The organism is Pedobacter sp. NJ-S-72 (assembly GCF_053890575.1).
Map to the genome: position 1 here is coordinate 5,800,174 of NZ_CM132681.1, position 107,135 is coordinate 5,907,308.

150 protein-coding genes and 7 pseudogenes (2 of these 157 only partly in view) are annotated in these 107,135 nt (G+C 38.9%); 99 read left to right on the forward strand and 58 right to left on the reverse strand.

The genetic code is table 11. The features are described 5' to 3' along the window. Positions 1-146, forward strand: partial view of a RagB/SusD family nutrient uptake outer membrane protein gene (locus ACWYN3_RS38165; protein ID WP_456218852.1) — the 3' end only. It extends 322 nt beyond the left edge of the window; only the last 146 of its 468 coding nucleotides appear in the window; the start codon falls outside the window, past its left edge; the stop codon is at positions 144-146. A gap of 234 nt (positions 147-380) precedes the next feature. Next, entirely contained in the window at positions 381-647 is a 267-nt protein-coding gene (locus tag ACWYN3_RS38170; protein WP_183878285.1) for a hypothetical protein, read from the forward strand. On the opposite strand, the gene ACWYN3_RS38175 is transcribed toward ACWYN3_RS38170, so the two are convergent. Further along, the gene (locus tag ACWYN3_RS38175; protein ID WP_456218853.1) at positions 618-914 is read right to left on the reverse strand and encodes a hypothetical protein; all 297 of its coding nucleotides are present in this window, start codon (positions 912-914) and stop codon (positions 618-620) included. The two genes, ACWYN3_RS38170 and ACWYN3_RS38175, sit on opposite strands and share 30 nt — an antisense overlap. A gap of 331 nt (positions 915-1,245) precedes the next feature. Here ACWYN3_RS38175 and ACWYN3_RS38180 point away from each other — a divergent pair, with 331 nt between their 5' ends. Next, positions 1,246-2,001, forward strand: coding sequence for a DoxX family membrane protein (locus ACWYN3_RS38180; protein ID WP_456218854.1), 756 nt, complete (start codon positions 1,246-1,248; stop codon positions 1,999-2,001). Positions 2,002-2,330: 329 nt separating this feature from the next. On the opposite strand, the gene ACWYN3_RS38185 is transcribed toward ACWYN3_RS38180, so the two are convergent. Both ACWYN3_RS38185 and ACWYN3_RS38190 read right to left on the reverse strand, forming a co-directional pair. After that, positions 2,331-3,062 carry a glycosyltransferase family 4 protein gene (locus ACWYN3_RS38185; protein WP_456218855.1) on the reverse strand — a complete coding sequence of 244 codons (732 nt, stop codon included), beginning with the start codon at positions 3,060-3,062 and terminating at the stop codon, positions 2,331-2,333. Then, positions 3,050-3,589, reverse strand: coding sequence for a hypothetical protein (locus tag ACWYN3_RS38190; protein ID WP_456218856.1), 540 nt, complete (start codon positions 3,587-3,589; stop codon positions 3,050-3,052). Before ACWYN3_RS38190 ends, ACWYN3_RS38185 begins: the two co-directional genes overlap by 13 nt. A gap of 111 nt (positions 3,590-3,700) precedes the next feature. Here ACWYN3_RS38190 and miaE point away from each other — a divergent pair, with 111 nt between their 5' ends. Then, positions 3,701-4,198: a tRNA isopentenyl-2-thiomethyl-A-37 hydroxylase MiaE gene (gene miaE / locus ACWYN3_RS38195; protein ID WP_456218857.1), complete on the forward strand. Its 498-nt coding sequence runs from the start codon at positions 3,701-3,703 to the stop codon at positions 4,196-4,198. A 118-nt stretch (positions 4,199-4,316) separates the two neighbouring features. On the opposite strand, the gene ACWYN3_RS38200 is transcribed toward miaE, so the two are convergent. Continuing rightward, entirely contained in the window at positions 4,317-4,718 is a 402-nt protein-coding gene (locus ACWYN3_RS38200; protein ID WP_456218858.1) for a hypothetical protein, read from the reverse strand. Positions 4,719-4,840: 122 nt separating this feature from the next. On the opposite strand from ACWYN3_RS38200, the gene ACWYN3_RS38205 reads away from it, so the two are divergent. Continuing rightward, positions 4,841-5,284, forward strand: a complete 444-nt coding sequence (locus tag ACWYN3_RS38205) for a nuclear transport factor 2 family protein (protein WP_456218859.1) — start codon at positions 4,841-4,843, stop codon at positions 5,282-5,284. Here the strand turns inward: ACWYN3_RS38205 and ACWYN3_RS38210 are convergent. Beyond that, positions 5,281-5,619 carry a substrate-binding domain-containing protein gene (locus ACWYN3_RS38210; RefSeq protein ID WP_456218860.1) on the reverse strand — a complete coding sequence of 113 codons (339 nt, stop codon included), beginning with the start codon at positions 5,617-5,619 and terminating at the stop codon, positions 5,281-5,283. The genes ACWYN3_RS38205 and ACWYN3_RS38210 overlap by 4 nt on opposite strands. 31 nt (positions 5,620-5,650) lie before the next feature. Then, positions 5,651-6,295: a LacI family DNA-binding transcriptional regulator gene (locus ACWYN3_RS38215; RefSeq protein WP_456218861.1), complete on the reverse strand. Its 645-nt coding sequence runs from the start codon at positions 6,293-6,295 to the stop codon at positions 5,651-5,653. A 156-nt stretch (positions 6,296-6,451) separates the two neighbouring features. Between ACWYN3_RS38215 and ACWYN3_RS38220 the strand changes: the two genes are divergently transcribed. The 7 genes and pseudogenes from ACWYN3_RS38220 to ACWYN3_RS38250 all read left to right on the forward strand — a co-directional run bounded on the left by ACWYN3_RS38220 (position 6,452) and on the right by ACWYN3_RS38250 (position 12,131). After that, on the forward strand, positions 6,452-6,685 hold the full coding sequence (locus tag ACWYN3_RS38220) for a hypothetical protein (protein ID WP_456218862.1): 234 nt from the start codon (positions 6,452-6,454) through the stop codon (positions 6,683-6,685). Continuing rightward, entirely contained in the window at positions 6,633-7,271 is a 639-nt protein-coding gene (locus ACWYN3_RS38225; protein ID WP_456218863.1) for a lacto-N-biose phosphorylase central domain-containing protein, read from the forward strand. Before ACWYN3_RS38220 ends, ACWYN3_RS38225 begins: the two co-directional genes overlap by 53 nt. A gap of 59 nt (positions 7,272-7,330) precedes the next feature. After that, positions 7,331-8,170 (forward strand): 5-dehydro-4-deoxy-D-glucuronate isomerase, encoded by an 840-nt coding sequence (kduI, locus tag ACWYN3_RS38230; protein WP_456218864.1) that lies wholly within the window; start codon positions 7,331-7,333, stop codon positions 8,168-8,170. After that, entirely contained in the window at positions 8,170-8,982 is an 813-nt protein-coding gene (locus tag ACWYN3_RS38235; RefSeq protein WP_456218865.1) for an SDR family oxidoreductase, read from the forward strand. Before kduI ends, ACWYN3_RS38235 begins: the two co-directional genes overlap by 1 nt. A 21-nt stretch (positions 8,983-9,003) precedes the next feature. Further along, on the forward strand, positions 9,004-10,023 hold the full coding sequence (locus ACWYN3_RS38240) for a PfkB family carbohydrate kinase (protein WP_456218866.1): 1,020 nt from the start codon (positions 9,004-9,006) through the stop codon (positions 10,021-10,023). Next, positions 10,013-10,663 (forward strand): bifunctional 4-hydroxy-2-oxoglutarate aldolase/2-dehydro-3-deoxy-phosphogluconate aldolase, encoded by a 651-nt coding sequence (locus ACWYN3_RS38245; RefSeq protein ID WP_456218867.1) that lies wholly within the window; start codon positions 10,013-10,015, stop codon positions 10,661-10,663. The genes ACWYN3_RS38240 and ACWYN3_RS38245 overlap by 11 nt, the downstream gene beginning before the upstream one ends. 110 nt (positions 10,664-10,773) lie before the next feature. Next, positions 10,774-12,131, forward strand: a pseudogene (locus tag ACWYN3_RS38250) (MFS transporter). Positions 12,132-12,188: 57 nt separating this feature from the next. Here the strand turns inward: ACWYN3_RS38250 and ACWYN3_RS38255 are convergent. The 6 genes and pseudogenes from ACWYN3_RS38255 to ACWYN3_RS38280 form a co-directional block, all read right to left on the reverse strand. Next, positions 12,189-13,190, reverse strand: coding sequence for an acyltransferase family protein (locus ACWYN3_RS38255; RefSeq protein WP_456218868.1), 1,002 nt, complete (start codon positions 13,188-13,190; stop codon positions 12,189-12,191). Positions 13,191-13,280: 90 nt separating this feature from the next. Then, the gene (locus tag ACWYN3_RS38260; RefSeq protein WP_456218869.1) at positions 13,281-14,060 is read right to left on the reverse strand and encodes a response regulator; all 780 of its coding nucleotides are present in this window, start codon (positions 14,058-14,060) and stop codon (positions 13,281-13,283) included. Between the two features lie 91 nt (positions 14,061-14,151). Next, a complete protein-coding gene (locus ACWYN3_RS38265) occupies positions 14,152-15,819 on the reverse strand; it encodes an ATP-binding protein (protein WP_456218870.1) in 1,668 nt (555 codons plus the stop codon). A 288-nt stretch (positions 15,820-16,107) separates the two neighbouring features. Continuing rightward, positions 16,108-16,263 (reverse strand): annotated as a pseudogene (locus ACWYN3_RS38270) (two-component regulator propeller domain-containing protein); the annotation flags it as partial. Next, a complete protein-coding gene (locus ACWYN3_RS38275) occupies positions 16,254-17,180 on the reverse strand; it encodes a ligand-binding sensor domain-containing protein (RefSeq protein ID WP_456223296.1) in 927 nt (308 codons plus the stop codon). The pseudogene ACWYN3_RS38270 and the gene ACWYN3_RS38275, both read right to left, overlap by 10 nt. Further along, positions 17,177-17,314 (reverse strand): two-component regulator propeller domain-containing protein, encoded by a 138-nt coding sequence (locus ACWYN3_RS38280; RefSeq protein WP_456218871.1) that lies wholly within the window; start codon positions 17,312-17,314, stop codon positions 17,177-17,179. Before ACWYN3_RS38280 ends, ACWYN3_RS38275 begins: the two co-directional genes overlap by 4 nt. Positions 17,315-17,607: 293 nt before the next feature. Between ACWYN3_RS38280 and ACWYN3_RS38285 the strand changes: the two genes are divergently transcribed. The 13 genes and pseudogenes from ACWYN3_RS38285 to ACWYN3_RS38345 all read left to right on the forward strand — a co-directional run bounded on the left by ACWYN3_RS38285 (position 17,608) and on the right by ACWYN3_RS38345 (position 28,081). Then, the gene (locus tag ACWYN3_RS38285; protein ID WP_456218872.1) at positions 17,608-18,675 is read left to right on the forward strand and encodes a carboxypeptidase-like regulatory domain-containing protein; all 1,068 of its coding nucleotides are present in this window, start codon (positions 17,608-17,610) and stop codon (positions 18,673-18,675) included. Positions 18,676-18,740: 65 nt separating this feature from the next. Next, the gene (locus tag ACWYN3_RS38290; protein ID WP_456218873.1) at positions 18,741-19,895 is read left to right on the forward strand and encodes a hypothetical protein; all 1,155 of its coding nucleotides are present in this window, start codon (positions 18,741-18,743) and stop codon (positions 19,893-19,895) included. A 32-nt stretch (positions 19,896-19,927) separates the two neighbouring features. After that, positions 19,928-20,227, forward strand: coding sequence for a hypothetical protein (locus tag ACWYN3_RS38295; protein ID WP_456218874.1), 300 nt, complete (start codon positions 19,928-19,930; stop codon positions 20,225-20,227). Beyond that, positions 20,224-20,934 carry a hypothetical protein gene (locus ACWYN3_RS38300; RefSeq protein WP_456218875.1) on the forward strand — a complete coding sequence of 237 codons (711 nt, stop codon included), beginning with the start codon at positions 20,224-20,226 and terminating at the stop codon, positions 20,932-20,934. The genes ACWYN3_RS38295 and ACWYN3_RS38300 overlap by 4 nt, the downstream gene beginning before the upstream one ends. Positions 20,935-20,945: 11 nt before the next feature. Beyond that, complete coding sequence (locus ACWYN3_RS38305; RefSeq protein ID WP_456218876.1) at positions 20,946-22,259, forward strand: RagB/SusD family nutrient uptake outer membrane protein; 1,314 nt, start codon at positions 20,946-20,948, stop codon at positions 22,257-22,259. Continuing rightward, complete coding sequence (locus tag ACWYN3_RS38310; protein ID WP_456218877.1) at positions 22,145-23,488, forward strand: RagB/SusD family nutrient uptake outer membrane protein; 1,344 nt, start codon at positions 22,145-22,147, stop codon at positions 23,486-23,488. Before ACWYN3_RS38305 ends, ACWYN3_RS38310 begins: the two co-directional genes overlap by 115 nt. After that, complete coding sequence (locus ACWYN3_RS38315) at positions 23,460-24,200, forward strand: hypothetical protein (protein ID WP_456218878.1); 741 nt, start codon at positions 23,460-23,462, stop codon at positions 24,198-24,200. The genes ACWYN3_RS38310 and ACWYN3_RS38315 overlap by 29 nt, the downstream gene beginning before the upstream one ends. A 17-nt stretch (positions 24,201-24,217) precedes the next feature. Then, positions 24,218-24,721: a polysaccharide lyase family 8 super-sandwich domain-containing protein gene (locus ACWYN3_RS38320; protein ID WP_456218879.1), complete on the forward strand. Its 504-nt coding sequence runs from the start codon at positions 24,218-24,220 to the stop codon at positions 24,719-24,721. A gap of 47 nt (positions 24,722-24,768) precedes the next feature. After that, positions 24,769-25,253 (forward strand): annotated as a pseudogene (locus ACWYN3_RS38325) (polysaccharide lyase family 8 super-sandwich domain-containing protein). Next, complete coding sequence (locus ACWYN3_RS38330; protein ID WP_456218880.1) at positions 25,250-25,561, forward strand: polysaccharide lyase beta-sandwich domain-containing protein; 312 nt, start codon at positions 25,250-25,252, stop codon at positions 25,559-25,561. Before ACWYN3_RS38325 ends, ACWYN3_RS38330 begins: the two are co-directional and overlap by 4 nt. A 20-nt stretch (positions 25,562-25,581) precedes the next feature. Beyond that, positions 25,582-26,721, forward strand: a complete 1,140-nt coding sequence (locus ACWYN3_RS38335; protein WP_456218881.1) for a glycoside hydrolase family 88 protein — start codon at positions 25,582-25,584, stop codon at positions 26,719-26,721. A 107-nt stretch (positions 26,722-26,828) separates the two neighbouring features. Continuing rightward, positions 26,829-27,233 carry a DUF2264 domain-containing protein gene (locus ACWYN3_RS38340; protein WP_456218882.1) on the forward strand — a complete coding sequence of 135 codons (405 nt, stop codon included), beginning with the start codon at positions 26,829-26,831 and terminating at the stop codon, positions 27,231-27,233. Further along, the gene (locus ACWYN3_RS38345) at positions 27,230-28,081 is read left to right on the forward strand and encodes a DUF2264 domain-containing protein (protein WP_456218883.1); all 852 of its coding nucleotides are present in this window, start codon (positions 27,230-27,232) and stop codon (positions 28,079-28,081) included. Before ACWYN3_RS38340 ends, ACWYN3_RS38345 begins: the two co-directional genes overlap by 4 nt. A 121-nt stretch (positions 28,082-28,202) precedes the next feature. On the opposite strand, the gene ACWYN3_RS38350 is transcribed toward ACWYN3_RS38345, so the two are convergent. The 11 genes from ACWYN3_RS38350 to ACWYN3_RS38400 form a co-directional block, all read right to left on the reverse strand. Then, on the reverse strand, positions 28,203-29,129 hold the full coding sequence (locus ACWYN3_RS38350) for an alginate lyase family protein (protein ID WP_456218884.1): 927 nt from the start codon (positions 29,127-29,129) through the stop codon (positions 28,203-28,205). Positions 29,130-29,194: 65 nt separating this feature from the next. Next, positions 29,195-29,338 carry a hypothetical protein gene (locus tag ACWYN3_RS38355; protein WP_456218885.1) on the reverse strand — a complete coding sequence of 48 codons (144 nt, stop codon included), beginning with the start codon at positions 29,336-29,338 and terminating at the stop codon, positions 29,195-29,197. Positions 29,339-29,370: 32 nt separating this feature from the next. Then, positions 29,371-29,739: a siderophore-interacting protein gene (locus ACWYN3_RS38360; RefSeq protein ID WP_456223297.1), complete on the reverse strand. Its 369-nt coding sequence runs from the start codon at positions 29,737-29,739 to the stop codon at positions 29,371-29,373. Beyond that, complete coding sequence (locus ACWYN3_RS38365; RefSeq protein WP_456218886.1) at positions 29,661-30,215, reverse strand: siderophore-interacting protein; 555 nt, start codon at positions 30,213-30,215, stop codon at positions 29,661-29,663. Before ACWYN3_RS38365 ends, ACWYN3_RS38360 begins: the two co-directional genes overlap by 79 nt. Positions 30,216-30,388: 173 nt before the next feature. Then, complete coding sequence (locus ACWYN3_RS38370) at positions 30,389-30,676, reverse strand: hypothetical protein (RefSeq protein WP_456218887.1); 288 nt, start codon at positions 30,674-30,676, stop codon at positions 30,389-30,391. A 10-nt stretch (positions 30,677-30,686) separates the two neighbouring features. Continuing rightward, positions 30,687-31,487 (reverse strand): hypothetical protein, encoded by an 801-nt coding sequence (locus ACWYN3_RS38375; RefSeq protein ID WP_456218888.1) that lies wholly within the window; start codon positions 31,485-31,487, stop codon positions 30,687-30,689. A gap of 180 nt (positions 31,488-31,667) precedes the next feature. Continuing rightward, entirely contained in the window at positions 31,668-32,252 is a 585-nt protein-coding gene (locus ACWYN3_RS38380; RefSeq protein ID WP_456218889.1) for a hypothetical protein, read from the reverse strand. After that, complete coding sequence (locus ACWYN3_RS38385; RefSeq protein WP_456218890.1) at positions 32,182-32,754, reverse strand: TonB-dependent receptor domain-containing protein; 573 nt, start codon at positions 32,752-32,754, stop codon at positions 32,182-32,184. Before ACWYN3_RS38385 ends, ACWYN3_RS38380 begins: the two co-directional genes overlap by 71 nt. Continuing rightward, the gene (locus tag ACWYN3_RS38390) at positions 32,720-33,481 is read right to left on the reverse strand and encodes a TonB-dependent receptor domain-containing protein (protein WP_456218891.1); all 762 of its coding nucleotides are present in this window, start codon (positions 33,479-33,481) and stop codon (positions 32,720-32,722) included. The genes ACWYN3_RS38385 and ACWYN3_RS38390 overlap by 35 nt, the downstream gene beginning before the upstream one ends. Positions 33,482-33,684: 203 nt before the next feature. Next, positions 33,685-34,194, reverse strand: a complete 510-nt coding sequence (locus ACWYN3_RS38395; RefSeq protein WP_456218892.1) for a TonB-dependent receptor plug domain-containing protein — start codon at positions 34,192-34,194, stop codon at positions 33,685-33,687. Continuing rightward, a complete protein-coding gene (locus tag ACWYN3_RS38400; RefSeq protein ID WP_456218893.1) occupies positions 34,194-34,508 on the reverse strand; it encodes a carboxypeptidase-like regulatory domain-containing protein in 315 nt (104 codons plus the stop codon). Before ACWYN3_RS38400 ends, ACWYN3_RS38395 begins: the two co-directional genes overlap by 1 nt. Positions 34,509-35,205: 697 nt before the next feature. Between ACWYN3_RS38400 and ACWYN3_RS38405 the strand changes: the two genes are divergently transcribed. Together ACWYN3_RS38405 and ACWYN3_RS38410 are read left to right on the forward strand one after the other, a co-directional pair. Further along, positions 35,206-35,544, forward strand: coding sequence for a hypothetical protein (locus tag ACWYN3_RS38405; protein ID WP_456218894.1), 339 nt, complete (start codon positions 35,206-35,208; stop codon positions 35,542-35,544). Further along, positions 35,541-36,071: a GNAT family N-acetyltransferase gene (locus tag ACWYN3_RS38410; RefSeq protein WP_456218895.1), complete on the forward strand. Its 531-nt coding sequence runs from the start codon at positions 35,541-35,543 to the stop codon at positions 36,069-36,071. The genes ACWYN3_RS38405 and ACWYN3_RS38410 overlap by 4 nt, the downstream gene beginning before the upstream one ends. On the opposite strand, the gene ACWYN3_RS38415 is transcribed toward ACWYN3_RS38410, so the two are convergent. From ACWYN3_RS38415 to ACWYN3_RS38430, 4 genes are read right to left on the reverse strand one after another with little or no spacing between them, the layout of a single operon-like run. Continuing rightward, the gene (locus ACWYN3_RS38415; RefSeq protein WP_456218896.1) at positions 36,055-36,201 is read right to left on the reverse strand and encodes a hypothetical protein; all 147 of its coding nucleotides are present in this window, start codon (positions 36,199-36,201) and stop codon (positions 36,055-36,057) included. The genes ACWYN3_RS38410 and ACWYN3_RS38415 overlap by 17 nt on opposite strands. Before the next feature lie 2 nt (positions 36,202-36,203). Then, positions 36,204-36,737 (reverse strand): aminotransferase class I/II-fold pyridoxal phosphate-dependent enzyme, encoded by a 534-nt coding sequence (locus ACWYN3_RS38420; protein ID WP_456218897.1) that lies wholly within the window; start codon positions 36,735-36,737, stop codon positions 36,204-36,206. Then, complete coding sequence (locus tag ACWYN3_RS38425) at positions 36,725-37,003, reverse strand: aminotransferase class I/II-fold pyridoxal phosphate-dependent enzyme (RefSeq protein ID WP_456223298.1); 279 nt, start codon at positions 37,001-37,003, stop codon at positions 36,725-36,727. Before ACWYN3_RS38425 ends, ACWYN3_RS38420 begins: the two co-directional genes overlap by 13 nt. After that, a complete protein-coding gene (locus ACWYN3_RS38430) occupies positions 36,949-37,581 on the reverse strand; it encodes a GntR family transcriptional regulator (RefSeq protein WP_456218898.1) in 633 nt (210 codons plus the stop codon). The genes ACWYN3_RS38425 and ACWYN3_RS38430 overlap by 55 nt, the downstream gene beginning before the upstream one ends. On the opposite strand from ACWYN3_RS38430, the gene ACWYN3_RS38435 reads away from it, so the two are divergent. The 5 genes from ACWYN3_RS38435 to ACWYN3_RS38455 all read left to right on the forward strand — a co-directional run bounded on the left by ACWYN3_RS38435 (position 37,582) and on the right by ACWYN3_RS38455 (position 39,954). After that, entirely contained in the window at positions 37,582-37,752 is a 171-nt protein-coding gene (locus ACWYN3_RS38435; RefSeq protein WP_456218899.1) for a hypothetical protein, read from the forward strand. It begins immediately after the preceding gene. Continuing rightward, positions 37,749-38,156 carry an N-acetyltransferase family protein gene (locus ACWYN3_RS38440; RefSeq protein WP_456218900.1) on the forward strand — a complete coding sequence of 136 codons (408 nt, stop codon included), beginning with the start codon at positions 37,749-37,751 and terminating at the stop codon, positions 38,154-38,156. Before ACWYN3_RS38435 ends, ACWYN3_RS38440 begins: the two co-directional genes overlap by 4 nt. An 82-nt stretch (positions 38,157-38,238) precedes the next feature. After that, positions 38,239-38,730, forward strand: coding sequence for an FKBP-type peptidyl-prolyl cis-trans isomerase (locus ACWYN3_RS38445; protein ID WP_456218901.1), 492 nt, complete (start codon positions 38,239-38,241; stop codon positions 38,728-38,730). 284 nt (positions 38,731-39,014) lie between these two features. After that, positions 39,015-39,269, forward strand: coding sequence for a hypothetical protein (locus ACWYN3_RS38450; RefSeq protein WP_456218902.1), 255 nt, complete (start codon positions 39,015-39,017; stop codon positions 39,267-39,269). Further along, positions 39,253-39,954 carry an ion channel gene (locus ACWYN3_RS38455; RefSeq protein ID WP_456218903.1) on the forward strand — a complete coding sequence of 234 codons (702 nt, stop codon included), beginning with the start codon at positions 39,253-39,255 and terminating at the stop codon, positions 39,952-39,954. The genes ACWYN3_RS38450 and ACWYN3_RS38455 overlap by 17 nt, the downstream gene beginning before the upstream one ends. On the opposite strand, the gene ACWYN3_RS38460 is transcribed toward ACWYN3_RS38455, so the two are convergent. Next, complete coding sequence (locus tag ACWYN3_RS38460; protein ID WP_456218904.1) at positions 39,951-40,682, reverse strand: NADP-dependent oxidoreductase; 732 nt, start codon at positions 40,680-40,682, stop codon at positions 39,951-39,953. The two genes, ACWYN3_RS38455 and ACWYN3_RS38460, sit on opposite strands and share 4 nt — an antisense overlap. A 44-nt stretch (positions 40,683-40,726) precedes the next feature. After that, positions 40,727-40,918, reverse strand: coding sequence for a hypothetical protein (locus ACWYN3_RS38465; RefSeq protein WP_456218905.1), 192 nt, complete (start codon positions 40,916-40,918; stop codon positions 40,727-40,729). Between the two features lie 125 nt (positions 40,919-41,043). Here ACWYN3_RS38465 and ACWYN3_RS38470 point away from each other — a divergent pair, with 125 nt between their 5' ends. From ACWYN3_RS38470 to ACWYN3_RS38490, 5 genes are all read left to right on the forward strand, one after another. After that, entirely contained in the window at positions 41,044-41,382 is a 339-nt protein-coding gene (locus tag ACWYN3_RS38470; protein ID WP_456218906.1) for a winged helix-turn-helix transcriptional regulator, read from the forward strand. Positions 41,383-41,492: 110 nt separating this feature from the next. Then, positions 41,493-41,975, forward strand: a complete 483-nt coding sequence (locus ACWYN3_RS38475) for a hypothetical protein (RefSeq protein ID WP_456218907.1) — start codon at positions 41,493-41,495, stop codon at positions 41,973-41,975. Between the two features lie 160 nt (positions 41,976-42,135). Then, positions 42,136-42,741: a M57 family metalloprotease gene (locus ACWYN3_RS38480; protein ID WP_456218908.1), complete on the forward strand. Its 606-nt coding sequence runs from the start codon at positions 42,136-42,138 to the stop codon at positions 42,739-42,741. A gap of 321 nt (positions 42,742-43,062) precedes the next feature. Beyond that, entirely contained in the window at positions 43,063-43,266 is a 204-nt protein-coding gene (locus ACWYN3_RS38485) for a hypothetical protein (protein WP_456218909.1), read from the forward strand. Beyond that, positions 43,263-43,586: a hypothetical protein gene (locus ACWYN3_RS38490; protein ID WP_456218910.1), complete on the forward strand. Its 324-nt coding sequence runs from the start codon at positions 43,263-43,265 to the stop codon at positions 43,584-43,586. The genes ACWYN3_RS38485 and ACWYN3_RS38490 overlap by 4 nt, the downstream gene beginning before the upstream one ends. Before the next feature lie 31 nt (positions 43,587-43,617). Here the strand turns inward: ACWYN3_RS38490 and ACWYN3_RS38495 are convergent, their stop codons facing one another. Further along, positions 43,618-45,006 carry an MFS transporter gene (locus ACWYN3_RS38495; RefSeq protein WP_456218911.1) on the reverse strand — a complete coding sequence of 463 codons (1,389 nt, stop codon included), beginning with the start codon at positions 45,004-45,006 and terminating at the stop codon, positions 43,618-43,620. A gap of 127 nt (positions 45,007-45,133) precedes the next feature. Between ACWYN3_RS38495 and ACWYN3_RS38500 the strand changes: the two genes are divergently transcribed. After that, entirely contained in the window at positions 45,134-45,622 is a 489-nt protein-coding gene (locus ACWYN3_RS38500) for an Lrp/AsnC family transcriptional regulator (protein WP_456218912.1), read from the forward strand. A 72-nt stretch (positions 45,623-45,694) separates the two neighbouring features. Here the strand turns inward: ACWYN3_RS38500 and ACWYN3_RS38505 are convergent, their stop codons facing one another. Next, positions 45,695-46,183 (reverse strand): hypothetical protein, encoded by a 489-nt coding sequence (locus tag ACWYN3_RS38505; protein WP_456218913.1) that lies wholly within the window; start codon positions 46,181-46,183, stop codon positions 45,695-45,697. Between the two features lie 528 nt (positions 46,184-46,711). Between ACWYN3_RS38505 and ACWYN3_RS38510 the strand changes: the two genes are divergently transcribed. From ACWYN3_RS38510 to ACWYN3_RS38605, 20 genes and pseudogenes are all read left to right on the forward strand, one after another. Next, positions 46,712-47,242, forward strand: coding sequence for a phage tail protein (locus ACWYN3_RS38510; protein ID WP_456218914.1), 531 nt, complete (start codon positions 46,712-46,714; stop codon positions 47,240-47,242). Positions 47,243-47,274: 32 nt separating this feature from the next. Beyond that, positions 47,275-47,838: a phage tail protein gene (locus ACWYN3_RS38515; protein WP_456218915.1), complete on the forward strand. Its 564-nt coding sequence runs from the start codon at positions 47,275-47,277 to the stop codon at positions 47,836-47,838. An 11-nt stretch (positions 47,839-47,849) separates the two neighbouring features. Further along, positions 47,850-48,401 carry a phage tail protein gene (locus tag ACWYN3_RS38520; RefSeq protein ID WP_456218916.1) on the forward strand — a complete coding sequence of 184 codons (552 nt, stop codon included), beginning with the start codon at positions 47,850-47,852 and terminating at the stop codon, positions 48,399-48,401. After that, positions 48,398-49,552, forward strand: coding sequence for an ABC transporter substrate-binding protein (locus tag ACWYN3_RS38525; protein WP_456218917.1), 1,155 nt, complete (start codon positions 48,398-48,400; stop codon positions 49,550-49,552). The genes ACWYN3_RS38520 and ACWYN3_RS38525 overlap by 4 nt, the downstream gene beginning before the upstream one ends. Before the next feature lie 46 nt (positions 49,553-49,598). Then, complete coding sequence (locus tag ACWYN3_RS38530) at positions 49,599-49,799, forward strand: hypothetical protein (RefSeq protein WP_456218918.1); 201 nt, start codon at positions 49,599-49,601, stop codon at positions 49,797-49,799. Beyond that, on the forward strand, positions 49,765-50,361 hold the full coding sequence (locus tag ACWYN3_RS38535) for a hypothetical protein (RefSeq protein WP_456218919.1): 597 nt from the start codon (positions 49,765-49,767) through the stop codon (positions 50,359-50,361). The genes ACWYN3_RS38530 and ACWYN3_RS38535 overlap by 35 nt, the downstream gene beginning before the upstream one ends. A 419-nt stretch (positions 50,362-50,780) precedes the next feature. Continuing rightward, complete coding sequence (locus tag ACWYN3_RS38540; RefSeq protein WP_456223299.1) at positions 50,781-51,335, forward strand: YDG domain-containing protein; 555 nt, start codon at positions 50,781-50,783, stop codon at positions 51,333-51,335. After that, complete coding sequence (locus tag ACWYN3_RS38545; protein ID WP_456223300.1) at positions 51,328-51,837, forward strand: YDG domain-containing protein; 510 nt, start codon at positions 51,328-51,330, stop codon at positions 51,835-51,837. Before ACWYN3_RS38540 ends, ACWYN3_RS38545 begins: the two co-directional genes overlap by 8 nt. A gap of 23 nt (positions 51,838-51,860) precedes the next feature. Further along, positions 51,861-52,271, forward strand: coding sequence for a YDG domain-containing protein (locus ACWYN3_RS38550; RefSeq protein WP_456223301.1), 411 nt, complete (start codon positions 51,861-51,863; stop codon positions 52,269-52,271). Between the two features lie 14 nt (positions 52,272-52,285). Continuing rightward, the gene (locus ACWYN3_RS38555; RefSeq protein WP_456218920.1) at positions 52,286-55,285 is read left to right on the forward strand and encodes a beta strand repeat-containing protein; all 3,000 of its coding nucleotides are present in this window, start codon (positions 52,286-52,288) and stop codon (positions 55,283-55,285) included. 71 nt (positions 55,286-55,356) lie between these two features. Continuing rightward, positions 55,357-55,890, forward strand: a complete 534-nt coding sequence (locus ACWYN3_RS38560; RefSeq protein WP_456218921.1) for a T9SS type B sorting domain-containing protein — start codon at positions 55,357-55,359, stop codon at positions 55,888-55,890. Between the two features lie 10 nt (positions 55,891-55,900). Beyond that, positions 55,901-56,841: pseudogene (locus ACWYN3_RS38565) on the forward strand (PorP/SprF family type IX secretion system membrane protein). Positions 56,842-57,074: 233 nt separating this feature from the next. Further along, positions 57,075-57,428 (forward strand): hypothetical protein, encoded by a 354-nt coding sequence (locus ACWYN3_RS38570; RefSeq protein WP_456218922.1) that lies wholly within the window; start codon positions 57,075-57,077, stop codon positions 57,426-57,428. 123 nt (positions 57,429-57,551) lie between these two features. Next, complete coding sequence (locus ACWYN3_RS38575) at positions 57,552-58,664, forward strand: efflux RND transporter periplasmic adaptor subunit (protein WP_456218923.1); 1,113 nt, start codon at positions 57,552-57,554, stop codon at positions 58,662-58,664. Between the two features lie 128 nt (positions 58,665-58,792). Next, positions 58,793-59,899: an efflux RND transporter permease subunit gene (locus ACWYN3_RS38580; protein ID WP_456223302.1), complete on the forward strand. Its 1,107-nt coding sequence runs from the start codon at positions 58,793-58,795 to the stop codon at positions 59,897-59,899. Further along, positions 59,805-61,181 (forward strand): annotated as a pseudogene (locus ACWYN3_RS38585) (efflux RND transporter permease subunit); the annotation flags it as partial. The gene ACWYN3_RS38580 and the pseudogene ACWYN3_RS38585, both read left to right, overlap by 95 nt. A 64-nt stretch (positions 61,182-61,245) precedes the next feature. Continuing rightward, positions 61,246-61,782, forward strand: coding sequence for an efflux RND transporter permease subunit (locus tag ACWYN3_RS38590; protein ID WP_456218924.1), 537 nt, complete (start codon positions 61,246-61,248; stop codon positions 61,780-61,782). Between the two features lie 47 nt (positions 61,783-61,829). Then, the gene (locus ACWYN3_RS38595; protein WP_456218925.1) at positions 61,830-62,312 is read left to right on the forward strand and encodes a hypothetical protein; all 483 of its coding nucleotides are present in this window, start codon (positions 61,830-61,832) and stop codon (positions 62,310-62,312) included. Beyond that, on the forward strand, positions 62,266-62,436 hold the full coding sequence (locus ACWYN3_RS38600) for a hypothetical protein (protein ID WP_456218926.1): 171 nt from the start codon (positions 62,266-62,268) through the stop codon (positions 62,434-62,436). Before ACWYN3_RS38595 ends, ACWYN3_RS38600 begins: the two co-directional genes overlap by 47 nt. 5 nt (positions 62,437-62,441) lie before the next feature. Further along, positions 62,442-63,215, forward strand: a complete 774-nt coding sequence (locus tag ACWYN3_RS38605) for a TolC family protein (protein WP_456218927.1) — start codon at positions 62,442-62,444, stop codon at positions 63,213-63,215. On the opposite strand, the gene ACWYN3_RS38610 is transcribed toward ACWYN3_RS38605, so the two are convergent. Together ACWYN3_RS38610 and ACWYN3_RS38615 are read right to left on the reverse strand one after the other, a co-directional pair. Next, positions 63,145-63,783 carry a lysophospholipid acyltransferase family protein gene (locus ACWYN3_RS38610; RefSeq protein WP_456223303.1) on the reverse strand — a complete coding sequence of 213 codons (639 nt, stop codon included), beginning with the start codon at positions 63,781-63,783 and terminating at the stop codon, positions 63,145-63,147. The genes ACWYN3_RS38605 and ACWYN3_RS38610 overlap by 71 nt on opposite strands. Next, positions 63,665-64,063, reverse strand: a complete 399-nt coding sequence (locus ACWYN3_RS38615; RefSeq protein WP_456218928.1) for an LpxL/LpxP family acyltransferase — start codon at positions 64,061-64,063, stop codon at positions 63,665-63,667. Before ACWYN3_RS38615 ends, ACWYN3_RS38610 begins: the two co-directional genes overlap by 119 nt. Before the next feature lie 376 nt (positions 64,064-64,439). Between ACWYN3_RS38615 and ACWYN3_RS38620 the strand changes: the two genes are divergently transcribed. Next, positions 64,440-64,847: a hypothetical protein gene (locus tag ACWYN3_RS38620; protein WP_456218929.1), complete on the forward strand. Its 408-nt coding sequence runs from the start codon at positions 64,440-64,442 to the stop codon at positions 64,845-64,847. Positions 64,848-64,859: 12 nt separating this feature from the next. Here ACWYN3_RS38620 and ACWYN3_RS38625 read toward each other — a convergent pair whose 3' ends face one another. Both ACWYN3_RS38625 and ACWYN3_RS38630 read right to left on the reverse strand, forming a co-directional pair. After that, positions 64,860-65,303: a L,D-transpeptidase family protein gene (locus ACWYN3_RS38625; protein WP_456218930.1), complete on the reverse strand. Its 444-nt coding sequence runs from the start codon at positions 65,301-65,303 to the stop codon at positions 64,860-64,862. Further along, positions 65,293-65,532, reverse strand: coding sequence for a hypothetical protein (locus tag ACWYN3_RS38630; RefSeq protein WP_456218931.1), 240 nt, complete (start codon positions 65,530-65,532; stop codon positions 65,293-65,295). The genes ACWYN3_RS38625 and ACWYN3_RS38630 overlap by 11 nt, the downstream gene beginning before the upstream one ends. A 61-nt stretch (positions 65,533-65,593) precedes the next feature. Between ACWYN3_RS38630 and ACWYN3_RS38635 the strand changes: the two genes are divergently transcribed. From ACWYN3_RS38635 to ACWYN3_RS38670, 8 genes are all read left to right on the forward strand, one after another. Next, complete coding sequence (locus ACWYN3_RS38635; protein WP_456218932.1) at positions 65,594-65,851, forward strand: hypothetical protein; 258 nt, start codon at positions 65,594-65,596, stop codon at positions 65,849-65,851. Then, positions 65,848-66,414: an alpha/beta hydrolase gene (locus ACWYN3_RS38640; RefSeq protein ID WP_456218933.1), complete on the forward strand. Its 567-nt coding sequence runs from the start codon at positions 65,848-65,850 to the stop codon at positions 66,412-66,414. Before ACWYN3_RS38635 ends, ACWYN3_RS38640 begins: the two co-directional genes overlap by 4 nt. A 40-nt stretch (positions 66,415-66,454) precedes the next feature. After that, a complete protein-coding gene (locus ACWYN3_RS38645) occupies positions 66,455-66,823 on the forward strand; it encodes a RidA family protein (RefSeq protein WP_456218934.1) in 369 nt (122 codons plus the stop codon). Next, complete coding sequence (locus ACWYN3_RS38650; protein WP_456218935.1) at positions 66,795-66,926, forward strand: hypothetical protein; 132 nt, start codon at positions 66,795-66,797, stop codon at positions 66,924-66,926. The genes ACWYN3_RS38645 and ACWYN3_RS38650 overlap by 29 nt, the downstream gene beginning before the upstream one ends. Positions 66,927-66,984: 58 nt before the next feature. Continuing rightward, positions 66,985-67,554, forward strand: coding sequence for a Crp/Fnr family transcriptional regulator (locus ACWYN3_RS38655; protein WP_456218936.1), 570 nt, complete (start codon positions 66,985-66,987; stop codon positions 67,552-67,554). Positions 67,555-67,861: 307 nt separating this feature from the next. Beyond that, a complete protein-coding gene (locus ACWYN3_RS38660) occupies positions 67,862-68,581 on the forward strand; it encodes a pirin family protein (protein WP_456223304.1) in 720 nt (239 codons plus the stop codon). A gap of 35 nt (positions 68,582-68,616) precedes the next feature. Next, a complete protein-coding gene (locus ACWYN3_RS38665) occupies positions 68,617-68,826 on the forward strand; it encodes a GNAT family N-acetyltransferase (RefSeq protein WP_456218937.1) in 210 nt (69 codons plus the stop codon). Positions 68,827-68,910: 84 nt separating this feature from the next. Then, a complete protein-coding gene (locus ACWYN3_RS38670) occupies positions 68,911-69,378 on the forward strand; it encodes a DinB family protein (RefSeq protein WP_456218938.1) in 468 nt (155 codons plus the stop codon). A gap of 81 nt (positions 69,379-69,459) precedes the next feature. On the opposite strand, the gene yiaA is transcribed toward ACWYN3_RS38670, so the two are convergent. Continuing rightward, positions 69,460-69,882: an inner membrane protein YiaA gene (gene yiaA / locus ACWYN3_RS38675; RefSeq protein ID WP_456218939.1), complete on the reverse strand. Its 423-nt coding sequence runs from the start codon at positions 69,880-69,882 to the stop codon at positions 69,460-69,462. Positions 69,883-70,008: 126 nt separating this feature from the next. Here yiaA and ACWYN3_RS38680 point away from each other — a divergent pair, with 126 nt between their 5' ends. Further along, positions 70,009-70,821 (forward strand): alpha/beta hydrolase, encoded by an 813-nt coding sequence (locus tag ACWYN3_RS38680; RefSeq protein WP_456218940.1) that lies wholly within the window; start codon positions 70,009-70,011, stop codon positions 70,819-70,821. An 11-nt stretch (positions 70,822-70,832) separates the two neighbouring features. After that, complete coding sequence (locus tag ACWYN3_RS38685; RefSeq protein WP_456218941.1) at positions 70,833-71,018, forward strand: hypothetical protein; 186 nt, start codon at positions 70,833-70,835, stop codon at positions 71,016-71,018. Between the two features lie 377 nt (positions 71,019-71,395). Here ACWYN3_RS38685 and ACWYN3_RS38690 read toward each other — a convergent pair whose 3' ends face one another. The 5 genes from ACWYN3_RS38690 to ACWYN3_RS38710 all read right to left on the reverse strand — a co-directional run bounded on the left by ACWYN3_RS38690 (position 71,396) and on the right by ACWYN3_RS38710 (position 75,464). Further along, entirely contained in the window at positions 71,396-71,782 is a 387-nt protein-coding gene (locus tag ACWYN3_RS38690) for a sensor histidine kinase (RefSeq protein WP_456218942.1), read from the reverse strand. A 23-nt stretch (positions 71,783-71,805) separates the two neighbouring features. Continuing rightward, the gene (locus ACWYN3_RS38695) at positions 71,806-72,822 is read right to left on the reverse strand and encodes a histidine kinase dimerization/phospho-acceptor domain-containing protein (protein WP_456218943.1); all 1,017 of its coding nucleotides are present in this window, start codon (positions 72,820-72,822) and stop codon (positions 71,806-71,808) included. Next, on the reverse strand, positions 72,797-73,243 hold the full coding sequence (locus ACWYN3_RS38700) for a PAS domain-containing protein (protein ID WP_456218944.1): 447 nt from the start codon (positions 73,241-73,243) through the stop codon (positions 72,797-72,799). The genes ACWYN3_RS38695 and ACWYN3_RS38700 overlap by 26 nt, the downstream gene beginning before the upstream one ends. Before the next feature lie 65 nt (positions 73,244-73,308). After that, positions 73,309-75,306 carry a CheR family methyltransferase gene (locus tag ACWYN3_RS38705; protein WP_456218945.1) on the reverse strand — a complete coding sequence of 666 codons (1,998 nt, stop codon included), beginning with the start codon at positions 75,304-75,306 and terminating at the stop codon, positions 73,309-73,311. Further along, positions 75,264-75,464: a chemotaxis protein CheB gene (locus ACWYN3_RS38710; protein WP_456218946.1), complete on the reverse strand. Its 201-nt coding sequence runs from the start codon at positions 75,462-75,464 to the stop codon at positions 75,264-75,266. Before ACWYN3_RS38710 ends, ACWYN3_RS38705 begins: the two co-directional genes overlap by 43 nt. 380 nt (positions 75,465-75,844) lie before the next feature. Between ACWYN3_RS38710 and ACWYN3_RS38715 the strand changes: the two genes are divergently transcribed. Next, positions 75,845-76,339 carry a M949_RS01915 family surface polysaccharide biosynthesis protein gene (locus ACWYN3_RS38715; protein WP_456218947.1) on the forward strand — a complete coding sequence of 165 codons (495 nt, stop codon included), beginning with the start codon at positions 75,845-75,847 and terminating at the stop codon, positions 76,337-76,339. Between the two features lie 113 nt (positions 76,340-76,452). Here the strand turns inward: ACWYN3_RS38715 and ACWYN3_RS38720 are convergent, their stop codons facing one another. The 3 genes from ACWYN3_RS38720 to ACWYN3_RS38730 form a co-directional block, all read right to left on the reverse strand. Next, positions 76,453-77,055 (reverse strand): hypothetical protein, encoded by a 603-nt coding sequence (locus ACWYN3_RS38720; protein ID WP_456218948.1) that lies wholly within the window; start codon positions 77,053-77,055, stop codon positions 76,453-76,455. A 278-nt stretch (positions 77,056-77,333) separates the two neighbouring features. After that, entirely contained in the window at positions 77,334-77,831 is a 498-nt protein-coding gene (locus tag ACWYN3_RS38725; RefSeq protein ID WP_456218949.1) for an XAC2610-related protein, read from the reverse strand. Positions 77,832-77,928: 97 nt separating this feature from the next. Continuing rightward, positions 77,929-78,135 carry a YtxH domain-containing protein gene (locus tag ACWYN3_RS38730; protein ID WP_456218950.1) on the reverse strand — a complete coding sequence of 69 codons (207 nt, stop codon included), beginning with the start codon at positions 78,133-78,135 and terminating at the stop codon, positions 77,929-77,931. A gap of 321 nt (positions 78,136-78,456) precedes the next feature. Here ACWYN3_RS38730 and ACWYN3_RS38735 point away from each other — a divergent pair, with 321 nt between their 5' ends. The 3 genes from ACWYN3_RS38735 to ACWYN3_RS38745 are packed head-to-tail and all read left to right on the forward strand — an operon-like array spanning position 78,457 to position 81,273. Continuing rightward, on the forward strand, positions 78,457-78,879 hold the full coding sequence (locus tag ACWYN3_RS38735; RefSeq protein ID WP_456223305.1) for a VIT domain-containing protein: 423 nt from the start codon (positions 78,457-78,459) through the stop codon (positions 78,877-78,879). A 35-nt stretch (positions 78,880-78,914) separates the two neighbouring features. Continuing rightward, positions 78,915-80,384 (forward strand): hypothetical protein, encoded by a 1,470-nt coding sequence (locus ACWYN3_RS38740; protein WP_456218951.1) that lies wholly within the window; start codon positions 78,915-78,917, stop codon positions 80,382-80,384. Then, entirely contained in the window at positions 80,362-81,273 is a 912-nt protein-coding gene (locus ACWYN3_RS38745; protein ID WP_456218952.1) for a DUF2135 domain-containing protein, read from the forward strand. Before ACWYN3_RS38740 ends, ACWYN3_RS38745 begins: the two co-directional genes overlap by 23 nt. Before the next feature lie 79 nt (positions 81,274-81,352). Here ACWYN3_RS38745 and ACWYN3_RS38750 read toward each other — a convergent pair whose 3' ends face one another. The 5 genes and pseudogenes from ACWYN3_RS38750 to ACWYN3_RS38770 form a co-directional block, all read right to left on the reverse strand. Beyond that, a complete protein-coding gene (locus ACWYN3_RS38750) occupies positions 81,353-82,033 on the reverse strand; it encodes a type 1 glutamine amidotransferase domain-containing protein (protein ID WP_456218953.1) in 681 nt (226 codons plus the stop codon). Between the two features lie 10 nt (positions 82,034-82,043). After that, the gene (locus ACWYN3_RS38755) at positions 82,044-82,664 is read right to left on the reverse strand and encodes a zinc-binding dehydrogenase (RefSeq protein ID WP_456218954.1); all 621 of its coding nucleotides are present in this window, start codon (positions 82,662-82,664) and stop codon (positions 82,044-82,046) included. A gap of 105 nt (positions 82,665-82,769) precedes the next feature. Then, positions 82,770-82,838 (reverse strand): annotated as a pseudogene (locus ACWYN3_RS38760) (hypothetical protein); the annotation flags it as partial. Between the two features lie 4 nt (positions 82,839-82,842). Beyond that, on the reverse strand, positions 82,843-83,043 hold the full coding sequence (locus ACWYN3_RS38765; protein ID WP_456218955.1) for a hypothetical protein: 201 nt from the start codon (positions 83,041-83,043) through the stop codon (positions 82,843-82,845). A gap of 69 nt (positions 83,044-83,112) precedes the next feature. Further along, entirely contained in the window at positions 83,113-83,550 is a 438-nt protein-coding gene (locus tag ACWYN3_RS38770; RefSeq protein WP_456218956.1) for a MarR family winged helix-turn-helix transcriptional regulator, read from the reverse strand. 118 nt (positions 83,551-83,668) lie between these two features. Between ACWYN3_RS38770 and ACWYN3_RS38775 the strand changes: the two genes are divergently transcribed. Further along, positions 83,669-84,205 carry a hypothetical protein gene (locus tag ACWYN3_RS38775; RefSeq protein ID WP_456218957.1) on the forward strand — a complete coding sequence of 179 codons (537 nt, stop codon included), beginning with the start codon at positions 83,669-83,671 and terminating at the stop codon, positions 84,203-84,205. Here ACWYN3_RS38775 and ACWYN3_RS38780 read toward each other — a convergent pair whose 3' ends face one another. Both ACWYN3_RS38780 and ACWYN3_RS38785 read right to left on the reverse strand, forming a co-directional pair. Further along, positions 84,206-84,352, reverse strand: coding sequence for a DUF2059 domain-containing protein (locus tag ACWYN3_RS38780; protein WP_456223306.1), 147 nt, complete (start codon positions 84,350-84,352; stop codon positions 84,206-84,208). Continuing rightward, the gene (locus tag ACWYN3_RS38785) at positions 84,349-84,651 is read right to left on the reverse strand and encodes a DUF2059 domain-containing protein (RefSeq protein ID WP_456218958.1); all 303 of its coding nucleotides are present in this window, start codon (positions 84,649-84,651) and stop codon (positions 84,349-84,351) included. The genes ACWYN3_RS38780 and ACWYN3_RS38785 overlap by 4 nt, the downstream gene beginning before the upstream one ends. Positions 84,652-84,710: 59 nt before the next feature. Between ACWYN3_RS38785 and ACWYN3_RS38790 the strand changes: the two genes are divergently transcribed. The 12 genes from ACWYN3_RS38790 (at position 84,711) to ACWYN3_RS38845 (ending at position 93,868) form a co-directional block, all read left to right on the forward strand. Beyond that, positions 84,711-85,790 (forward strand): winged helix DNA-binding domain-containing protein, encoded by a 1,080-nt coding sequence (locus ACWYN3_RS38790; protein WP_456218959.1) that lies wholly within the window; start codon positions 84,711-84,713, stop codon positions 85,788-85,790. Positions 85,791-86,002: 212 nt separating this feature from the next. Then, the gene (locus tag ACWYN3_RS38795) at positions 86,003-86,398 is read left to right on the forward strand and encodes a Gfo/Idh/MocA family protein (protein WP_456218960.1); all 396 of its coding nucleotides are present in this window, start codon (positions 86,003-86,005) and stop codon (positions 86,396-86,398) included. Continuing rightward, complete coding sequence (locus tag ACWYN3_RS38800; RefSeq protein WP_456218961.1) at positions 86,370-86,939, forward strand: Gfo/Idh/MocA family oxidoreductase; 570 nt, start codon at positions 86,370-86,372, stop codon at positions 86,937-86,939. Before ACWYN3_RS38795 ends, ACWYN3_RS38800 begins: the two co-directional genes overlap by 29 nt. Continuing rightward, positions 86,930-87,280 (forward strand): hypothetical protein, encoded by a 351-nt coding sequence (locus tag ACWYN3_RS38805; protein ID WP_456223307.1) that lies wholly within the window; start codon positions 86,930-86,932, stop codon positions 87,278-87,280. The genes ACWYN3_RS38800 and ACWYN3_RS38805 overlap by 10 nt, the downstream gene beginning before the upstream one ends. Positions 87,281-87,324: 44 nt before the next feature. Then, positions 87,325-87,900 (forward strand): hypothetical protein, encoded by a 576-nt coding sequence (locus tag ACWYN3_RS38810; protein ID WP_456218962.1) that lies wholly within the window; start codon positions 87,325-87,327, stop codon positions 87,898-87,900. After that, positions 87,857-88,393: a hypothetical protein gene (locus tag ACWYN3_RS38815; RefSeq protein ID WP_456218963.1), complete on the forward strand. Its 537-nt coding sequence runs from the start codon at positions 87,857-87,859 to the stop codon at positions 88,391-88,393. Before ACWYN3_RS38810 ends, ACWYN3_RS38815 begins: the two co-directional genes overlap by 44 nt. Positions 88,394-88,395: 2 nt before the next feature. After that, a complete protein-coding gene (locus ACWYN3_RS38820; RefSeq protein ID WP_456218964.1) occupies positions 88,396-88,914 on the forward strand; it encodes a HEAT repeat domain-containing protein in 519 nt (172 codons plus the stop codon). Positions 88,915-88,931: 17 nt separating this feature from the next. After that, positions 88,932-90,752: a 3-keto-disaccharide hydrolase gene (locus tag ACWYN3_RS38825; protein ID WP_456218965.1), complete on the forward strand. Its 1,821-nt coding sequence runs from the start codon at positions 88,932-88,934 to the stop codon at positions 90,750-90,752. A 51-nt stretch (positions 90,753-90,803) separates the two neighbouring features. After that, a complete protein-coding gene (locus ACWYN3_RS38830; protein WP_456218966.1) occupies positions 90,804-92,267 on the forward strand; it encodes a Gfo/Idh/MocA family protein in 1,464 nt (487 codons plus the stop codon). A gap of 10 nt (positions 92,268-92,277) precedes the next feature. Further along, the gene (locus ACWYN3_RS38835) at positions 92,278-93,192 is read left to right on the forward strand and encodes a Gfo/Idh/MocA family protein (protein WP_456218967.1); all 915 of its coding nucleotides are present in this window, start codon (positions 92,278-92,280) and stop codon (positions 93,190-93,192) included. 50 nt (positions 93,193-93,242) lie between these two features. Further along, positions 93,243-93,371 (forward strand): hypothetical protein, encoded by a 129-nt coding sequence (locus tag ACWYN3_RS38840; protein WP_456218968.1) that lies wholly within the window; start codon positions 93,243-93,245, stop codon positions 93,369-93,371. Positions 93,372-93,574: 203 nt separating this feature from the next. Beyond that, positions 93,575-93,868 (forward strand): hypothetical protein, encoded by a 294-nt coding sequence (locus tag ACWYN3_RS38845; protein ID WP_456218969.1) that lies wholly within the window; start codon positions 93,575-93,577, stop codon positions 93,866-93,868. 4 nt (positions 93,869-93,872) lie between these two features. On the opposite strand, the gene ACWYN3_RS38850 is transcribed toward ACWYN3_RS38845, so the two are convergent. Next, positions 93,873-94,460 carry a GyrI-like domain-containing protein gene (locus ACWYN3_RS38850; RefSeq protein WP_456218970.1) on the reverse strand — a complete coding sequence of 196 codons (588 nt, stop codon included), beginning with the start codon at positions 94,458-94,460 and terminating at the stop codon, positions 93,873-93,875. 180 nt (positions 94,461-94,640) lie between these two features. Here ACWYN3_RS38850 and ACWYN3_RS38855 point away from each other — a divergent pair, with 180 nt between their 5' ends. After that, positions 94,641-95,306, forward strand: a complete 666-nt coding sequence (locus ACWYN3_RS38855) for a bifunctional transcriptional activator/DNA repair enzyme AdaA (protein WP_456218971.1) — start codon at positions 94,641-94,643, stop codon at positions 95,304-95,306. 52 nt (positions 95,307-95,358) lie between these two features. Here ACWYN3_RS38855 and ACWYN3_RS38860 read toward each other — a convergent pair whose 3' ends face one another. From ACWYN3_RS38860 to ACWYN3_RS38870, 3 genes are read right to left on the reverse strand one after another with little or no spacing between them, the layout of a single operon-like run. Continuing rightward, positions 95,359-96,888, reverse strand: a complete 1,530-nt coding sequence (locus tag ACWYN3_RS38860) for an alpha/beta hydrolase family protein (protein WP_456218972.1) — start codon at positions 96,886-96,888, stop codon at positions 95,359-95,361. Between the two features lie 2 nt (positions 96,889-96,890). Further along, on the reverse strand, positions 96,891-97,013 hold the full coding sequence (locus ACWYN3_RS38865) for a hypothetical protein (RefSeq protein WP_456218973.1): 123 nt from the start codon (positions 97,011-97,013) through the stop codon (positions 96,891-96,893). Then, on the reverse strand, positions 97,003-97,374 hold the full coding sequence (locus tag ACWYN3_RS38870) for a hypothetical protein (protein ID WP_456218974.1): 372 nt from the start codon (positions 97,372-97,374) through the stop codon (positions 97,003-97,005). Before ACWYN3_RS38870 ends, ACWYN3_RS38865 begins: the two co-directional genes overlap by 11 nt. 128 nt (positions 97,375-97,502) lie before the next feature. Here ACWYN3_RS38870 and ACWYN3_RS38875 point away from each other — a divergent pair, with 128 nt between their 5' ends. The 8 genes from ACWYN3_RS38875 to ACWYN3_RS38910 all read left to right on the forward strand — a co-directional run bounded on the left by ACWYN3_RS38875 (position 97,503) and on the right by ACWYN3_RS38910 (position 103,586). Further along, the gene (locus ACWYN3_RS38875) at positions 97,503-99,008 is read left to right on the forward strand and encodes a sensor histidine kinase (protein ID WP_456218975.1); all 1,506 of its coding nucleotides are present in this window, start codon (positions 97,503-97,505) and stop codon (positions 99,006-99,008) included. A 4-nt stretch (positions 99,009-99,012) separates the two neighbouring features. Next, complete coding sequence (locus ACWYN3_RS38880; RefSeq protein ID WP_456218976.1) at positions 99,013-99,705, forward strand: response regulator transcription factor; 693 nt, start codon at positions 99,013-99,015, stop codon at positions 99,703-99,705. 184 nt (positions 99,706-99,889) lie between these two features. Next, entirely contained in the window at positions 99,890-100,897 is a 1,008-nt protein-coding gene (locus tag ACWYN3_RS38885) for a hypothetical protein (RefSeq protein ID WP_456218977.1), read from the forward strand. Positions 100,898-100,925: 28 nt separating this feature from the next. Next, positions 100,926-101,432, forward strand: coding sequence for a glycoside hydrolase (locus ACWYN3_RS38890; protein ID WP_456218978.1), 507 nt, complete (start codon positions 100,926-100,928; stop codon positions 101,430-101,432). After that, positions 101,429-102,145, forward strand: coding sequence for a glycoside hydrolase (locus ACWYN3_RS38895; protein WP_456218979.1), 717 nt, complete (start codon positions 101,429-101,431; stop codon positions 102,143-102,145). Before ACWYN3_RS38890 ends, ACWYN3_RS38895 begins: the two co-directional genes overlap by 4 nt. 220 nt (positions 102,146-102,365) lie before the next feature. After that, a complete protein-coding gene (locus ACWYN3_RS38900) occupies positions 102,366-102,923 on the forward strand; it encodes an alpha-L-fucosidase (protein ID WP_456218980.1) in 558 nt (185 codons plus the stop codon). After that, positions 102,871-103,410 (forward strand): alpha-L-fucosidase, encoded by a 540-nt coding sequence (locus ACWYN3_RS38905; protein ID WP_456218981.1) that lies wholly within the window; start codon positions 102,871-102,873, stop codon positions 103,408-103,410. Before ACWYN3_RS38900 ends, ACWYN3_RS38905 begins: the two co-directional genes overlap by 53 nt. 29 nt (positions 103,411-103,439) lie before the next feature. Beyond that, positions 103,440-103,586 (forward strand): hypothetical protein, encoded by a 147-nt coding sequence (locus tag ACWYN3_RS38910; RefSeq protein ID WP_456218982.1) that lies wholly within the window; start codon positions 103,440-103,442, stop codon positions 103,584-103,586. 16 nt (positions 103,587-103,602) lie between these two features. On the opposite strand, the gene ACWYN3_RS38915 is transcribed toward ACWYN3_RS38910, so the two are convergent. Further along, the gene (locus ACWYN3_RS38915) at positions 103,603-103,815 is read right to left on the reverse strand and encodes a helix-turn-helix domain-containing protein (RefSeq protein ID WP_456223308.1); all 213 of its coding nucleotides are present in this window, start codon (positions 103,813-103,815) and stop codon (positions 103,603-103,605) included. On the opposite strand from ACWYN3_RS38915, the gene ACWYN3_RS38920 reads away from it, so the two are divergent. The 4 genes and pseudogenes from ACWYN3_RS38920 (at position 103,782) to ACWYN3_RS38935 (ending at position 106,262) form a co-directional block, all read left to right on the forward strand. After that, positions 103,782-103,967 (forward strand): hypothetical protein, encoded by a 186-nt coding sequence (locus ACWYN3_RS38920; RefSeq protein WP_456223349.1) that lies wholly within the window; start codon positions 103,782-103,784, stop codon positions 103,965-103,967. The genes ACWYN3_RS38915 and ACWYN3_RS38920 overlap by 34 nt on opposite strands. A gap of 6 nt (positions 103,968-103,973) precedes the next feature. Then, entirely contained in the window at positions 103,974-104,900 is a 927-nt protein-coding gene (locus ACWYN3_RS38925; protein WP_456218983.1) for a glycoside hydrolase N-terminal domain-containing protein, read from the forward strand. A 21-nt stretch (positions 104,901-104,921) separates the two neighbouring features. Continuing rightward, positions 104,922-105,947 (forward strand): annotated as a pseudogene (locus ACWYN3_RS38930) (glycosyl hydrolase family 95 catalytic domain-containing protein); the annotation flags it as partial. A gap of 6 nt (positions 105,948-105,953) precedes the next feature. Next, on the forward strand, positions 105,954-106,262 hold the full coding sequence (locus ACWYN3_RS38935; protein ID WP_456223309.1) for a glycoside hydrolase family 95-like protein: 309 nt from the start codon (positions 105,954-105,956) through the stop codon (positions 106,260-106,262). A 331-nt stretch (positions 106,263-106,593) separates the two neighbouring features. Here the strand turns inward: ACWYN3_RS38935 and ACWYN3_RS38940 are convergent, their stop codons facing one another. Both ACWYN3_RS38940 and ACWYN3_RS38945 read right to left on the reverse strand, forming a co-directional pair. Beyond that, positions 106,594-106,887: an MFS transporter gene (locus ACWYN3_RS38940; RefSeq protein WP_456218984.1), complete on the reverse strand. Its 294-nt coding sequence runs from the start codon at positions 106,885-106,887 to the stop codon at positions 106,594-106,596. A 7-nt stretch (positions 106,888-106,894) separates the two neighbouring features. Beyond that, positions 106,895-107,135: the final stretch of a sugar porter family MFS transporter gene (locus ACWYN3_RS38945; protein WP_456218985.1), read on the reverse strand. 869 nt of this gene lie beyond the right edge of the window; 241 of the gene's 1,110 nt are visible here — the last part of the coding sequence; its start codon lies beyond the right edge, outside the window; it ends in the stop codon at positions 106,895-106,897.

The following is a 107,135-nucleotide window of genomic DNA, read 5'->3' on the forward strand; positions in this document are numbered from 1 at the left end:
TACAGAAAGAAAAACGCATGGAGATGATGTTTGAAGGGGAAGCCTGGTTTGATTACTGCAGAACTGGTTTAGCTTTGACAGATATGATGAGCAAGGCCGATGCGAATTACTTCTTATATCCGATTCCGGATGCTGAACGCAGATAATCCTTCATTAACACAAAATAAAGGATATTAGATTGGTTTACAATGTGATAAAATGAAGAAAGAGGCAATTTGCCTCTTTCTTCATTTTATCACAAAATTACTATTTAGCTGAAAACTAGTGTCATCTGATTTTCATCCGCATCAGCTAAACTCATAGAATTGTAACTCTTTTAGGATGTTATTGCGGTTTAAATAGATTAAATGCATATTTAAGAAAGAATAAGCCATTATACTATGTTAGGAGAATTAATCGAAAAGGAGTCAATAGACGTTAGTGAAATTATAGCCGCAGATCAAAACCATATAGAAGAATTAAAAGACAAACTCAATGGTGCTCAGCGTTTAGGCAATGAATTCAAATCAAAAGCAGACATTACATTTAATACCAAATTTGGTCCAAAAACTGTGAATACGACAGTATGGTCAGTTACAGAGAAATACATTCAGCTGAAGAACGGAATACATATTCCTTTAACAAGCCTGATTGATATAGATTTTTAAACCTTTAAGAGCTTTGCCATTTTCCGCAATAAACAATTTGGAAACGGCATCGCTTATTACATCTTTTAATTCGCTTCTGCGCGCACCACTATAACAGGCTTCAAAGCCTTTTTGGACTTTGTTATATAATAGAATCATGGTTCTGTCATTTGGAGAACCTATGCCTGTTTTATCGACATCCCAGGTGAATTCAAAAGTATTTTTAGCGACTGTTACCTTTACGTTTTCTGGTTTAGCGAGATCTCCGTCCGAAATCGGAACTGCCACTTACGCTTGCTAATATGCTATTTTCTGCTACTCTTGCCATGATTCATCTGATTTTATTTTGGTATACAATAAATGTTACTTAAATAGTAGTTGTGTTGGTGCTTTGTTGATAACTAATTTACATTAAATTTCATGTTTAATTCGGCCTTCGTCCGAGGCTGGCTGAAAACATGCTGAATGGCATCTGAAAGAGATCCGGATCGTATCTGAACAAGACTACTACAGTGTCTTGACAGTAAGGTAGTTATGGAGATGTTTCTTAGGGCTGTTTTGGGGCTTTTTTTTACGGGAAAAATGTAAGAACTTAAGGCTTGAAATAAAATGCCCTCTCATGAAAAAATTCCCTTTAATCAGTTTAGCAAACAGCCTTGCATTGCTAAGATATGCTGTAGCATTCATCTTCATCGCTCATGCTGCGGTGCGCGTCACTGGTGGAACAGTTGAGCGTTTTGGTGGATTCTTAACCAGTAAAGGTTTTCCTTACGGTACACCCATAGTCTGGATGATCACTGCTTATGAACTGGCTGGGGGACTGTTGCTGGCTCTGAGATATTTTACAAAATGGTTAAGTGCAGGTTTTATTGCAATTCTTACTATAGGAATTGTGATTATCCATGCCGAAAAGGGCTGGTTTGTGGGGGAACATGGAGAAGGAGGGGCAGAATATAGTTTTATATTAATTATTGCGCTGATAGTGATCGCTGCAACTGATCAACGAAAAGAGGAGCGGATTCTAAGTAACTCTATCTATGAAGGAAGCAGCTGCAATTCCATTAGCATTTATTACTGCATGGGAAGGACTGATGGATCGTGCGCAGCTAAAAAAGATAAAACAGTATTGATACAAGGTGGTTCAGGCGGAGCCGGTCATATTGCCGTACAGCTTGCAGTTGCGAAGGGAGGCAGGGTGTTTGCAGCAGTCAGAGCGGATAAAAAATCAATTATTGAATCTTATGGTGCTACAGCTATTGATTTGAGCAGTCTGTCTGTTGCTGACTATGTGAAAATACATACGGATGACGAGGGTTTTGATATTATTTTTGATACTATCGGGGGGATACACTTGATTCCTCTTTCAAGGCGTTAAAAATATACCAAGGACACATGTTGAGTATATTAGGCTGGGGGACACGTAACCTTGCACCATTATCGTTTCAAGGGGCGACTTATTCTGGGGTGTTTACGCTTTTGCCTTTAATAACTGGTAAAAATAGGGCACATCACGGAGCTATTTTTTAAAGGAAGCCACCATTCTGGCAGAAGCAGGAAAACTGAAGCCGATGTTGGATACCGTTCATTATACAATGGAAACTATTGCTGATGGTGCAATAGAACAGCATCATAATGAAGGTAAGGTAATTATTGACATGACCAGGCATTAATGACCATTCGTCTTGGCAAAGTTTAAATTCCAATTTAAACTTTGCTATTCAGGTCTATTTTTTTTTTTGCGTTCTTTTCTTCAATCCACAAAGACATATATTTCGTGCTGTTTACAGTATGGTGCATTAAAATCTGTCCAAAGAAATTTTGCTGACGGTGTGCTGTTAAATTCAGGGACAAAGTATTTATCATGGTTGTAAAGGCCTTTGTAAACTGTGATTTTCCGTAACGTTCATTAATAATCCTTACTCCGTTCTGCTGTGAAGTTAACCACCAGTTTTTGTCCTGATAAAGCTTGGCAGCCTGATCCGTGAAAAGTTTAAAATCATCCTCGATTGCTCCGTTCCATTCCAGATTTCCGCTCATCGCTTCTGCACCTACAGCTGTGGTGACAGATGGTGTACCAACAATCATGGCATCAATAAATTTTCCTTTCATCCCGGCGCCGAACTGTATAGGTGCCAGTAAAATTCTGTTATCTGCAATAACTTCCAATGCATCATCTGCACGGCCATGGACATAGAACTTTTCTTTTTCATTATGTAACTGCATTACTTTTTGCGAAGAATAGGCGCCGTAGATATTCAGTTTTGCTCCTGGCAGTTTTTTCCTTAATGCCGGCCATATCTTTGTTTTTAATATTTGAAGTGTGTTCCAGTTCGGTTCATGTAAATAATTGCCAATGAATACAAATCCTTCGCGTTCTTCAAATGTTTTCCAGTTCTGGATATCTTTTTCTGTAAGCTCTTCTTCTAAAAATGGCAAAAATAATAAATTAAAGAAGGATCAATGCGAAACTGCTCCTGCAAAATATTCATTTCTACCTCAGAGATGAGTAAGGATACATCACATCGCAATATGGATGCAATTTCACGTTTGGCAATATCAGTATAAAGGTCAATTGTGTCGCCGGTTTTTATGGCCTGCTGGCGGGCAAGACGCAAACAATGAAGATCCACTGTATCCATCAGTCTGATGGCGTCCGGGCATTCCTGCTGAACTCTCCATCCATATTGTTCTTCCATCATAAAACGATCGAATAATACAATACCCGGGTTTACCTCGCTCAGAAAAACATTAAAACTATTATCATTTAATTTAATCTCATGTTCCTGCACGCCTAAACTGATCAGGTTAAAGCTAAAATCACTTTTAGATGCAGCAGATGCAAAGCGTACTTCATACCCATCGGAAAGAAATAAATTGATTAGCTGGATCATTCTTGTGCCTGCTGCCGATGAAGTTGGCTCTGGCCAAACCGGCCCAATAATCAAGATTCTCTTTTTCTTCATTCCTTTAAAATTTATGCAAAAATAGAGGTTTTTAACGCAGTTTATCTAAATAGCCCATTAAACAATATGATTATTCGTAATTTTGCCGGGAAGAATTTTATTAATAACATCATGCTTGGATTAAAATTATTGACAGACCCGCGTTGGGCAAATATTGCTGAATCGAATTTAGAAGAGATATTAACTGATCATGCCTGGTGTGAACAGAAAGCAGCAACAAATGCCATTACTTTGATCGCAAATAATTCTGAACACATGGATTTAGTGGAAGAACTAACCGCTATTGCTATTGAAGAAATGCAGCATTTTCAGATGGTCATTGAGATTATCAAAAAACGTGGTTATACTTTAGGACGTGAGCGCAAAGATGATTATGTAGGTCGATTAGTGAAATTTAGCCGCAAGGATGGAAGCAGAAATAATGCATTCATAGACCGGCTTTTATTTGCTGCAATGATAGAAGCCAGAAGTTGCGAACGTTTCCGCGTATTGTCATTAAATATTAAAGATCAGGAGCTAGCGAAATTTTACCATGATTTAATGGTTTTCAGAAGCAGTTTACACATTACACTTTTTTTTTTTGAATTTTGCACGGAAATATACCATTGATGTTGATGTAGATAAAAGATGGAAAGAATGGTTAGAGTTTGAAGGCGAACTGATTCAGAGTTTTGGCAGTAAAGAGGCTATCCACGGATAGCCTCTTTACATAAAAGCCGGTTTAAATTTATGATTTTGGTTTAGCCATTTGTGTATTCATACCTTTCAATTTAGTCATCTGATCAGGTGTAAGAATAGTCTTATATTGTTCCATACGGTACTGAGCTATTTCTTTAGATCCACCACCCTTTTTCTCGTTAGCTTGTTTTAGTGCATCTTTCTTATTGATACATTCTGTGTTTACAGCTAAAACCTTAGTATACTGATCATCATTCAAAGAAAGTTTTTTTTGCAGTTCTTTAGAATATGGGATTGCACGCTGCGCAGCCGGTACCTGTACCTTCTGAACCATTTTTTGTGCTTTAACAGCTACCTGTTGTTTTGGTGAGGTTTTGGGAGCAGCAGCAGTTTGTGCAGCGGCAGTAAGGCCTGCAGCAGCAAAGGTGAATGCTAAAAGTAACTTTTTCATAAGTTTTGTTTTTTTATATAATATTAATGATAATTAACGAGTAATTTAAGCCGATCAATATGAGGTGCTTAAACAATTTCTTGTTTGCATTTAAATGAAACCTAAAAACCAAATTAATAAACATGAAAAAAATAATCCTTTCCCTTTTTCTGATCACCTCTTGTCTGCTTGTTAAAGCACAGCAGGAAACCCCTGCTTCTAAAGAAGAAACTGAAGTTGCTGCGGTAGTCGAAAAATTAAGAGTAGCCATGATCAGCGGAAACAAGTCCGATCTGGAGAGTGTGACTTCTGCCGATCTGACTTATGGACATTCGGGAGGTAAAATTCAGAACAGGGCTGCTTTTGTAGATGATATCAGCTCAAAAAGATCAGATTTTAAAACGATTGAATTAACCAAACAATCTATTACCATCCAGAATAATGTTGCGATAGTACGTCATGTCTTAGTAGCAGATACCAATGATGGCGGGAAACCGGCACATATCAGTCTGGGGATAGTTCTGGTTTTGAAGAAAGAGAAAAAAGACTGGAAAATAATTGCAAGACGTGCATTTCACGTAGATTAATTATCACGTACAGACAAGCTAGTATCCAGTATTGTTTTCTCGAAATCATAAACCGGGTACTTGCTTTCTATTAAATTAAGCAGTTTATTAGTTGCGATTTGTCCCATTTCAAAAGCAGGCTGACGAACGGAGGTCAATGTTGGGGACATCAAATCGAGCACATCTGAATTGCAAAATCCTGCAATGACCATTTCTTGCGGAACTTTAACTTTTAACTCTTTAAATACGACTAGTGCACCTATACTCAAACGATCACTGGCTGTGAGTATACCATCAGGTTTTTCCTGCAGATTCATTAGCGCTGTAATTGCAGTTTCTGTTTCTTCCTGAAACATGCCACCATGAGCACAATATTTTACATAAGCTTCATTGAGGCAGATTATGTTTTGCTAAAGCCTGTTTATAGCCATTTAAACGTTCTACACTAATTGATAAATGGTCTGAGCTTGTTAAATGGGCAATCCTTTTGCAACCCTGACTAATCAGGTATTCGGTTGCTTCAAATGCGCCTTTCTCGTTATTTGCTATGATTTTATGGGTATCGATCTGATCTGTCACCCGGTCAAAAAATACGATGGGCAAACCTCTCTGATGTAGATTTTGAAGATAGGAGGTATCTGTGGTTTCAGCGGATAGAGAAACTAGTAAACCATCTGCCGATCTGGATGCTAAATGCTGTATGTTGATCTTTTCACGTTCATAAAGTTCGTGGGTCTGTGTAATAATTACATGATAACCCCGGTCATAGGCAATTGATTCAATCCCATTGACGACTTGTGCAAAATATTGATTGGCTACTTCGCTTAGTGAAACCCCAATGGATTTACTTCTGCGTTCCTTTAAACTTAATGCAATTGGATTTGGACGGTAATTGATCTTCTGAGCATATTCAAGGACTATTTTTTTGGTCTCCGGACTGATTTCGTGCGTATCACGTAAAGCTCTCGAAACAGTGGAGGTAGAAAGGCCTAGTGCCTTGGCAATATCTTTTAAAGTAAAGGGCTCAAACATAACGTTCGTTGCGGATATCTAAATCATACAAGTCTACATATAATTTCTGATTGCCGGGAACGATTGCGCAATATTTTCTGCCCTTTTGTTTCATTCTGCGTATAAAACTATGTAGACTTGTTAGTTATTGCAAACGAAATAATTAACCAGATATTTATGAATAAATTCCAGGTAATAGTATCCAGCGTGTTGGTTTTTGCAGCTTTAAACAGCAATGCACAAAACAAAAAGAAAGATTCGCTAACAGTAATGCTGGATTCCTATTTCAATAATGAAACCAAAAAAGATCAGGGCGGTAATTTAATCTCATGGCATTATAAATGGGATGAACTGACCAATGGAGGTTTTTCTCTTTGGGGAGGCGCGAATCAAAAAAAAAGCCGGATTTAAGACTTCAACACTTTATGCAGCTCCAACAGCACAGAACCTGAAAGGTTCTTCAGTTTATATTATTGTTGATCCGGATACGGAAAAGGAAAGCAGCGATCCCAAATTTATACAGGCGGATCATGTTAAAACGATTTCAGACTGGGTAAAAAAAGGTGGCATACTGGTGATGATGGGCAATGACGTGGGTAATGCCGAACTGGAACATTTCAACAATCTGGCAAAAGTATTTGGCGTTCAGTTTAACCTGGACAGTAAAGGGAAAGTGACGGGTGACCAGTTTGACATGGGAAAGATCATGGTTCCTGCCGGTGATCCTGTATTTAAGACAGCAAAACAATTGTTTATCAAGGAATTTAGTAGTTTATCAATTACAGCTCCTGCGAAATCTATTCTGAAGGATAGAGATGGTAATGAAGTTATTGCATTATCAAAATATGGTAAAGGATCGGTAATCATCATTGGTGATCCGTGGTTATATAACGAATATGTAGACGGAAAAAGGCTGGCCGCTCCATATGATAATCTTAAAGCGGGTACTGATCTGATCTATTGGATTTCAAGTCTGATCCCAGCAGCAAAAAAATAATTCACGGTCATAAAAAACACGTTTAAATGGGCTTAAAAGCCTGATAAAAAAATATTATAATGAAGGATATGAAAGTATTACATGCGGTACATCCGGATGATTTTAAAGCATACGATACTGAAAAAATCAGATCGAGATTTTTACTGGCTGATTTAAAAGAAGAAAATAAGGCCAATTTCGCCTATACGCATTACGACAGAATGATTGTAGGATTAGTACATCCGGTTTCTGAAACGGTGGTATTAGGTAACTATTCAAATCTGCGTGCAGATTACTTTCTGGAGAGAAGAGAAATCGGAATTATCAATGTTGGCGGGGCAGGGGTTATTGAGGCAGACGGAAAAACATTTGAAGTGAATAAACTGGATGCCTTATACCTTGGGAAAGGGGTGAAGGAAGTCAGCTTTAAAAGTGCTGACGCTGCTAATCCGGCGGTTTTTTATTGCCTTTCTACACCAGCGCATCAGGCGTATCCTGTAACTTTATTAGTTCATGCGGATGCAATTTCAACAGAATTAGGTAGTTTAAGCACAGCAAATGAACGCAGAATTATCAAATACATTCATAGAGACGGAATTCAGAGCAGTCAATTGGTTATGGGTTTAACCATCCTTGCCAATGGAAGTGTTTGGAATACAATGCCGGCGCATACGCACGACAGAAGAATGGAAGCTTATTTCTATTTTGATGTAGCTGCTGATCAGCGCGTATTCCATTTAATGGGACAACCACAGGAAACCCGTCATGTTTTAATGGGTAACCATGATGCGATAGTTTCTCCGCCATGGAGTATTCATTCGGGAAGCGGTACTCAAAATTATAGTTTTATCTGGGGTATGGGAGGTGAGAACCTTGATTATGCGGATATGGACCCTGTTGCAATTCAAGACATACGTTAATGGAATACACATTTTCCTTAAAAAATAAGGTCATTATAGTGACCGGAGGTACCGGGATTTTAGGTGGTGCTTTTGTAGAAGCAGTTGTTGAAGCAGGTGCTTCGGTAGGGATTTTAGGTAGAAATGCTCAGATCGCCAACGAACGTGCAGATGCGATTAATCAGGCTGGCGGTAACGCTATTGCCCTAGTAGCAGATGTGATGGATGAAGCTCAGTTAATAGCTTGCAGAACCCAGATATTAGAGAAATTTGGTAAAATAGATGGTTTGGTAAATGCTGCGGGTGGTAATCAGCCAGAAGGAGTTTTACAGCCTGAAGAAGATATATTCAAGATGAACCTTGAAGGAATGAAAAAAGTAATGGACCTGAATTTATGGGGAACTGTTATTCCTACCCAGGTTTTTGGAGAATCCATTGCTTTGGGTGGTAAAGGCAGTATTGTCAATATCTCTTCCATGAATTCTAAAAGAGTAATCACTAAAGTATGTTATAATCTGGGGAAAGCGGGTGTTGATTATTATAATCAATGGTTTGCTGTAGAATTAGCCAACCGTTATGGCGGTGCAATCAGGATGAATGCAATAGCACCTGGCTTTTTTCTTACCGAACAGAACCGCACCCTGTTAACCAATAGTGATGGAAGTTATACAGATCGCGGAGGTCTGGCAATTAAACAAACTCCATTTAAGCGTTTCGGACATCCGGATGAGTTAAAAGGTGCTTTGATCTGGTTGTTGAGTGATGCTTCGCAATTTGTAACCGGAGCAATGATTTGTGTTGATGGTGGTTTCTCTGTATTTGGAGGAGTTTAAACCGAATAATTTTTTTGAAAAATGGGAAAGGTACTGAACTTTGGAGAGTTGTTACTGCGGATTTGTCCGGATATAGAAGGGAATTGGCTTAAGCAAAATAACCTTCCTTTTTATGTTGGTGGTGCAGAATTAAATGTAGCGACAGCACTGGCTTTGTGGGGGATACCTTCAGCTTATCTGACGGCTTTGCCCCCTAATTCTTTAACTGAGCAATTGGTTGAGTATGTCCGGGGGCTGGATATAGATACATCTGCAATTCAGTATACTGGTGAAAGAGTAGGTTTATACTATTTACATCAGGGGAAAGATCTTAAAAATGCAGGGGTTATTTATGACAGAAGCGGTTCATCCTTCGCCACTTTAAAAACAGGAACGGTCAACTGGGACAAAGTATTGAATGATGTTTCCTGGTTCCATTTTAGTGCTATTTGTCCTGCTGTCAGTTTAGCAGCAGCTGAGCTTTGCATGGAAGCCTTACAAGAAGCATCAGCCCGGAATATCACGATCTCTGTGGATCTAAATTATAGAGCCAAGCTCTGGAAATATGGCAAAGAACCGATTGAAGTCTTACCTGATTTAGTCAGGTACTGTGATGTCGTGATGGGGAATTTATGGGCTGCAGAGAAAATGCTGGGCATTCCCGTTCCTGAAGGTTTAGCTGATGCAGATCAGAAAGAGCTTTATTTAAAACAGGCGGAGTTAAGCTCAAAGGCATTGATTGCGAAATTTCCTGAATGTAAGGTAGTCGCAAATACTTTCCGTTTTGATGAACAGGAGGGGGTAAAGTATTATTCTACTTTATTTTCGGAGGACGAATTACTGGTATCCAGACAATATTCGGCAAAGAAGATTATCAATAAAGTAGGCAGTGGAGACTGTTACATGGCTGGTTTGATCTATGGTTTTTACCAGGATCAGTCGGCAGCAGAGATCCTTGAATTTGCAACGGCCGCTGCGTTTTCTAAACTCTTTGTAGAAGGAGACGCGACAACGGTAAAAGTAGAAAACGTTATAAAAACAGCAAGTAATTATGAAGACTAAAGAGAGCTCTTTAAAAGCGATAACAGACCAGGGGCTATTGCCTTTGTTTTTTTACGAGGATGCAGAAGTGAGTTTAGAGATCATCCGGACATTATATAAATCGGGAATCAGGGTACTGGAATACACAAACAGAGGTCCTGCTGCACTGGGAAATTTTCGATCTCTGATTCATGTGGTTGAAACGGAGATGAAAGATCTTCATCTGGGTATCGGCACTATCAAAAATACTACTGAAGCCAGAGAATTTATCAAAGCAGGTGCGCATTTTATCGTTTGCCCGGTGGTAGATGCTGAAGTAGGTGAAATAGCCCATGACGCTGGTTTGTTATGGATTCCTGGTTGCTTTACACCAACTGAAATCAATATTGCACATCAGTTAAAGGCAGGTATTATTAAACTTTTTCCGGCAAATGTATTGGGACCTGTTTATTTGTCTTCGGTAAAAGAGGTGTTTCCAGAACAGCTTTTTATCCCTACAGGCGGGGTGGAGATTGAAGAAGAAAATATGAAGTACTGGTTTAAATCTGGTGTATGTGCTGTTGGCATGGGCAGTAAACTGGTCAGTAAAGATATTCTGGAAAACAAAGATTATAATGAATTAGCTATACGTACTCAAAAGACTATTGAAATGAAATGGTGAAAGCCACGAGATAAATATTGGTGAGAGCCACACGATAAATACTGGTGAAAAAAACCACACCATAAAAACAACCAAACCAACCAAAACCAAATATAATGACTGAGACCAAAATGAGCAATTACCGTTGGACGGTCTGTGCCCTGTTGTTTTTTGCGACAACAGTAAATTATCTTGATAGACAGGTTCTTAGCCTGTTGCATTCAAGGTTAGAAGCAGAGTTCAACTGGACAAACAGTGACTATGCTAATATTACCTCGGCTTTTCAGCTGGTCTATGCTATTTCAATGCTTTTTGCAGGTAGAATAGTGGATAGACTAGGTACCAAATGGGGCTATGCTGTCGCTTTAATTGTTTGGTCTTTAGGCGCGATCCTGCATGCCAAAGCTATCCCTGTTGGACATGGAATTGCTTCAATGTTAGGTTTAATCGGTATTACAGGTGTTTCTGTTTCTGTACTGGGCTTTATTTTCTCCAGAGCAGTTTTAGGTTTTGGTGAATCAGGAATTTTCCTGCGGCGATTAAAGCTACAGCAGAATATTTCCCTAAAAATGAGCGTTCTCTAGCCACAGGGATCTTTAATTCAGGTGCGAATGTGGGCGCAGTACTAGCCCCGCTGACCGTGCCATGGATAGCGCATACCTGGGGTTGGGAAGCTGCATTTCTGATTATTGGTGCAGTTGGCTTTTTATGGCTGATCTTCTGGTTTATATTTTATGAAAAACCTGAAAAGCAAAAGCGTTTATCTAAAGCCGAGCTGGATTATATTTTATGTGATCCTGATCAGCAGGCTATTGTCCCTTCTTCAACAACAGAAGCAGCCGAGAAAGTTTCGTGGGTAAAACTCCTGAAATACAGACAAACCTGGGCTTTCAGTTTAGGTAAATTTATGACAGATGGGGTATGGTGGTTCTTTTTGTTCTGGTTACCTTCTTATCTGAAAGTTCAATATGGAATGGATGATACGGCAATTATGATCCCTTTAGCGGTATTGTACAGTATGACGATGATTGGAAGTGTTGGCGGTGGATGGTTCCCGATGTACTTTATGAAAAAAGGATATGCGCCTTATGATGGCAGGATGAAAGCGATGCTGATTATCGCAATTTTTCCTTTAGTCGTACTTGCTGCACAGCCATTAGGACATATCAGCGTTTGGATTCCGGTAATTTTAATTGGTATCGGCGCTTCGGCACACCAGGCATGGTCTGCCAATATATTTACTACAGTTTCGGATATGTTCCCTAAAAAAGCAATAGGATCGGTGATTGGAATTGGTGGAATGGCCGGAGGTTTAGGCGGGGTGTTTATGTCTAAGCTGGGTGGTTCACTCTTTGATCATTACAAAGCATTAGGGCATACGCAAACAGGGTATACGATTATGTTTACGATTTGTGCAGTGGCCTATATTGTTGCATGGACAGTGATGAAAATTCTGGTACCTAAATACAGGCCGATTAACGATTTGTAGTTGATGAGGTTTCCTGATCCTCTAATCATATTAATATGTCCTGTAGTGTTAGCTTATCTATTTTCGTTCTATAATTTTGTCTCTTAATTTCATAAATGGTTTCTCTATGGTCAAGTGTAGTAGATATGCTCCCATTATGCAGGTTATTATACAAATTATGAGCATTAAATTACTGTCAATTTTAAATTTGTCTAATAATTCGGGTGTCAGGTGAATTATACCTTTATGCGTCAAATAGATTGCGAAGGAAAGTTTTGCAATAAATGTTGTAGTTTTTGAATTCCACTTATACAAAAAACTTGTCGGACTAATAGCCCCTAAAACCATAAATCCAAAGCCAAGTGCAATTAATGGAAAACCAAAAATTGAAGCGGCAAATGTTTGTTGGTCTTCACATAAAAAATAAGCACTTGTCAGAATACATAAACTTAATAGAATAAATTGGTTTCCATATTGTGAAATTTTGCTGTAAAATTTTGGGAGGAAAACATAAACCCCTGCAATTGAAACGCCAATCAAAAGCCCGTCTAAACGATTATATGTCGGATAATAAATGTATTTGTACCAATAGAACCAACTATAGTCATCTTCAATTTTAGGTAGATACAAATGGTTGAAACTATAAATTCTAATTGCAAAACCAAATAAAAACAGCATTAGTAATAGCCAGTATGATTTAGCAAATAGTTTTGATTTTTGTAAGAAAATCAAAACTATAGGTAAAAACAAATAAAAATGTTCTTCCACACACAGCGACCAGGCGTGAGAAAAAGTTCCAAAATCTTTTACATCAAGTCCAAGATTTTGAGTAAAAGTTAGAACCTTCCAGATTGGTGGTAGTGCTTCTCTTTCTCTGAAAAATGGAAAGCAAAAATAAATTCCAACTGTTACCAGAAATGCAGGAACAATTCTAAAAAATCGTTTGATAAAAAATATTTTGAATGAAATGAGTTGCTCTTGTTTTATTTGAGAAAAGAGTTGAAAAGAAATTAGAAATCCACTCAACACAAAAAACAAGTCAACGCCTGTCCACCGAATGAAGCTACATCTGGCAACCATTTCGGTTGTCCGCCGCTAACAATGAAATAATGAAAAAAGAAAACCAATATAATCGCTAATGCTCTTAAATGGTCAAGTCCGTATAGTTTGTTACTCATTTATATTATTCTGGATATACTCTGTAGGGCTGATACCGAACTGTTTTTTAAATTCAAGACTAAAGTATTTCCGGTCATTGAAACCTACACTGTAGGCGATCTCAGAAATGGATAAACCGCCGGTTTTAAGCAGTCTTGCAGCTTGCTTAAGCCGGAAGGATTTGATAAAGTCGTTGACAGACTGATCGGTCAAAGATCTGATTTTTTTATACAATACAGGCTGGCTCATGCCTATTTCAGCGGCCAGTGCAGGCACACCAAAATCAGTATCACTGATATGTTTCTCAATAATTTTGATCAGGTTATGAAGAAAAGCCTGTTCAGTCGTGTTAATGATCAGACTTTTGGGTTCAAGTGTGATTGTCTGCCCATATTTCAAACGTAATTTCTCTCTTGCATTTAATAGGTTTTCTATATTTAACTGTAGCAATTTGATGTTAAATGGTTTGATAATATAGGCATCTGCACCGGTTTCCAAACCGTTAATCTGATGGATATAGGCAGATCTTGCTGTTAGTAATATCACGGGTATATGACTGGTTCTTTCATCTGTTTTGATTCTTCTGCAAAATTCCAGTCCGTCCATGTTTGGCATCATGACATCGCTGATAATCAGGTCAGGTATTAAATCAGGAGCAGTTTCCCATCCCGCAAGGCCATCTTCACATTCATTTACTTCGTAATTCCCTGATAGGGCATCTTTGACAAATCTCCGGATCTCTGCATTGTCTTCAGCTAACAGGATGGTATGTTTTTTCGCTGGATAAAGCAAATCTTCAGCAGGGGCTATAGTTCCAGTATCATTGGGAACGCTATCTTTTGCAGGAAAGGGCTCCCTTGAATTTAAAACATCATTAGCGTCTCTATATTATAATTACAGCATCATCATAATAGATATAATCAATCTGGAATTCTGCTGGTTTAAAATGATCTTTACCTGTTTGAAGTTCCACTGTAAAACAAGTATGCCCGTTTTTGCCCATTGGATCTGGTGTACTTTCGAAATAGATCTCACCATGATGCAGCTCTGTAATACTCTTTGAAAAAGAAAGCCCAAGACCTGTACCGATATTTCCGGACGAAGCTACCTGGTAAAAACTGTTAAACAGATCTGACTGGTTTTCTAAAGGAATGCCTTTTCCGCTATTTGCAATTTCAATTTTAACAAGATTCGTTTCAACTTTTAGATGAAGACTGATTTGTCCGTTTTCCGGTGTGAATTTAAAAGCATTGGAAAGCAGGTTAAATAATACTTTTTCTAACTGTACCTTATCAAAGTATAGTTGTATTTCGTCCCGTTCTGCGTAAAAATCATAACTGATGTGCTGTACATCAGCCATATTTTGAAAAACCAGGAAGATTTCGCGGCAAAATTTCGCGATGTTGCCCGGACTAACCTGCAAGATCATCTTTCCGCTTTCTGCCTTCCTGAAATCCAGTAATTCTGTAGTAAGGCGCATCAGCCGGTCTGCATTGTTTTTAATTAAAGAGAGTTCTTTATGTAAAACGGGCTGTTCTCTTGTTTCCTCTATTATTTTTTCTAATGGTGCTACAATTAAAGTTAATGGCGTTCTGATCTCATGAGAAATATTAGTGAAAAACTCAAGCTTATGTGCATTGGTTTCTTTCTCATTTTTAAGTACTGCCCTGATCAGCAAATAACGCAGGAGTAAGATAATTATCCCTGTGGCCAGACAGGCATAAAATAAGTAAGCCCACCACGTTAAATAGAATGGAGGCAGAATACTGATTTTTAGTTTTTTGACATTCAGGCTTTGTATACCGTCATTGTTCATCCCTTTAACCTGAAAAATATAATCGCCCGGTGGCAGATTGGTATAAGTGGCTGTAGGTGTATTCACTGAATTCCAGTTCTTTTCAAAACCATCCAGTTTATAACTGTATTTGTTCTTTTCTGGTTTAACGTAATTCAGCAGGGCAAAATTGATTGTGATCGTATTCTGATTGTGGTGAAAAGTAACCTGATTCGTCTGACAGATATTCTTTTTCAGGAGCCCATCCTCATCATTTATTTTTAAAGACCGATTATCTAATTTAAGATCCGTCAGGACAATTTCTGAAGGTTTGGTATTGGTTTGTATCTTATTCGTGAAAAAACCTGTAAAGCCATTATAACCACCAAAAAACAGTTCTCCGCCTGAGCTTTTCAGATAAGCATTTTTATTGAATTCATTTCCCGGTAAACCATCTCTGGAGGTATAATTTTTAAAGGTTTTTAAAGCCGGGTTAAACATGGACAGCCCATTACTCGTACTGACCCACAAATTACCTGCATTATCTTCTATAATACCGAATACGTTGTTAACCGGTAAGCCATTTTCTTCGGTATAATTAATAAAACGGTTATTTTTCTGATCATCATAATAGCTCAAGCCACCATAATAGGTTCCAATCCATATTTCACCGTTTTTACGTTGTGCAATACAGTTGATATTGCTGGATCTTAAGCTGTTCTTAAGCCCCATTTTAAAGGTAACAAACAGATCTTTGGTTCTGTTTAAAACGAACAATCCATTCGATGTCCCTATCCATGTATTACGCTCCTGATCTCTGAGGAATACAAAGTCTGATGTGTTTTTCAGTTTTTCAGTAACTACAGGCAGATTAAGCGGTTGGAATTGTGTCTTTTGTGGATTGGAGAGCAGTATGCCATTCCTTTGTGTGCCGACCCATAATCGCTGCTGCTCATCTTCGGTGATTGCGATGACCTCATCGGCTAGCGGATCTTCTGGATGGTTTAAAAACCGTTTGAAAGATTGTGTTGCAGGATTAAAAAGATCTAAACCCCCGCCATGTGTACCTACCCAAACATTTCCTTGTTTGTCTTCATAGATAGATTTAACAAGATTTGAACCCAGGCTGCTGGAAGGATTGGCACTGCTAAGGTAAGCCGTGTACTTAGCTGTTTTTCTGTTATAGTAATTAATACCACCGCCTTCAGTTCCTATCCAGATTTTTTTTTTTGTTTGTCTTCTACAATTGAACTGACTACGTTATTACTGATACTGGACTCGTATTTGTTTTTCTGATAGCTGATGAAATGTGTAATATAGGGGAAGGCAATATTAACCCCGCCAAAGTAAGTACCAATCCAGATAGACTCGTTTTTATCCTTAAATAAGCTATAAACGGAGTTTTGACTCAGGCTTTTCTTGTTTTCAGAAGCATTTTGATAAGAAACGGCGGCGAAAGTTACGGGGTTCATAATGCTAATCCCTTCCAGACTTCCAATCCAGAGATTACCAGATTGATCTGTGATGATATTCCGGATGACATTGCTGATGATACTTTTGGGATCACTGGTATGTTTAAAGGAAATGAAGTTGTTCGCTGAACGGTTATAACGGTTAACTCCGCCATTCTGTGTTCCAACCCAAAGGTTGTGCTGCTTGTCTTCAATGATACTGGTAATAAAATTATCACTGATATCTCCCTGATGTGCATTGTTTTTGAAGTTCTCAAATTGCTCGCGCCCTTTGTTATAGGTAAGTCTCGTCAGGCCATTATCTGTACCAATCCATATCGCGCCCTGATGATCCTGATAGATCGTGCGGATATTGCCAGAGGGGAGCCTGTTATTCTCTGCATAAAAGGATTGTGAATAAGCCTGTCTGTTCTTCGCGGATAAAATTTTCAGGCCCATGGTTGTTCCGACCCATAAATTGCCTGATTTATCTTCATAAATACAGTTGATTTTTTTGGAGCTGGTTTTACGTTTATCATTGTCACCTATAATTGTGAAGGATTCTTTTTTACTATTATACCGGTGTAAACCAAGGTCAGTTCCAATCCATAAAGAGCCCATGCGATCTTTGTATAGTGCATTGATATAATCATTTCGCAGGGACGTGCTGTCTGTCTGATGGATTATTCATTCAGATATACCTTAAACCGGTAACCATCATAGCGGTTTAATCCATGACGTGTGCCCAGCCAGATAAACCCCTCCTGATCTTGTGCAACCGATAATACCGAATTTTGAGAAAGACCTTTTTCAATATTCAAATGGTCAAACAGGATAGGCTGCTGTGCACTGGCAGTACTACAAAAGAAACAAAAAAAACAAACATGATAAAATGAGGTAATTTGATTTGAAGAGCATGGTTTTGTTTTTTCAGTAAAATAGATGATAAACAGCCTGGTTACGCAATTATAAGCTAAATTATTAGAAAATCACCCCTATAAATTTATAAAATTACCCCCTCCGAATCCCCCCTTGCCTATATGTTTGCTATATGATGTTACCACTATTAATGGCTGGAAGCAACATGCAAAACCTAACCAAATAAAAATCAATTATGAAGAAATTATACCTTAATTTAATTAGGTGTAGCTTAATGTTTACTGTGCTTTTATGCAGTGCATTAACTTTCGTATCACCTTTATCTTTATTTGCGCAAAGCAAAGTAATTTCAGGGACTGTTACTGATGAACAGAAACTTCCTGTTCCGGGTGTTTCTATCCAGGTCAAAGGCACATCGAAGTCTACACAAACTGACGGAAGTGGTCAATACAAAATTCAGGCAGACGGCAAGGCTGACATCGTGTTTACAGCAATCGGTTTTACTACACAAACTTTACAGGCGGGCAGTAATGCGATACTCAATGTGAACCTGCATGCGGCAAGTACAGGTCTGAATGAAGTTGTAGTTGTTGGATACGGCACACAAAAGAAAGTAAATGTGATCGGTTCTATTGCGACGATTAGCTCAAAATCATTAGAAAATCGTCCGATTACTAATTTGTCTTCAGGACTTGCAGGTCTAAGTGCTGGTATCGCAGTTAACCAGAGTTCCGGTAAACCCGGCAGTGATGGAGCTACAATCAGGATCAGGGGAGCAGGGACATTAAATAACAATAACCCTTTGGTAATTATTGACGGTATTGCCGGTAGTATGGATGCGGTAAATCCAAATGATGTAGAAAGTATGTCCTTACTGAAAGATGCCGCAGCGGCATCAATTTATGGCTCACTGGCTGCCAATGGAGTAATCTTGATTACCACTAAAAAAGGGGGTAAAAATAAGCTCAGTGTAAATTACACCAGTATGTTTTCTATTGCAGAGCCAGCTAATATGCCTGGATTTGTTACAGATTATATTACCCATATGAACCTGGTAAACGAAGGATATCGTAATCTTGGGCAGACTCCGGTATATACTGAAGCAACAAAGGCATTGTGGGCTGCAGCAAACGCAGACCCGGATGGACTTACTGCACAGGGAATTCCAAACAAGATTGCTTATCCGAATACAGACTGGGCAAAAACTATATTTGAACACAATCTGGTTCAGCAACATAATCTTTCACTTAACGGGGGAACAGAAAATACTCAGTTTATGCTTTCAGCCCGGATATTTAAATAATCCGGGTACTATGGGCCAATACAGGTACTGACCGTTTCCAGTTAAGGATTAATCTGCAAACCAAGGTGAATAAATTCCTGACTTTAGGAACACAGACTTTTGCGTCTTTACAAAAATATGGGCTGGCAAGTACTGCTAATGCATTTAACTTTTTGCGTCAGACCACTCCGGGTGTATATCCGGTTTACAATGGATTGTATGGTTTTCCTGCAGCAGCAGAAGAATCAGCTACTGCAAATAACATCTCAACTTATTTATACAGTACTGGTGGAAAGGATCAGGAGTCCAGATTCAATACCACGGTATTTGCAAATTTTGCGATCTATAAGGGGTTGAGTTTTGAAACCCGTTTTAATTATCAGACTCGTTTTGAAGAAAAAAACACGTTTAGTAATACTTTTGAAAAATGGAATTTTGCTTCCAATACTTTAAAGGTTGCAGCAACAACGCCAGATCAATTGAGTACTACTTATCTCTTTAATAAAAATTATAGCACAACTATTGACAACGTTTTAAGGTATAATATCACGATTGCCGAAAAACATGATCTGGGTATCTTAATGGGGTACAACCAGAATTACTATAATTATTATAACTGGGATGCGACTAAACAAGGCCTGATTGATGAGTCAATAACCACATTGGGTTCTGCAACTACCATGACCTCGATTAATGGGGATGCTTACGATTATGCGATACGTTCTTTTTTTGGACGTTTGAATTATGCCTATGATAGCAAATATTTACTGGAAGGCGTTTTCCGTTATGATGGTTCTTCAAAATTTGCTCCGGGTAATCGCTGGGGGTTCTTTCCTGCTTTCTCGGCTGGATGGCGTATCTCTCAGGAACCATTTATGAAACATATAAACGAGTACGTAAGTAATCTGAAATTACGTGCGTCATGGGGTAAAACCGGTAACAATGTGATGAATGCGGATGCTAGTCTGGGCAATTACGATTATAAAGCTGTTTATGGTTCTACACCTTACTCTTTTAACGGACTACCAGTTACTACTGGTTTGATCCAGTCAAAGTTTGCTAACAGGGATTTGCAATGGGAAACCACTACAGTTAGTAATCTTGGTTTGGATGGAACCCTTTTTAGGGGAGCAGTTAATTTTGAAATTGACCTGTATAATAAATTTACTGAAGGAATTTTATATGTACCAACTATTCCTTTAACAGTAGGTACTGCAACTGCTGCAACCAAAAAAATATAGCAGAGATATCGAATAAAGGTCTGGAAGTAACATTGGGATACAATGGTAAATCAGGTGACTTTAAATATGGTGTATCTGGAAATTTCGCCTATAACTTTAACAGAGTAAGAAAATATAAAGGAGCTTTACAACAGGGCTATACAACTGATGCTAATGGTAATCAGGTTTACACTTCAAACCTGGGCAGTGTTTCTAATGGTACAATAACCCGTATTCTGGAAGGACAGCAGGCAAATCAATATTATTTATATAATGTCTACAAAGGGAATGGATCTTATAACAATGCAGATGGGACTTTAAATATATTAATGGAGGTCCTAAAGATGGGATGATCAGAACACCTCAGGATCTTTCATGGTTACAAAGTATGGTCGCCGCAGGATATACTTTTCAGCCAACAGGCGGTGCTGCAGGTAAAACGAATATTACCTATGGGGATTTGATTTATGCAGATAACAATGGAGATGGTATTTATGGCAATACTTACGATCAGACTTTCTCCAATGTTTCTGCAACACCTAAGTATAATTTCGGGTTACAGCTTAGTTTTGGTTATAAAGGCTTTGATATGTCCATGTTATGGGCAGGAAGTGCCGGAATGAAGTACTACTGGAATGCTACGGGCTATAACAGTTCGATAGTTTCTTTAGGTAATGCAGTAAGCACTTTAATTGCAAATGATCACTATTATTATAACCCTGCTAATCCTTCTGATCCGGCTAATAATATCAATGCACATTATCCAAGACTTAAAAATACAACGGATGTTCAGAATTCGGGTGTAGCCAGTGATTTTTATCTGTACAATGCTTCGTATGTGAAACTGAAAAATTTGCAGTTCGGCTATACACTTCCTGAAAACTTATCTAAAAAGGCAGGGATGAACAGAGTAAGGTTATATGTTTCGGGAGAGAACTTATTTACAATTACTAAGTTTCCAGGTCTCGATCCTGAGCTTGGTGTTTCCGGCGGACAATATGCAGGGGTGGCTTATCCAACCATGCGCCAGTACTCATTGGGTTTAAATGTTACATTTTAAGGGAGAAAGAAATGAAAAAGATATTATCAATTATATTAACGCTGGTTGTATTGTCAGGGTGTAAAAAGAGTTTATTGGAAACTGCTCCCTATTCGGCGGTTGATGCAGAGAAAATGTGGACTACGGATAACCTGACTGATTTGGGGATCAGCGGGGTTTACAGTGCACTGCGTTTGGGCATTAAAACTGACGGGGCATCGGGACTTGAACTTTATCAATTAGACCGTTTCAGTTTTACCGGACAGACCAGTGGTTCAGAAGTCTTGATGGCAGGTACAGTAACTACTGGCAACAGTACATTCAGCGATAACTGGAGAAATATGTACGAAGGGATTCAGCGTGCTAATGATGCGATTAAAAATATACCGCTTAAATCTCCATCCGCCGATGCGAAAAAGAGCCGCTATATAGCAGAAGCTAAATTTCTGAGGGCCTATTTCTATCTACGGTTAAATCAATTGTATAAAGGTGTGCCTATATACCTGGAGCCTTTTTTAGCTGAGGATGCTATTAAAGGGCGTTCAACTGAAGAAGAGGTCTGGACTCAGGTAATTGCCGATCTGACGGATTGTATCGCCGAACCAAATTTGCCGGACAGGTATGCTGCCGGTAATGCTTCTTATGGACATATCACTAAAGGTGCAGCATATGCCATGCGTGGTAAAGCTTATTTATATCAGCAAAAATGGGCTTTGGCTGCTGCCGATTTTAGCAAGGTTAAGGATGCCGGTTATGGACTATTTAATAACTATACGATGTTTAAAACGGCTAATGAGCAGAGCAATGAAATGATTTTTTCTATTCAGAATATTGGTATCTCAAATTCGGGTTCTACGACACAGTTTTTCTGTGGTACAAGATCTTCTTTTGGTTCTTGCTGGAATACTTATCATGTTTCACCAAATCTGGTTGATTTATATGAAAATGCTGATGGTTCGAAGTTCAGCTGGGAGACTGTGTTTCCGGGTTATTCTGCCTTATCTGTAGCAGAAAGGGAGGTTTACTTTTTAAGAAATAACCTGACTGCTGCTGAAATTGCTGCGGCAACTACCAGAGGTGCAAAAATGAGTCTTTATCTGCCTGCAGGTAATGAAGCCCGTATTTTACAAGCTTATACAAATCGTGATCCAAGGTTAGCTGCGAATGTAATTACACCATATTCAACTTATGTTGGCGTATATAGCGGTATAAATGCAACGGTAACTTCAAGATGGCCGTACCGTTCAGAAGCTGCATTAAACGGGGATCTTCGTACAGATACACACAGAGTTACTTCTACTATTTATATAGAAAATTTGTTTACGAAGGAGCTTCTGAAACGCTGAACAGATCTTATGGGCCTACTGATTTTCCGATTCTCCGGTATGCAGATGTATTACTGATGTGGGCAGAAGCATTAAACGAACTGGGCTCAACTGGTGATGCGATTGCAAAAGTTAATGAAGTGAGGAGCAGAGCAGGTGCGGTAGTGCTGCAAATGGGAAATGGCTCTTTGCCAACGTATGTAAGTGATCAGACTAATTTGAGAGAGCGTATCCGGAACGAACGTCGTGTGGAGTTTCCAAATGAAGGGGTGAATTACTTTGATGAATTACGCTGGAAAAGCTGGAAAGATAAAGTTTTCTATACAGGTAACGGGGTAAAACAGATCTGGGGAAATACAGTGTATCCTTACTCATTTAAAGGCGATTATATTACTACGTGGCCTATTCCTCAGGTGGAAATTGAGCGGAATCCTAATTTGAAACAAAAATGCCGGCTGGATCAATTAATGAAGACCTATCAAATTATAGTATTGCTGTTGCTGGGTACAAACCTGGCAACAGCTCAGGAAATCAAAAAGGGTAAACTTATTTTCTCGGACGAATTTAATTATACAGGACTTCCTGATAGTTTGAAATGGACTTATGAGGTGGGATTGGTACGGAATAAAGAGCCTCAGTATTACACTTCAAAAAGAATGGAGAACGCAAGGGTAGAGGATGGAAATCTAGTCATTGAAGCGAAAAAAGAGGATTATAAAGGGGCGAAATATACTTCAGCAAGTTTAATTACACTGGGTAAAAAGCATTTCAGGTATGGCAGGATAGAGGTGAAGGCTAAAGTTCCCAAAGGTTTAGGGAGCTGGCCTGCCATCTGGATGCTTGGTGAAAATCGCCAGCTGGTTAAATGGCCAAATTGTGGTGAAATTGATATTCTGGAATATGTAGGTAAAGATTCAACACAGGTTTATGGTACCGTTCACCGTTCATATGCTGACTGCGCGAAGTATCATTATATAGGAGAAAAGCCGAAAGTAGGTGCGCCTCATGAAGATTATCATATTTATGCGATAGAGTGGAATAAGAAAAGTATTTCTTTTTACTATGATGATTTGAAGTATTTTGTATTTGAGTATAAAAAGGCAGCTTATGATCCTGGAAAGATTTTTAAAAGGCCTTTTTATCTGTTGTTAAATCTGGCTTTGGGCAGGGAAGGGACACTGGGCGGGCCGCTGGATGATCATATTTTACCTTTAAAATACTATGTCGATTATGTTAGAGTTTACAAATAGGTTGAAAATATTGGCTTTACTGGTGTTTTTGTTCAATAGTCAGCTGACTTTTGCTCAGGATTCTTCTTATGAAACAATTATGGGTCGCATCAATACTGATTTGCAGGGAGAAAGTCAGTTACTGGATGTGCAGGCCTCAAAAAGTATAGCAACTATTCAAGAAGACGGGAGCTGGTCGGATATCAACTATGCGAACCCGGATTATGATCCTTTGCAAAGAATTAAGACGATGGCGCTGGTTTTTAGCGGATCAAATCATCAGCTATATGGCAAGGTTAAGGCTTATAATGCCGTAGTAAAGTCGCTTGAGCATTGGGTGCAGCTTAATCCTAAAAATAAGAACTGGTGGTATAATGATATCTTTTATCCGAAGACTATTGGCGAAATACTCATTTTGATGCACTATGCAAAAACGCCTTTACCAGCGGATTTGGAAAAGTCATTACTAGCGCGTATGGTTAGAAAATTAAAGACCGGTGATGGTGCGAATACCTCTGATGAGGCTTTGCATTATTTGTATCGGGCTTGTTTAACAAAGCAGAAAGCTACGCTTGATTCTGCTGCAAAGTATTTATTTGAACCTGTTTCTGTTACTGACGGAAAAGAGGGAGTACAGGTTGATAACAGTTATTTTCAACATGGGAAACAGCAGGCTATAGCTAGTTATGGGGCTGTCTTTGCCAGCAATTCTGTGAATGCTGCATTTATTTAAAGGGTACGGCTTATGCGATGCCTCCTGAACAGTTGAGCATTCTGATTACTTATATCAGGGACACTTTCTTCAAAACTATCAGAGGAAGCTTTTTTGATTTCAATGTCCGTGGACGTGGGATCAGCAGGAAAGATTCATTAAAAGGAAGTTTTACTGGGCTGATTGCTAAGGTTAAAGTGCTGAGTCCGGAAAATGAAGCTTACTGGCTTGCGGTGGAAAAACGGATGTCACATACAGAGGTTCCTTCTTATGGTATATCGGCAGGAAACAGACAGTATTGGAAAAGTGGTTATACACTGCATACGCGTCCCGGATATACATTTAGTGTACAGGCGGCTTCTTCACGGACGCTCAGAACTGAAAGGGGAAATAATGAAAATGTACTGGGTAAATTTCTGGCTGATGGAGCAACAAATATCCAGGTTCGCGGTGATGAATACGTGAATGTGATGCCGGTTTGGGAATGGGATAAAATTCCAGGAGTGACCTGCAGGATTTTTTGGGTGACGAAGGGAGCGTAATCAAACAAGACTGGGGTATACCGGGAACTACTGCTTTTGTTGGCGGGTTGAGCAATGGACTTTATGGCGTATCTGTTTACGCACAGAATTATGATGAAGTGCAGGCAAAAAAAGCATGGTTCTTTTTTTTGATAAAGAGATTGTGTGTTTAGGAGCAGGGATTAAAAGTGAAGCTGCCGAAGAAGTGAAGACTACTTTAAACCAGAGCTGGTTAAAGGGGGATGTCGTTCTGGATGAGGTTGTTTTGGGAAATGAAATTGAACAGCAGAATTCCAAACCTAAATGGATATGGCATGATCACATCGGTTATTTCTTCCCGGAAGGCGGGAATTTAAGCGTGAGTAATCAAACACAAAAAGGTAGCTGGTATCGTATTAATCAGTTCCAGCCGAAAGATGAAATCAGCGGGAAAGTATTTCAGCTTTCTTTAAATCATGGGCATAAACCTGTGGATGGACACTATGAATATATTGTTGTTTGTTCCGGGAGTAGATGGTGCTGGTGCCAAAAAAAAAATATAATTTATCCATGATACGGATTTTAAGTAATACTGAAGATTTGCAGGTAGTGGAAAATAAAGAATTAGACCTTTTGCAATTGGTTTTTTATAAGGGAGGAGTATTGAAAGCTGCGGGTTTAACTGTTAAAGCAGATAAGGCTTGTACGATTTTGATTCAGGGTTTGCATACTGAATATCCGATAATCGACGTGGCAGATCCCGGACAGATGAGTGACATCATACAACTTGAACTTGAATTACCAGGACTAAAAGAATTAAAGAAACTCAACTGTGTTTTACCGACAGGTGCACAGCGGGGTGCTACGGTTAGAAGTTTTTAACATAAATGAATAATAAAAAGATGAAAAGAATCAATTTAATTGCAGGAATACTTTTACTTGCGGGATCTGCCTCTTTTGCGCAGAAATCAGGGACACAATTACAAAACATGGGGCAATTAATTGATGAACAATTTGATTTTGCTGCTAAACAATACAAAGTTCTGGATAAGAATATTCCTGCTGGCTTAACGCCGCAGAGTTATGATGCTAAGAAAGATAAACTTGTTGCTTATGATATTAAATGGTGGTGCAGTGGGTTTTATAGCGGTTCGTTATGGTATATCTATGAACAAACTAAAGATGAATCGGTCAAAAAAATTGCTGAAAAGGCTTTAAAAGTAATTGAACCCAATCAAACTTATAGTGGTAATCATGATCTTGGATTTATGATGTTTTGTAGTTTTGGCAATGCGTATCGTCTGACAAAGAATCCTGCCTATAAAACAGTAATCGATAACTCGGCAGCATCACTAGCTAAGCGTTATCGCCCCGCTATTGAGTCTATCCAGTCATGGGATAAAAACAAGTATTGGAAATGTCCGGTAATTATAGACAACATGATGAACCTGGAAATGTTAAACTGGGTAAGTGATAACGGGGGAGATGCGAAATATAAAGAGATTGCTGTTAAACATGCCAATACTACTACTTTAAAGAACCATTTCAACCATTTCAGACCTGATTTTAGTTCGTATCATGTAGTGGATTATGATTTGACAACTGGTAAGGTTTATCGTAAGGCAACCTGGCAGGGAGCTGCATCTTCTTCTGCGTGGGCACGTGGTCAGGCATGGGCATTATATGGTTTTACGATGATGTACCGTGATACTAAAGATCAGAAATACCTGGATCAGGCAAAAGGGATAGCTCATTTTATACTGAACCATCCAAATTTGCCAGCTGATAAAATTCCTTTCTGGGATTTTGATGCACCGAAAATCCCTTATGCTGAACGTGATGCTTCTGCGGGTGCCATTGCTGCATCGGCTTTGCTTGAATTGGCTCAATATACGACAGCAGGTAAAGAAAAAACTGAGTTTATTTCTTCGGCAGAGACGATGATCAGATCTTTAGCGGCTCCGGTGTATCGTGCTAAATTAGGTGAAAACGGAGGGTTTTTTATTGTTGCACAGTACAGGAGCACTTCCTTTGAACAGTGAAATTGATGTACCTTTAGTTTATGCTGATTATTACTTCCTGGAAGCTTTGGGCAGGTATAAAAAATGGTATTTGTAATTTGATATTTTAAAATTAATATGATAACCTTATGATTTCTTTACATACAAGAGCTACTTTATTATTGTCCTTTCTGCTGGTTTGTTTTTCAGCTTCTGCACAGTTGGAAAAGAAAGGCAAACCCACTACAGGCGCACAGGACAGACAGGTTTGGGTCAAAGCATTATACAAAATTTCTTATCCGGTAGTTTCTAATCTTGCTAAAGAAACATTGAGAAAAAATATGCCTTTGGAAACGGGGCCAAAATATGGTTTAAATCTTAAAAGTGTGACTTATCTGGAAGCTGTAGGGCGGACAATGGCTGGTATAGCGCCATGGCTTGCTCTTCCTGATGACCGTACTGATGAGGGCAAAATGCGTAAAGAAATGCGTGTTATGCTTTTAAAAGGACTAAAGAATGCGGTAGACCCTAAAAGTCCTGTCCTGATTATTTGAATTTCAGGACTGAAAGTCAGCCAATTGTAGATGCGGCATATGTTGCTCAGGCTTTTATTCGTGCACCAAAAGCTTTATGGGAGCCTTTGGATAAGGAAACTAAAGCTCGCTTTATTGAAGAATTTAAGTCATTGAGAAACAGGAGCGGAGCTTATAATAACTGGCTTTTATTTTCTGGTTTGACCGAAGGGTTTTTATTGAGTATTGGCGAACAATATGATCCTGCAAGGGTTCAGTTTGCTGTCAATAAAATGAAGGAATGGTATGTAGGTGACAGCTGGTATAGTGATGGGGCAAAATTCAGTATGGATTATTATAATTCTTATGTAATTCATACCATGCTGGTAGATCTTTTGAAAATTATGACTGACAATAAAAAGGCACCTGTCAGTGATTATAATGAGGCTTTAAAGAGAATGGTCAGATATTCTGAATATCTGGAGAGAGTGATTTCTCCTGAAGGGACTTATCCGGCTTACGGACATCTCTATTACTTACGGACAGCAGCTTTTCAGGCACTGGCTCAAACTGCATTGATGGAAAAATTACCGGATCATGTAAAACCGGCGCAGGTTCGTTGTGCATTGACTAAAGTGATACAAAATATGTTTCAGGGAAATCAGAATTTTGATGATAAGGGGTGGCTGGTATTAGGCTTTAATGGACATCAGCCTGCCATTGCAGATTATTATACTTCTACGGGAAGTTTGTACATGGCAACTTTAGGATTCTTAACACTAGGGCTTCCAGCCGATAACGAGTTTTGGACGGGGCCTGCGGCTCCATGGACTTCTTTAAAAGCGTGGACTGGTGAAGAGGTCGTAAAAGATTATAAAGTAGAATATTAAATTTTGTTTATCCAGATATCCTGATATAATTGCATCAGGATATCTGGATATGTGTATTACGGTTTGTATAGTAAGTCTGTTAACTGTGTATCTTTATCTTTTTGTATGGATGCAGCTTGTTTTAAATAGGCTGCATTTTTTTGTATTCTGTACCTGCAAGTATTAACAATCTGTACAATTCGCTTGTCTTGTACTGGATAATCTGTTTCATAGTTTTTTCTTTTTCTCCCAGTCCATAAGGGATTAACCAATCCAAAGCTTTACGAATACTTCTTCCATCTGTAGTTTGATAATTCCAGAGATCAACACCTGCATGTTTACCCAGTAAGGCGAGGTTAAACCAGCCGTCGTTCAGGTTCATGGTGCTATAGCTATATGCTTTTGTTCTGGCAAGTTCCAGAGGCTGTTCACCTTCGGGTGTAATTTGTACAGTTATTCTTTTAAGGCTTTCCGTTAAGATCTTTTTTGCCAGTTCTTTATTATCTGTAAATAATGCAAATGAAGTGGTTTGTGAATCGTAAATGGTACCGTGATTGTTTTTCGATTGATGTTCGTCTGTACCAATCCTGCTGTTTAACATCCAGGTAAGATATTGTTTATACCAATCCTTAAGACCTTCGGTTTCCTGTTTAGAGAGTGCTTTTGATCCTTCAAGAAGACCCGCCCAGTCTGCTAATTCAACCAGTGAACGGCTTTCAATAATACCTATTCCACGGCCATCATTAATTCCTGTGATGGCCTGTCCATAATTAAGATTGGGGTTCATCCTGGTTTCAGGGGCGATGAACCACACCTTAATGAGTTCAGCAGCTTTTGTTGCATATTTTTCCTGACCTGTAAAATAATAGGCAAGTGATAAGAACTTACATTTATCAGTCATATCATGTAAGAACACCGCATCTGTTATTTTCCTGATGTCAGGATTACGTTCGCCATCTTTTCTGATATATGGAGTTCCGTTTGGTGTGGAAGGATCAGGCCAGAAATAAGGTGCGAGGCTCATGTAGTCATGTTTTGAGCCGCTGGGAGGTGTGGATGTTTTATCCATTACCGATTTTGGTTTTGCCGAAAGGAAGCCATCGGCTTTGCTAATGACCAGAGCTGTAAGACTTTTTACTTCTTTGTCGTTTTTTTGATAGCTTCTTCTTTTTTTGCTTTTATATAATCAGCATTTAGTAGAAATACTTTTGGTGTTTGTGCGAAAGATAACTGGCTGAACAGGGTAATCGCGATGACACATAGAAACTTGTTTCTCATTTTGGAATGGATGCTGTGAAACCAAATGTAACCTATTTTTTCTCTTCCATATTTTCTTGACGACGGGTATTTACAGAGCCATCTTCATTTGCCCCAAATTTCCAGTAAGAATAGGCGTAAAGTTCACTTTGATCCCATGCTTGCTCTTTGCGCAGAAACTGACGAATGTCTTTTACCGATGAAAATTCGGCAGCTACATAAGCAAAATGTGTAGTATTTTCTTGTTCAGGTATTTTTACTGTACGTACAGCATCTGCAAGTAATGTGTTCTCTCCCGGAGTTGTATTGTAAATCCAGTTGATCTGAATATCGGCTTCAGTTTTTAATTCCTGTTTGTCTTCTTTTCCTGGTATTTCAATATAGGCAACTCCGGTGGCTGTAGAAGGAAGTGTGTCTCTAATATAGCAGCAATAACAGGTATTCCGGTTGCATCTGCGGCCAGCAGATACCAGTCAGCTTTAGGATAAAGAACTGATCCTTTTGCTTTCATCAGCACACCCAGCAAATCTCCCGGTTTAGCATGAATTGCCCATGCAGATGCTGGGCCGCTTTCTCCGTGTGCAACAAAGTCTATGGTCATTTCGTTCTTCTCCAGATCGAAAGCTCTATGCGTGTAAGTGCGTATGGTTGGTTTTAAATGCTCAGGTGGATGAGTCCATTCTCCGGTCTCATAGTTGAAATCAGGGAAATGTATTTCATTAACTCCTGCCGGTGGAATAAGGATTTTATTGTTTACACCCGGAGTGGTATCCGCGAAGAGCGGTACGTCATCACCAGTAAAAGTAATGCGGATATAGTGAGGCGTAAGATACACCTTGTGTTTTACTTCTAATACCCCGCGGACAGTGGCAGGTCTTTCGTTTTTTATTTCGCTCATCGTGAATGTCTTCTTTTTAACTCCGGCGGTAAATATACTTTATTTATAATCTTTCTAAATAATTGAATTTAGCTATGACAATGCAATTACAATTACTGATGTGAGTTTTGATAAGTAAAAAAAAAGCTTCTCCAGTAAGACCGGAAAAGCTTTTTGAATACTATTAATTCTGATTACCTGGTTTCAATTTCAGGAACTCCGATCCAGTGAAATTTCCTTTTGGTAAATCCTGGGGTCAGGTCTCCATCAATATTGAATCTTCTCAAGTCGATTAAACGGGTTCCTCTCCACGATAAGAATATTCTGCGTATAGCAGTAAGATCAGTTAAGGTAAGAACAGTTTGTGTTTGAATGTTAGATTGACCAGCAGGATCATATTTTACGATTACAGTGTTTACGTAATCAGTCGCATTTCCGGCGATTAAGCCACGGATAGCCAGTTCAGCTCTGATTAATTGCATTTCATCAAAATCAGTAACCAGTAAAGGATCTCTTTCTTTGAAGTAAGTTAAATGACCAGTGACCCTTAGGTGCTTTCACTACCGGGTTACGTGCTTTATCTGCTGTGGTTTTTAACACAGCTACCAGGGTAGGGTCTACGGCTGCATCTCTGCTATTGATACTCATTGCAGAAAAGAACGCATTGCTAACAGTACCTGCCGTATTTAAGAAAGCAAAGTTTTCCAGTGGTGTGAATGACTGATTGATATGAGCTGTTGCCAAAGCATAATTTTGTGTATGCACACCTAATTTGGTCAGTAAAGAGTGTAATAGTCTTTTTTCCTGCTCATTAGCTAAAGGTAAAGCCTCTTCCCAGTAACGCTGAGCTTTGGCATAAGCCTGCTCGTGAGTAACGAGCATATGATCAGCATACACTGCGTGGTTTGATTCACTTACAGTGAAATAATCTGCCAGCAGCATCCATGCATAACCTGCATGTAACCTTGCATTGATTAATGCACCCTGTTTAATTTTTATTTTATCAGCCTCTGCCGGATTCTGCTGATCGGCAAGACGGATCGCATCTTCTGCACGTGCCCGGTAATTTTGAACATTAGACCAGCTGCTAAAAAGAGATGTATTATCCGGGCTCAGTTTATCTTCATCCAGTTCTTTAAAGAAAGGAGAGTTAGGTACGGCTGTCGAAGTAATTTCATCTGCTATTGCACCTGAGGCAACTAACAGGTCAGAAGACGCAGTTGCTCCGGCACGCCATACGCCAGCAATTACAGGCCCGTTAACATAAAGTCCTTTATCAATACGGCCTAACATTTCCAGGCTTGTTAATTGAGATTCATCTACAGTATTATCTGGTGATTTTGGGGCATTGACCCATTTATTGCAGGATGAAAAGGTTAATGCAATGGAAACTACCGCTCCGATTCTAAAAAAAAATATTTTGTGTTCTTTAACATAATCATATTGTGTGAACAGACTGAAAATCAGCCCTGGTTAAAATCCAATGTTTAAACTAAAAGCATAAGTGCGGGGAGCAGGAACAGCTGTCCAGTCTGAAGACAAATAGCTGATACCTTTATTCCTTTTACTACCACCCTGAGAATCAATCTGAGGTTCCGCACCACCATAATTAGTGGTAAGCCACAGGTTATTTCCTGTTAAGGATACTATACAGCGTTTCAAGACACCATTGGTCTGTTTTTTTGCCCAGTTTCCCAGATCATAAGACAAGGTTAAATTGCTCAGTCTGATGAAATCAGCTTTCTGAATAAAGTCACCTCTTACACCTTCAACTTTTGATAATGCTGTAGCGGTTGAAATGTAATCAGCTGTGCCCGGTGTTAATGCTGCCAGTTGTGTTTTTAAAGTTTCTTTGGCTTCATAGTTATTCCCTTGTGAGGCTACGTTTCTGGCCGAGATATTATAAACTTTGGCTCCTTTTGAATAAGTGAACAATGTTTGTAAACGGAAGTTGTTGAACAATTGCAAGCCAAAACCAACCGAACCATTATAAGTAGGGAAAGGTTTGCCTAATTCTTGAAGCGGTCTTTGCTCCTGTATATACGCCTTTGGCGTCAAATACAGGCCCGTCAGAAAGATTTGAATAAAAAGCAAATGCTGGTAATCCCGCACGGATCAGGTTGACTGAACTTAAGATATCTTTATCACCAGAATTGATAACTTTATTAGACTGCTGATTGAAGATCGCATAAATATCCAGACTGTGTTTTTTATTCGCACTGGTGAACACTCTGCTGTTGTAAGAAATTTCTAATCCTTGTCCTTGTATTTTTCCAATATTTTCAGGGTAATCACCGCTTAAACTGGATGGAAAACCTAAAGATGGCAGTAAGGTCGTATATACAATTGCATCACGGGTATATTGTCTGTAATAGGTAAAGCTCAGTTTCTGCTTAAATAAGCTGAGATCAGTTCCGATTTCAAATTCACCTGTACGTTCTGGTTTAATATCAGGATTTCCTTTCCTTAGAGGTTTTACTATTGTTCCAAAAGAAGAATTTTCTACCAGGTAAGCAGTTTGTGCATCACCCAGGATAAGGCAGACGGCCGGATTCTCCATAGGCAGCCCTGAATTTCCATTCGTCTACTTTTCCTTTAAGAAAGTCCATACCGGCTACATTATAGGCAACACTTACAGTAGGGTACCAGATGCTGGCTACGTTTCTTCCAATCATATTGGAAACATCACGTCTTAATCCTGCATTGATAAACAATTTGTTATCATAACTCAAAAAAGCTTCTCCGTATAATCCGTGTGTACGCTTTTCAAAAGTATTATCAGTTGTACCTAAAATTTCTGCTGCTGAAGCGATATTACTGATTCCAGGAACTGCAAAATTACGAACACTGATTCCGGTAACTTTTTCGGATGCTTGTGTCATCTGAGAAAGGAAAGATAGGTTTAACTGCCATTTTGGGTTGAACACGAAATTACGGGAGAGCTTAAAATCCAGGTTCATGTTCTGGTTACGGCGGTTACTGATTTGTTTGCTTCCTGTATTGTTTGTTCCTTGCAAAAAGCCGTAAGGAAGGTAGTTTAAACCATCAATACGGTTCAGGTCTAAGCCAGCTAAACCTTCTGCTTTAATTTGGAAAGGGAAGGTGTAAGCTAATTTTAAGCTTCCTGTAAAACGGTCATTTTCATATTCTTTCTGGATTGCACGCCAGCTTTCTTCTGCGATAAATGGCCATGGCTGACGGTCACGCATCAGGTTCCAGATTGCATCGTCGCGTCCTGAAGCAGATTGCGGAATGCTTAGTTTTCCTTTAACATAACCTGCTGTCAATGATAATTTGAAGCGATCTTTAACAAAGTCATAACCTGTACGGACTGTTTGCCTTTTATCTTGATTTCCTGGAACAATACCTGCGTTTTTATTGGTATTTGCAGAAAAGAAAATGCTGTTACTTTCATCAATTTGTGAAGTTACATTGGCGTATAATTGCTGCTCTGTCCCTTTTCTGAAAAAATCATTTAAAGGGTCATTATTTACAAACTGATCATATTTTCTGGCCAGTTCACTAAAACTGCTGTATATTTTACATTGACAGCGATCCCTTTTTTGCCATTTAAACCGCGTTTTGTCTGAATGACCACCACACCGTTTGCAGCCTCTGCACCATATGATGCTGCTGCTGCCGGGCCTTTGATTACATCTATGGATTCAATATCGTTTAATGGCAAATCGTTCAATGCGCTCATTGCTTCCTGCGATGAATTGATATCTGACGTGTTACTGCTGCCATAACGTACTCCGTCAATGAAAATCAGCGGATCACGTTCCATACTGAATGTGGCGGAAGAACGGATGTCAAAACGAATTGGCATACCAACTTTACCATTGGTATTATAAACTTGTGCCCCACTGATTCTCCCGTTAACAATATCTGCTAATGAAGAAGGGTTACTTGTTGCAACAATTGCAGCTGCATTAATGTGATCTATATTTGTACCGATTGCTTTTTTACTTCTTGAATTTGCTAAACTGGCAGTTACCATTACTTCTTGTAGTTCCAGACCCGGTTCAGAGAAATATCAATTTGCTGACCTGCTTTGACAACGGTATATTGTTTTTGAAAATGCTTATAGCCGATCATCTTAACGATCAGTGTTTCGCCTGCTTGCAGCTGTAAAGTAAATTTACCCTGTTCATCTGCCATTACACCTTTTCCAGGATGTTCCTTAACGGTAATACTGGCTCCTATAATAGTCTCTTTTGTGTTTTTATCGTAGACCGTACCTTTAATGACCTGTGCCTTGATTGCAGAGCAAAGGGTCATGGATATTCCTAAAATGGTAAAAAATTTAATCATATGGTGTGTTTAATAGTGATCATGAGCCAGCTTTTTGGGCTAACTGTAGTCAAATTCATGTGTTTCTGGTTAAGTTTAATCGTCTGATAATGTTGTTGTTAGGTTACTTATTTAGTGTTAGTCTAAATAATAATTAGCGGCCGCAAAGATAAGAATTAATTAAAACTGGGCAAGAGGGGCGTGAGAAATAAATCTGAGTCAGAGAAATTACAAGAAGTGATTATTGATAAAGTACTTCATAAAAAGAGGTAAAGACTATTCGTTCTGCAGTATAAGGGAGGGGGCTGGTACTGATCGGTTTGACATTTAAGTTGGAAGGGGGTTGGAAGGGGTAATCGCCCTTCCAACCCCCTTCCAACTTAAATGGCTTACGTATGTTAAGCAGTCACTTAATAAGTTGTCTGCAGTTGGGGTTTATTCCTGTTGGTTTTGTTTAATGTCAGAAAGTATACATCTGCAAAATATCATTTGACGTAAGTGCTTTGGACAACTAAACCAAGCCCTATGAAAGCATGTAGAATAATGTCATTAATGATCGAAACGGAAAGTAAAGCTGTAGAATGGAAAGCGCGTAACGGACTAAATATTTTGCGAATATCGCTAGGGCTTATTTTTATATGGTTTGGCGTACTCAAGTTTTTTCCCGGCGTGAGTGCTGCCGAAATTATAGCAGGTCGGACAATAGAGAAGTTAACTTTTGGAATTATACTATACTTCCACCAGTTTTTCTCTTCCTTTACTAGCTATATGGGAATGCATCATAGGACTTGGGCTTATCTCGAAAAAATGGCTTGGACTTACCTTGTTATTACTTTATTTTCAGATGATTGGCACTTTTTTACCTTTGGTTTTTTTTACGGATGAAACTTTCGTACATAGCTTATTTATACCAACGTTACTTGGTCAGTATATCATTAAAAATATTGTATTACTTTCTGGTGGTATTGTTATTGGGGCAACAGTTAAAGGAAGGGGATTTATGCCTGTTAAAGAGAAATATGAATGGGTAGTACTATCTTTAAATAAAAAACCATGATTATTTACAGGCCGATAGCTATCGATATGGTCAGCAGACTTAATGAAATTGACCGTTCTGAATTTATCGATGTTTTATATCATGTAAACGGTGATAGATTGTCTGAGACGGAAGCGGATTATGAATATGCCGGGTGGACTAGTGAAGAATTAAAAGAAATAAAAAAGCAATACATTTTCGAACTGACCAATGGTGGAACGGCCGTCGGAGCATTTGATCAGGATCTTCTGGTAGGTTTTGGGGTCCTGGGACATCGGTTTATGGGTAAAAACCTTGATCAGTTAGCTGTAGATCTGATGTATGTGTCCAGAAACCACAGGAGACAGGGGATCGGATCGGAGATTTTAAAAATGCTCAGTACAGAAGCAAAAAACAGAGGAGCGGAGTATCTGTATATCTCTTCTACGGAAACAAAATCTGCTGTTTCTTTTTACAGTAAAAACGGGAGTGCAGTTACAAAGGTTGTTGATGAAGTTCTTTTTAATAAAGAACCTAAGGATATACATATGGTTATGAAGCTGGACTAATCAAATTACCTATAGTTTTAATTGCATTATTGATCTGATTTGTCCACGGCAGACCATAACTGAGACGCAGACAATTATTGTATTGATTCTGTAGTGTGAACATGCGGCCTGGTGCAAAACTGATTTTCATTTTTATGGTTTTATCATAAAGTTCAGTGTATTAATTTTAGGACCAAGTTCTACCCATAACATGAAACCGCCCTGTGGCCTGCTGATTTTTGTCCCTTCCGGAAAATATTTGCTGATTGCCTCGATATAATTCAGACGGTTATTATTTAATGTAACCCTTAATTTCTTCAGATGACTTTCATAACGGTCTCTTTCCAGAAAACCAGCAACCGCTTCTTGCATGAGTGTTGTAGAAGATATAGCTGTAGCAAATTTAACGCGCCTGATTTGTTCTGTAAATTTACCGGGTGTAAGCCAGCCAACACGATATCCCGGAGCCAGTGTTTTAGATACTGAACTGCATAAAAGTACTAACCCGCTTTCATCATATGTTTTGCAATTTGTTGGTCTTTCTGCGCCAAAATAGAGGTCACCGTACATATCATTTTCTATCAATGGAACATGATAATGTTCGATCAGTCTGACTACTTCTTTTTTATGTTCGGATGGCATTGTACCACCCATTGGATTACTGAAATTACTGATTAGTAAAAACAAAGATTAATCTTATTTTTACGCAGCGCAATTTTTAAAGCTTCGATCTCTATTCCTGTTTCAGGATGGGTGGGAAGTTCCATTACATTTAATCCCAAACTTAAAGCTAATTGTAAAATACCAAAGTAGACCGGACTTTCGACTGCAATAGTATCACCTCTTTGGGTGAGTGCAATAATGGCCTGAAGCATGGCACCAGTGCATCCGGCAGTAGTCATAATATCATTTTCTGTAAGTTTTCCATCCCATGTAGCTGATAAACGGGCAATTTGCCTGCGGAGTTTTTGGTTTCCCCCATCACATGTTCATAGCCTGAGCCATGCTCTTCAAGGGTATGTATAGCATGGCTGACTGCTTTATTCAATTTAGATAGCGGTAAGAGTTCTGTAGCTGGTACACCGAGCGAAAGCATAATATGATCAGAGCTGATTCCATCATAAACTTTGCTGACAATGTTAGAGGTGTCTTCATTTCCAAGATATAAGGATGGATTACTTTTATTTGGAAGTGCGTTTGTTTGAGGTATATAACTTACATAGTAACCGGATTTGGGTACGGAGCGAATCAGGCTTTTGCTTTCTAAAAGATAATAAGCTTGAAGGGCGGTACTCATACTCACCTTGTATTGTTGACATGTTGCTCTTATTGAAGGTAGTTTGTTTCCTAAAATAAGCACGTTTGAATGAATTTGATGCGTTAAGTTAGCTGCTATGGTTTCATATAAATGCTTGTGGGTCTCAGGGGTAGCGTGTTTCATTTTTGCAACTGTTATGGTTAAAATAGTTAAAACTGTATCTGTACTGGTTTCTCTAAAAATAGGAAATTTGTTTAAAAGATAAATCAGCATATGAACCAAGAATCTGTAACCGGACTTGTTGAGTTAAAAACGGCAACTACTGACCAGCATTTCCTTCAGATACTGGCTTTACAAAAGGAGAATTTGTACAGCTCGATTAGTTTGGAACAGCAGCTACAGCAGGGATTTGTGTTTGCAGAACATATAATCTGGAGCTATTGAAAAAGATGGCAGGCCATTTACCACAGGTTATAGCGACATGTAATGATCTGGTGATTGGATATAATCTGGCGATGCCTGTTGCTATGAGAAATGACTTAACAAGCCTGATCCCTATGTTTAATGAATTTGACCGGTGCATTTACCATGGGAAATTGTTAACCAGTTATAATTATATGGTAGGAGGACAGGTCTGTGTTCACAAAGACTTCAGAGGACAGGGTTTACTTAGTCAGTTATACCATGAAACCAGGAGTAAATTACTGGTTGACTATCAGTTGTGTGTTACAGAGATCTCAACGAGAAATATTAATTCGTTAAAAATTCATCAGAAAATGGGTTTTGAGATCATAGGAACTTATCGTGATGAAAAGGAATTGTGGAATGTTGTAGCATGGGAATTTTAAGATAAAAATCAGAAACATCTGTTTTTTTATTTTTCACTAAAACATTTTAATTACTAGCGTAATTAAAATTATATTTGTGACTATGACCAAGACTAAACAACTTATACTATTATTGATTTGTGCGGTAACCGTATTTACTGCTTGTTCTAAACCAGAAAAAAGAAATACTGAAGACTTTGATGAAGCCGGACAATTTATCAAGGATACTACTGCAATCAGAACCTTTATAACCTCGAGAAAAATTCCGGCACTAAAAGATGAAAAAACGGGATTGTTCTACCAGATTTTAACTCCGGGAAATGGTAAGGCTACTTACAAAGGTGCGGTCACTGTAAATTATACAGGGAGTTTATTGGATGGGACAGTTATTGATGAAACTAAGGGCAGTCCCCGTACTTTTAAACCATTGGGTGAACTTATTTTAGGCTGGCAAATCGGAATACCTTTGATCCAGCCAGGTGGAAGGATAAGATTGATTATCCCTTCGGGATTAGGTTATGGAAACGATAGGACAAAGCCTTTTGCACCAAATTCAAATCTTGATTTTACTATTGATGTAATCAGCGCAGATTAAGCTTCTATCATATTTTAAAAGGACGGCCCTAAAAAGGCCGTCTTTTTTTTTTGTTCCGAATAAATTTTTCATTACAAATAGGGGTATTATACTGTATAGGCGTTTTAAGGGAACAAACGACATAAAATATAATACCATGATAGTAGAATCAAGTAAAAACGCACTGTTTATCATTCTTGCAGGAGTAATCATCGCATCAATGGTTGTTCTGATAGGCGGTTAGATAATAATGATAGAATAGGTTTTCTAATGCGCTAAATTTTCAGTAAAATTAGCTTGAAATTATGGCGCTATTTAAACGTAAATCACAGATCGATGATGATCTCGGTTTTGGTACTCAACCAATAACCGGAGATCAGAGAATGATGAATCCAGACGGGTCTTCGAATATAAGACGGATTGGCCTGCCATTGATCAGGACCTCTGATACTTACAACTGGCTGATCTCCATGACCTGGAAGAAATTCTTGTTGATACTCCTGATTGCTTATCTGCTTGTTAATACTTTTTGCCTCATTATATGTGCTGATTGGTATTGAGCATCTTAAAGGTGCTGGGGGAATCACTCCAAGAGATCATTTCTTTGACGCATTTTTCTTTTCAGCACAGACTATTTCTACAGTTGGTTATGGACATATCAGTCCGGATGGCTTTCTAACAAGTTGTCTGGCTGCATTTGAATCTATGCTTGGGTTACTAGCTTTTGCATTGGCGACAGGGTTGTTATATGGCCGGTTTTCCCGGCCTACTGCTAAAGTTGTTTATAGTGAAAACATGGTGATTGCTCCTTATAAAGATATCAAAGGTTTGATGTTCAGACTTGCCAATTTAAGAAATAATCAACTGATAGAAATTGAAATACAGGTTGTGCTTTCTTATAATGAGACTATCGATGACGGAAAAAAAAGAAGGTTTTATCCTTTGGATCTGGAGCGGGCAAAGATTGGTCTGCTTACCATGAGCTGGACTGTTGTTCATCCTATAGATGAAAACAGTCCATTGTACGAAAAAACACCGGAAGAGTTAGCAGAAGCCGAAGTAGAAATATTGGTACTGGTAAAAGCATTCGATGATACTTTTTCCCAAACCGTTCATACCCGTACTTCTTATAAAGATGAAGATATCATCCATAATGCCAGGTTTGCTACTATCTTTTCAAGAGATAGTAATGGTCAGTTAATCCTTGATCTATCAAAAATAGGGAGCATAGAAAAACTGAACTAGACCAATATAACTACTTTTCCCTGAGTTCTTCCACTTTCCAGTTGAAGATGGGCTTCTGGTAATTCCTCAAAAGTATAAGTTTTGAATATATGCGATTTCAGGATTCCTCTCTCAAGAAGATCAGCTAGCTGCTGCATATCAGATCCATTAGAAGTAACCGGGAAATAAATTGCATTCAGACCTCTCTCTTTTGCAAGTTCCAGCGTGGCTTTTGGGGCCGTTAATTCGGCTGACCCGGATTCTTTATCGGGAATCAGATTGATAATTGTACCTTTTTTATTCAGGATCTCAAGTGATCTGATAAAATTTTCTCCCCCGATAGTCTCCAGTATAATATCAAATTTATCAGCTGTTTCTTCAAATTTCTGCATATGATAATCAATATGAGCATCGGCTCCCAGTTCCACTACAAAGTTTCGGTTTGCTGCTGATGATGTACCGGTTACATGTGCTCCGATATGATGTGCGATCTGAACTGCATAATGACCAACTCCGCCAGATGCCCCATGGATTAATACCCGGTCATTTTGTTTAATATTAACGTGTTTTGTTAATGCCTGCCATGCTGTAAGCGCGGCTAGGGTTGCTGCTGCTGCCTCTGGATGGGAGATGTTTGCTGGTTTTATGGCTAAATGATTTTCGGGAGCAGTTACATATTCTGCATAAGCTTTTCCGTGTCCTACAAAATTAACCATTCCAAAAACATCATCATTCACTTTGAAATTCACCACGTCTTTTCCAATAGCGATGACTGTTCCTGAAATGTCCCAGCCTAAATCAATGGCCCTAAATGCTGCAAGGTGGGATAAAGCGCATTGCCTGCCCTTGTTTTTACATCTACCGGATTGATGCTGATAGCCTTTGTTTTGATTAATACTTCATCATTTGCCGGTATAGGTACAGGTAATTCTGATAATAACATGTTTTTAATACTGCCTGGTTCTTTTAGTATATAAGCCTTCATAATTTTGTTCATTCGATAAAAAACAAAGCTATCAGATCAATATATTTACAGCAAGTATGCACTTTTAAGTACTCTACATACCAAAAAGATACTATGTTGATATACAGGTTTTAATGAATATTGTTATGACGAAAATAAAACAATCCGGTTATGTATGCAGCCTGGATTATGCTTTTCAAAGAGTGGGAGGAAAGTATAAAGGACGTATTATCTGGCATCTGAGTGAAGAGAATGTACTGAGATATGGGGAGCTTCGTAAAATTCTGTGGGATATTACGCCAAAGATGCTGACTCAGACATTGAGAGAACTGGAAAATGACGGGCTTGTTCATCGTGAGGTGTATCACGAAGTTCCGCCAAAAGTAGAATACTCACTGAAAGATGCTGGTAAAGAATTAATCCCCTTTATCAATTACCTGAGAGAGTGGGGAGAAATGCAGATGGCTAAACAAGGAATGATTTAAGAAAAATGTTTTTTAACGATTAAATTCATAAATTAGTTAAAAAATATAACCCTATGAAAACTTCTTATCTAATGTATTTATTAATCGTTTTAATAATACCTTCCTGTAAAATGAAAAAAACAGTAATACAGCCTGTTGCGGCTACAGACTCTTTTATGCCGATGCAAATCGGAAACAAATGGTCGCATGGGGCACATTCTTATACAGAAATTCAGGATACTGTAAGAATTGGTAAACAGCTATATTATAAGTTTTATTCTCTGGTTGGAGGAGATGCAACTGATACCAAGTATTTTAGAATTGATGAAAACAATCAGTTACTGGAATCTTATCCTGATCAGCCAGGAGTTGTTTACGTGCATGCAAAATTTAATGCGAACGTAAATGATGTTTTTTTTACATTAAATGATAAGAGTACAAATGATTACCAGGTTAAGCTGGTAGAGAAGACTGCTAACCGGAGGACTTTTGAATTTGATATGGTTTATCATCCAAATTTAAAAGGCAGCACGCATAAAGTGAGCTATCTTAAAGGCATTGGTCTGGATGATGACTGGACAAGTATCAGAATAAATGGAAAAATAATTAAGTAGTTTTTTTAAATGTTCCATATGAATTGTTTTTTCAATTCATATGGAACATTTAAATGAGGTGTATTTTTAACACTTGTTTAAAATAAATGTCAAAAAAGTTACAATAATAAATGTTCGTTCTGTATATTAGAGTGTTACGATCTACCTAACATTCAACCCTATGAACAAAAATTTGAAAAACTTCGCTTTTATTGCGCTAGCCGCAGTAGTGATTACATCGTGCTCTAAAACCAAAGAAGCACCTGTGAATCCAGATCCTCAAATCCAGAAAACTGAAAAGGTAGCAGCCTATATTCAGAGCCTGGGATTCCCTGCCTCATCTATTGTAGATAACGGTGATCATTATGTTGTAGAAGAAGATATTATCTTCCCGAAAAATATGGTAATCCCTGAAGGTCAGCCAAAAACTGAACAGTACTATACCGGAAGCCTGGTAAATGCAACCAATAAAAAAAATATACGTGTAAAAGTCGATGCTTCAATGACCAGTATGAATGCAGAAGTAACCTCTGCAGTTAATCAATGGAATGCAATTACAGCATCTACTGTTCGTTTTTCAATCGTTACTGGCACTAGTTATGATATCCTGATCAAAGATGAAAATCTTGGTAATGGTGTTTGCGGTCAGGGAACATTCCCTTCTGGCGGCGCTGCGGGTAATCTGATCAAAATTAACAAGGCATATATTGCCGCGAATAGTTTTGCACAGCGTCAAAGAACAATTACACATGAGCTTGGACATAATATTTCATTAGAGACACACTAACTGGTCTTCTATTGGTGAAGGTACTGCCACACCTGTACCGGGAGTTGGTGGAACGGATGCTTCGTCACTGATGAATGGCGGTCAATGTAATTCGGGTGCTACTGTATTGTCTACAAAAGATAAACAAGCAACTGTTGCATTATATCCATAGTATTTAACCAGAAAAAAAAAAAAAAATAAATTATGATCGTAACTTATTCAGGATAGATGACTCTAACATAATAAGGTCATCTGTCCTGCTTAAGATTATTATATATGAAACTAGTATTGTTAGTGTTGTTTTTTCCCCTTTTTTGCTTTGCCCAGAATGGTCAAAAGAAAATGTCTGATGGAGCTGTGGATAGTATCCCTGGGACTTCGATAGTTCTAAAGAACTATGAGGTGATTTTTCAGAAAGTTTATACTTCTAAATTAATGGCGGATAAATTAGGTGAAAAGCTTTTTACGCTCTTATCCACTACGAAAGGTTTCAAATTTGACCGGCGTATTTCTCCGCAGCTGGTGGTGAGCTTATTGGGAAATTGATCCAATACGATGTTGACGTTCAAAGATATACAGAAAACACTATTTTTGGAATGATGGGGATTGTAAATAGCCCTTTGAATGCTTCGGTGGTTATTCATGTTAAAGATTTTAAATATCGTGTTACTGTTTCTGACGTTAGTTATACTCGTGTAGATACAGCAGGTAGATCCAGCGACATTAAATTAAGTGACTATATGACTAAAAATAACCGCAGCCGGTTTGGAACGGCAAAATCAGATTTGAAACTGGCCAGGGTTATTAATCAGGATTTTTCTGATAAATTTGATCTGCAAAAATCTAATTTAACAGATGATTTCTAAAAACCATATCAATTGAATTTTAAACTGGCTCTTATACTATTGATGTTCTTCTTTGGGCGGCATTGTAATTTCTGATGAATATAAAAAGCCAGCTTATACCAAGGAAAGCATATGTACCCAGAATAGCTACTGAAAGCGGTGTAACGGCATTCGTTACATTTTTTTTAGTAGTCATGAAGAGCGTCAGAATTGATAGACCTATTCCAGCACCAAGAAAATAAGAAGTAGTTGCCAGGCTTGAAGCCAGGCCATAATGCTTACTTGGGATGTCCTGAATTGAAAGTACAGATAAACTTGTGTAGCTAATGGTCATTCCTAATCCTGAAACGAATGCAGCAGAAAGCAATATTAAGAATAGTGAATAGCCTGCCAGCATAGAACCAATTAACAAAACTGCGCCGGTTAACATCATTGTCATCCCTATAAAAGCGGTCTGACCTGTATGAAATCTTTTCATTAAAGGAGGTAAAGCGAATTTGGCAACGACTGCGGATAAAATACTAAAAGGTACTAAAAGAAGGCCGGATTTAGCGGCACTGAAGCCCATGTCCTTCTGTAGCAATAAGGAGATAAGGAATAGATAACCGGTGAAAAATGAACCTAGTAAAAAGAAGATACCATTTGATGTAACTACAGCCCGGGAACGGAAAATAGACAAATCTATTAAAGGCACTTCCAAAGTGGTAAGGCGCTTAAATAATAGCTTCATACAAATTGCAATACCAGCTGCAAGACTTATTAGTAAAAGATAATGTTTTTGAAAATTACCCAGTTCATGTACACCGTAACTCAGCATCAGCAAAGCTGCTACCAGTAAAAAACCTGAAATAAGATCTGGTGATTTTTTTGTTTCCCTCGCAGGATCTCTGTCAAGATAGTACCAGGATAAAATAATCACCATGGCCAGAACGGGTACGTTGATCAGGAAAACCCAATGCCAGCCCCAGTAGGTACTGATGATACCTCCGATTGATAAACCGCTTCCTGATCCGATAGCGGCAAAGGAACTGAAAATCCCTATTGCTTTACTACGTTCGTGTTTTTCGGTAAAGGTATGAGTGACTATTGATAAAGCCGAAGGCATAATTAAAGCAGCAGCTAAACCTTGTACAGCCCGGTAAAAAGCTAATATCCCAAATGAACCTGAAAGTCCGGCTCCAAGGGAGGTCAGTAAAAATAAGGAAGCACCAATCATAAAGATGGTTTTCCTGCCAATAATGTCAGATAGTTTCCCTCCAATAATCAGGAAACCGCCATACAGCAATACATAAAGTGTTTGCAGCCATTGTACCTGATCGTTACTGATATTAAACTGTGATTGTATGGAAGGAATAGTAAGATTAATAATAGCGATATCCAGTGCTTCTACGAAAATACCCATCGAAGCAATGGTGAGAATAAGGTTCTTTTTTGAAATCATAAATTGATATTGTTCTTTCAAATATATTTATATAGAATAGATTATAGAAATGATAATAAATATTCAGAACAAACATATTGTTTGTGTATCTTTGAAAGAACAAAGTTCCTATTGGGAGATCTTAATTATGATAAATACAGAACAGCCAGAAAAGCCAGTTACGGTATTAGATCAAAAGGATTATGAAATCCTTAGATTGCTGGAAGAAAATGCGAAGCTTACTGTCCGGGAGATAGCTGCCATGATTCATTTAAGCCCGACACCAACCCATGAACGAATTAAGCGCATGGAAAAGAGCGGGGTCATTAAACAATATGCTGCTATATTAAACAGGCAGTTGGTAGGTAAGGGAATGATTGTTCTTTGTATGATAACATTGAGAGAGCACAACAAAAAATCGGGAGAGATCTTTATTAAGGCGATGATGGGATTTAAAGAAATTGTGGAATGCTATAATATTTCAGGTGATTTTGATTTTATGGTGAAAATTGTTGCAGAAAGTATGGAGGATTATCACAATTTCTTTGTGAATAAACTTGGAGAAGTTAAAGGCATAGGTCAGACCAAGAGCATCTTTGTGATGGCTGCAATTAAAGAAACACATAATCTGATCTAGTTTATGACAAATGACTGGTCTGTGCAGCGTGTTTTTGTTTTTCTTTAAATTCAAACATCATCTTACTCATGGTCAGGCCTTCGGCCGAAGTATGACCAATAAAGACATCATGTCCGGTGTGTTTTTTAAAACCATAGTCTGGGAGGCTGGATGCATCGTATTCGAGCTAATGATAAAATCAATAGCTTCGGACTTTTCAGCCAGTGTGGTGTTATCTGCAATACTGCCTTTTTGCTGGTAATCCAGGCCGGACAGACAAACAACCAGATCGCAGTTTAGATTGTGTTTGAGATGGTGAGCTGTATCGTTCGCTTTTTTAATCGGATCGTGATATCCAATGCCATTGATTTCTGGTTCTATGCCGGTAATCCCTATTTTGAATTTACCAAAGTGAATGATCTGCCATGGCTTTACTATTGCGGTTAATTTGGGATCATTAAATAGGTAATTGCAGTTAATGAGACTGAAATTCATCGTGTCTGCTAGTTTAGCCAGGTACGCTTCCCCATAACTAAGATCTTGTGCGGATGGCATGCTTGCATGATAACCAGCAGTATTCATTGCAGAAATAACAGCGAAATGGTGCGCTGTATCTTGATTTATACCAAGAAAATTCCAGCATCATCGAGAACTAATCCGCCAGTCTGTTGCTTACTAAGTAAATTATTTAGCTGGTTTATGCCTGCCGGATTTTTACGATAGCCATTTATATTGCCGTTGAGATGGCTGCTATGGTAGATAATTATGTTCTTCTGTGAAGCCTCTAAAGTAGCAGCGGACTTACTAATATGGGCAAAGGAACTAATTGGTTTACTGAATAGGGTAGCGGTTGCTACAAGGGTACTGTTTTTGAGAAACGACCTGCGGTTTGACATATCATTAAGTTTAAGAGCACCATAAACCTAACGAAATTTATACAGTCATTTGCAAGCGAAACGAAAAAAAATAATAAATATTGCATTTATGAAAAAAAAAAAAAATAAACTACATTTATTCTGCAATTAACGATACCATAACAAGTTATTACCTGAACGAGTTACTAAGTATAAAAAAAAGCGCTCACCTTTTATATTCAATCTCCGCTCTCAAATGGAAGATTTTTTAGGATCTATAGTCATATTCTCTTTTGGGTTTGCACCTCGAGGTTATGCACAATGTAATGGGCAGTTAATGCCTATAAACCAAAACCAGGCTTTATTTAGCCTCCTGGGTACAACTTATGGAGGCGATGGACGGGTCAGCTTCGGTCTGCCGGATTTAAGAGGCCGCACTCCTTTACATGTCGGCTCTGGTTTTGATCAGGGGCAAAAAGCCGGTGAAGAATCACATACTATTATTCCTCAAGAACTTCCGCAGCATTTACATAATGTAGGCTCCGGGTTTGTGAAAGCGAAGGCTGGTGGTACAGCTGCTAATATGACTACTCCAGAAAATAATTATTATGCGGCGAATCCTGCTTTAACGAATCGTTTTAGTAATCATACGGATACTGGTATGTATAATAGTGCGCCATTTAATACGGGTAATCAAGGTGGAAGCCTGGCACATGAAAACAGAATGCCATTCCTGGTATTGAATTTCACAATCGCACTGACTGGAATCTTTCCCTCAAGAAATTAATTTTAATTGGATTTTTTTAATCGACAAATATTATGGCATCAGGTAGTGACCCTTTTGTTGGTGAAATTGGCATAGCCGGTTTTAATTTTGCACCAACTGGCTGGGCAACATGTAACGGACAATTATTGCCTTTATCTCAAAATACAGCACTCTTTTCTTTATTAGGAACATTTTATGGGGGAGATGGTCGTTCGAATTTTGCGCTTCCTAATTTCCAGGGAATGTGTCCTATGGGTACTGGAGACGGGCCTGGTCTGACACCAAGGGTGGTTGGTGAAACTGCGGGAGTACCATCAATAGCCCTGCAGCCAACAGAAATGCCTTTGCATACGCACCCCTTTGTACCTGCACTTAAAACCGGGACGGCTCCTAATACGGCAAATGCGGTAAGCAGTATGCCAGCTACATCGCCCAATACAGACTTTCTATATGCAAATACAGCGAGTCTTACAGATTTTATGGCTCCCCTGGCAGTAAATTTTGATCCCCAGACAAGTGTTTCAGGAGGGAGTCAGTCCCCCCATAATAACATGCAACCTTACTTAGTATTGAATTTTATTATTGCTATGCAAGGTGTTTTTCCTCCACGAAGTTAAATTATAAGATTATGGCACAACCCTATGTTGGTGAAATCAGAATGTTTGGCGGCAATTTTGCCCCGGCAGGATGGCAATTTTGTGATGGTAGTTTGCTTGCTATTTCTGAATATGAGACATTATTCCAGTTAATAGGAACAACGTTTGGCGGTGATGGACAAAGTACATTTGCTATGCCGGATTTACGTGGGCGTATCCCTGTTCATATGGGGCAGTCGAGTGGAACCAGTAACTATGTACTTGGACAAATGGCTGGAGTTGAGGGTGTATTATTAAATATGAACCAGATCCCAGCCCACTCCCATGTGGTAAGCGGAGAGCTGACAATGAAAGTCAGAGGAGGAGATCCGGATAATCAGGTGTCCCCGGTGAATAATGGACTGGCTATTGCAGCCGGGAAAAAGTACTTTAGCCGCCGTGCGCCAACAGTCAATACAATGGCGCCGCTGACTACAGATATTCAGCTTTCCGGGGCTGGGGGAAGTCAGCCTCATGATAATATGCAGCCTTTTCTGGCTGTTAGCTTTATTATTTCATTATTCGGTGTTTTTCCAACGCAATGATAACAGGTATACTGCTTCCAAATTCCACTACCTATCCGCTGATCTCTCATAATTTTATGGTAGGTGTAAAGGGGGCTTTAGCACAATTGGCATCTGCTTTATCACCCGAGTTGCATACAGCAACCATTGGTTTTGGTACTGATGCCGGGCTGATGCTGAAGGAAGCCGAAATTATGCTGCTGGATAAAAGAGCAGATGTATTAGTTGTTTTTGCGGATCATCCTGTAGTAGAATGTCTTTTTCCTTTAATCAATGCGATGAAAAAGCTGTTGATTATTGTAAATGGAGGGGCAAAATATCCACCTGTTAAAAGGCAGCCTTATGTAATTTATCACACCCTGAACTATGCGCTGAATTGCAGGCTTACCGGTAAATATGCTGCAGGTTTTAGTGAAAAAGCTGTGATGGCAACCTCTTATTACGACGGTGGTTATAGTCTCTGCCATGCAATCGGCAAGGGTTATATGGACAAAGGAAGTGCTGTGGCTTTCAATTTTGTAAGTAAATTCAAAGCAGAGGAATTTGATATCAAACCGCTCTCGGCCTTTTTAACAGCAAATGCTGAAATCAGCAATGTACTTGCTGTATACAGTGATTTAAGTCCGGTGTTTTATGAAAAATTGGTTGCCGAATTTCCTGCTGCCCGGTTAAATGTTTTTGTTAATTCGGCAATGCTCGATGATTTTCATTTACCAGAATATGGCGTAACGAATAAAGAAATCTCTATCAATGCTTATGTACCATGGACGATCGGAATAAAGAATGGTGAGCATACGGACTATTGTACTGCTTTTAAAAATAAAACAGGACGTATACCTGATGCGATTGGAGCATTAGGCTGGGATACAGGTATATTATTATTACTTAAACATATGATGATCTCTTTGGATAACCCGCTTTTCAGTACCAGACAAGTGCTGGATGAATTGCTGGATTTAGAAATAAACGGAGCCAAAGGGGAACTATATATAGATAGAAAAACACATCAGGTGTTTTCACCGGCTTACAGGGTAAAACTTGGAGCGGGTAATCACCTGGTTGTGGAGGATAAAGTGCTTCTGGAAGAAGTGTTGCAAGAATGGACTGAAATATGTGATGATCCACCTCAGGGATATGTGTCAGGATGGATTAACACCTATATGTGTTCATAAAAACTAGTATTACCTAAACATATTAACGCTCTTAATCCATCACACCATGGAAATCTTCTTTAAAAGGATTACTACAGGCCTATTGCTCTGTTTTATTCTGCTTGCTGGCATTAGTTTTAATGCTGTCGCACAACAATGTCCTCTCGGAAAGGGAGATTTGGTTATAACAGGCTATGATCTTCAGGACGATGAGACAAACGGGGTAACTCAGGATGATGAAGTTTTTTTCTTTCCTGTTATTGCGTGATGTGCCAACCGGTACTGTGATTTTTTTTACTGATTATGGCTGGACTGCTGCAAATGCTTTTCAGGTGGATGCACAGGCAGTTAGCGATGGTGTAATTAAATGGACTGCTGATAAGGCCTATCCGGCTGGTACAGAAATTTATGTCTACTGTAAGTTTAGGTTACTGGCTTTTGATAAACTTAATGCTCCGGCAGGAACTATTACCGGGGTCACAGAATCATTCGCAACCAGGTCAAATCCTCTGGGAGGGGATCATGAATATATGAGTCTGGGACTGTTCAGTGGTGATCAGATTTTTGCTTTTACGGGCAGTGTTGCTTCGCCAACATTACTTGCCGGGATTAGTATGAATCATGATATTGGTACAGAGGCTTTACATACCAATAATATAACTGGCTGGGATGCAACACTGTCTGCGGGCAGTTTTGCTTCAGACCGTTCTATGCTGCCTGCTGTACTGGCAAGCAAGCGGGGGCTCAGAACTTATCGTTCATTTTACATGATGATGAAGGAGATCTTGATTTTAATACAGGATATACAGCGCGGTACAAAAAAACAATAGGAACTTTTACAACAGGGGCACCGGCTGTAATTTTAGCTGAGGTTAATAGCCGGACTAAATGGGAATATAAAAGTGACGGGACTTCTTTTTCTCCTTTACTTTCAGGAGAAACGTTTCTCGTTACAGGAGCTGCAATTACTACTCAGCCACAAGATAAACTTAATATTTGTGCGGGAAGCGGAACCAGTTTCACTGCTGTTGCCAGTAATGCCTGTTCCTATCAATGGCAGGTAAGTACAAATGGGGGTGGTAGTTATACTGATCTTACTGATGTTGCGCCATATACCGGATCCGTTACCAATACACTTACAATTTCAAATGTCAATGGCCTGGGAACGAATCTTTACAGGGTAAATGCAAGAGGGGCGAGCAACCTGGCGACTTCAAATCCAGCACAGCTTACACTATCTAACCAGGTTATAGTTTTAAATTCGTCTTTAACTTCTGGTGTTTATAAAACAGCTTATAGTCAGGCACTGACAGTAACTTCGGGCGGGGCAGCACCATACGTTTATACAGTTAGTTCCGGAACTGTGCCTGCTGGCCTGAGCTTGTCTTCTACCGGGGTTTTATCGGGAACACCAACTGCTGCTGGTAACTTCAATTTTACTGTTTCTGTAACGGGAGCCTGTATCAGTGCAGGGTCACAGGCCTATACGCTGGTCATTGCACAAAAAGCCTTAACTGCAACATTTGCTGCGGTAACTAAAGTCTATAATGGAAATGCTGTTGCCAATGTGGTTTTCGATCCGCTCAATGCAGGGGGCGGTTTAGTAGCTCCCGATGTAGTCAGCGTAACCTATACTTCTGCTGCTTATAATAATCCAGGTGTAGGAGCGGCTAAAGCAATTACCATTACGGGTTTGGGTTTAACAGGTGCTTCAGCTTCGAATTATGTATTGAATATTGTAACCCGTTACAGGCGCAATTACACCAGCCTCTATTATTCCATCACTGGTTCTGCCAATCACTAAAACATACGATGGTAATACTACAGCTGCTTTAACAAGTGCTAATTATAGCTTTTCAGGTAAGGTTGGAACAGAGGATGTGGCTTTAAATAATCCCGCTAACGGTACTTATGCACTTAAAGACGCAGGTAACCGTGTAGTCACTGTTACTGGTTTAGTATTAACCGGAGCAGACCTGGGCAATTATACGATTTCAACAACAAGTATTAGTGCGACGGGTACGATTACTGCTGCTACTATTGTACCGTCATTGGTGTTACCAATTACTAAGGTATATGATGGTAATACTGTAGCTACTTTAACAGGTGCTAATTATAGTTTTACCGGTAAAGTTGGTACAGAAAATGTGGCCTTGAATAATCCTGCTGCCGGAACTTACAGTCTTAAGGATATTGGTAACCGGACAGTCAGTGTGACTGGTTTACTCCTGACCGGAACGATGCCGGAAACTATATCCTTTCAACAACAAGCATTAATGCGACAGGTACAATTACCTCAGCTATAATTACACCGCTGCTTGCAGGTACAATTACCAAGGTTTATGATGGCAATACTACTGCTTTTATAACAGGTGCAAACTATGGCTTTACTGGTAAAGTAGGTACAGAGAATGTGGCTTTAAATAACCCCTCGACGGGCAGTTATGCGCTTAAAGATGTGGGGCTGCGGACAGTAACTGTTACTGGTCTGCTTCTGACTGGAACTGATGCAGGGAATTATACGCTTTCAACGACTAGTTTAACAGCTCCGGGTACAATTACCTCAGTTATAGTTACACCGCAACTTGCTGGTACGATTACCAAGGTTTATGATGGTACTACTACAGCTGCATTAACAGGAGCTAATTATAGTTTTACAGGTAAAATAGGTACAGAGGATGTAGTCCTGAATAATCCTGCGACAGGAAATTATGCGCTTAAGAATGTAGGAAATCGTTAGTAACTGTTACTGGTTTGGCTCTTACCGGAGCTGATGCAGGGAACTACACACTTTCAACGCTCAGCGTAACTGCTCCTGGTACGATTACCTTAGCAACAATTACACCTGCGCTTGCCGGAACGATTATTAAGGTTTATGACGGGAATACTACTGCTGCACTAACAGGTGCTAATTATAGTTTTACTGGTAAAGTAGGGACAGAGAATGTAGCTTTAAATAATCCGGCAGCGGGAAATTACGATCTGAAAGATGCAGGTAACAGAACTGTAAGTGTTGGCGGAATAACATTAACTGGAACAGATGCCGGGAATTACACCCTTTCAACAACCAGTTTAACTGCTCCTGGTACAATCACTTCAGCCACTATTATACCTGTTTTAGCGGGTGTAATTAACAAGATTTATGATGGTACTACTGCTGCTACATTAACCAGTTCCAATTATAGCTTTACAGGTAAGATAGGCACGGAAAATGTATCTATAAATAATCCATCATCAGGAGCTTACAACCTGAGGGATGCAGGAAACAGAACAGTAAGTGTTAGCGGAATCACATTAAGCGGAACAGATGCAGCGAATTATTCGTTATCAGTAACCAGTTTAACTGCCCCCGGAATAATCTCACCAGCCACTATACTACCTGTTCTGGCTGGTACAATTACCAAGGTTTATGATGGTAATACGACTGCTACATTAACAGCTGCCAATTATAGTCTTGCAGGCAAGATTGGTGCTGACGATGTTGCGCTGAATAATCCTGTTGCTGGAATTTATGATCTGAAAAATAAAGGAAATCGTACTGTAACGGCTAGCGGACTCTCCTTAACCGGAGCCGATGCCACAAACTATAGTCTTTTAACAACGAGTGCGACTGCTCCGGGTACGATCACATCGGCTACAATTATACCTGTACTTGCAGGTACGATTACCAAGGTTTATGATGGTAATACTACAGCTTCATTGACAGCTGCGAATTATAGTTTTACAGGTAAGGTTGGTACTGAGAATGTAGCACTGAATAATCCTTTAGCTGGAAATTATGACCTGAAAGATGCCGGTAACAGAACAGTAACTGTTGGCGGAATAACATTAACCGGAACTGATGCTGCCAATTACTCGTTATCAGCAACCAGTTTAACAGCACCCGGAATAATCACATTGGCTACAATTACGCCTGTACTTGCCGGAACGATTACTAAGGTTTATGATGGTAATACTACGGCTGCACTAACAGGTGCCAATTATAGTTTTACGGGTAATATCGGTACTGATGATGTGGCTCTGAATAATCCTGCTGGTGGAACTTATGATCTGAAAAATGCAGGTAGCAGAATAGTAACTGTTGGCGGAATAACGTTAACCGGAACTGATGCTGTTAATTATAGTCTTTCAACAACCAGCCTGATAGCACCGGGCACGATTAATCAGGCTGCAATTATACCTGTACTTGCCGGAACGATCACTAAAGTTTATGACGGTAATACTACGGCCACATTAACTGGTGCAAATTATAGTCTTACAGGTAATATAAGCACAGACAATGTTGCGCTGAATAACCCTGTGGCCGGAAGCTATGATTTGAAAGATGCAGGTAGCAGAACAGTGAGTGTTGGCGGAATTGCATTAACCGGAACCGATGCTGTCAACTATATTCTTTCTGCAAGTAATTTAACAGCAGCTGGAACAATTACCTCAGCGACAATTATACCAGTACTTGCAGGTACGATCACTAAGGTCTATGACGGGAACATCACTGCTGCATTAACCAGTGCGAATTATAGTTTCACAGGAAATATAGGCTCAGACAATGTAGCGATGAATAATCCTTCGGCCGGAACCTACGATCTGAAAAATGTTGGAAACAGAATAGTAACGGTTAGTGGAATAATACTAACGGGAGCAGATGCAGGGAACTATACGATTTCAACAGCCAGTTTAACAGCTCCAGGTACGATAACCTCTGGTACGATTACACCCGCACTTGCTGGTATGATTACTAAGGTTTATGATGGCAATACGACTGCAACTTTAACGGCGGCTAATTATAGTTTTACAGGAAAGGTAGCAACAGAAGATGTAATACTGAATAACCCTGCTCAGGGAACTTATGACAATAAAAATGCTGTAACAGGTAAAACAGTAACGGTTAATGGAATAACAATGACAGGCGCTGATGCAGGAAACTATGTTCTGGCAGTAACTAGTCTGAACAGTAACAATGGAGTCATTACCACTCAACCTTTATCGATTACGGCTGATAACAAGGAAATGATACAGGGAACAACTGTTCCTCCTTTGACGCTGACCTATAGTGGTTTTGTAAATGGAGAAAATATAAGTGTATTCACAAGTGCCACAAATGTAAGTACCACGGCAAATAGCAGTTCCCTTGCAGGTAATTACCCGATCACTGTGAATGGAGCTATAGCAGCTAACTATGCTATCAGTTTCGTGAATGGGGTACTGATTGTGAAACCTGGGTTACCAACGAGTATCAGTCTCGCAGCGGTAGATTTGTTTGAAAACAAACCTGCAGGAGCGCTGGCCGGGACATTAAGCAGTACATCACTTGATCCGAATGCTACTTTCACTTACACCCTGGTTGGTGGCACCGGAGATACTGATAATGCGCTGTTTGACATCGCTGGTAATCTTGTGAAAACTAAAACCAGTCTGAGCTTCATACAAAAATCAATTTACAGTATCCGGGTAAGAAGCACCACTCAATATGGTTTAACACTTGACAAACAATTCAGTATTACGCTGATTGATGTCAATGAAGCACCAGCACTGAACACGATCGCTAATCTTACGCAATGTAATACGACCACTAAACAAACTATCGCACTGACCGGAATAAGTCCGGGACCTGAATCGGCACAGACTACAACACTGACCATCAGTTCCGATAAACCAGCTATGTTCAGCGATTTGAAAGTAAGCCAGGAGACAGGTGGAAACGGAACGTTGTCTTACCGTTTGGCTAACAATACAATACTGTTTCAGGAACGGTAAACATTACAGTTACTGTAAAAGATAATGGTGGAACAGCAAATGGTGGGATTGATACTTATAACAGAACCTTTGTGCTGACTATTAATCCACTTCCTGTGGTCAGTATTGTTTCATCGGCAGGACTGGAGATCTCGAAAGGTATCACGACGAAACTTACAGCAAGCGGGGGAACGTCTTATGTCTGGGCTAATGCATCAGGTGTAATAAGCGGTCAGAATACTGCGGTATTAACAATCAGACCAGCACAGACTGCCACCTATACCGTTACCGCTACGAATGCAACTGGTTGTACCAGTACAGAGCAGATTACCATTAGCGTGGATGATGATTACAAAACCATTGATGCGACTAATATTTTAACGCCTAATGGAGATGGGGTAAATGATCTTTTTGTCATTAGGAATATTGATATGTATCCTAATAATGAAGTGAAAATATTTGACCGTGCTGGCAGATTAATTTATGCTAAAAAATCATATGATAATAGCTGGGATGGAACAATAAACGGTAACCCGCTGAGTGAGGGTACTTACTTCTATGTATTGGATTTTGGTAATGGCAGAAGCAGGTTTAAAGGCTTCATTACGCTGGTAAGAAACAAATAAAATTAAAGTTATGAAAAGGAATCTAGCAATATGGGGACTGATAACGGGGCTGTTTTTATTCACTGCAAAACAGTCATACGCCCAGTTAAATCCATTGTCAGCAATGTATTATCAGAATCAGTATCTGGGTAATCCTGCAATGGTTGGAATTGATACCGGTCTGGCATTTAACCTGGCCTACAGAGCACAATGGAACGGCTCACCAGGATCTCCTGTTACCCAATCGGTAACGGGTAATTATGGAGTTACGCCAAGAGTAGGTTTGGGGCTTAACATTAGCAATGATAAAATAGGACTGCAACGCTGGACAAGAGCTGTGGCTACCTATGCTTATCATTTACAGCTCAATGACAAAGGAAATCAGTTACATTTTGGCGTGTCCTTGGATTCTCTAATGAAAGACTAAATGAAAATCTGGTTAACGGAGATCCGAATGATGCAGGGATCAGTCAGTATAATCAGCGTTCAACTTATGTTGATGGTGATTTTGGTGTTGCTTATACTGCTGACAGGTTAACCTTACAGGGCGCATTGCCTAATCTGAAAAGTGTATTTCATAAAACTGATGTGAATAATGCAGTTGATCAGGCTACATTTTATGGAGCCGCAAGCTACAGGCTGGAGCTGAGCCAGGGACAGGATGGAGTGGATGTTGAACCTAAAGTAGCTATACGAGGTGTAAAAGGGTACAGTGATATATTTGACGCAGGTGCAAATCTTGTGTTTGCGAATAAAAGAGTCAATGTATTCGGTCTGTACCATTCTACACAAAGTTTTACTGCCGGCATGGGGTTGCAGTATCAGTCATTAAATCTGAATGCCTCCTATACTTCCGGGACTGCAGCACTAAGAGGTTACGTTGATGGTAATTTTGAACTGAGCTTAAGGATTTCGCGTGTTTTAGTAATTTATGATAACATAAATAAGAAATTTAGGAATGATCAGAATTAGTCCGCCGATAAAAGAACCGATACTTGCCTCAACGTGAAACCAGTGTGGAAGACCTAAATGCTGCGTTCCCTCTAATGCCATCGGTGTGTTCATAAAGAATATCTCTGGTAAGATAAATAGTGCCAGAAGCACTGTCGTGATCCAGTAAATTATTTTTCGTTGTAACCTTCAGTATTTGAACAGAATTTATCAATACATTTGAACCATTAGACAAAAATATAGTCTACCTTATCATGAAGCTGCAAAAAATGGTTAATACCCTGCTGAAAATCCAACTTATCCTGGTCATTGTTTTTGGCTTACAGGGCAGGGTGATTGCAAGGTATGCCGATGCGTTTTTTCATAAAGGTGCTTCAACTGAAATTGGAAACTTAAAAACTCCGATGTGCAGGGCTAAAGTTGTGCATTGCAGATTACTTTGTTTTGAAGAAGATTTGCAAGTCACAGAACCACCTGCTGCATTTCAAATTGATTTAGTACCACCTTCCCTTGTTGTTGTACCTGCCTACCAGGTATTATATACAACTAAAAAAGTAGGCGGCCATGAGTTTCGGCTGCTCCCGCTGCGGGCTCCCCCTTACTGCTAAAATTCCTGTTCAGGCGGAATTTATTCCGGTTCCTATTTTCAAAGTCATATTAACTTGTTGAAGGTTAGTATGGTTAACTTGTATATGCCAATTTTTATTGGCTATGATCCTATCTAAGATAACATGAACAATTCAAAAAACCTGTTAGTTATTGTGGCTTTCCTGGTTATTTTTTCCTCTTGTGGAAGCAAAAAAGATAAACCTGCTGATCAGGTTAAACCATATCCGGTAATCACACTCTCGCCCAAAACGGCAAATATTTATTCTGATTATCCTGCTACTATACAGGGGATACAGAATATTGAGATACGTCCAAAAATAGATGGTTATGTAGCAGATATTTTTGTCGATGAAGGGGCTTCTGTGAAAAAGGGCCAGTTGCTTTTCAGTATCAATGCCCCTCAATATGAACAGAATGTCAAAACAACAGAGGCAAATATTAAAATAGCACAGGCCGATGTAAATGCGGCAAGAATGAATGTTGACAAAGTAAAGCCGCTTGTGGATGAAGATATTGTCAGTCCATATCAGCTGGAATCTGCAAAATATACGCTGGAGTCAAAACAAGGAGCATTAGCACAAGCTAATGCAGCATTGAATAATGCTAAAACGAACCTGAGCTATACGCAGATTTATAGTCCGGTAGATGGGGTAATTGGTATCCTTCCCTATAAAATTGGAAGCCTGGTGAGCAGTACAACTGCGAATCCGTTGACTACAGTATCAAACATAGAAAAGATCTATGCTTATTTCTCTATCAATGAAAAACAGGGGCTTGACTTTTTTATGGCGGCCAAAGGGGTGACGATGCAGCAAAAGCTGACTACGCTGCCTCCTGTTAACCTGGTACTTGCCAATGGCAATATTCTTCCGACAGCGGGAAAAGTTGAAACTGCGAGCGGTTTAATCAATGCCCAAACCGGATCTATTAATATGAGGGCGACTTTTCCAAATCATGACGGACTGGTACGCAGTGGAAGCAGTGCCGTAGTCAGGATTCCCAGAACGATTAATTCGGCTTTATTGGTTCCGCAGAAAGCGACTTATCAGATACAGGGAAAACTATTTGTATATGTATTAGACAAAGAGAATAAAGTGAATTCTGTGGAAATTACAACTACCGCGAGTACCGGCGATTCTTATGTCGTTCAAAAAGGACTAAAAGCAGGTGACAAAGTAGTAGCAGATGGTATTTCAAACCTGAGAGAAGGTCTGGAGATCAAACCCACAAATTAATTTAAGAAATATCAGCATATGTTAAAGCTATTTATTGAGCGTCCGGTGTTATCGACCGTGGTATCTATTATTATAGTTACCCTGGGGATACTTGGCCTGGTTTCACTCCGATTTCCCAGTATCCTGATATTGCACCACCAACCGTACAGGTATCAGCAAACTACAGTGGCGCTAGTGCCGACGTAGTATTAAAGAGCGTAATTGTTCCCCTTGAACAACAGATCAATGGGGTTGAAAATATGGATTATATTACTTCTACTGCCGGTAATGACGGATCAGGAAATATAACCGTGAGTTTTAAAATAGGAAGCGATCCGAACATGGCAGCTGTCAATGTGCAGAATGCAGTTTCCCGTGCTACTCCTTTATTGCCTCAGGAGGTAACCAAGGCAGGTGTTACTGTTCAGAAAAAACAGACAAGTACTCTTTTGATCTTTTCGGTTTACAGTGATAATCCTGCTTATGATCAGACCTTTTTACAGAATTATGTGGACATTAATATTGCTCCGGAAGTTAAAAGAATTCAGGGAGTTGGTGATGCTTCTGCTTCTGGTCAAATGGATTATTCTATGCGTATCTGGCTTAATCCACAAGCTATGGCATCTTTATGGCTGGTACCGGCAGATGTTACAGCCGCATTGTCTGATCAGAATATACAAGCAGCTCCCGGCCAGTTTGGCGAACGTGGAGGACAGGCTTTTCAATATGTAATCAAGTATCCGGGTACATTGGTAGATACTGCCCAGTTTGGAAATATAGTCATCCGTTCAAATGATCGCAGCCGTTTGTTAAGACTTAAGGATATCGCACGCATTCAGTTGGGTGCGTTGAGTTATTTTAACAGTACCAGAACTAATGGCCACCCGGCAGTATCCATTAACGTATCACAGGTAGCAGGTTCCAACGCCCGTGAAGTGATTCAGCAAACACTTCAGGTGATGGATAAAGCGTCTAAAACTTTTCCTAAGGGTATACATTATGTGGTCTTGCAGAGTGTGGATGATTTTTTGACTGCTTCCATTGATAAGGTTTTGCATACTTTATTTGAAGCGTTTATCCTGGTTTTTATAGTTGTGTTTGTCTTTCTTCAGGATTTTCGCTCCACACTTATTTCCGGCTATTTCTGTACCGGTAGCCATTATAGGAACATTTTTCTTTTTAAAATTATTTGGGTTTACGATCAATCTGCTTACACTCTTCGCGCTCATATTAGCCATTGGTATTGTCGTCGATGACGCAATTGTAGTCGTAGAAGCTGTCCATGCGAAACTGGATAGTGGTTATACTTCGGCCAGACAAGCAAGTATTGACGCTTTGGGTGAGATTTCCAGTGCTATTGTTTCTATTACACTGGTGATGTCTGCGGTATTTATTCCCGTCAGTTTTATTGGCGGGTCATCCGGGGTCTTTTATAAGCAGTTTGGGCTTACATTAGCGATAGCGATTATCTTATCTGCGATTAATGCGCTGACACTCAGCCCTGCGCTTTGTGCCTTGTTTTTAAAGAGTCACCATGAAAAAGGAAAAGCTAAAATGAGTCTCATGGAAAAATTCTATACTGCTTTTAATACTTCCTTTGAGCGGATGAGCAATAAATACGCAAATACCATTGCCTTCTTTTTCTTTAGTCATAAGAAATGGATTCCGCTTTCTATACTCGGATTTTTTATGGTTACACTGTTTTTCATCGCTAAAAATACAGCAACTGGATTTGTGCCTAACGAAGATCTTGGAGCGGTCAATTGTAATATAACTTTGCCTCCTGATGCTTCTTTAGAGCGGACAGATGTAGTGACGCGTAAAATAGAGAAACTGGCGCATACGATCCCGGAAATCAATAATGTACTGGCTATTACTGGTAGGGGACAGCTTTCCGGAACGGGGAGTAATTATGCGACTGTAGTGATGCGTCTTATTCCGTGGGATAAAAGAAAAAGAGATGTTCAGGCTATCATTAGTGAGCTGATTAAAAAATCGGCTGATATTACAGAAGCTGAGGTTAAGTTTTTTGCTCCAGCTACCATACAGGGTTTCGGAACTACAAATGGCTTTGCTTTTCAATTGCAGGATAAAACTGGTGGTGAAATACCGGCATTCTATAAAGCAAGTAAAGACTTTTTATCCGCTTTATCAGAACGGCCGGAAATACAGTTTGCGACGACTTCTTTTAATCCTAATTTTCCTCAGTATCTGATGAACATGAATGTTCCGAAGATTAAAGATGCCGGGCTGAATGTGGTAGATATTACTTCTGCTATGCAGGGTTATTTTGGAGGGGTTTATGCTTCAAACTTTAACCAGTTCGGACAGCAGTTCAGGGTAATGGTACAATCATCACCAGAATACCGGATGACACCTGAAAGTCTGAACGGAATTTTTGTACGTACGCCTGATGGACAAATGGTTCCGGTGACGGAATTTTTTACCCTGACTCAAACTTATGGGCCACAGGCAATAACGCGTTTTAATTTGTACAATTCAATCAGTATTAACGGTACACCTAATGCGTCTTACAGTTCTGGTCAGGCGATTAATGCCATACAGGAAGTGGCTGCAAAAACACTGCCTGCTGGTTATAGCTATGAGTTTTCAGGAATTACAAGGGAAGAACTTGCTGGAAACAGTCAGACAAATTTTCATCTTCCTGCTTTGCCTGGTCTTTGTTTATTTATTGCTCAGTGCGCAGTACGAGAGTTATTTATTGCCATTATCAATTTTGCTGACTATACCTGTGGGTACGGCAGGAGCTTTTATGTTCGCGCATCTGTTTGGGATCAGTAATAATATTTATGTACAGATCACACTGGTGATGCTCATCGGGCTGCTGGCAAAAAACGCGATTCTTATTGTTGAGTTTGCCGTAGAAAGAAGGCGTTCGGGAATGGAGATTACAGAAGCTGCGGTCAAAGGTGCACAGGCAAGGCTCAGACCGATATTAATGACCTCATTTGCTTTTATACTAGGGCTTGTTCCTTTGATGCTGGCTACCGGGGCAGGTGCAAATGGTAACCGCTCTATTGGTGTGGGAGCCGTAGGAGGGATGCTGGTAGGAACCGTTTTCGGCCTGTTTATTACGCCAACTTTATTCATCGTATTTCAGACGCTTCAGGAGAAGTGAAACGGAAACCTGATCACAAATTATAATTTATTACGGCAAATTTAATTATGAAAAGATACTTGAAAATTTATCCACCCGTCATAGGGCTGATTATATTGTTATTCGCTTCGTGCAAAGTAACGAAACCTTATCAAAAGCCAGTTGTGGATATGGAAGGATTATACAGAGAAAATGTAGCTGCGGATACCGTCACGATTGCCAGTCTGCACTGGAAAGAAATGTTTACAGATACCTTATTGCAAAAGATAATCGGTGAAGGAATACAGCGGAATTTAAATCTGAAGGCTGCCTATTCCCGTATCCGTCAATCCAGGGCTTATCTTGAGCAAAGTAAGCTTTCATTTTTACCTTCTTTAAATAGTGATGCCAGTGCGGTAGCCATAGGATCTTCTAATCAGGGTGAACTAAAAAGTGTTGTCCCTTATCAATATCAGGCCGAACTGACCACAAGCTGGGAGGCTGACTTATGGGGCAAACTCAGCAGTGGAAAACGGGCTAATCTGGGCTTCTTTATTACAGGCAGAAGCTAATGCAAGAGCTGTTCAAACGGAACTGGTCGCTAATATTGCCACCAATTATTATCGCTTACTTGCGCTGGACGATCAATTGCTGATCACTCAGCAGAGTTTGAAAAAAACTGGCAGACTACTGTAGATATTATGAAGAAACTGAAAACAGCGGATGTAGTGACAGGAGCTGCGGTAGTGCAAAGTGAATCCAGTAAATATGCGGTAGCAGTTACTATTCCCGATCTGATGCAATCGATCAGAGAAACTGAAAATGGATTGAACTTATTACTGGGCAGGGTTCCGGGGCCGATAGAACGAAGTAAATTTGATCAGATTCACCCGATTGCGCTATTGCAAACTGGTGTTCCTGTACAATTATTAGCTAACCGCCCTGATGTACTGGCTGCGGAGTATAATTTCCAAAATGCCTTTGAACTGGGTAATGTGGCGAGAACTTATTTTTATCCTTCTTTAACTATTTCAGCATCAGGGGGATATTCTAGTTTCAGTAGTTTCTTTGGCCCGGGATCATGGATCAGCAGTCTAACGGGAGGTTTAACACAGCCTATATTTAACAAGGGTGCTAATAAAACAAGGCTAAAAGTAGCTTTGGAGCAGCAGCAACAAGCTGTATTAAGTTTCCAGACTGTGGTACTTACCGCCGGACAGGAGGTTTCTAATGCAATGTATTCTTATCAGCGGGCTTCGGAAAAGAAAATCACCAGAACAAGTCAATTGGAGAATCTGGAAAAGTCAGTTCAATATACACAGGCGCTGGTTAGATATGGCTCAGCAAATTATACTGAAGTACTGACTGCGCAGCAAAGTTTTCTGGCTGCCCAGCTTAGTCAGGTCAATGACCAGTTGCAGCAAGTGCAGGCAACGGTGTCTTTGTACCGGGCTTTAGGGGGTGGATGGAAATAGAATTTATGCCTTCCACCGTTTGTGTGACCATAACCAATAAGAAGGGTCTACTTTGATTGTATGTTGAAGTGTCTGCAAAACATTTGGTGATTTCCTGATTACAGGTTTCCTTTGGAGATTCTGTAATCAGGGAAAAACCTATTTCCCAGCAATTATCAGGTTTCCTTTTCATTTCCAGGTAAACAACAACTGCATTAGTTGCAATGGCTAATTTTTCTGCACCATTAAACATATTTGTAGATTGATGTAAGAAGTCAAATTTGGCATGTTCACTAACACCAGGAAACTGATCGGCTAAAAAAATTGACAATTGTGATTTGTCTTTTTGTTTAAGCAAATATCTGAGTGCCTGATTTGCAGGAAGAAGCTGCATCCCAAAACGGCCTCTCACATAGTGAACTAATTTATTCATAACAGGACTGGAAAGTGGTTTGTAAATTGCATTTACTTTAAATGGAAGCCTGGCTGGTAAAATATTCAGATATTCCCAATTTCCATAATGCCCTAAAACGGCAATTATATTGCGGTTTTGCTGATGGTAATGAAGTAAGAGTTCTGTATTGACCAGCTGTGTTTTTTTTATCCAGGGAATGACTGCTTACAGAGAAGAGTTTAATGATCTCAATGACCATACAGGCCAGATGCTTGTAATAGTCTTTGGCAATCTGTTGAATCTCTCCATAAGATTTTGCAGGTAAGGACCTGGAAAGATTCTGCAGGACTACGCTATAACGGTACCTGAACACTTTGTAAGAAATAAAATAAAGGAACCTTCCGATAGTGACATCAGCTATTGTATGCGGAAGCAGACTAATGAGGTAAATAGGAAAAAAAATAAGGTGATACAACTGATTGAAAAATTTATTCCTCACAAGATTCATGGACAAGTTTTAATAGGTAAATAATTACGATAATAGCCAGGACCAGCGCAATAGATAGAAAACCGCTGAACATGAAACATAGAGAATGAGTTTGACCTGTCATAAGATTACTAATTTAGGTTGTGGATTTTGGTTGCTATAAAACAATTGACCAGTTGAGAACGGGGCTTGACGAATAGCTTGTTTGGATTGATCAGATCAGTCATTTTATTTGTTGTTTGTCTTGTGACAACCTCATTTGCTTTTACCCTTACTACTTTTGTAATTAAATAATACATAATTTACGCAGGGATAATTAGCAGGTGCTATTGTCCCGGATCAGGAACAATTAATTAATATTTATATGGATATCGTCATACAGGCAACAGAAGAGATTAACCTTTTTTTACAAAATATCGGAGAATGGTTTCGCAGTGATGTTGAAGGAAACAAAGCAGGAGAAGCTGCTATTCTAAAGAATTTTCATCAGGATTTTATAATGATTACTCCTGGTGGTCTTGCTGTGGATTTTACAGAATTATCGGCCTGGCTACCTACAGTGTACGGACTTAAGCCTGATATTCTAATAGAAGTTGAAGATATTAAAGCGCATTATGTACTGGCAGATAGTGTCTTGATGACTTATACAGAATTACAGTACAGAGAAGAAGGTGATAATAAAAGAATCGCCAGTGCTTTATTTATCAGAGGAGATGACGGACGGACAGCTAAAATGGCACCATTTGCAGGAAACATGGTCTCCAATTGTTGAAGATCAGGAGAATTAACCTGGGTTTCTGATTTTTTTTAAAGATTCATACACTGGCTGTAATGTTGTCCAGAAGGCTTTGTGCTGTGGAAAATTCAGTACTTCTGTGTTCATATTTTCTTTTGTCATTCTGAAAGGGAAAATATGAACCGGAATTTGTGATTGCCCGCTGTTTTTTGCTTCAACAGCGAGTATATAAACCTCTTTTATTTTATCATCAGTTAACGGGATACATCCTGCTGTAACCTGGTTCCCATGAATATAGATATCCGAACCTGGATCATTCTGACCACTTCTGAGCAGATCAGTAGCATTTGGATAATTAATCCTGAGGGATAAATGAAATTTGCTATCCGGATTAAACCTGTCAATGAAATATATCCCTTCGGGAGTCTGAAGATCACCCTTTTTAGTTTTTGGCCCTAAAATTCCTGAATATGCACTAAAATCATAAGTCATAAGTCTTAAACAGACTGTATTTAGCTTGATTTCTGGCTTTCACCCATATTTCCAATTTGCCTTCGCTTTTATAGGCAGTAATGGATAAATCGAATTTATCTTTAAAGTCTTTTTGACGCAGTTCGTCCTGTAGGCTGGTCCATTTTTCAGTATAGGCAGTTCTTACTCTTCCCATATTGAGCTGTTGCTGTTTGAAATTGTTTTGAAGGGATAGTTTTTCCTGTTTCATCAACATATGTAAATGTTTGGTGAAGAAATTAGGTGGTTCTTTGCTGGACAAATTAATAAATATGAAACGATTATTCAGTCTTTTAGCCGTTATGTTTTTTACTGTTTCTTCTTTTGCTGCAAAAGTAGATACGGCAGCAGTATATAGTGGGGCTATGAAAAAAGAAATCCGCTGTGTTTTTATAACTCCGGATAAAACGAAAGGTATCAGGCAGTTCCCGGTAGTATACATATTACATGGCTATAGCGGGAATGCGATGAGAACAATCAAGCAGGATATATCCCCGATCTTGCCGTACAGGCAGAAACTTACAAAATGATTTTTGTTCTTGCAGATGGAGGCTATGACAGCTGGTATTTTGATAGTCCGGTAAATGATAAGATACGTTATGAAAGTTTTATCAGTAAAGAGCTTGTTGGTTATACCGATAAAAATTATCCTTCGATAGCTAAGCGGGAGAAAAGAGCAATTTATGGATGGAGCATGGGAGGACATGGAGCTCTATTTATTGCTATTCGCCATAAAGAACTGTTTGGTGCAGCAGGTAGTACCTGCGGGGCGGTTGACTTCAGACCTTTTACAAATGGATACGGAATTGAGAAGAACCTTGGTGATTATTCCGGCCATGAAAAAAGCTGGGAAACTCATACGGTAGCTTACACGATATCGTCGCTGAAAAACAATGAATTGAAACTGATCATTGACTGTGGTCTTAATGATCCCTTATTGGAAATAAACAGGTCTTTACATCAGAAATTAATTGAGCTAAAAAATATAGCGCACGATTATATAGAGCGCCCTGGAGGACACGATAACGTATACTGGTCAAAGGCTGCGGCTTTTCAGCTATTATTTATTCATAACTATTTCAGTCAATCCTGATTGGCTGATCAGGAATTCAATTCAAAACAAATTTATACCGATGAAACTTATTCAACGTTTATTAATTATGGCAACATTAGGCTTATTAACTCAGCAAGGCATTGCACAGGAAATTACTAACCCTAAAGGTTTATATGATCCCCGTCCGCATGGATATTCTCACGTAGCTACGGTACCTGCTAATAGTATACTGGTTTTTGTCGCCGGACAGGCAGGAACAGATCAGGAAGGTAAATTGAGTGAAGATTTCAGAACGCAGGTAAGGTTTACTTTTGAGAACCTGGCAATTGCGTTGAAAAGTAAGGGGCTGGAAATGCAGCATATTGCTAAACTAACAACACTTGTGGTTGATTATGATGCTGAAAAACACAAAATACTCATTGAAGAAGCAGAAGAAAGTCTGGCCTGATGAGAAATTTCCTGTGAATACACTGATTCCTGTTTCAAGATTAGCCTTAGACGGAATGCTAATCGAAATTGATGCGACTGCAGTCATGCACGATTTGAAATAAACAGGTTATTTCAAATGAAATAATCCGATCTTTATCCCACAGAACAGAGGGATTGAAGATGGATTTATTTATTAAAGCATTAAATAGCTACGCTGCATTATCTACTGCTTGCGTTGATGAAATCTTAAAAATCGTGCGGCCCAAAACTATTGTTAAGCACGATTTTTTACTGAGAGAGGGGAGTATACCCAGAACAATTTCCTTTGTCAAAAAAGGTCTTTTATCTTATTATTATACTACTGAGGAAGGGAATATTGTAATCAAGAAGTTCTTTGCGGAAAATTCTTTTGTGGCATCGACCTCAGCGATGCTTAAAAGAGAACCGGGTATGTTTAATATCTATGCGCTTGAAGATACTGAGGTACTTGAATATGATTCAGCTTCGTTCTGGAAGTTGATCGAACGGTTTCCAGATCTTGCCATGTTTCATATTAAATATATGGAAAAGCACTGGATAGCAGATAAAGAGGTCTTAGAGATTACGGCAAAATATCAAAATGCTACACAGCGTTATCAAACGTTTCTGCTCACCTATCCTGAACTGAATGAGCGGCTTAAACAACATCATATTGCTTCTTATCTGGGTATAACCCCAACTCAGCTTAGCCGGATCAGAAAAGAATTGTAGTTTAGAATTTGAGAGAAATAATTAATCCTATCTTAGAGCTTGTTTAAGCAGATCGTATCTATACGGTCTGATAGAGGGAAATTTTTATACATAATATCATATTCGGGATGTCAAATATTAAACTGATTATAGAGGAAAGAGCGAGCAATATTGGCAATTTTATAGTAGGCAGGCTTTTACCATTTCGTGAAAAAAGAATGGTTGGACCATTTTCGTTTATCGATCATATGGGCCCGGTTTGCCTGAGTGACCATGAGAACATGAGAACCTGGATGTACCTCCGCATCCGCATATTGGTCTTTCGACACTGACTTATCTTTTTAAAGGCAGTATTATGCACAAAGATAGTTTAGGTAATGAGGTGGAGATTAAGCCTGGTCAGGTAAACTGGATGACTGCTGGAAGCGGGATTGTTCATTCTGAACGTACTCCTGAATATTTACGACATTCAGATAAGATGCTGCATGGACTCCAGATCTGGGTCGCTTTACCAAAAGACAAGGAGGAAATGGCCCCGGAGTTTTATCATATTGAAGAAAATGAGATGCCTGTTTGGGAATCTGAGGGAACTTCATTTAAGTTAATTGCGGGAGAAGCTTTCGGAAAGAAATCTCCTGTACCAGTTTTTAGCCCGCTTTACTTTCTGGAATTGAAAACCAAAGACCGCCAGACGGTGAAAATAGGGGAATATTTGTATGGTGAAAGTGCCTTATACATTCTTGAAGGGGCTATAGAAAGTGAAGGGAATGTTTATGAACCAAAACAAATACTGATTGCTAAAGACAGTCAGCTCTGTGAATTCGAAATGCATGAAAATACGACCGTTTATATTTTTGGCGGTGAACCATTTCCAGAAGAGCGGTTTATATACTGGAATTTTGTGGCTTCAAGCAGAGAAAGGATTGAGGAAGCGAAAACCAAATGGCTGGAACAGTCATTCCCACCGGTTCCGGGGAGACGGATTTTGTGCCGCTTCCGCCACAGGGGAAACAGATCAGATAATTGGCTGGCAAAAAAGATTAAATAATTATAAGCAGGTACGTATTTAAGGAAATAATAGCTATGAATATCGAGCAGTTTAACGATGAGAAAAAGGGCAGTTTTAAAGCCATAGAAGATGAAAAGGTAGCCGGAGAAATGACTTATGTCTGGGCCGGACCGGGTAAGATCATTATTGATCATACTGAAGTAAACCCTGATTTTTCAGGAAAAGGGGTGGGAAAGAAATTAGTACTTGAAGCGGTAAAATATGCCAGGGAAAAAATAAAGTGAAAATTCTTCCTTTATGTCCTTTCGCTAAAAGTGTATTTGATAAAAACCCAGATTTGCAGGACGTACTTTTTTAATACTAAACAGATGAAAACCGAATTTTATACTCAATTATATAAACGTGATCTCAAAAGGGTCACTGAAGAACTTGAAAAATATCCGGATGATAACTCCTTATGGGAAGTATTACCGGGAACGACCAATTCAGGAGGCAATTTACTGCAGCATCTGATTGGTAATTTAAAAACTTTTGTAGGTAATCCCTTTGGACATATCAATTATGAAAGAAACAGAGATGCTGAATTTAATGCCCGTTTATTTACTAAGGAAGAATTGATAGTCGAATTTAATCAATTATCGGAGACTATTGGTGATGCTATTTCCAGCCTGACAAGTGAGCAGTTGGATGAGGATTATCCTGCTGCAATAAAGGTAGTCAATGAGGAACAGACAGTTGAATATGTATTAATTCATCTATTTGCTCATTTTTCTTATCATACCGGACAGATTAACTATCACAGGCGTTATATCACTGCTAAGAAAGTATCGGTTTAACGATATAATTTTAAAACATAAAAAACCCTGGATCATTGTTGAGCAAGCCAAAGCAAAACTTCGCTGATTCAGGGTTTTTTATTAAAAGTTATTAGAATCGTTTGGTGTTTTAGGCTCTGCACCTATACTGTCCCTGGTGTTCTTTTGCACCGCAATGGAAGCGAAAATTGTCAATACGAATGACATCGCATAAAACCCTTTTTCACTTAAGGCAAGTGTAGCATTCCACAGACCTACGGTTAACAGTACAAGTGAAAGAACTGTACAGAACCAGGCTATCCCATAGTAAATATTGGTTACCGGAATTCCTTCCAGGCGGTCACGTACGCATTTTTGTACCGATATAGCGGCAAATACGCCGAAAATAAGGATCGTAAAGTAGTAACCCTTCTCGTTCAATTGCATTGTAGCATTGAAAAGTCCGATATTATAAGCAGCAGCGAATCCTGCCATTAAAGCTACCCAGGAGGCTCCAATAAATGCACTTGATGGTTTTTGGTTCATTGATTTTGAGATAGATATTAAATGATACTGATTAGTTAATTAGGACAATTATAATTAAATGTAATAATATCCGGTGAGATTCATTTGAATAAAAATGTTAATTTTGATAAGACGCAAAACATGATTATGAAGATTTTAATAGGTTTAGGAGTTCTGATACTTCTGTTGGTGGTCATTTATTTTTCGGGGCCTAAGCCTGCAACGCCAGTTTATGTTACCGCACTGCCTTCGGTTCCGGGCAAGCTGGATCAGTTAGATACATTTATTAATCAAAGGGAAGCCAGACTTCCTGTGAAAACGGATAATGAAGCAAAGATTGTCTGGGCAGATAGTACACATAAGGAGCAAACAGAATACGCTTTAGTATATCTTCATGGGTTTACTGCAAGCCAGGGAGAGGGAGAGCCTGTTCACCGCAATTTCGCTAAAACCTTTGGATGTAATCTTTACCTTGCCCGTCTGGCAGGTCACGGACTAAAAGGAAAAGACGCTATGCTTGAGTTTACACCAGAGAATTTATGGGCATCTGCACTGGAAGCTTATGCAATTGGTAAAAAAATCGGGAAAAAAGTAATTATAATGGGTACTTCAACCGGGGGTGCACTAGCTGTTAAATTAGCAGCGAATTTCCCTGAGATTAAGGGAGTAATTCTTTATTCTCCTAATATTGAGATTAATGACGGTTCAGCATGGCTCACTAATAAACCATGGGGCCTGCAGCTGATCAGGAAAGTAATGGGTGGGATATATTCTAAAAAGAGTGCAGATACTGATCCTAAGGTTCTTCAGTATTGGTATAGTCAATATCGTTTAGAAGCTGTTCCACAATTACAGGAGTTTATGGAAACATCCAATGTGAAAGAAAGTTATGAGCAGGTAAAACAGCCTGTATTAATGCTGTACTACTATAAAGATGCACAGCATCAGGATGCTCGGTAAAAGTAGATGCGATGTTGAAAATGTTTGAAGAATTAGGGACGCCAGGGGCACTTAAAGTAAAGCAGGCAATTCCTAATGCTGGAAATCATGTGATCGCTTCTCCGTTGTTGAGTAAGGATGTACCAGCTGTAGAAAAAGAAACATTAAAGTTTGCAACTGGAATACTAGGAATGATACCTGTAAAAAAGACACCTTAGCTCTGGTTAAAATAATGCTGAAAACTAATATTTATTGTCGGGAATGATATTTGATGTAAGTTAAATGGTAGTTGGCGTAGTAAATTTTTTATTACTGTTTTTATTATGTAAATATTTATTAGATAATATATATTTATATAATAAACATGAAAGTTTTACTGGCGTTATTTTGTTTAATTATTCTAACTAGTTCTGGATGTAGACAATCTGCTGATCCATTTGAATTTGATAATATAGTTAGTATAGCTTATTCAAATATAATAACAAATTTACCTGATTCTAATGTCCATAAAACGAAAAAATAAAGGAATTTAAATTTCTTAGAATTAAAAAAGACACAGTGAAGGTAGATTCCTGTCATCATACGCCAGACTGTTTTATTCAGGTATTGTAAACCAAAAAGAAGAACCCTGACCAATTTCACTGTCAACCCCAATATTTCCGCCATGGCGTTTAATGATCTCTGAACAAATATAGAGGCCTAAACCCAATCCTGAATATTGTCCGCCCTCATAGTCTGAACGATAATAACGGTCGAATAAATGAACCCTTTTTTCCTCTGGAATACCTGGCCCGCCATCTTTTATGGATACTTTGGTTATTCCATGTTCTTTTTCTATAATCATATAGATGTTTTTTGAATCCGGGGCATATTTAACTGCATTGTTTACGAAATTGACTACAACCTGATCTATCCTGTTTTCATCTGCAAAGACCTCTATAGATGCATCGCCCTGCACAATGAGTTCATGTTTGCCATCCATTCTTACATGTGTGCAGCAGGTATTCAGTAAATGGCCAGGTTGAAAACAGACTTATTCAATTGAAGTTGCCCCTCGTTTATACGGGTAACATTGAGTAGATCATCAATCAAACTGGTTACCTTTTCCATACTTTTAGTTGATTGCGCTAAAAGTATTGGCAGCATAATGGGAGATGGGTTATCTTTCATACGCATTAAGAGCTGTAAAGCAGCTTTAAGACTTGTAATAGGTGTTTTAAGTTCATGGCTGGCAATGCTGATAAACTCATCTTTTTTTAATAATAGCTCTTTGGTATTTTCTTCCAGGCTTTTTTCTATTGAAACATCCAGTACAGTTCCAATAAACCGGGTTGCTTCTTTCTTAGCATTGAAATAGGCTTTGCCTTTAGATTTTATCCAGCGTATTTTCTGATCATATAATCCTACTGAGCGGTACTCTGTATTGAATTCGCCATTCAGTTCACCTTTTAATGCTTCCTTGGTTTTTTCTTCAACCATTGCGCGGTCTTCGTGGAAAATATGATCCATAAATAGTGAGGAGTCAACATAGTCGTCGGGGGCAAGGCCGAATAATTCTTTACAACGATTGTCCCAGATCAGTTCATTGGTTAAAGGGTTAAAATCCCAGGCACCTATACCGGCAGATTCAATTGCAAAATGTAATCTTTCCTTACTTTCTTCCAGTAAACGCTCTGCCTCAGCAAGCCCTTCTTCAACTTTTCGTTTATCTGTTATGTCGTGTATAGCCAGTAAAATTAATTTGTCTTCCGTATACGTATCAAATTGTCTGGCGGTAAGACGCATAATTCTACGCCCTATCAGGTTAAATACATGATCAACTTCAAAGGCTTTAAAGTGCCCCTCTTGTGGCAAAATGTTTTCTAACTGATGGCGCAGAACAGGGATATCCCATTGCTTGTTGCCCAGGTCATACAAAAATGTGCCCTCAGTTTCTTGTTCTTTTACTTTAAACATCTGAAAGAATCCTTCCGAAGCACGCAATACTTTGAGTTCCTTATCCAGGATAATGAGTGGGGTCATGAATGGTATTGAATATCTCTTCTGTATATCTCTTAGAGTTGTTTAACTGTTCGTTACGTTCCAGGAGTTCAGCATTGACTTCTGTGATTTTATCATTTTTTTTTAGCAAGTCTTCATTGCTAATTGTTATCCTAGAAGATAGATTTTTGAGCTCTGTGATGTCATAAAAACTAATAATGGCACCATTTGCTTTTTTACTGCCCTTTCTGAGATAAGGCATAGTCATTACCTGGTATATTTTACCTCCATCAGATTCCGCTTCCCGGATAATAGTCTCATTATGTAGCATAACTTTTTTTTTTATATCATCTATCCAGCTATCCATCCTGATATTTGTAGTTATATTGCTTAACGGACGGCCAATATCACTCTCACGTATATTAATATGCTGAACGGCTGCAGGAGAGAATTTTTTAAGCAACAAATCCTGATCTACAAATAGTTGCCCGTTGGTGTTACTACGGAAATAATTATTCAGATCGTCATTTAATTCGGCAGTTCCGAATTGGTATAATGCTGTTCTTTATTAATCGTTTGCAGTTCTTCATTTAAAGATTGTAATTCTTCATTTGCACTCTGCATTTCTTCGTTGGCAGATAAAAGCTCTTCGTTAAAAGATTGCATATTCTCATTTGACGAGGCTATCCAGTCATGCGCAGTTTCCAGCTGATGCTTTGCTTCGGTAAGTTCATTTTCGAGGTTGGTAACATATCCTTTAGTCAGTTGGGAAGTATCATCAGCCAGAATATAACTCTGATCAGTCTTCTTATCCCTGTTTTTTTGGAAAAGAACCAATATCAGCTGTGTAGTTGAATTTGTTATTAAAAAGGGTTTAATCACAATATCAATAATATGGCTCATCAGTTCATCTTTAACCTGAAGCTTGAGGTTTTTAAGTACAATTCTATCGTTTGTTTTCAAAGCTTTATGAGCTGCGGCTTTGAAAGCAATTGCAATATGATCAGGTATTAAGTCATTCAGGTTAAAATTGAAAAGTTCGTTTTTAAGATAAATAGATGGATCGCCAAATGAACGGATTACAGTCAGGTTTTCGTCTGTACATATTCCTCTGAATCCAGACTCTTCCAGAATAACCTTGTTTATTTCATCTGTAGCAGCTAATTTTGATAGGGGAGCTGTGGCTTTCTTACTTATTTCCATTGTAGTATTTTTTATTCCTTCAAGAATGGGTGACGGAAAGATGTCAAACCTAAAAGTCTGGCCGTTTTTATTCCGTTTTAGTATATTCCATTTATTGCTGATTTCTTCAAAATTCTTTTGTAAAACAGTAGCGTTCTCACTAGGGCCTAAAAATAGATATCCATCTTTCTTTAGACCAAAATACATCATGGAGAAGACTTTTTTCTGTAAAACGGCATTCATGTAAATTAACAGGTTACGGCAGCTAATCAGGTCAATGTTACAATAGGGAGGGTTTTTGGCCAGGTCATGGTGTGCAAAAATGAGCATTTGTCTGATCTCTGGTTTTATTTTGAAGTAGTCGTCGTCTTCGTGGGTGAAAAACTTTAGTCTCTCTGTTGTTATGTTTTTGACCAATGCTTCTGGATAAACTCCTTTTGAAGCAAATTCCAGTGAAGATTTGCTAATATCTGTTGCGAATATTTTAACATCATTTTTTTGCTGAACCTTGTCTAAATATTCCCTGATTAATATGGCTAGCGAGTAAGCTTCTTCACCTGTAGAACAGCCTGCTACCCATATTTTTATAACTTCGTCTGATTTTTTGTGATCTATAATATCAGGAATTACCGTTTCTTCAATTACTTTAAAAGACTCAGGGTCTCTGAAAAAAGAAGTTACCCCAATTAAGAAGTCATTAGCGAGCAGTTCTGTTTCTTTAGGGTTTTGCTGTAAAAAAGCATAATATTTTCCAACATTACTAAAATGCTGCTGTTCCATCCTCCTTTTTATTCTGCGTAAAATGGTGGGATGTTTATAGTTAGTAAAATCAAAAGGGAGAGTTTCTTTAATCAAACGGATAATTTCAAGATGTCCGCCTTCGTTGATTTTATCATCTTTCTGGTTAGTGTGAGTTATATTGTTCTCGACATAGTCTTCAATTACTTTGGGCATAGCCTCTGGAGCAAGAATATAGTCAGTAACAGAACTTGCAATTGCTGCAAATGGCATTTCTTTGTAATTAGCTGTAGCAGGATCCTGAACGATAACCATACCACCTCTTTTTTTAATAGCCTTAACCCCCTTTGACCCATCGTTTCCAGTGCCGGATAGAATAACACCTATTGCATGTGTTGTTTGTTCTTTCGCTAATGAGATAAAAAAGTAATCAATAGTCATATGCGGCCTCGGCTTATTTTTTTTATCAGTTAAAATAAGTCTGCCACCTTTAATTTCCATAAAATGAGAACTGGGTATAACATATACCGTATTGGGTTCTATGATAAGATTATGGGTCGCTTCTACAACCTGGAGCTTACTATGCCGGCTGAGTATCTGGGCCATCTGACTTTTGAAAATGGGAGACAGGGAGACAGGTGCTGAATAAGTATATAGGAGACAGCATCGAGGGGAGTATAGTCGAAAAATGCAGCAATTGCATCAAGACCGCCAGCAGATGCACCAATGGCTATAATATATTGCTTATTGGTGCTTGCATCCATGGTAACGGGTTAATTTTATAGAACGAGGGTTTGTAATCAAATATAGGTATTAATCGCGTTGGATTTATCTATTAATTAATAAGGGTACCTATGGTTAAATAAAATGAATTTTGTAAAAGGGTAAAAAAAGTCTTGAATATTCGGCGCAATAAACTTTAAGTAATGCAAGCGCTTTTTTCTGACTATGCAGATTAAATTATAGCTTTACTGTTTATGAATAAACCGCTTTCTTCAGTTTTGGTCTCTTATTTGTTTGCTGGGATTTTTTCAGCATTAACACTGTTTTCTTGTACTAATTCAAATACTTCCGGAAATAAAAAAACAATGTTTCCGATGCTAAGAATGGTCCTGCTAATCAGCAAAGTGATTCTGCTGGTCAAATGGAAACAGGTAAAATTAAAAGTGATACTTTGAAAGTTGCAGATCTTCCTGCTATAGTTACTTACAAAGGGAAACCCATTAAGATTATGGGCTGGAAGGATAAGTTAGGGGATAATCTTTTACTGCTTACTGAAACGGGTGAGTTTGCTTCTAAAGATTCGGCGGAATATGAAGATAACAGGGATGCAGAATTACATGTTTATCATTATGTGAAAACGGCGGGCGTATGGCAGAAAATTGCAAATGTTAATGATCAGATCAGTTCATGTCCTGTAGATATTGTGACAAGATTTGTTCCTGGTGCCTTGTTTGTTACTGATCTGGACGGCGATGGAATTGCAGAAGCCACTTTTGCTTATCAATTGACCTGTACCGGAGGGGTTGATAACAAAGTTATGAAATTGATCATGCTTGAGAATAAAAACAAATATGTGATCAGAGGAACGACCACGGTCAATATGGGTGAAAAGATTCCGGGTACCATGAATATATGAAGCTGGAATACCAGAACCTTTTAAGGCTTTTATGATTAAGGAATGGAAAGCTTTTGAAACAGAGCATTATCAATAGCTTTTATAGCTTGTTATTTCAATAAGAGGCTTGTTCGTTAAAAATCTATTGATATTTTATTATGATTATTGATGTCAAAAGAAGCCACTAAATCCTTACTGAGAAAATCTGCAACTTTTTTAGCTTCACCACCTAATCTGAATTTTGGTTTATATAAAGTACTGAAATAAACATTAAGAGGTTGATCTATGAGGTTACCCTTAGCATCAGTTGTAGCATCCTGAAAAACTATTTCAGAAACGATTACCCTGTATTTTTTATCTTTAATACTGATCAGTACGTTTGCATCTATAGGGGCATTGAGCGGAAAGCTATCGTAATATGCTTTTGAGTCAAATCTGGTATAAATGGCGATATAATCCGTAAGCCTGCCACTCAGCTGATAAACAGATTGATTTTCTGTACTAGTCAGCTGGAAATTTTTAACAGCAGGAAGGTACATCTTAATTTCTGCTGCTAATTCTTCTTTCTCCAGGTCAGAAGAATAAATTTTTTCGAAGATCGTTGTGTAATCTTTTAAGACGAGTGCAGTACCTGGTATGCTGTCCTGGACGTTTTTGGATAGTCTGACTTCCTGATTGTCATCTTGTGCAAGCAGGGCCAGAGGAAATAATAAAAAAAGAAATAACAGCGATTTCATAAGCGTCCGGTTTTATAAATAAATATTAATTCAATGCTCAAACATATATAAGTTGAATTAATTTAACAAATGGTTAATTGCGGAATTTGTTATAATTTTTAGTCCAGTAGGAATTAATAAATCCCCATTTACCATTTTTATAATTATTTAGAGTTTCAATAGGATAGATGGCAATCTTCTTTTCCTTTTTATTCACTACTGCATAAATGTAAATCCCGTTTTTCAACTCCGGGTCATTACATGCTCTTCCTGAGATATTGCCCAGTTTTTTTTTTTTTTTATCCGGTTGTTTTTTTTAATTCATATAAATCGCTGTCCCAGTACATATCTGCACAACCGCTGCGATGATAAGAATAATAATAATTTGTTCCTTTTATTCTTTGTGAAGCGGGGAATCCTGTGAAACCAGTTACTTTCCTGAATTTATTGTTTTTGGGATTAAACAGGATAAGATCTTGTATCCCCGGAACATTTGTAGCATAGCTAATAAGAAGATCTTTGTATCCATCGCCATTAAAATCTATAAATTTAAAACTGGAAAATTCATTATTTGTACTATCCTGAAAAATAATGAGGCCATTTGAATTCAGAATATATAAAGCTGAATAAGGGATAGATGAAGTCTCATTTACTGTGAAAATTGCTTTGTAGATCTTATGATTGATCCTGACAGAATCTATAGCCACAATATTTGAATCATTCTCAGAAATATTTTGCTGTGCAAATGAGCAGGACCAGGTCAGGATAAAAAAAAGTAGCAGATTCAGATTTTTCATAGGTTCCATTATTTGAAATGATTTTGCGAATCTGCTAAAAGAATAGCATTAACCATAAAAAAAGGTGTTTCAATTGAAACACCTTTTTTTTTTTTATTTATGGCTTGACCTCTGTATAGGGATCAAGTTCCGAGTTATATTTTTGCTCCAGATCGTCTTTGAAACGTTTCGCTTTATCTACCCATTCAGGAGCTTTATCCTGCAGATCGTCAACTATAGATCTGCCATTAACATCTTTTTTTGTTATGTATTTAATTGCACCGTAAACTGCGGCTCCAATTAACGCTGTTTTTAATAATCCCATTCCGTTTAATTTGTTGATATACCTAAGTAACAGTATACTACTGGAAATGTTTAGAAAAAAAAACATACTGTTTTGAATGTCTGAAGGAAAAATCGCCTGAACTTAAAAATACTCAGATTAATTTCAATTGTATATGTTTATGGAATACCAGCGCTGCCTGCATCTGGATTAAAACATCTTTATGAAACTGAGATCTATTTCCCTGCCCCTGATATTACTTTTTTATTCTTTTTTATAGCACAATCCTGTGTCAGTAATGCCCAAACTCCGCAGATAAAAGTTCTGGGGACAACAGTCCCTTCTGAGCAAAAAGCTGTCAGCCTGAAATCACTTCATATCGAAGTCCAGGTTTATGGGAATATCGCCACTACGGTGATGACCATGTCTTTTGTGAATACAAGTTCCCGGGTGTTAGAAGGAGAACTTACTTTTCCTATGCCTGATGGAGTTAGCATAAGTGGTTATGCAATGGATATAAATGGTAAGTTGAGAGAAGCAGTACCTGTAGAAAAAGCAAAAGCTACAGAGGTTTTTGAAAGTGTTGAGCATCGCAGGGTAGACCCTGGATTACTGGAAAAGGTGGAGGGTAATAATTTTCGTACCCGCATTTATCCTTTTCCTGCTGGTGGTTCGCGGACTGTGAAAATTACTTATGAAGAAGAACTTCATTTCTCTGCTCAACAGCAGCTTAGCTATCGTTTGCCATTGGATTATAAAAAAATGCTATTCCTGAATTCTCTCTGAAAGTAAGTGTTCTGGAAAGCCGTCAGCAGCCTTTATTGGCTGAGCAACCTGATGGTAGTTTTAGTTTTAAAAATAAAGGAACAGCTTTTATCGCAGAGATGCGGCGAAAAGATTTTCTTCCTGCACATGGATTAGTTGTTAATCTGCCAGCTTCTGGTGATCAAACTAACGCTTTAATGCAAAAGGCCGGACAGAGCTATTATTTTCTTGCAAATGTTCTGGTTAAAGCACCGTCGAGAACACACCATTGGAGTAAGCAGATCGGATTGATCTGGGATGTGTCATTGAGTGGATTGAAAAGAGATACTGCAAAAGAATTTGCCTTACTGGATGGAATGATCAAAGCACAAAAGAACTTAACGATACAATTGGGTTTATTGAATAATACCTTTAGTAAAGCTGGCGTGTTTGTGATTAAAGATGGAAACTGGAAAGAATTGCGGGAGAAATTAGTTAACCTGGTATATGACGGCGGTACTGATTATAGCAGAATTAATTCAGATCTGCTTAAGGCAGATGAATACTTGTTTTTTACAGATGGTTTTTCTGGCTTTGGCAGTTCTTCTGTATCACTGGCTAAACCTGTCTATACCATAAACTCTTCGCTTGCTGCCGATTTCAGTACGCTAAAATATATAAGTACCAAAACGGGCGGGCAATTTATTAATTTGAATGTGTTATCTGCAGAAAATGCTTTGCAGCAGATTTCTAAAGATGAGATGCAGTTTATCGGTATCAAAAATAACCCGGGGATCGGTGAACTTTATCCTGCTTTACCTGTACATGTAAACGGTTACCTGTCTGTTGCCGGTATAGCGTCTTCGGGATCTGAAAACCTGGTATTGCAATTCGGTTATGGTAATGAAGTGATTCTGGAACGGAAAGTTAACCTGAATGCAGCATCTCAAAGTGCAGGTATAATTGATGTGAGTAAGATCTGGGCGCAGAAAAAGCTTTCGGATATGGATGTGCATTATGAGCAGAATAAAGAGAAAATCAGTGAGTTGGGTAAACAGTTTGGTTTGGTTACCAGGAATACGAGTTTATTAGTGCTGGAATCAGTTGATGATTATATCCGCTATGGAATTGAGCCTCCTGATGAATTAAGGGCTGAATATAACAGAGGTACTAAGGGCCGGATAAGCGAAAAAGAAGAACGTAAAAATGGCTTAATGAAAGAGGCTATTGCAATGGCGGCAGAGTTGAAGATCTGGTGGAACAAGGTTTTTAAGTCTGAAAAACTTTTTCCTAAACCTGATAAGAAAGATCTTCCTAATGCCCCTCAGGCAAGAGATTCTAATGATCAAAGTGTGCTTTCGGAGGTAGTGATTAACTCAGAAAGGCATGTGGATAGGAGAGAAAGGACTAATGCGAGCCAGATGTTATCTGAAACCGTAGTTACTGCATACGCCCCTATGAGTAAATTAAGCGGAAAAGTTGCCGCGGTTAATAGCAGACAGCAGCTTGCAGAACAGCAGCCTGATGATTATCATTCCGGAATTTAAAAGTGATAAAGAGTATATGAAAAAGATAGATGGTAGTGCAGTGCATGCTTATCAGGAATATCTTGCGATTAGAAAAGAGTATCAGTCTACACCTTCTTTTTATCTTGATATCTCCAATTGGTTTCAGCAACATCATGATGCGGAACGGGCATTAATGATTTTGAGTAATCTTACGGAGCTGGAACTCGAGAATGCCGAAATCTATAAAACGCTGACTTATAAATTAAGAGAAACAGGCAATGTAAAAGCTGAATTATTTACCAGTCGTAAGGTTTTGGAATGGAGACCTATGGATGCACAGAGTTATCGTGATTATGCATTGGCTTTAGCTGATGCCGGGCATTATCAAAGTGCTTTAGATACCTTGTATACGGTCTTGAATCAAAGTTATAGCATGGATAATGCACAGCGTGATCATGGGATTGAAGAAATTATCTTAGCTGAGATTAATAACCTGATCAATCTTCATCGCACAAAACTGAGTATCAGTAAAATTGATAAGAAGGTAGTCTTTAATTTCCCGGTCGATGTAAGAGTGGTGATGAACTGGAATAAAAAAGATACTGATATAGATCTTTGGGTGACTGACCCGAATGATGAAAAGTGTTTTTACAGTAATCAGCGCACTAAAGCTGGAGGGAGAATTAGTGATGACTTTACAAGTGGTTATGGTCCGGAACAGTTTATGATTAAAAAAGCGATTAAAGGGAGATATAAAATTGAGGTAAATTATTATGGTGACAGCCAGTTGAGTATAAGTGGGCCTACTACTGTAATGGCCGAAATTTATACGCATTATGGTAGTATAAGTCAGGAGCGAAAAATAATCACATTACAGTTATCTGGTGAACGGAAGGATGGGGTATTTATTGGAGAATTTACCTTTTAGTCATCAAAATTGATAAGAAATTTATTCAGGTTTTATGAAAAGAGAAGCCATATGTTGATATGGCCTCTCTTTTTTATAATTAAGCTTTTAAGGCTTTTAATAGTTCCAAAGCCGCTTCTTCTGATGAGCCTGGATTCTGACCAGTAATTAATAAACCGTCTTTTTTAACATAAGGACCCCAATCTGCTCCTTTACTATAAATTCCACCCAGGTTTTTTAACTCGTCTTCCAATAAAAATGGAACGACATCAGTCAGTTGAACGGCCTCTTCTTCAGAGTTTGAAAAACCTGTAACCTGTTTACCTTTTACTAAAGGTTCACCATCTTTACTTTTAACTTTTACCAAAGCAGCCGGTGCATGACATACCAGTGCAATTGGTTTTTGCTGTTGGTAAAAGGTTTCTATCAATTGAATAGAGGTAGTGTCATTAGCCAGATCCCACATTGGACCATGTCCTCCCGGATAGAATACAGCGTCATAATCAGCTGCGTTTACTTCGCTTAACTTTATAGTTTTGGCTAATTTTTCTTGTAAAGCAGCATCTTTATCAAAACGATGTGTAGCAGCTGTCTGGAAATCAGGCAACTCACTTTTTGGATCAATAGGAGGTTGCCCGCCTTTAGGAGATGATAAGGTCAGCTCAACACCTGCATCAGCTAATACATAATAAGGAGCAGCAAATTCTTCTACCCAAAAACCGGTTTTTTCACCAGTTTTACCTAATTCACTGTGTGAGGTTAATACAATTAGTACTTTCATAATATTTATTTTAGATTTTTACGACCATTTTACCTTCATTCTTACCTTCAAACAGATCCATGAATGCTGCAGGGATATTGTTGAAACCTTCTACTATAGTTTCTGAATAGTTTAATTTTCCTTCTTTCAGCCAGCTGGTTAATTGTGTAATTGCTTCAGGAGCTTTTGCAGCAAATTCTGATACAATAAAACCGCGCATTAATACACTTTTTGTAACCAGGATAGTATCTAACCTTAAACCTGTCTGGGCTTCTGTTTCATTGTATAAGGAGATTGCTCCGCAAACAGCAACGCGTGCAAATCTGTTCACGTTTAACATGACTGCATCGGAAATATTACCGCCAACATTATCAAAATAAATATCAACGCCGTCAGGACATGCTTCCCGTATAGCATCTTTCATGTTTTTGGTGGTTTTATAATTGATAGCCTCATCAAAACCAAATCGGCTTTTCAATAGTTCTGTTTTCTCATCAGTACCAGCTATTCCTACAACCCGGCAACCCAGGATTTTACCAATCTGGCCAACGATACTTCCTACAGCACCTGCGGCCCCTGAAACAACAATAGTTTCACCAGTTTTTGGTTTGCCTATTTCTGTTAAGCCCAGGTAAGCAGTGAGCCCTGTCATGCCTAATGCACCTAGGTAAGCACTTAGCGGTGCGGCTTTTGCATCAACCTTTGAGAGACCGGTTCCATTTGAAACCTGATATTCTTTCCATTGTAAGCCTCCTGAAACGAAATCACCTTTACTGTATTTTGGATGATTAGATTCAATGATTTCTGCAATAATGCCAGATTGTATAGGTTCATGTAATTAAAGGAGGAGGGATGTAAGATTTTGAATCATTCATTCTTCCTCTCAGGTAAGGATCTACAGAAACGTAAAGCGTCTTTAACAAAACTTCATTATCGCCTGCCTGCGGCATTGGCTCTGTGATAAATTTAAAGTTGCTGAGCTGTGGTTTTCCAACAGGTCTGCTAGCTAAGGTGATTACATTGTTCATCATTTTTTATCTTGTTAATTATTGTTGTAACCCTGGAATTATAATCCATGGATTGTATTTAGTCAAATTTTTTTAATCTCTCATCTTTTCTAAAAGATCATTTAATAAATTGGCATGTTCATCACTAATACCTACCGAGATCTGGTTTAGAATTTGTCTGCCCTGTATTCTTAATTTTTCTCCTGCCGGTGTTAGTTTAACATAAACAACGCGCTGATCAGAAAGGTTTCGTTCCTTTTGAATTAACTCTTTCTCCATAAGTTTATTTAACAGGCGGGATACGTTTGGCATCCGGTCAATCAAACGGTCTTTGATTAAGTTGACGGTAGCTGTATGCTGAGATTGTCCATTTAAGATGCTTAAAACATTAAACTGCTGTAAAGAGAGTCCAGTAGGTTTTAAAGAAGCTGCAATTTTGTTTGAAATCCAGTTCGCAGTAAAAATAATATTAGTACTTACTCTTTGCTGGGGGGTTAAAAACTGATGCTGTAATTCATCTTCTAATTTCATAGTACAAATATATATACCATGGATGATACTTTTTGTTAATCTTATGTTTTTTACATTGTATTGATGTTAAAGGCAGGGCAAATAAGTACTTTAGATATCAAATTGAGGGATCAGAAAAATGGGCCTAAATGATTTAAATTTAGATTATGATGGGAATAATGTCTGTATTACCATTAAAAGCAAAGTGAGTTTAGTTTTCCTGATTTTCTTAATCATCAGTAACCTGGTTTTATTGGGATTGATCATAGTAGCTATAGTTTTGAGTATGCCAGCATTTACCTTAGCAGCTATAATACTTTTGTTGTTTTCTCTAAGATATACTTTATGGAACCTATACGGCAGGGAAAAACTGACCATCAGTAAAAGGCTTGTCACTTACAGCCATAGCTGTCTCTTTTTTAAAACGCATTTACATACCAAACGAATTGGCAAAAGATTAACTGTAATTCCTTATGAATTATACGGACAAGGGAAGGTAAGAATGGTTAATGTAGTGTTCGAGGCTTGTAATGTAAATAACATACCTGAGAATATCTATGAATTTTCTCTGCCTGTCCGCGCGGAACAGGCAGAAATGATAAGCTATATGCTAAGTCTGTTATACTTGAATAAGGTGAGTTTTGATTTTAACAGAACAAAGATTTGTGCGAATTAATTAATGTCCTTGTTCATTGAGCTTGCTGATAATTTCAAGTCCGATTTTTTCACCCCATACTCTTCCGGCCTGCATAGATTCCTGCATAATCAGTGGCGTTTTCTCCGCAAATTTCTTTCCCGCCGGGGTTTGGTAAAATGCAGTTATATCTTAATCTCTTCCTGGGACATGTGTTTTTGATAAATCGGTGTGAGCAGATCCAGCAAATCTTCTATTCCGACTTTTTGAAAGCTAGTTTCAAACTGAGTCCAGAATTGCTCCGGTACTTCTGATTTTTGTGTCTTAAAGTTGGAAATCATTTGACTAATTACGGCCTTAAAGGTGGTTTGAGAGCCATTGGCAATCATCATTTGTTTAACACTTTCTCTGTAGGCTGCATTGTCCTGGCTAAATGATAAAGTAGAGGTAAATAGAATAATAGAGAATAAAAGGATGATGGTTTTCATAAGTTTATATTGTTTGTATATTTAAAGATGTAATTATTCTATAGGGTAAATATGATGCAATGTTAACGAAAAAAATAGCAAAGGCGCGTCTTTCCAATCAACATATTGAAGGGACTGAATTTCTAACTTCTGAGGCATTAGTCAGTTGGATGGGCTGTATGCAAGCTCAGGATTATGCAGCTGCAAAATGGGCTATAGGTAATAGGGTAAAGGGGGTAACCAATGAGCAGGTTGAGGCAGATTTTAATGCAGGCAGGATTTTAAGAACACATGTACTCCGGGCTACCTGGCATTTTGTTTCTCCTGCTGATATTGGCTGGATGCTTAAATTGACAAGCCCCAGAATTAAAGCGATGAACAAGCCTCAATGCCGGAAGCTTGGGATTGATGAAGCAATAATTAAAAAGAGCCAGAAGCTTTTGATCAGAGCATTAAGTGATGGTTATCATTTGAACCGTACTGCACTTGCAGAGTTATTTAATAATAATAATATTAATACGGATGAGAACCGGATGACCCATTTGTTAATGGAAGCTGAGGTGGATGGAATTATATGCAGTGGTAAAAGAGAAGGCAAACACTTTACTTATGCTTTGTTCGAAGAGCGGGTTCCTGCTATTATGGGCTTTGATAGAGAAGATGCAATTGCAGAACTGGTTAAAAGATATTTTTTAAGTCATGGGCCCGCGACCTTAGCTGATTTTTGCTGCTGGTGGAGTGGTTTGAACCAAACGGATGCTAAAAGGGGAATGGAAATGAACAAAGAACTCTTCATTAAGGAAGTCATCGAAGAACAGGTTTATTGGTTTTCGCCAGTAATGCGCTCGTTAGCAGCAGAGAAATCTGTTTATTTATTGCCATCATTTGATGAAATCGCTGTAGCTTATAAAGATCGTAGAGCCCTAATCCATCATCATTTGATCAATCAAACGAAGAATGGTGTTTTTAGCCCGCTCGTAATTACTGATGGAGAGATATCTGGTACCTGGAAAAGGAGTTTGGTTAAAGACAAGTTCCAACTGGAAATCAAATCTTTAAATCTTCTTGATAAAGCTGCTAAGCAAATGATTAATAACGAGATTTCTAAGTATAGTAAATTCCTGGAAATGGAATTAGATGAACCAGTTACGTGGTGTTAAGGGATTGACAGCTGACCATTAAATTTAACTTTATCTTAATAATATAGTATTTATCAATAATGATACATCTGTATGTATGTCAACAATAATATTATATTTGGAATAGTGTAAGACCCTGTTTAGAAGGTTGGTGGGAAACGTATTAAATAAAAAAACTGAAAAATTAATACCTATACAATAGTATATATGAAACCTAACCAAATAATATATATATGCAACCTGAAGAACCAAATTCAAGAAGAAACTTCATTAAAAAAACGGCTGTGGGGCTGGCCGTATTCTCTATTGTCCCGAGATATGTCCTTGGTGGAAACGGATTTATTGCCCCAAGCGACAAATTAACTAAAGCTGTTATCGGTGTCGGCGGAATGGGCCGGAACCATTTTCCTTATGATGGTACACAAGTAGTTGCAATTTGTGATGTTGACAAAAGACATCTGGCTCTGGCTTTGCCAATGCTGGATAAAGGCGTGAAAACTTTTAGTGATTACAGGGAGTTGCTTAAACTTCCTGAAGTTGATATTGTACATATTGCTACACCGCCGCACTGGCATGGTATTATGGCTGTCGACGCAGCAAATGCAGGCAGGCAAGGATATCTGGTGTGAAAAACCGATGACACATAGTATAGGTGAAGGAAAAAGGGTAATGGAGGCTGTACAGCAGCATGGCCGGATATTTCGCCTCAATACCTGGTTTAGGTTTAAGGATGATTTCTATGGAATGGGTACGCCTGTGAAACCGATTAAAAAATTGGTTGATAGTGGTTTGCTGGGCTGGCCTCTAAAAGTTACGGTTGGCAAGCATACAGGATTTGACTGGAAATTTTACTGGGTAGGAAAAGATAACTTACCTGTAGAACCTGTACCCTCAGAATTAGACTATGAAGCATGGCTGGGGCCTGCGCAATATAAACCTTATAGTACACATCGTGTACATCAGACTTTCCGCGGTTACTGGGATTATGATGGAGGCGGATTAAGTGATATGGGGCAGCACTATATTGATCCTATTCAGTACTTTTTAGGTAAAGACGACACGAATCCCGTATCAGTTGAAATCGATGCACCACAACAGCATATACAGATGCCGTTGGTACCTGGCGCAGAATTACTTATACCTATGCGGATGGATGCCAGATCATTTTAGACGGAGAAGGAAAAGACACGGATGTACCTTATATAGAGGGCCCAAAGGGTAAATTATATCCAGGATTTAAATCAGATATTCCTGATTTAGAAAGAAAAATGGCAAGTTTTCCTGAGCCTGCACCGCAGCTGACTGATTTTTCAGAAGCGGTTAAGACCAGACAGCAGTTTGCTTTAAATGAGCAGAACGGCTACAGATCATGCAATATCATTAATATGGGATTGGTTGCTTTACGTTTGGGACGTTCTTTAAAGTTTGATCCTGTAAAACAAGTGTTTGTAGACGATGATGCGGCAAACAGATTGCTGAACCCGGTTTTACGTGCACCGTGGACTATTTAAATTAATCATTCTTTCCGTTAAAAGACATTCTAGTATTTCATCTCATGATAAAAAAGATATTTTTTATGCTATTGGCCGTTGTCCTGTTACAAAACTCTGCTTTTGCTCAGGAAAAGGCCGACCAGCGTACAATTACTACCCGAATCGCTGATCTGTATGCGCAGCTACCAGCCCAAAATTCGGAACTGTTAAATACTGGTATGCAGGAGATCTCCAATATGGGAGAAGATGGCTATGCAACCATGATTGGCGGGATGGCCGCCGAGGGAAAAGGTAATAATGCTTTACTGGAATATGCGGTAGGTGGTTATTCTGCTTACGCAAGTAAACCTGGCCGTGAAAATGCGAGAAAAATGAGTGTTAATGCCTATTGTAAGGCTTTAAGCAAATTATCTGACAACAAAAATAAATCATTTATTATCAGTCAGCTGGAGCTGGTTGGTGATGATAGTGCTATTTCTTGTTTACAAGGATTTCTGACTGATAACCAGCTGGCAGATCCTGCGGCAAGAGCTTTGGTGAAAATCAATTCTCCAGCTTCAAAAAATGCCTTGTTAAATGGTTTGACCAAAGCGAATGGCCTGGCTCAGCAAGCAAGTTGTTGTAAATGCTTTAGGTGACAGCCGTTTAAAAGAGGCAGCTGCACCTATTAATGCCATAGCAGCGACAGCAAATCAGGATTTAAAAAAAGTGTCCTTGTATGCACTTGCTAATCTTGCTGATCCTTCGTCCGAAAAAATAATGACAGAAGAGGCTGAAAAAAGTGGCTTTCAATATGAAAATACAAATGCGACAGCGTCCGCATTGCTTTATGCAGAAATGCTGTTAAAAGACGGAAACAATACCTTATCTGGTAAAATTGCTGAATCCTTTTTGAAACAGGCAACGGCAGATAATCAGGTAAGTATCCGTTCTACCGCATTAAAAATTCTGGTGGATAGCCGTAAAAATGAAAGCTCAAATATCCTGATCGATGCTGTCAGTGATAAAAATATTCAATACCGTGCTGCGGCATTAAAATTCGCTGCACCCTATTTAAATCCTGCGTCTACAGCACTTTGGATTGCTCAAATGGAGAAATCTGACGCTGTCATCATCAAAGAGAGATTGTAACTATGCTAGGGAACAATGGGGCAAAAGAGGCTTTGCCTGCAATACTTAAATTATTAAACAGCAGAGATCAGGCTGTTAAATATGCTGCGATCAATGCTGCTGCGAATATAGGTCAGAGCCAGGTGTTGAATGAACTGTTACAAGTGATGAGTAAGGGTGATGCAGAAACTGCCGGTGTGGTTTCTGGTGCAATTCAAAGAATGAAAGGTGATGGTATTCCAGCGGGTTTGGCACAAGCTATACCGAAGTCAAATCCGGCTCTTCAAGTCGCCTTAGTTAACCTGCTGGCAGCGCGTGCAGCAAATGATCAACTTGTTATTGTTTCTGATTTGCTTAAAAGCAAGAATCAGAAAGTCAGACAGTCAGCTTTTGCTTCGTTAAAACAACTGGTGACCAGTGCTAATCTTCCTCAATTGTTTACTTTGTTAAGTGCGACCTCTGATCAGGCTGATTTAAGTGCTGTACAGGATGCGATTATTGCGGCGAATATAAAGGAACAGCAAACCGTGATCAGCAGGTAGATCAGTTATTACAACAGATGAATGCTTCCTCTGAAGATAAAAAACCTCTTTTTTATAAAATGCTTGCCAGTTTAGGTGGCTCTAAGGCTTTAGAGGCGGTTCAAAATGCCTTTAACACTGGAAACGAACAAAATCAGAAAGCTGCACTTACAGCTTTATCTTTTTGGACTGATGGTGAAGCTGGAAGACAACTGATTAAGATTGCCAGAGAGACAAAAAACAGTGACTATGTTAACCAGGCAATTGAAGGATATCTTGGCTTGATCAGGAAAGCCGATTATCCTGCGGAGCAGAAATTATTGTTATTGCGTGAAGCGATGAGTCTGGCAAAAACACCTTCACAGCAACAAGAGATCTTAAAAGACCTGGAAAATGCTAAATCATTTAATTCTTTGATTTTTGCCGGGAAATATCTGGATGATCCTGCACTACAGGCTACTGCTGCCAATACAGTGATGAATATCACATTGGCGGATAAATCTTATCATGGGTCATTGGTGAAGGGTTTGCTGGACAAAACTATGGTGGCTTTGAAAGGTGCGGATAGTGAATATCAGAAACAGGCAATCAAAAAATATCTTGCGGAGATGCCACAGGGTGAGGGTTTTACATCGATGTTTAATGGGAAAGATCTGACAGGCTGGAAAGGTTTAGTGGAAGATCCGATTAAAAGATCTAAGATGGAGCCTCAGGTTTTAGCTGATGCACAGGAAAAAGCAAATGCCGAAATGTTGGATAGCTGGCATGTAGTAAATGGCGAACTGCTGTTTATGAGTCATGGGAATAACCTGGCTACGATTAAAAAATATGGTGATTTTGAAATGCTGGTGGACTGGAAGATTATTGATGATCATAAACAGAAAGGTGACGCTGGAATTTATTTGCGTGGATCACCCCAGGTACAGATTTGGGATAATGCACGTATAAAAGAGGGTGCACAAGTCGGTTCTGGCGGTTTATATAATAACCAGGTTAATGAGAGTAAGCCGCTGAAAGTTGCTGATAATAAGCTGGATGAGTGGAATACCTTCCGTATTTTAATGAAAGGTGACCGCGTAACAGTCTATCTGAATGGAGAATTGGTAACGGATAATGTAATTCTTGAAAATTACTGGGACAGAAACCTGCCGATATTTTCGGAAGAACAAATAGAGTTACAGGCGCATGGATCTCCTGTGGTTTATCGTGATATTTATATCAGGGAAATCCCTCGTCCAAAACCTTTTGAATTAAGTGCTGCAGAGAAAAAAGATGGATTTAAAGTGTTGTTCGATGGTACGAATATGCATAGCTGGATGGGTAATACAACTGATTATGTGATCGAAGATGGAAATATCGCTATTCGCCCAAAACCAGGAAAAGGTTCGGGAGGTAATTTATTCACTAAAGATGAGTATAGTGATTTTGTATTCCGCTTCGAATTTCAATTAAGTCCTGGCGCAAATAATGGATTAGGAATCAGGGCTCCGCTTGAAGGTGATGCTGCTTATGAAGGGATGGAACTTCAGATACTTGATAACGATGCACCTATTTATAAAGACTTACATGTATACCAGTATCATGGGTCTATTTACGGTACTATCCCTGCGAAAAGAGGTTTTCTGAAACCTGTTGGGGAATGGAATTATGAAGAAGTAATTGTAAAAGGGCCTAAAGTTAAAGTGATCTTAAACGGCACAGCTATATTGGATGCGGATATTACAGATGCACGTAAAAATGGAGCGGCAGATGGTCAGAAACATCCAGGTTTAATGCGTGATAGCGGACATATTGGTTTCCTTGGGCATGGCTCTCCGGTCCAGTTCAGAAATATAAGAATCAAAGACTTAGGAAAATAATTAACAGCGTAATTATAGCCTGTTTCAAGCGGGCGCTTAAAAGAACAATTTATGATTGAAGAAAAAAAAGATCCGGTTGCTGATAATTCAAGAAGAGACTTTATTAGAAATTCTGCTATCGCAGCAGCTGCTGTTTTTATGATTGTGCCCCGTCATGTATTAGGCGGGAAAGGATTTTTAGCGCCAAGCGATCGTTTAATGGTTGCGGGTGTTGGGGTCGGCGGAAAAGGAGAGAGTAATTTAAGTAATATATATAAAGGAGGGAAAGCAGATATTGCTTTTCTCTGCGATGTGGATGAAAGACGGGCTGCGGTTTCAGTGAAAAATTTCCCTAAGGCAAAATTCTATAAGGATTACCGTGAAATGCTGGATAAAGAAGGTAAAAACATTGATGGGGTAGTCGTTTCTACACCGGATCATAATCATGCGATGATTGCTATGGCAGCCATGCAATTAGGTAAGCATGTTTATGTAGAGAAACCTTTGTCACATGATATTTATGAGGCGCGCCAGCTGACAGAAGCAGCAAGCCGTTACAAGGTAGTGACACAAATGGGTAACCAGGGAGCTTCAGGTGATGGGGTAAGACAGTTACAAGATTGGTGTGATGATGGAGTGATTGGTAAAGTACATAATGTTTATTGCTGGACTGACCGCCCTATATGGCCTCAGGGAATTCCATGGCCTGCCACAAGTAGTGTTGCAGTCCCTAAAGAGCTGGATTGGGATCTCTGGCTAGGTAGTGCGCCTAATAAATCTTATATAGAAAAATTGGTACCTTTCAACTGGAGGGGCTGGTGGGATTATGGAACAGGTGCTATTGGAGATATGGGCTGTCACCTGGTTGAACCTCCTTTCAGAGTATTAGGATTAAGTACACCGATTGATGTACAGTGCAGTGTCGGAAGTGTTTATATAGATGAATTTAAACGTGGATATTTCCCGGATAGCTGTCCTCCTTCAAGTCATGTGATTATGACGTTTGAGAAAACTAAAAAAACAAAGGATGATTTGCAGATCCACTGGATGGATGGAGGAATTAAGCCTGCCCGTCCAGAAGAGCTTGGGGCAAATGAAAGTTTTGGAACTAACGGGGTTTTATTTGAAGGTACAAAAGGTAAAATGATGTGTGATGTTTATGGTTCTAATCCAAGACTTTTACCTTTATCACGAAATAATGAAGTCCATACCAAGCAGAGAGCAGAGAGAGTAAAGGGTGGGGTAGATGGTCACTACTGGCAATGGGTAGAGGCTGCGATTGCCGGTTATGGCAAAATACAGTTAAGTTCTCCATTTGATATCGCCGGGCCGCTGACTGAAACACTTTTGATTGCTAACCTGGCTATCAGAGGTACTGAAATACAGAAAGCAAAAGCTAGTGGAACCGGGGTTGATTATCCCGGAAGAGATATTAAGTTGTTGTGGGATAAACAGAATTTAAGAGTTGCAAATTTTGATGAGGTAAACCAGTATGTAAAAAGAGAATACCGAAAAGGATGGAGTTTAGGAGTCTGATTTTATAGAAATGTCTTTAGAAAAAAAGAATTTACGGGTACTTGTAGTAGGTTGCGGTAACATGGGGTCTTCTCATGCTACCGCTTATCATACACTTGATGGTTTTGAAATATGCGGATTGGTTTCAACCGGGAATAGCAAGATAGTTTTGAATGAAAAACTGGGTGGTCATTATCCGCTTTTCAGTGATTATGAGCAGGCGCTGAAAATGACAGCTCCTGATGCGGTTTGTATTTCTACTTATCCGGATACCCATGAGGCTTTTGCTATTAAGGCGATGGAAAGTGGCTGTCATGTATTTATTGAAAAACCATTAGCTGATTCTATTGAAGGTGCCGAACGTGTTGCTGCGGCGGCAAAGAAATTTGGAAGGAAATTAGTAGTAGGTTATATTTTACGTTACCATCCTTCATGGCAGAAGTTTATTGAATTGTCTTCAGAAATGGGTAAGCCATTAGTGATGCGGATGAATTTAAATCAGCAAAGTCAGGGGGCTAAATGGACGGTGCATCGTAACCTGCTGAAGAGTTTAAGTCCGATAGTGGATTGTGGTGTACACTATATTGATGTCATGTGCCAGATGACACGGTCAAAGCCTGTTCAGGTGAGTGCGATTGGAGCAAGGCTTACTCCTGACATTGATGAAGACAGCTATAATTACGGACAGTTGCAAATTCGTTTTGAAGATGGCTCAGTAGGCTGGTATGAATCGGGATGGGGCCCAATGATCAGTGAAACGGCTTTCTTTATTAAGGATGTAATCGGGCCAAAAGGGTCAGTCTCAATTGTGGCTAAGGAAGCAGGCAGTGCTGGTAAATCATCATCCATAGCTGCGCATACTAAAACAGAATCAATCAAGATTCACTATGCGGATTTAGATAGTAATGATCGTTTTGCAAAAAACAGGATACCTGGATTGATCTGATTGATGAACCTGATCATCAGGAGTTATGTAACCGGGAACAGCGTTGTTTTTTGAAATCAATTCTTGAAGATATTGATCTGATCGATCCTACAAATGATGCTATAAACAGTTTGAAAATTGCTTTTGCTTGTGACGAGTCGGTTAAAACGGGAAAAATAGTGATGCTTTCATTAGCTTAACCCGAATCATTTCTATTGCTGATGAGCAATCATTTCTGAACTGAAATTGTGATTAAATAGTATAAACCCATAAAATACGTTGTTTTACGTATTCAATTTACTTGTTTTTACGTATTGGGTTTCTGATCTGATGTGACGAGTTTTGTGAATAGGTATTAACCTTTTGGGTGTGTTTTGGAATACAGGTTTGATTATAGCGGCTTATGGTTGCTATAATTCAAAGCCTGTATTATTTTAATCAATTGACTATTTATACGATGATAACCAGTTCAGTTTTGGAAATAGAGAGACGGGGGAATGAAGCTTTGGATAGCTATCCGGGATTTGAATATCCGGCACACTTATTACGTAAATTTATATGCGCAGTAGATATTTTCACAATTTTGCTTAAAGATGGGAAAATCGTTCATCATAGAGCGCATGATACTCAGCTGTTCAGACGCTGGCTGATTGCTCATCTCGTAGAAGACATTAAGCCTGGTCTGATTAATTTTTAATCCCTTATTCTACTGGCTGCTGACGCAGTATAGTCTTTAGCTTTTCGGGCGGAGTTGTACGGAAATCACTGAGATAAATCTCATGGTGCAGTCCGGTTTTTTGCAGCCCTTTTTTCTCTATATAGTCATGCAGTTGTTTGATGGTTTCAGGTTCAGTACTGAAAGGTCCCGTATGCATGACTTGCACTACATCTTTTTCAAGCATCGTATAGAGTTCTATTTCTTTGGCCAAAAACAATTGTTTTCTTGATACGACCTGCTCAATGGCGGTTAACAGAGCTGCTTGTTTTATATAATCAGGCATCCGGATCAATAACCGGTATTTCCACTGGTTGCGTGGTGTATACTCATCGAGTTCCCATAAACCTTCCAGTTTTGAAACAACGAAATCCTGGTTGATTGATTTATGAATAAATTTAATGGTAAAGGCTGTTGCATATAGGGCCTGAACCTTATCTGCAAAGTGTTGTTCATTTGGATCCCCTATACCAGAAATTGCAATATATTTTGCACGTTCCATACCTAGTAATGCGGGAGATTTACCAGCCGAATAATAAGTTTTAAACAATTTTGTCAGATCTAATTTTTCCATGTTGTTTTTTTTGAATTGCTAAGAAACAGATCGGTAGTGACAACCCTATGTCAGCAGGAACAGAATTTTACTAAAAAAAATAGTTGTCAGTTTTTCGGTTGCTTAAAGTATGTTTACCTGGTAATTTTATCCTGAGAAACAATCAGAATTATGATCTCATCGTTTGAAAATATAGATTTTATGAAAGATTTAACGGATGATATTATGTATAAGGCTGCCGTAGAAAAGGATTCCTCTTTTGAAGGGGTCTTTTATACTGCTGTCAAAACTACGGGGATTTTTTGTCGCCCAACCTGTACGGCAAGAAAACCAAAAAGAGAGAACGTTGAATTCTTTAGTTCAACTAAAGAAGCAATTTTACATGGAGAATCTGTGACTTCAACTGCTTTTGATACGGGGTATGAATCTCTGAGTGGTTTCGGAGATTCTTTTAAGGCTGTTTTTGGTGCGTCTCCGGTCAAAAGCAGATCCTGGCAGGTCATAGACATGGTCAGACTGGATACGCCATTAGGGCCGATGATTGCGTGTGCTGTTGAACATGGGATTTGTTTATTGGAATTTACTGATCGCAAGATGCTGGAGACTGAATTGAAAGCATTGGCGAAAACACTAAATGCGAGTATCATTCAGGGTAGCAATCCACATTTTGTCTTATTGGCAAAAGAGCAGGCGCAGTCTATTGATAAAGCGGAGGCCATCAGGGCCGTCGCAAATGCAAACGGGATGAACAGGATTTCTATTCTGATTCCCTGTCACCGGGTTATTGGTGCGGATGGAGAGCTAACCGGTTATGGAGGTGGGATATGGAGAAAGCAGAAACTGCTGGAATTAGTGGCGGAGAATTGATTAACTCTTCTCTTTAAAGAGAAGAGTTAAATTATTGCGGGAATTCCGTGGTTTATTTAAGATGTTTGGCGAAGAATCCGAGCATTGTCTGATATAATGCAATACGATTTTCTTCATGATGGAACCCATGTCCCTCATTATAACGTACCATATATGGGGTCTCTAACCCTTTAGCACGAAGTTGTTTAACCATCTGGTCAGATTCATTAATATTGACCCGGGGATCATTGGCACCTTGTATGACAAATAATGGCGTTTGGATCTTATCTGCGTTTAAAGCAGGAGATACAGCGGTCATAATCTGATGCTCTTCCGGATTCTCCGGGTTATACCATTGTTCATAAAATTGTTTTAACAGAGGTTTCCAATAAGGAGGAAATGAATTAACAAAGGTAAAGAGATTGGATACACCCACATAATCAACACCGCATTTATAGAGGCCGGGAGTTTTGACCAGGCTGCCAAGGGTAGCAAGGCCGCCATAGCTTCCGCCGTAAATTGCGATCTTATCTTTGTTGATTAATCCCTGTTGAAGAACGAAAGCTATCCCATCTTCTAAATCATTCAGCATATTACAGCCTATCTGTTTACTTCCTTTTAGTAAATAGTCTTTGCCATATCCACCAGATCCTCTGTAGTTGATTTGGAGTGTTGCATAACCACGGCTGGCAAAAAGCTGTACCTCAGAATTGAACCTCCATTCATCTCTGATACCATACGGGCCTCCATGAGGATTGACGATCAATGGAACCTGGTTCTCTTTTGAAGCATTGTTTGGTAGGGTCAGGTACCCATAAATAGTTAATCCATCCCTGGTCTGAAAATGAACAGGAAGCATTTTCGCCATGTCAGACTCCCTTAACTGGGGCATAACATCCTTTATCAATTCAAATTTATCTTTTACAGCATCATATAACTGGTAAGTCTGATACAGACGATCACTACTTACAGAAAGCAGGTATTTGTCCTCGTTATCTGTTACAGATATAATAGAGATGTCTTTATCCTTGAATTTTGAGGTGAATTTCTGGTATAGATTTTTAAAATAATCACTGGCTGGTACAATTTCATTTCGCTCTCCGGTAAAAGTGTAATAGTCAATTGTGTTTTTTCGTTTACCAGAAAAGACTAATCCATCGACATCAAAATTCTCATTTTCAAATAGGGTCTTGAGTATTTTGTTTTGCTTCATATCGTAAAGCAGTATGGCATTTTTATCGCGGCCAATATTTGATTGTATATATACCCTGTTCCCACTTAAATCTGTGTAATCAAAATTGAGAATTGAAAATTCATCCTGCCATGAAATGGTGTTCACTAATTTGAAGATCTTGTCACCCGGAGCCTTATACATGAGTTTGTTCTGCGTGCCGTTAAATCTCACTGTATAAGCTCTTAATATTCCATTTTTATCAAAGTTAAAATTGCTTGCCGGATTTTTTTTATCGGTATTTTTAAACAGCTGCTGTACTTTCCCAGTTATAATATTCAATTTATAAGGCTCGAAAATTTCAGGATTATTGAGATTCATTTCTATAATCAGTGAGTTCGTATCATTCTTAAGTTTATGAATAGAAGTCACTTTTACTTTACTTTAGGGAAAGGAGTTAAAGCTTTGCTACCGGTGCCATCTTTGTTGACCGCGAACAACTGGTAGTTTTCATCACCTCCTTTATCCTGAAGATAGATAATCCGGTTATTGTTCACCCATAGATACTGACGGATAAGTTCTTTTTCTTCGGTCAGTATTTTTTTTTGTTACTCCTGTTTTTATAGTTTTCACATACAAGTCACGTTTACCTTTTGCGTCTTTCTGCCGGAAAGATATAAATTCACCATCTGGCGAAAGCTGAAATTCATCTATCCGGGGTTTCGAGAAATAGTCTTCTACACGATAAGAAAACTTGCTTTTTTCATTAGCAGCAAGATTATTGAGTTGTGTTGCTGAAGAAGGTAAGGTAGTGTCTCCGGGTAATTTAGTCGCTGCAGATGATTTAACATTTTGTCCCTGGGTGGTTTGAGCCCATACGAGCGCAATAAGTACACTCGATTTAATTAATTGTTTCATAAGGTGTTTTTTATGCTGCTGCAAATTTATCTGGTTGAAGTTCAGTGTTTTGTTATCGGTGAGTTATTTAGTGTTAAACAGTGTTAACGGGTAGAGGCTATGGTTCAAATAATCCTAAATTTGTTGAAATGTCATCATTATTAACACATGATGGCTTCATCGTCAATGAAAATTATCTGTCAATGAAAAGAAAACTTCGGTTTATTATTGTGATCATGGGACTTTCCCTGATGGGTTTATCTCTTTTTCAGGGGTATTGGTTATATACATCTTATGGGATAACAAAGCAGCAGTTCAAATGGGATATTTCAGAGGTTTTGCAGAGAACGAGTTATATTACTGCACTGGATGAAGTGCTCAGGGAGAAGTTTTTTGTAAAAGATAATGTCGTTAATGATCGTGCCTTTGCCTCAAAATTCAGTGGAATGCTATTATCTATAAGGGCTGCTGATCACATGAAAAAGGGAGGGCCTCAAAAGAAAGATGTGTCAATTAAGATTGAACTGACATTACAAAAGACAGTAGCGCTTCAGGAAGTAAGCTTAAGAAGAATGAAAAAGAAAAAAAATAGAATTTATACCATGAAATCTGGTGTAGTTTACAGCACAAAGGATTTGGAGAAGTTCTATATTCCTCTGCATAAAAGAATAGATTCATTATTAAAAGAAAAAGGAATTCATAGCAGGTTTGCAGTGAAACTGTCCAATGTAGACAGTAAAGGTAAACCGTTTATTTCCAACGCTAAAGAGTTTAATCTGTTCAGAGAAAAGTCGAAAGTTGTTAAGATTGGTCTGCTGGATGTATATCAGGTGCAGTTAGCTCTGGATGGTAATACGGCTTATGTATTCAGAAAAATGCAGTGGGTTCTGCTCGCCTCTTTAATCATTATGATTATTACTGCCTGTTCTTTTATTTATATGCTACGCACGATATATGAACAGAAGAAGGTGGCTGAAATCAAGAATGATTTCATTAATAATATGACTCACGAGTTCAAAACACCGATAACAACAGTAGCATTGGGAATTGAAGCGATGAAGAATTTTGAAGTTCTTCATCAGCCTGACCGGACATTAGAATATCTGGATATCTGTGAACACGAGATTAAAAGAGTGGCAGAAATGGTAGAAAAGGTTCTTAAAATGTCGGCTTTTGAGCGTAGTGAGGTGAAATTGGTACTCCAGTCTGTGGATGTGATTTCATTAATTCAGGATGTAATTGATAACATGCAGTTACAGTTGAAAAGTAAGGATGTAAAACTTGTCTTTAATCACGTTGAAAAAGAGCTTTATATTAAAGCTGATAAGACCCATCTCAATAGTGTCATCTATAATCTGATTGATAATAGTATTAAGTATTCAGGTCTTTCTCCATGGATAGAAATCACCTGTACCCAAAGTGGAAATATGGTTTCTATAGAAGTTAAGGATAATGGGATTGGTATTGATAAAGTTTATCAGGAAAAAGTATTTGATAAATTTTTCAGAGTACCAAGTGGTAAGCTTGCAAATGTGAGTGGTTTTGGCCTGGGACTGAGTTATGCAGCTCATATTATCAATATGCATAATGGAAGTATAGCACTCAGCAGTGAACCTGGGAAAGGCAGTGTTTTTACGATAAATCTTTTAAGCTGAATTTATGGGGAAGATTAAAATATTACTTGCAGAAGATGAACCGTTTTTAGCACGGATCGTAAAAGAAAGTCTGGAATCGAGAGACTTCGAAGTGAAACATGTTGATAATGGGACGAAAGCTTTCTCTCTGTTTCTGGATTATCAGCCGGATATATGCGTCTTTGATATCACAATGCCCGAAATGGATGGTTTCTCTCTTACAAAAGATATCAGAAAGATCAATTCAGAAGTTCCGATTATTTTTTTGACAGCCAGATCCTTAACAGAAGATGTAGTTAATGGTTTTGAAATTGGCGGGAATGATTATCTCAAGAAACCATTTAGTATGGAAGAATTGATTGTTCGCATCAATTCATTGCTGAAGATGCCCTTCAGAAAGAGTCAGCAGAATAATGAAGAATTAAAATGTGCCGTAGGGGAATACTATTTTAATTCTGTAACCCAGGATCTGAGTAAAGGAAATCAGGTTATTAAACTGTCTTTCCGTGAGTCAAGTTTGTTAAAGCTCTTAATTGAAAACAAAAATGAAGTTTTGTCCAGAAAGATTGCTCTTGAATTGCTTTGGGGAGCTGATAATTTTTTCAATGCCCGAAGCATGGACGTTTTTATAACCAAACTTCGTAAACACCTGAAAGCTGATGTTAGTATTCAAATTGTCAATATCAGAGGTTTGGGATATAAGTTAATCACAGATTAGATTAAACCTGTTAAAAAAAAAACACGAAAATAATTTAAAGAGAAGATGCGATTTGTAAAGTGGATAAATTTACCAGTAAAATATAGTTTGTTATATGTTTTCTTTATGGCGTTTCAGCCAGTTTTGGCGCAAGAGAAAATAATAACAAGACAGTCAGATCAATTGATCAGTCTGTCCAATGAAAATGATGAAGGTCGAAGTTGATCCTTATACTTTTGCAGTCACAGCGATTGATGAAAAGGGGAGTCATTATGTCATTTCTGCCCCGGCAGCCAAACAAACTGTCCATAAGCTAAGGCAGGATAAAACACATCTTTCCTGGGCATTTGGGGCAGGTCTGACGGTATTTTTGGAGTTACATAGTAACTATCTGGACGTTACGGTTAAATCTGCTGATACTGCGCATTTGATCTGGCCTAAAGCAGAAGCAAAAATCAGTGCATTTACGATCCCTTTACATCAGGGGAAATATATTCCTGCACAGGATGAACGGTGGAAAGCTCATTTTGCAAAGAACCCTTCAGTTTCTGGTTCTCAGGATTTATCTATGCAGTTTTTCGCGGCAAACTTTGAAAATAAGGCTTTGGTTTATGTGATTAAAAACATGTTTAATAACGAACTGGGATTTTATACACATGAAGGTCTGCTTGCTTTGCAGTTTAAGCATGATTTTCCGGCGACGGTTAAAGATAAACAGTTCGGGTTCAGGATATACCTGGTGGATAATGACCCTGTGTCTATTGCGAAAACATATCAGAAATATGTAGAGGAAAAGGCGCCAGTTCTGACATTGGAAGATAAAGCAAAAGATAATGCTGCGATCAGAAAGCTATATGGGGCACCGCATATTTATATCTGGAATAATGAATTTCTGGTCAGTGACGATGTCAAAAACTGGAAACTGTTAAAGGATAAAATCGTTAAGGAATCCGCTTCTGCTTCTATGAATCCGACAAAACATATTTTTGAATTATTCCATCAGAAAAATGCAGAAGCTGGTAAAGAATTTCTTGCTCAATTCAAGGAGTTTAAAAAGGATGATTATCTGAGCAAATATCACAAGAGTCTTTTATTAAGGGCACTTGGTGAAGCTTTGAAGAGTAAGGATTTTTATAATGCAGCAGCCTGGAAAAATACTGTGCTGGATAAAGGGACGGTTTCACTGCTTAGCAAAAGAAAATCTTTTAGTTAGTGACCAGAGTAAAGGCCTGCCGGATCCGATGGGATTGTATCAATTGAATAAACAGTTATTAAATAGCGCCTATGCTACCCTTTTAAAGCCTGTACAGGATTGGGGAGGAGCCCCGTTATCCATGATAGATGAAATGAGAAATGCTGGTATAAAGAATGCGTGGTTAGGCTTAAATGACTGGGTGGCAGGTGAAATGCATCCAGAGTTTGTCCTTAAAGCTAAGGACAGAGGATATCTGATCGGCCCATATGATTCTTATCATAGTATGCATGCTCCTGGTGAAGAGAAATGGCTAACTGCAAAGTTTGATGATACTACTTTATACGCTAACGCTTATGTCTTGAATAAAAGTGGAAAACCTGCACATGGCTTTTTGGGGCAGGGCAGGAAGTTAAATCCTGTTTTATCGATGCCGGCAGTAAAACAAAGAATGTTAGGACTGATGAAAGACTCTGAACATGAATTCAATTCCTGGTTTATTGATTGTGATGGTACGGGGGCGAAATACTGGATGATTACACGCCAGGCAGGATGACCGGTCAGCAGCAGGATCTGGAGGCAAGATTACATCGAATGGCCTGGATCAGAGATCAGTATAAACTGGTGATCGGAACTGAGGTTGGAAATGATTACGCCGCAAATACGATTGCTTTCGGACATGGAATGACCACACCGGTTATTGCATGGAGCGACCCGGATATGCGGAAAAATAAAAACTCAAAATATTATATCGGTGCTTATTATTCAAGCGATGGTGGCGTACCCGGCAGATATGGCTTACAAGCCCCTATGAAAGATGAATATTTATATATCTATTTTGATAATCGTTTTAATGTCCCTTTATTTCAATTGGTTTATAACAATGCAGTAATTACCTCTCATCATTGGGAATGCGGAAGTTTAAAGATTCCTGGGGAGATTAAAAATACAGAACTCAAAGAGATCCTCTATAATGTACCTCCAATGTATCATTTGAACCAGTCAGCCTGGGCTAAATACAAGGATGTGATATCAAAACATATGAAGGTTTTCTCCAGAACACATGAGCTGGCTGTTAAAGAGGAAATGACTGGCTTTGAATGGCTCACAAAAGACAAGTTAGTACAGCGAACTGCATTTGGGAAAGTGCTTGAGATTATTGCAAACTTTAGTAATACCCCTTTTATATATCAGTCAAATACAATTCCTGCACATGAATTATTAATTCATAACCTGTTGACGGATAAGTATGAATTCTATAACCCTTAATTGGTGTTTGTGAGTTAGCATGTAATTTTTTTGAAATGAATGCAGTTAAAAACATAGATAATCTTAGATTTATGAACCAAATAATAGATAAATATGATCAAACGGTTCCGTTTTACGATAAGCTGTGTTTTTATGACAACTGCTTTGCTGGTTAATATTGCAAAAGCACAGTCGAAAATTAATCCCGACTCCATTAAGACGAAAATGCAATGGTTTGCTGATGCAAAACTGGGTATTTTTATTCACGGGTATCTACTCGGTAAACGGGATTGACGAAAGCTGGAGTTTTTATAATAAAAAGATTAGTCATACCGATTATATGAAACAGCTAAAAGGGTTTACTGCCTCTAAGTATAATCCGGAAGAATGGGCTGCATTAATCAAAGAGAGTGGTGCCAGGTATGCAGTAATGACTACCAAACATCACGATGGTGTTGCACTTTGGGACACTAAACAGAAACATTATAGCGTGGTGAAAAATACACCTGCAAAGAGAGATCTGCTGACTCCTTTTTATGCTGCCCTTGATAAACAGGGGATTAAACGCGGGGCTTATTATTCTATACTCGATTGGAGCTCTCCTGACTATCCGGGTTTTACAAAAGATAGTACTCGTTATAAAATTAGTGATGACCCCGCACGCTGGCAACGGTTTCTAACCTTTAACCAGGCACAGATTGACGAGATAAATAAGACATTTAAACCTGATTTATGGTGGTTTGACGGTGACTGGGAGCATTCAGCTGAAGAATGGAAAAAAAACACCTTCCATCCGTAAAAATATTTTAAGTTTAAAACCAGATGCTATCCTTAACGGTCGTTTGCAGGGGTATGGTGATTATGATACTCCTGAACAGAATTTTCCGGTAACAAGGCCTAAATTCAATTGGTGGGAACTTTGTATGACGATCAACAATAATTGGGGTTACCAGCCTCAGGATACAGCTTGGAAAACACCTTATGAAGTGATTTCAATTTTTGCCGATGCAATTAGTAATGGTGGAAATATGCTGCTGGATATTGGTCCAAAAGAAGATGGAACGATTCCTGAACAGGAAGTTCATATTTTAAAGGAACTGGGTAAATGGAATAAGAAACATGCAGAAGCGATATTTAATACCCTGGGTGGTTTACCTCAGGGACATTTCTATGGACCTACCACTTTATCAAAAGATTCTACTGTTCTTTATTTATTCCTTCCGGGAAAGGTTTCTGGAAATGTTGTAGTGAAAGGTTTAAAGAATAATATCAAAAAATCAGAATAGTTGGTACTTCTAAAACAATTGAACCTAAAGTGGTTGGAAAGATCTCCTGGAGCCCTATTCCAGGACTGGTATTTATCAATGTTCCGGAAGATACACAGGATGAATATATGTCTGTCCTGGCATTGGAACTGGATAAACCGGTTAGTTTATACCAGGGACAGGGTGGATTGAAGTAAAGGGAAAATAGCCGTATTATTTAAAGCGGCTGCGATACATACTTGGATTGCAGTCCATAATCATATGAAAGAATTTGTTAAAGTTAGGCAGTTTTTGATAACCGCACTGATAACAGATATTGGTCACAGAGAGATTTTTACCGGGCAGTAATTTGCAGGCATGTGCAATGCGCAGCTCGTTTAAAAATCTTGAAAATGATTTCCTTGTACAATGGTAAACAGGCTTCAAGAAGCTGGCTGCAGGATCAGCATATTCAGCTTTTGGTCGCTGACTATAGTGACAGTGGTTCAAAGCCATTTTACGGATCTCCTTTTACAAAAAATAGAATTAACATCAAAAATAAACAATTGAAGGGCAGTATAGCCTTCTCCATTAAATAGTATCCTATGATTAAAAAGTTCTTCTTCCTGCTTTCCCTTGTATTTATTTATGATCATGTCGCTGCACAGCCATCTTCCCGTCATGATCTCCACTTCGATCAGCTGGCAAACAGATGGGATGAGGCTATTCCATTAGGTAATGGGATGCTTGGTGCATTAATCTGGCAGAAAGACGGGCAGCTTCATTTTTCACTGGATAGAGCAGATCTTTGGGACCAGCGGCCAATGAAAGGTTTACACCGTAAAGAATTCAGCTATCAATGGGTGATTGAACAGGTTAACAAAAAAGATTACGGAATTGTACAGAAATATTTTGATGAACCCTATGATACAGAACCTGCACCATCTAAAATTCCGGGTGGCGCATTGGAGTTTGATACCCGAAACTGGGGGAAGGTCAAGTCTGTGAACCTGTCTGTAAAAGATGCATTGTGTGAAGTGAAATGGACAAATGGCAGCTCTTTAAAAACTTTTGTTTCGGCGGATAAATCTTTGGGCTGGTTTAAGTTTGAGAACCTGTCGGGTGATGTGGATGTTGAATTGGTCGCGCCACAGTATCAGGGGCAGGTTAAGAACTCCGGAGATCCTGTGGGCGGAGATGATTTATCCAGGCTGGGTTATCCAAAAGGAACGATTGTAAAAGAGGAACAAAATATAACTTATGATCAGAAAGGATGGGGAGGATTTAGTTATCAAATTAATGTAAGGTGGAAAAAAACAGGGAATACTCTTGCCGGTACATGGAGTATCTCTTCCAATTCATCTGCTGAAAGCAAAAATATAACAGCAAAAGAAGTTACAGCTAAAGCCACTGGCCCTGGTTTTAAACCTGATTTTATTGCTCATCAAAACTGGTGGAAACAATTCTGGAAGCAATCGGCGATCCAGATACCTGATACTTTACTGGAAAAGCAGTGGTACCTCGAACAATAAAAATTTGGGTCAGCTGCCCGTGCAGGTGCTCCTCCGATCACTTTACAAGCAGTTTGGACAGCTGATAATGGCAGACTACCACCATGGAAGGGTGATTTTCACCATGATCTGAATACACAGCTCAGTTACTGGTCATCTTATAGTGGTAATCATTTGAAAGAAGCTATGGGCTATATCGATTACCTGGAAAAGAACAAGGCTAACTATGCAAGGTATACCAAAGCTTTTTTCGGAAGTAATGGAATTGCCGTTCCGGGTGTAACTACTTTGGATGGGACAGAAATGGGCGGATGGATACAATATTCACTTTCTCCAACAGTTTCTGCCTGGTTAGGGCAGCATTATTATTTGCAGTGGCGATATAGTATGGACAAGGGTTTTCTGAAACAGAAAGCTTATCCATGGCTTAAAGCTACGGCGAAATTACTGGAAGATATTACGGTTTTAGATAGTACTGGACATCGTAAATTACAAATCAGCTCCAGTCCGGAAATTAATGATAACAGTCTGGAAGCCTGGTTTCCTCAGAATACTAATTATGACCTTGCGCTAATGAAGTTTGCTTTTAAAGCTGCAGCAGAACTGGCTGATGAACTGGGTTTGAAACAGGAAGGGCAGCATTGGAAGAAAATATCCGGACAGTTTGACGACTATGCACTTTCTGCTAATCATGAATTGAAATTTGCCCCTTCAATGCCTTACAATCAATCGCACCGTCATTTTTCTAATGCGATGGCAATTCATCCTTTGGGACTAATTAAATGGGAAGACGGGCCAAAGGCGCAGGCTGTAATTCAAAATACAATTCATTTACTGGACAGTATCGGGCCTGCTTACTGGTGCGGATATTCTTATTCATGGATGGCAAATATGAAAGCAAGAGCCAAGGATGGTGACGGAGCAGCTAAAGATCTGGGCATTTTTGCCAAAGCATTCTGTTCTGTAAATAGCTTTCATTTAAATGGTGATCAAACTAAAAGCGGTTATTCAAAATTCACTTACAGGCCGTTTACACTGGAAGGTAATTTTGCTTTTGCGGGAGGCCTGCAGGAAATGTTATTACAGAGTTATGCCGGATTTATCGAAATCATGCCTGCTGTACCTGTCTCGTGGAATAATATATCATTTGATCAATTGCGTGCAGAAGGAGCCGTTCTGGTTAGTGCGAAAAAGAAAGATGGTCTTATTGATGAAGTTAGATTAGAAGCTGAAAAGGGTGGATTGGTTAAATTGAAAATACCTTTTAAAACCTGGCATACCGTGTCAAACAGTGGTGCTGTGATTCGACTGAAAAGTGATGGTTTTATGGAATTAAGCTGTAAAGCGGGGGCGGTGATTGTACTGGAAAACAATAAAAAATAGTAGAAGATGAAGATTACTGATGTAAAAGTCTGGCTTGAAGGCGTAAAATATAACTGGACGTGATTAAAAATATATACTGATACTGGTGTACGTGAAGCGACCAGCTGGCCGGGCAGCCCAATTGTTTACCATGCTGCTAAACCTGTTGGTGAGCGGATTATAGGCCTTGATCCAATGCGTACCGATTTTATATGGACTAAATTTTACCGTGGTTTAAACTGCATTGAGCCAAATGGAGCTAGTTTATGTGCAATAAGTGGTATTGATACGGCATTGCTAATATCTGTACATCAATATATCTATATATATTGATGTACAGGGTCTGACTGCTTTAGTGTACAAAAATATCCTGTACTTCTTCCAGTGATTTTCCTTTGGTCTCAGGCACGAGCTTAAAAACGACAAAGAATGAAATCAAACAGCAGGCAGCGAAAAACCAGAACGTAGTAGCTGGCCCTGCAGAACCCAATAGTAAAGGAGTTAGCTGACCTACAATGGTATCTGCGATCCACATGACCATGATGCTTAAACCCATTGCTCTTCCACGAATCCTTGTTGGAAAAATCTCTGACGCAATTACAAATTTTAAAGGCCCGATAGAAAAAGCAAAACAGGCTAAAAACAAAATAATACTAATAAACCAGTGCCATATTATTTGTGGCTCCGCTATAAAAACACCAGCCTGTGAAAAATAAGGAAACTGTCGCACCAATTGACCCGATAATATAAAGAGGTCTGCGACCCATCTGGTCAACTTTCCATACTGCAATCAGGGTAAAAAGGAAATTGGCCAGTCCAAAAATAATCTGGCTTAATAAGGCATTACTGATATTGATTCCTGCATCATTTAAAATACGCGGGCCATAGTAGATA

Bases quoted from the DNA above. Each gene is read 5' to 3' on its own strand.
- ACWYN3_RS38170 (WP_183878285.1), top strand. From the start codon at position 381: ATGTTAGGAGAATTAATCGAAAAGGAGTCAATAGACGTTAGTGAAATT.
- ACWYN3_RS38180 (WP_456218854.1), top strand. From the start codon at position 1,246: ATGAAAAAATTCCCTTTAATCAGTTTAGCAAACAGCCTTGCATTGCTA.
- ACWYN3_RS38190 (WP_456218856.1), bottom strand. From the start codon at position 3,589: ATGAAGAAAAAGAGAATCTTGATTATTGGGCCGGTTTGGCCAGAGCCA.
- miaE (WP_456218857.1), top strand. From the start codon at position 3,701: ATGCTTGGATTAAAATTATTGACAGACCCGCGTTGGGCAAATATTGCT.
- ACWYN3_RS38200 (WP_456218858.1), bottom strand. From the start codon at position 4,718: ATGAAAAAGTTACTTTTAGCATTCACCTTTGCTGCTGCAGGCCTTACT.
- ACWYN3_RS38205 (WP_456218859.1), top strand. From the start codon at position 4,841: ATGAAAAAAATAATCCTTTCCCTTTTTCTGATCACCTCTTGTCTGCTT.
- ACWYN3_RS38210 (WP_456218860.1), bottom strand. From the start codon at position 5,619: ATGTTTCAGGAAGAAACAGAAACTGCAATTACAGCGCTAATGAATCTG.
- ACWYN3_RS38215 (WP_456218861.1), bottom strand. From the start codon at position 6,295: ATGTTTGAGCCCTTTACTTTAAAAGATATTGCCAAGGCACTAGGCCTT.
- ACWYN3_RS38220 (WP_456218862.1), top strand. From the start codon at position 6,452: ATGAATAAATTCCAGGTAATAGTATCCAGCGTGTTGGTTTTTGCAGCT.
- ACWYN3_RS38225 (WP_456218863.1), top strand. From the start codon at position 6,633: ATGGAGGTTTTTCTCTTTGGGGAGGCGCGAATCAAAAAAAAAGCCGGA.
- kduI (WP_456218864.1), top strand. From the start codon at position 7,331: ATGAAGGATATGAAAGTATTACATGCGGTACATCCGGATGATTTTAAA.
- ACWYN3_RS38235 (WP_456218865.1), top strand. From the start codon at position 8,170: ATGGAATACACATTTTCCTTAAAAAATAAGGTCATTATAGTGACCGGA.
- ACWYN3_RS38240 (WP_456218866.1), top strand. From the start codon at position 9,004: ATGGGAAAGGTACTGAACTTTGGAGAGTTGTTACTGCGGATTTGTCCG.
- ACWYN3_RS38245 (WP_456218867.1), top strand. From the start codon at position 10,013: ATGAAGACTAAAGAGAGCTCTTTAAAAGCGATAACAGACCAGGGGCTA.
- ACWYN3_RS38255 (WP_456218868.1), bottom strand. From the start codon at position 13,190: ATGGTTGCCAGATGTAGCTTCATTCGGTGGACAGGCGTTGACTTGTTT.
- ACWYN3_RS38285 (WP_456218872.1), top strand. From the start codon at position 17,608: ATGAAGAAATTATACCTTAATTTAATTAGGTGTAGCTTAATGTTTACT.
- ACWYN3_RS38300 (WP_456218875.1), top strand. From the start codon at position 20,224: ATGATCAGAACACCTCAGGATCTTTCATGGTTACAAAGTATGGTCGCC.
- ACWYN3_RS38305 (WP_456218876.1), top strand. From the start codon at position 20,946: ATGAAAAAGATATTATCAATTATATTAACGCTGGTTGTATTGTCAGGG.
- ACWYN3_RS38310 (WP_456218877.1), top strand. From the start codon at position 22,145: ATGGCCGTACCGTTCAGAAGCTGCATTAAACGGGGATCTTCGTACAGA.
- ACWYN3_RS38315 (WP_456218878.1), top strand. From the start codon at position 23,460: ATGTCGATTATGTTAGAGTTTACAAATAGGTTGAAAATATTGGCTTTA.
- ACWYN3_RS38320 (WP_456218879.1), top strand. From the start codon at position 24,218: ATGCCTCCTGAACAGTTGAGCATTCTGATTACTTATATCAGGGACACT.
- ACWYN3_RS38330 (WP_456218880.1), top strand. From the start codon at position 25,250: ATGATACGGATTTTAAGTAATACTGAAGATTTGCAGGTAGTGGAAAAT.
- ACWYN3_RS38335 (WP_456218881.1), top strand. From the start codon at position 25,582: ATGAAAAGAATCAATTTAATTGCAGGAATACTTTTACTTGCGGGATCT.
- ACWYN3_RS38340 (WP_456218882.1), top strand. From the start codon at position 26,829: ATGATTTCTTTACATACAAGAGCTACTTTATTATTGTCCTTTCTGCTG.
- ACWYN3_RS38350 (WP_456218884.1), bottom strand. From the start codon at position 29,129: ATGGATAAAACATCCACACCTCCCAGCGGCTCAAAACATGACTACATG.
- ACWYN3_RS38355 (WP_456218885.1), bottom strand. From the start codon at position 29,338: ATGAGAAACAAGTTTCTATGTGTCATCGCGATTACCCTGTTCAGCCAG.
- ACWYN3_RS38365 (WP_456218886.1), bottom strand. From the start codon at position 30,215: ATGAGCGAAATAAAAAACGAAAGACCTGCCACTGTCCGCGGGGTATTA.
- ACWYN3_RS38370 (WP_456218887.1), bottom strand. From the start codon at position 30,676: ATGCAATTAATCAGAGCTGAACTGGCTATCCGTGGCTTAATCGCCGGA.
- ACWYN3_RS38375 (WP_456218888.1), bottom strand. From the start codon at position 31,487: ATGTTAGGCCGTATTGATAAAGGACTTTATGTTAACGGGCCTGTAATT.
- ACWYN3_RS38385 (WP_456218890.1), bottom strand. From the start codon at position 32,754: ATGGAGAATCCGGCCGTCTGCCTTATCCTGGGTGATGCACAAACTGCT.
- ACWYN3_RS38395 (WP_456218892.1), bottom strand. From the start codon at position 34,194: ATGGTAACTGCCAGTTTAGCAAATTCAAGAAGTAAAAAAGCAATCGGT.
- ACWYN3_RS38400 (WP_456218893.1), bottom strand. From the start codon at position 34,508: ATGATTAAATTTTTTACCATTTTAGGAATATCCATGACCCTTTGCTCT.
- ACWYN3_RS38410 (WP_456218895.1), top strand. From the start codon at position 35,541: ATGATTATTTACAGGCCGATAGCTATCGATATGGTCAGCAGACTTAAT.
- ACWYN3_RS38415 (WP_456218896.1), bottom strand. From the start codon at position 36,201: ATGAAAATCAGTTTTGCACCAGGCCGCATGTTCACACTACAGAATCAA.
- ACWYN3_RS38430 (WP_456218898.1), bottom strand. From the start codon at position 37,581: ATGCTGATTTATCTTTTAAACAAATTTCCTATTTTTAGAGAAACCAGT.
- ACWYN3_RS38435 (WP_456218899.1), top strand. From the start codon at position 37,582: ATGAACCAAGAATCTGTAACCGGACTTGTTGAGTTAAAAACGGCAACT.
- ACWYN3_RS38445 (WP_456218901.1), top strand. From the start codon at position 38,239: ATGACCAAGACTAAACAACTTATACTATTATTGATTTGTGCGGTAACC.
- ACWYN3_RS38450 (WP_456218902.1), top strand. From the start codon at position 39,015: ATGGCGCTATTTAAACGTAAATCACAGATCGATGATGATCTCGGTTTT.
- ACWYN3_RS38465 (WP_456218905.1), bottom strand. From the start codon at position 40,918: ATGAAGGCTTATATACTAAAAGAACCAGGCAGTATTAAAAACATGTTA.
- ACWYN3_RS38470 (WP_456218906.1), top strand. From the start codon at position 41,044: ATGACGAAAATAAAACAATCCGGTTATGTATGCAGCCTGGATTATGCT.
- ACWYN3_RS38475 (WP_456218907.1), top strand. From the start codon at position 41,493: ATGAAAAAAACAGTAATACAGCCTGTTGCGGCTACAGACTCTTTTATG.
- ACWYN3_RS38480 (WP_456218908.1), top strand. From the start codon at position 42,136: ATGAACAAAAATTTGAAAAACTTCGCTTTTATTGCGCTAGCCGCAGTA.
- ACWYN3_RS38485 (WP_456218909.1), top strand. From the start codon at position 43,063: ATGTCTGATGGAGCTGTGGATAGTATCCCTGGGACTTCGATAGTTCTA.
- ACWYN3_RS38495 (WP_456218911.1), bottom strand. From the start codon at position 45,006: ATGATTTCAAAAAAGAACCTTATTCTCACCATTGCTTCGATGGGTATT.
- ACWYN3_RS38500 (WP_456218912.1), top strand. From the start codon at position 45,134: ATGATAAATACAGAACAGCCAGAAAAGCCAGTTACGGTATTAGATCAA.
- ACWYN3_RS38505 (WP_456218913.1), bottom strand. From the start codon at position 46,183: ATGAATACTGCTGGTTATCATGCAAGCATGCCATCCGCACAAGATCTT.
- ACWYN3_RS38510 (WP_456218914.1), top strand. From the start codon at position 46,712: ATGGAAGATTTTTTAGGATCTATAGTCATATTCTCTTTTGGGTTTGCA.
- ACWYN3_RS38515 (WP_456218915.1), top strand. From the start codon at position 47,275: ATGGCATCAGGTAGTGACCCTTTTGTTGGTGAAATTGGCATAGCCGGT.
- ACWYN3_RS38520 (WP_456218916.1), top strand. From the start codon at position 47,850: ATGGCACAACCCTATGTTGGTGAAATCAGAATGTTTGGCGGCAATTTT.
- ACWYN3_RS38525 (WP_456218917.1), top strand. From the start codon at position 48,398: ATGATAACAGGTATACTGCTTCCAAATTCCACTACCTATCCGCTGATC.
- ACWYN3_RS38530 (WP_456218918.1), top strand. From the start codon at position 49,599: ATGGAAATCTTCTTTAAAAGGATTACTACAGGCCTATTGCTCTGTTTT.
- ACWYN3_RS38535 (WP_456218919.1), top strand. From the start codon at position 49,765: ATGATGAAGTTTTTTTCTTTCCTGTTATTGCGTGATGTGCCAACCGGT.
- ACWYN3_RS38570 (WP_456218922.1), top strand. From the start codon at position 57,075: ATGAAGCTGCAAAAAATGGTTAATACCCTGCTGAAAATCCAACTTATC.
- ACWYN3_RS38575 (WP_456218923.1), top strand. From the start codon at position 57,552: ATGAACAATTCAAAAAACCTGTTAGTTATTGTGGCTTTCCTGGTTATT.
- ACWYN3_RS38590 (WP_456218924.1), top strand. From the start codon at position 61,246: ATGAGTTTTCAGGAATTACAAGGGAAGAACTTGCTGGAAACAGTCAGA.
- ACWYN3_RS38595 (WP_456218925.1), top strand. From the start codon at position 61,830: ATGAAAAGATACTTGAAAATTTATCCACCCGTCATAGGGCTGATTATA.
- ACWYN3_RS38605 (WP_456218927.1), top strand. From the start codon at position 62,442: ATGAAGAAACTGAAAACAGCGGATGTAGTGACAGGAGCTGCGGTAGTG.
- ACWYN3_RS38620 (WP_456218929.1), top strand. From the start codon at position 64,440: ATGGATATCGTCATACAGGCAACAGAAGAGATTAACCTTTTTTTACAA.
- ACWYN3_RS38625 (WP_456218930.1), bottom strand. From the start codon at position 65,303: ATGACTTATGATTTTAGTGCATATTCAGGAATTTTAGGGCCAAAAACT.
- ACWYN3_RS38630 (WP_456218931.1), bottom strand. From the start codon at position 65,532: ATGAAACAGGAAAAACTATCCCTTCAAAACAATTTCAAACAGCAACAG.
- ACWYN3_RS38635 (WP_456218932.1), top strand. From the start codon at position 65,594: ATGAAACGATTATTCAGTCTTTTAGCCGTTATGTTTTTTACTGTTTCT.
- ACWYN3_RS38640 (WP_456218933.1), top strand. From the start codon at position 65,848: ATGATTTTTGTTCTTGCAGATGGAGGCTATGACAGCTGGTATTTTGAT.
- ACWYN3_RS38645 (WP_456218934.1), top strand. From the start codon at position 66,455: ATGAAACTTATTCAACGTTTATTAATTATGGCAACATTAGGCTTATTA.
- ACWYN3_RS38655 (WP_456218936.1), top strand. From the start codon at position 66,985: ATGGATTTATTTATTAAAGCATTAAATAGCTACGCTGCATTATCTACT.
- ACWYN3_RS38665 (WP_456218937.1), top strand. From the start codon at position 68,617: ATGAATATCGAGCAGTTTAACGATGAGAAAAAGGGCAGTTTTAAAGCC.
- ACWYN3_RS38670 (WP_456218938.1), top strand. From the start codon at position 68,911: ATGAAAACCGAATTTTATACTCAATTATATAAACGTGATCTCAAAAGG.
- yiaA (WP_456218939.1), bottom strand. From the start codon at position 69,882: ATGAACCAAAAACCATCAAGTGCATTTATTGGAGCCTCCTGGGTAGCT.
- ACWYN3_RS38680 (WP_456218940.1), top strand. From the start codon at position 70,009: ATGAAGATTTTAATAGGTTTAGGAGTTCTGATACTTCTGTTGGTGGTC.
- ACWYN3_RS38685 (WP_456218941.1), top strand. From the start codon at position 70,833: ATGTTGAAAATGTTTGAAGAATTAGGGACGCCAGGGGCACTTAAAGTA.
- ACWYN3_RS38690 (WP_456218942.1), bottom strand. From the start codon at position 71,782: ATGGATGGCAAACATGAACTCATTGTGCAGGGCGATGCATCTATAGAG.
- ACWYN3_RS38695 (WP_456218943.1), bottom strand. From the start codon at position 72,822: ATGACCCCACTCATTATCCTGGATAAGGAACTCAAAGTATTGCGTGCT.
- ACWYN3_RS38705 (WP_456218945.1), bottom strand. From the start codon at position 75,306: ATGGCCCAGATACTCAGCCGGCATAGTAAGCTCCAGGTTGTAGAAGCG.
- ACWYN3_RS38710 (WP_456218946.1), bottom strand. From the start codon at position 75,464: ATGGATGCAAGCACCAATAAGCAATATATTATAGCCATTGGTGCATCT.
- ACWYN3_RS38715 (WP_456218947.1), top strand. From the start codon at position 75,845: ATGGAAACAGGTAAAATTAAAAGTGATACTTTGAAAGTTGCAGATCTT.
- ACWYN3_RS38720 (WP_456218948.1), bottom strand. From the start codon at position 77,055: ATGAAATCGCTGTTATTTCTTTTTTTATTATTTCCTCTGGCCCTGCTT.
- ACWYN3_RS38725 (WP_456218949.1), bottom strand. From the start codon at position 77,831: ATGAAAAATCTGAATCTGCTACTTTTTTTTATCCTGACCTGGTCCTGC.
- ACWYN3_RS38730 (WP_456218950.1), bottom strand. From the start codon at position 78,135: ATGGGATTATTAAAAACAGCGTTAATTGGAGCCGCAGTTTACGGTGCA.
- ACWYN3_RS38745 (WP_456218952.1), top strand. From the start codon at position 80,362: ATGATTATCATTCCGGAATTTAAAAGTGATAAAGAGTATATGAAAAAG.
- ACWYN3_RS38750 (WP_456218953.1), bottom strand. From the start codon at position 82,033: ATGAAAGTACTAATTGTATTAACCTCACACAGTGAATTAGGTAAAACT.
- ACWYN3_RS38755 (WP_456218954.1), bottom strand. From the start codon at position 82,664: ATGACAGGGCTCACTGCTTACCTGGGCTTAACAGAAATAGGCAAACCA.
- ACWYN3_RS38765 (WP_456218955.1), bottom strand. From the start codon at position 83,043: ATGATGAACAATGTAATCACCTTAGCTAGCAGACCTGTTGGAAAACCA.
- ACWYN3_RS38770 (WP_456218956.1), bottom strand. From the start codon at position 83,550: ATGAAATTAGAAGATGAATTACAGCATCAGTTTTTAACCCCCCAGCAA.
- ACWYN3_RS38775 (WP_456218957.1), top strand. From the start codon at position 83,669: ATGGGCCTAAATGATTTAAATTTAGATTATGATGGGAATAATGTCTGT.
- ACWYN3_RS38785 (WP_456218958.1), bottom strand. From the start codon at position 84,651: ATGAAAACCATCATCCTTTTATTCTCTATTATTCTATTTACCTCTACT.
- ACWYN3_RS38790 (WP_456218959.1), top strand. From the start codon at position 84,711: ATGTTAACGAAAAAAATAGCAAAGGCGCGTCTTTCCAATCAACATATT.
- ACWYN3_RS38795 (WP_456218960.1), top strand. From the start codon at position 86,003: ATGCAACCTGAAGAACCAAATTCAAGAAGAAACTTCATTAAAAAAACG.
- ACWYN3_RS38800 (WP_456218961.1), top strand. From the start codon at position 86,370: ATGCAGGCAGGCAAGGATATCTGGTGTGAAAAACCGATGACACATAGT.
- ACWYN3_RS38810 (WP_456218962.1), top strand. From the start codon at position 87,325: ATGATAAAAAAGATATTTTTTATGCTATTGGCCGTTGTCCTGTTACAA.
- ACWYN3_RS38815 (WP_456218963.1), top strand. From the start codon at position 87,857: ATGGCCTGGCTCAGCAAGCAAGTTGTTGTAAATGCTTTAGGTGACAGC.
- ACWYN3_RS38820 (WP_456218964.1), top strand. From the start codon at position 88,396: ATGCTAGGGAACAATGGGGCAAAAGAGGCTTTGCCTGCAATACTTAAA.
- ACWYN3_RS38825 (WP_456218965.1), top strand. From the start codon at position 88,932: ATGAATGCTTCCTCTGAAGATAAAAAACCTCTTTTTTATAAAATGCTT.
- ACWYN3_RS38830 (WP_456218966.1), top strand. From the start codon at position 90,804: ATGATTGAAGAAAAAAAAGATCCGGTTGCTGATAATTCAAGAAGAGAC.
- ACWYN3_RS38835 (WP_456218967.1), top strand. From the start codon at position 92,278: ATGTCTTTAGAAAAAAAGAATTTACGGGTACTTGTAGTAGGTTGCGGT.
- ACWYN3_RS38845 (WP_456218969.1), top strand. From the start codon at position 93,575: ATGGTTGCTATAATTCAAAGCCTGTATTATTTTAATCAATTGACTATT.
- ACWYN3_RS38850 (WP_456218970.1), bottom strand. From the start codon at position 94,460: ATGGAAAAATTAGATCTGACAAAATTGTTTAAAACTTATTATTCGGCT.
- ACWYN3_RS38855 (WP_456218971.1), top strand. From the start codon at position 94,641: ATGAAAGATTTAACGGATGATATTATGTATAAGGCTGCCGTAGAAAAG.
- ACWYN3_RS38870 (WP_456218974.1), bottom strand. From the start codon at position 97,374: ATGAAACAATTAATTAAATCGAGTGTACTTATTGCGCTCGTATGGGCT.
- ACWYN3_RS38875 (WP_456218975.1), top strand. From the start codon at position 97,503: ATGTCATCATTATTAACACATGATGGCTTCATCGTCAATGAAAATTAT.
- ACWYN3_RS38880 (WP_456218976.1), top strand. From the start codon at position 99,013: ATGGGGAAGATTAAAATATTACTTGCAGAAGATGAACCGTTTTTAGCA.
- ACWYN3_RS38885 (WP_456218977.1), top strand. From the start codon at position 99,890: ATGATGAAGGTCGAAGTTGATCCTTATACTTTTGCAGTCACAGCGATT.
- ACWYN3_RS38890 (WP_456218978.1), top strand. From the start codon at position 100,926: ATGGGATTGTATCAATTGAATAAACAGTTATTAAATAGCGCCTATGCT.
- ACWYN3_RS38895 (WP_456218979.1), top strand. From the start codon at position 101,429: ATGACCGGTCAGCAGCAGGATCTGGAGGCAAGATTACATCGAATGGCC.
- ACWYN3_RS38900 (WP_456218980.1), top strand. From the start codon at position 102,366: ATGCAAAACTGGGTATTTTTATTCACGGGTATCTACTCGGTAAACGGG.
- ACWYN3_RS38920 (WP_456223349.1), top strand. From the start codon at position 103,782: ATGATTTCCTTGTACAATGGTAAACAGGCTTCAAGAAGCTGGCTGCAG.
- ACWYN3_RS38925 (WP_456218983.1), top strand. From the start codon at position 103,974: ATGATTAAAAAGTTCTTCTTCCTGCTTTCCCTTGTATTTATTTATGAT.
- ACWYN3_RS38935 (WP_456223309.1), top strand. From the start codon at position 105,954: ATGTTATTACAGAGTTATGCCGGATTTATCGAAATCATGCCTGCTGTA.